This window comes from Nesterenkonia sp. AN1 (assembly GCF_000582475.1).
Classification (GTDB): Bacteria; Actinomycetota; Actinomycetes; order Actinomycetales; family Micrococcaceae; genus Nesterenkonia; species Nesterenkonia aurantiaca.
Genome location: NZ_JEMO01000020.1, coordinates 56,143 through 147,515 on the forward strand (window position 1 = coordinate 56,143; position 91,373 = coordinate 147,515).

The 91,373-nt window shown below is 68.0% G+C and carries 82 protein-coding genes, 1 tRNA gene and 6 pseudogenes (1 of these 89 running past the window's edge); 50 read left to right on the top strand and 39 right to left on the bottom strand.

Annotated features, from left to right (window positions below; translation table 11 throughout):
* A protein-coding gene (locus tag BG28_RS11160; protein WP_036476747.1) for a hypothetical protein crosses the window boundary here: on the top strand, positions 1–1,048 show its 3' portion. The gene continues 167 nt to the left of window position 1, outside the view; the window shows 1,048 of its 1,215 coding nt (coding positions 168–1,215); its start codon lies beyond the left edge, outside the window; it ends in the stop codon at positions 1,046–1,048.
* 72 nt (positions 1,049–1,120) lie between these two features.
* Here the strand turns inward: BG28_RS11160 and BG28_RS11165 are convergent, their stop codons facing one another.
* The 7 genes and pseudogenes from BG28_RS11165 to BG28_RS11195 form a co-directional block, all read right to left on the bottom strand.
* Positions 1,121–2,677 carry a long-chain fatty acid--CoA ligase gene (locus BG28_RS11165; RefSeq protein ID WP_036476750.1) on the bottom strand — a complete coding sequence of 519 codons (1,557 nt, stop codon included), beginning with the start codon at positions 2,675–2,677 and terminating at the stop codon, positions 1,121–1,123.
* The gene (locus BG28_RS11170; protein ID WP_036476754.1) at positions 2,674–3,666 is read right to left on the bottom strand and encodes an ABC transporter substrate-binding protein; all 993 of its coding nucleotides are present in this window, start codon (positions 3,664–3,666) and stop codon (positions 2,674–2,676) included. The genes BG28_RS11165 and BG28_RS11170 overlap by 4 nt, the downstream gene beginning before the upstream one ends.
* A gap of 154 nt (positions 3,667–3,820) precedes the next feature.
* Complete coding sequence (locus tag BG28_RS11175; protein ID WP_036476756.1) at positions 3,821–4,828, bottom strand: ABC transporter substrate-binding protein; 1,008 nt, start codon at positions 4,826–4,828, stop codon at positions 3,821–3,823.
* A gap of 97 nt (positions 4,829–4,925) precedes the next feature.
* The gene (locus tag BG28_RS11180; protein ID WP_036476758.1) at positions 4,926–5,399 is read right to left on the bottom strand and encodes a MaoC family dehydratase; all 474 of its coding nucleotides are present in this window, start codon (positions 5,397–5,399) and stop codon (positions 4,926–4,928) included.
* 137 nt (positions 5,400–5,536) lie between these two features.
* Positions 5,537–6,732 (bottom strand): annotated as a pseudogene (locus tag BG28_RS11185) (acyl-CoA dehydrogenase family protein).
* On the bottom strand, positions 6,725–7,627 hold the full coding sequence (locus tag BG28_RS11190; protein WP_036476759.1) for an amidohydrolase family protein: 903 nt from the start codon (positions 7,625–7,627) through the stop codon (positions 6,725–6,727). Before BG28_RS11190 ends, BG28_RS11185 begins: the two are co-directional and overlap by 8 nt.
* A gap of 71 nt (positions 7,628–7,698) precedes the next feature.
* Positions 7,699–8,622: an SDR family NAD(P)-dependent oxidoreductase gene (locus tag BG28_RS11195; RefSeq protein WP_036476761.1), complete on the bottom strand. Its 924-nt coding sequence runs from the start codon at positions 8,620–8,622 to the stop codon at positions 7,699–7,701.
* A 131-nt stretch (positions 8,623–8,753) separates the two neighbouring features.
* Between BG28_RS11195 and BG28_RS11200 the strand changes: the two genes are divergently transcribed.
* Positions 8,754–9,254 carry a MarR family winged helix-turn-helix transcriptional regulator gene (locus tag BG28_RS11200; protein WP_051501346.1) on the top strand — a complete coding sequence of 167 codons (501 nt, stop codon included), beginning with the start codon at positions 8,754–8,756 and terminating at the stop codon, positions 9,252–9,254.
* A gap of 39 nt (positions 9,255–9,293) precedes the next feature.
* Here BG28_RS11200 and BG28_RS11205 read toward each other — a convergent pair whose 3' ends face one another.
* The 10 genes and pseudogenes from BG28_RS11205 to BG28_RS11245 all read right to left on the bottom strand — a co-directional run bounded on the left by BG28_RS11205 (position 9,294) and on the right by BG28_RS11245 (position 21,733).
* Positions 9,294–10,091: an ABC transporter ATP-binding protein gene (locus BG28_RS11205; protein WP_051501370.1), complete on the bottom strand. Its 798-nt coding sequence runs from the start codon at positions 10,089–10,091 to the stop codon at positions 9,294–9,296.
* Positions 10,092–10,511: 420 nt separating this feature from the next.
* Positions 10,512–11,066, bottom strand: a pseudogene (locus tag BG28_RS15035) (ABC transporter permease); the annotation flags it as partial.
* On the bottom strand, positions 11,063–12,112 hold the full coding sequence (locus BG28_RS11210) for an ABC transporter permease (protein ID WP_084479669.1): 1,050 nt from the start codon (positions 12,110–12,112) through the stop codon (positions 11,063–11,065). The gene BG28_RS11210 and the pseudogene BG28_RS15035, both read right to left, overlap by 4 nt.
* A gap of 226 nt (positions 12,113–12,338) precedes the next feature.
* Positions 12,339–14,072, bottom strand: coding sequence for an ABC transporter permease subunit (locus tag BG28_RS11215; protein ID WP_369797231.1), 1,734 nt, complete (start codon positions 14,070–14,072; stop codon positions 12,339–12,341).
* A gap of 79 nt (positions 14,073–14,151) precedes the next feature.
* Entirely contained in the window at positions 14,152–15,669 is a 1,518-nt protein-coding gene (locus tag BG28_RS11220) for an ABC transporter substrate-binding protein (protein WP_036476916.1), read from the bottom strand.
* A gap of 49 nt (positions 15,670–15,718) precedes the next feature.
* Positions 15,719–17,080 carry an MFS transporter gene (locus BG28_RS16850; protein ID WP_084479670.1) on the bottom strand — a complete coding sequence of 454 codons (1,362 nt, stop codon included), beginning with the start codon at positions 17,078–17,080 and terminating at the stop codon, positions 15,719–15,721.
* Positions 17,077–17,922, bottom strand: a complete 846-nt coding sequence (locus BG28_RS11230; RefSeq protein ID WP_235181082.1) for an ATP-binding cassette domain-containing protein — start codon at positions 17,920–17,922, stop codon at positions 17,077–17,079. Before BG28_RS11230 ends, BG28_RS16850 begins: the two co-directional genes overlap by 4 nt.
* Entirely contained in the window at positions 17,919–18,704 is a 786-nt protein-coding gene (locus tag BG28_RS11235; RefSeq protein WP_051501350.1) for an ATP-binding cassette domain-containing protein, read from the bottom strand. Before BG28_RS11235 ends, BG28_RS11230 begins: the two co-directional genes overlap by 4 nt.
* A 217-nt stretch (positions 18,705–18,921) precedes the next feature.
* Positions 18,922–20,733, bottom strand: coding sequence for an ABC transporter permease (locus BG28_RS15045; RefSeq protein ID WP_235181083.1), 1,812 nt, complete (start codon positions 20,731–20,733; stop codon positions 18,922–18,924).
* Positions 20,723–21,733 (bottom strand): ABC transporter ATP-binding protein, encoded by a 1,011-nt coding sequence (locus tag BG28_RS11245; protein WP_036476925.1) that lies wholly within the window; start codon positions 21,731–21,733, stop codon positions 20,723–20,725. The genes BG28_RS15045 and BG28_RS11245 overlap by 11 nt, the downstream gene beginning before the upstream one ends.
* Before the next feature lie 207 nt (positions 21,734–21,940).
* Here BG28_RS11245 and BG28_RS11250 point away from each other — a divergent pair, with 207 nt between their 5' ends.
* From BG28_RS11250 to BG28_RS11265, 4 genes are read left to right on the top strand one after another with little or no spacing between them, the layout of a single operon-like run.
* Positions 21,941–22,648, top strand: a complete 708-nt coding sequence (locus tag BG28_RS11250; protein WP_036476763.1) for an ABC transporter ATP-binding protein — start codon at positions 21,941–21,943, stop codon at positions 22,646–22,648.
* A complete protein-coding gene (locus BG28_RS11255; protein WP_036476767.1) occupies positions 22,645–23,940 on the top strand; it encodes an ABC transporter permease in 1,296 nt (431 codons plus the stop codon). The genes BG28_RS11250 and BG28_RS11255 overlap by 4 nt, the downstream gene beginning before the upstream one ends.
* Positions 23,941–23,998: 58 nt before the next feature.
* Positions 23,999–24,844, top strand: coding sequence for a hypothetical protein (locus BG28_RS14505; RefSeq protein WP_051501351.1), 846 nt, complete (start codon positions 23,999–24,001; stop codon positions 24,842–24,844).
* Complete coding sequence (locus tag BG28_RS11265) at positions 24,841–26,334, top strand: MFS transporter (RefSeq protein ID WP_036476771.1); 1,494 nt, start codon at positions 24,841–24,843, stop codon at positions 26,332–26,334. The genes BG28_RS14505 and BG28_RS11265 overlap by 4 nt, the downstream gene beginning before the upstream one ends.
* Here BG28_RS11265 and BG28_RS11270 read toward each other — a convergent pair.
* The gene (locus tag BG28_RS11270; RefSeq protein ID WP_036476779.1) at positions 26,318–26,659 is read right to left on the bottom strand and encodes a hypothetical protein; all 342 of its coding nucleotides are present in this window, start codon (positions 26,657–26,659) and stop codon (positions 26,318–26,320) included. The genes BG28_RS11265 and BG28_RS11270 overlap by 17 nt on opposite strands.
* Before the next feature lie 165 nt (positions 26,660–26,824).
* On the opposite strand from BG28_RS11270, the gene BG28_RS11275 reads away from it, so the two are divergent.
* The 4 genes from BG28_RS11275 (at position 26,825) to BG28_RS11290 (ending at position 30,642) form a co-directional block, all read left to right on the top strand.
* A complete protein-coding gene (locus BG28_RS11275; RefSeq protein WP_200869331.1) occupies positions 26,825–27,460 on the top strand; it encodes a hypothetical protein in 636 nt (211 codons plus the stop codon).
* A 116-nt stretch (positions 27,461–27,576) separates the two neighbouring features.
* Entirely contained in the window at positions 27,577–28,419 is an 843-nt protein-coding gene (locus BG28_RS11280) for an exodeoxyribonuclease III (protein ID WP_036476928.1), read from the top strand.
* A 35-nt stretch (positions 28,420–28,454) separates the two neighbouring features.
* Positions 28,455–29,501, top strand: a complete 1,047-nt coding sequence (trpS, locus tag BG28_RS11285) for a tryptophan--tRNA ligase (protein WP_051501352.1) — start codon at positions 28,455–28,457, stop codon at positions 29,499–29,501.
* Positions 29,502–29,532: 31 nt separating this feature from the next.
* Positions 29,533–30,642, top strand: a complete 1,110-nt coding sequence (locus tag BG28_RS11290; RefSeq protein WP_036476785.1) for a YihY/virulence factor BrkB family protein — start codon at positions 29,533–29,535, stop codon at positions 30,640–30,642.
* 28 nt (positions 30,643–30,670) lie between these two features.
* On the opposite strand, the gene BG28_RS11295 is transcribed toward BG28_RS11290, so the two are convergent.
* The 5 genes from BG28_RS11295 to sdhC all read right to left on the bottom strand — a co-directional run bounded on the left by BG28_RS11295 (position 30,671) and on the right by sdhC (position 35,316).
* Entirely contained in the window at positions 30,671–31,672 is a 1,002-nt protein-coding gene (locus tag BG28_RS11295; RefSeq protein ID WP_051501353.1) for a hypothetical protein, read from the bottom strand.
* 96 nt (positions 31,673–31,768) lie between these two features.
* Complete coding sequence (locus tag BG28_RS11300; protein ID WP_036476789.1) at positions 31,769–32,557, bottom strand: succinate dehydrogenase iron-sulfur subunit; 789 nt, start codon at positions 32,555–32,557, stop codon at positions 31,769–31,771.
* Positions 32,557–34,344 (bottom strand): succinate dehydrogenase flavoprotein subunit, encoded by a 1,788-nt coding sequence (gene sdhA, locus BG28_RS11305; protein ID WP_036476791.1) that lies wholly within the window; start codon positions 34,342–34,344, stop codon positions 32,557–32,559. The genes BG28_RS11300 and sdhA overlap by 1 nt, the downstream gene beginning before the upstream one ends.
* Before the next feature lie 76 nt (positions 34,345–34,420).
* A complete protein-coding gene (locus tag BG28_RS11310) occupies positions 34,421–34,927 on the bottom strand; it encodes a succinate dehydrogenase hydrophobic membrane anchor subunit (protein WP_051501354.1) in 507 nt (168 codons plus the stop codon).
* A 2-nt stretch (positions 34,928–34,929) separates the two neighbouring features.
* Complete coding sequence (gene sdhC, locus BG28_RS11315; protein WP_084479674.1) at positions 34,930–35,316, bottom strand: succinate dehydrogenase, cytochrome b556 subunit; 387 nt, start codon at positions 35,314–35,316, stop codon at positions 34,930–34,932.
* 441 nt (positions 35,317–35,757) lie between these two features.
* Here sdhC and BG28_RS11320 point away from each other — a divergent pair, with 441 nt between their 5' ends.
* The 14 genes and pseudogenes from BG28_RS11320 to BG28_RS11390 all read left to right on the top strand — a co-directional run bounded on the left by BG28_RS11320 (position 35,758) and on the right by BG28_RS11390 (position 49,909).
* Positions 35,758–36,888 carry a mannose-1-phosphate guanylyltransferase gene (locus BG28_RS11320; RefSeq protein WP_036476796.1) on the top strand — a complete coding sequence of 377 codons (1,131 nt, stop codon included), beginning with the start codon at positions 35,758–35,760 and terminating at the stop codon, positions 36,886–36,888.
* Between the two features lie 19 nt (positions 36,889–36,907).
* Positions 36,908–38,125, top strand: a complete 1,218-nt coding sequence (locus tag BG28_RS11325) for an amidohydrolase (protein ID WP_051501373.1) — start codon at positions 36,908–36,910, stop codon at positions 38,123–38,125.
* Positions 38,126–38,206: 81 nt separating this feature from the next.
* The gene (locus tag BG28_RS11330; RefSeq protein WP_084479675.1) at positions 38,207–38,671 is read left to right on the top strand and encodes a cytidine deaminase; all 465 of its coding nucleotides are present in this window, start codon (positions 38,207–38,209) and stop codon (positions 38,669–38,671) included.
* A complete protein-coding gene (locus tag BG28_RS11335) occupies positions 38,668–40,017 on the top strand; it encodes a thymidine phosphorylase (protein ID WP_235181084.1) in 1,350 nt (449 codons plus the stop codon). Before BG28_RS11330 ends, BG28_RS11335 begins: the two co-directional genes overlap by 4 nt.
* 10 nt (positions 40,018–40,027) lie before the next feature.
* Entirely contained in the window at positions 40,028–40,873 is an 846-nt protein-coding gene (locus tag BG28_RS11340; protein WP_051501355.1) for a DedA family protein, read from the top strand.
* 59 nt (positions 40,874–40,932) lie between these two features.
* Positions 40,933–42,096 carry an adenosine deaminase gene (locus tag BG28_RS11345; protein WP_036476799.1) on the top strand — a complete coding sequence of 388 codons (1,164 nt, stop codon included), beginning with the start codon at positions 40,933–40,935 and terminating at the stop codon, positions 42,094–42,096.
* A gap of 122 nt (positions 42,097–42,218) precedes the next feature.
* Positions 42,219–42,869: a MazG nucleotide pyrophosphohydrolase domain-containing protein gene (locus BG28_RS15050; protein WP_369797233.1), complete on the top strand. Its 651-nt coding sequence runs from the start codon at positions 42,219–42,221 to the stop codon at positions 42,867–42,869.
* A 116-nt stretch (positions 42,870–42,985) separates the two neighbouring features.
* Positions 42,986–44,265, top strand: a pseudogene (gene eno / locus BG28_RS11360) (phosphopyruvate hydratase).
* A gap of 249 nt (positions 44,266–44,514) precedes the next feature.
* Positions 44,515–45,090, top strand: coding sequence for a septum formation initiator family protein (locus BG28_RS11365; protein WP_051501356.1), 576 nt, complete (start codon positions 44,515–44,517; stop codon positions 45,088–45,090).
* A 57-nt stretch (positions 45,091–45,147) separates the two neighbouring features.
* Positions 45,148–45,798: a DUF501 domain-containing protein gene (locus tag BG28_RS11370; RefSeq protein ID WP_036476807.1), complete on the top strand. Its 651-nt coding sequence runs from the start codon at positions 45,148–45,150 to the stop codon at positions 45,796–45,798.
* A 76-nt stretch (positions 45,799–45,874) separates the two neighbouring features.
* The gene (locus BG28_RS11375; protein ID WP_036476809.1) at positions 45,875–46,858 is read left to right on the top strand and encodes a Ppx/GppA phosphatase family protein; all 984 of its coding nucleotides are present in this window, start codon (positions 45,875–45,877) and stop codon (positions 46,856–46,858) included.
* Positions 46,855–48,312, top strand: coding sequence for a S8 family serine peptidase (locus BG28_RS11380; RefSeq protein WP_051501357.1), 1,458 nt, complete (start codon positions 46,855–46,857; stop codon positions 48,310–48,312). Before BG28_RS11375 ends, BG28_RS11380 begins: the two co-directional genes overlap by 4 nt.
* Before the next feature lie 72 nt (positions 48,313–48,384).
* Positions 48,385–49,776 (top strand): NAD(P)/FAD-dependent oxidoreductase, encoded by a 1,392-nt coding sequence (locus BG28_RS11385; protein ID WP_036476811.1) that lies wholly within the window; start codon positions 48,385–48,387, stop codon positions 49,774–49,776.
* A gap of 59 nt (positions 49,777–49,835) precedes the next feature.
* A tRNA-Leu gene (locus BG28_RS11390) sits at positions 49,836–49,909 on the top strand.
* 133 nt (positions 49,910–50,042) lie between these two features.
* Here BG28_RS11390 and BG28_RS11395 read toward each other — a convergent pair.
* The gene (locus BG28_RS11395; RefSeq protein ID WP_036476814.1) at positions 50,043–51,062 is read right to left on the bottom strand and encodes a LacI family DNA-binding transcriptional regulator; all 1,020 of its coding nucleotides are present in this window, start codon (positions 51,060–51,062) and stop codon (positions 50,043–50,045) included.
* A 191-nt stretch (positions 51,063–51,253) separates the two neighbouring features.
* Here BG28_RS11395 and BG28_RS16320 point away from each other — a divergent pair.
* The 4 genes and pseudogenes from BG28_RS16320 to BG28_RS11410 all read left to right on the top strand — a co-directional run.
* Positions 51,254–51,568 (top strand): annotated as a pseudogene (locus tag BG28_RS16320) (Gfo/Idh/MocA family protein); the annotation flags it as partial.
* A 251-nt stretch (positions 51,569–51,819) separates the two neighbouring features.
* Positions 51,820–52,377: a Gfo/Idh/MocA family oxidoreductase gene (locus tag BG28_RS16325; protein ID WP_235181085.1), complete on the top strand. Its 558-nt coding sequence runs from the start codon at positions 51,820–51,822 to the stop codon at positions 52,375–52,377.
* Between the two features lie 4 nt (positions 52,378–52,381).
* The gene (locus BG28_RS11405) at positions 52,382–53,407 is read left to right on the top strand and encodes a PmoA family protein (RefSeq protein ID WP_084479676.1); all 1,026 of its coding nucleotides are present in this window, start codon (positions 52,382–52,384) and stop codon (positions 53,405–53,407) included.
* A complete protein-coding gene (locus BG28_RS11410) occupies positions 53,407–54,261 on the top strand; it encodes a cupin domain-containing protein (protein ID WP_152539282.1) in 855 nt (284 codons plus the stop codon). The genes BG28_RS11405 and BG28_RS11410 overlap by 1 nt, the downstream gene beginning before the upstream one ends.
* Positions 54,262–54,314: 53 nt before the next feature.
* Here BG28_RS11410 and BG28_RS11415 read toward each other — a convergent pair whose 3' ends face one another.
* Together BG28_RS11415 and BG28_RS11420 are read right to left on the bottom strand one after the other, a co-directional pair.
* Entirely contained in the window at positions 54,315–54,923 is a 609-nt protein-coding gene (locus BG28_RS11415; RefSeq protein ID WP_036476817.1) for an energy-coupling factor transporter transmembrane protein EcfT, read from the bottom strand.
* A 52-nt stretch (positions 54,924–54,975) separates the two neighbouring features.
* Positions 54,976–55,509 (bottom strand): biotin transporter BioY, encoded by a 534-nt coding sequence (locus BG28_RS11420; RefSeq protein ID WP_051501374.1) that lies wholly within the window; start codon positions 55,507–55,509, stop codon positions 54,976–54,978.
* A 305-nt stretch (positions 55,510–55,814) separates the two neighbouring features.
* Here BG28_RS11420 and BG28_RS11425 point away from each other — a divergent pair, with 305 nt between their 5' ends.
* The 3 genes from BG28_RS11425 (at position 55,815) to ilvA (ending at position 59,627) form a co-directional block, all read left to right on the top strand.
* A complete protein-coding gene (locus tag BG28_RS11425) occupies positions 55,815–56,726 on the top strand; it encodes a Bax inhibitor-1/YccA family protein (protein ID WP_051501358.1) in 912 nt (303 codons plus the stop codon).
* A gap of 145 nt (positions 56,727–56,871) precedes the next feature.
* The gene (locus tag BG28_RS11430; protein ID WP_051501359.1) at positions 56,872–58,344 is read left to right on the top strand and encodes an AI-2E family transporter; all 1,473 of its coding nucleotides are present in this window, start codon (positions 56,872–56,874) and stop codon (positions 58,342–58,344) included.
* Positions 58,341–59,627, top strand: a complete 1,287-nt coding sequence (ilvA, locus tag BG28_RS11435; protein ID WP_051501360.1) for a threonine ammonia-lyase — start codon at positions 58,341–58,343, stop codon at positions 59,625–59,627. The genes BG28_RS11430 and ilvA overlap by 4 nt, the downstream gene beginning before the upstream one ends.
* A 112-nt stretch (positions 59,628–59,739) precedes the next feature.
* Here ilvA and greA read toward each other — a convergent pair whose 3' ends face one another.
* The 4 genes from greA to BG28_RS16330 all read right to left on the bottom strand — a co-directional run bounded on the left by greA (position 59,740) and on the right by BG28_RS16330 (position 61,753).
* Positions 59,740–60,240, bottom strand: a complete 501-nt coding sequence (gene greA / locus BG28_RS11440) for a transcription elongation factor GreA (protein ID WP_084479677.1) — start codon at positions 60,238–60,240, stop codon at positions 59,740–59,742.
* Positions 60,241–60,386: 146 nt separating this feature from the next.
* Positions 60,387–61,244 carry a substrate-binding domain-containing protein gene (locus tag BG28_RS11445; protein ID WP_036476819.1) on the bottom strand — a complete coding sequence of 286 codons (858 nt, stop codon included), beginning with the start codon at positions 61,242–61,244 and terminating at the stop codon, positions 60,387–60,389.
* 72 nt (positions 61,245–61,316) lie between these two features.
* On the bottom strand, positions 61,317–61,619 hold the full coding sequence (locus tag BG28_RS15055) for a DUF4307 domain-containing protein (RefSeq protein WP_235181090.1): 303 nt from the start codon (positions 61,617–61,619) through the stop codon (positions 61,317–61,319).
* Positions 61,529–61,753, bottom strand: coding sequence for a hypothetical protein (locus BG28_RS16330; protein ID WP_235181086.1), 225 nt, complete (start codon positions 61,751–61,753; stop codon positions 61,529–61,531). Before BG28_RS16330 ends, BG28_RS15055 begins: the two co-directional genes overlap by 91 nt.
* A gap of 236 nt (positions 61,754–61,989) precedes the next feature.
* Here BG28_RS16330 and mca point away from each other — a divergent pair, with 236 nt between their 5' ends.
* The 5 genes from mca (at position 61,990) to BG28_RS11470 (ending at position 68,031) form a co-directional block, all read left to right on the top strand.
* A complete protein-coding gene (mca, locus tag BG28_RS11455; RefSeq protein ID WP_051501375.1) occupies positions 61,990–62,847 on the top strand; it encodes a mycothiol conjugate amidase Mca in 858 nt (285 codons plus the stop codon).
* Between the two features lie 118 nt (positions 62,848–62,965).
* Positions 62,966–63,334, top strand: coding sequence for a hypothetical protein (locus BG28_RS14510; RefSeq protein ID WP_051501361.1), 369 nt, complete (start codon positions 62,966–62,968; stop codon positions 63,332–63,334).
* A gap of 124 nt (positions 63,335–63,458) precedes the next feature.
* The gene (locus BG28_RS15495; protein WP_152539283.1) at positions 63,459–63,698 is read left to right on the top strand and encodes a hypothetical protein; all 240 of its coding nucleotides are present in this window, start codon (positions 63,459–63,461) and stop codon (positions 63,696–63,698) included.
* A gap of 160 nt (positions 63,699–63,858) precedes the next feature.
* The gene (locus BG28_RS11465; RefSeq protein WP_235181087.1) at positions 63,859–65,667 is read left to right on the top strand and encodes a prolyl oligopeptidase family serine peptidase; all 1,809 of its coding nucleotides are present in this window, start codon (positions 63,859–63,861) and stop codon (positions 65,665–65,667) included.
* Between the two features lie 195 nt (positions 65,668–65,862).
* The gene (locus BG28_RS11470) at positions 65,863–68,031 is read left to right on the top strand and encodes a DUF255 domain-containing protein (protein WP_051501362.1); all 2,169 of its coding nucleotides are present in this window, start codon (positions 65,863–65,865) and stop codon (positions 68,029–68,031) included.
* Positions 68,032–68,056: 25 nt separating this feature from the next.
* Here the strand turns inward: BG28_RS11470 and BG28_RS11475 are convergent, their stop codons facing one another.
* The gene (locus BG28_RS11475) at positions 68,057–68,668 is read right to left on the bottom strand and encodes a hemolysin III family protein (protein WP_235181091.1); all 612 of its coding nucleotides are present in this window, start codon (positions 68,666–68,668) and stop codon (positions 68,057–68,059) included.
* Positions 68,669–68,898: 230 nt separating this feature from the next.
* On the opposite strand from BG28_RS11475, the pseudogene uppS reads away from it, so the two are divergent.
* Both uppS and BG28_RS11485 read left to right on the top strand, forming a co-directional pair.
* Positions 68,899–69,680 (top strand): annotated as a pseudogene (uppS, locus tag BG28_RS11480) (polyprenyl diphosphate synthase).
* A 398-nt stretch (positions 69,681–70,078) separates the two neighbouring features.
* Positions 70,079–71,388, top strand: a pseudogene (locus BG28_RS11485) (PhoH family protein).
* 76 nt (positions 71,389–71,464) lie between these two features.
* On the opposite strand, the gene BG28_RS11490 reads toward BG28_RS11485, so the two are convergent.
* Positions 71,465–72,175: a rhomboid family intramembrane serine protease gene (locus tag BG28_RS11490; RefSeq protein ID WP_051501364.1), complete on the bottom strand. Its 711-nt coding sequence runs from the start codon at positions 72,173–72,175 to the stop codon at positions 71,465–71,467.
* A 146-nt stretch (positions 72,176–72,321) separates the two neighbouring features.
* Here BG28_RS11490 and BG28_RS11495 point away from each other — a divergent pair, with 146 nt between their 5' ends.
* Both BG28_RS11495 and BG28_RS11500 read left to right on the top strand, forming a co-directional pair.
* The gene (locus BG28_RS11495) at positions 72,322–72,834 is read left to right on the top strand and encodes a MarR family winged helix-turn-helix transcriptional regulator (protein ID WP_036476823.1); all 513 of its coding nucleotides are present in this window, start codon (positions 72,322–72,324) and stop codon (positions 72,832–72,834) included.
* Between the two features lie 112 nt (positions 72,835–72,946).
* Positions 72,947–74,368 carry a class II fumarate hydratase gene (locus BG28_RS11500; protein ID WP_036476827.1) on the top strand — a complete coding sequence of 474 codons (1,422 nt, stop codon included), beginning with the start codon at positions 72,947–72,949 and terminating at the stop codon, positions 74,366–74,368.
* A 90-nt stretch (positions 74,369–74,458) separates the two neighbouring features.
* Here BG28_RS11500 and BG28_RS11505 read toward each other — a convergent pair whose 3' ends face one another.
* The 4 genes from BG28_RS11505 to BG28_RS11520 form a co-directional block, all read right to left on the bottom strand.
* The gene (locus BG28_RS11505) at positions 74,459–74,947 is read right to left on the bottom strand and encodes an NUDIX domain-containing protein (protein ID WP_036476832.1); all 489 of its coding nucleotides are present in this window, start codon (positions 74,945–74,947) and stop codon (positions 74,459–74,461) included.
* 4 nt (positions 74,948–74,951) lie between these two features.
* On the bottom strand, positions 74,952–75,485 hold the full coding sequence (locus BG28_RS11510; RefSeq protein WP_051501365.1) for an A24 family peptidase: 534 nt from the start codon (positions 75,483–75,485) through the stop codon (positions 74,952–74,954).
* Positions 75,486–75,564: 79 nt separating this feature from the next.
* Positions 75,565–76,194 (bottom strand): carbonic anhydrase, encoded by a 630-nt coding sequence (locus BG28_RS11515; RefSeq protein ID WP_036476835.1) that lies wholly within the window; start codon positions 76,192–76,194, stop codon positions 75,565–75,567.
* Positions 76,191–76,814 (bottom strand): DUF4245 domain-containing protein, encoded by a 624-nt coding sequence (locus BG28_RS11520; protein WP_036476838.1) that lies wholly within the window; start codon positions 76,812–76,814, stop codon positions 76,191–76,193. The genes BG28_RS11515 and BG28_RS11520 overlap by 4 nt, the downstream gene beginning before the upstream one ends.
* Before the next feature lie 134 nt (positions 76,815–76,948).
* Here BG28_RS11520 and glpX point away from each other — a divergent pair, with 134 nt between their 5' ends.
* The gene (gene glpX / locus BG28_RS11525; protein WP_051501366.1) at positions 76,949–78,013 is read left to right on the top strand and encodes a class II fructose-bisphosphatase; all 1,065 of its coding nucleotides are present in this window, start codon (positions 76,949–76,951) and stop codon (positions 78,011–78,013) included.
* Positions 78,014–78,075: 62 nt separating this feature from the next.
* Positions 78,076–78,375, top strand: a complete 300-nt coding sequence (locus tag BG28_RS11530) for a putative quinol monooxygenase (protein ID WP_036476840.1) — start codon at positions 78,076–78,078, stop codon at positions 78,373–78,375.
* A gap of 41 nt (positions 78,376–78,416) precedes the next feature.
* Here BG28_RS11530 and BG28_RS11535 read toward each other — a convergent pair whose 3' ends face one another.
* Both BG28_RS11535 and BG28_RS11540 read right to left on the bottom strand, forming a co-directional pair.
* Positions 78,417–78,683, bottom strand: a complete 267-nt coding sequence (locus tag BG28_RS11535) for a hypothetical protein (protein ID WP_036476843.1) — start codon at positions 78,681–78,683, stop codon at positions 78,417–78,419.
* Positions 78,684–78,689: 6 nt separating this feature from the next.
* Positions 78,690–79,856 carry a S8 family serine peptidase gene (locus tag BG28_RS11540; protein ID WP_235181088.1) on the bottom strand — a complete coding sequence of 389 codons (1,167 nt, stop codon included), beginning with the start codon at positions 79,854–79,856 and terminating at the stop codon, positions 78,690–78,692.
* 176 nt (positions 79,857–80,032) lie between these two features.
* Between BG28_RS11540 and BG28_RS11545 the strand changes: the two genes are divergently transcribed.
* From BG28_RS11545 to BG28_RS15500, 5 genes are all read left to right on the top strand, one after another.
* On the top strand, positions 80,033–81,319 hold the full coding sequence (locus BG28_RS11545) for a 5-(carboxyamino)imidazole ribonucleotide synthase (RefSeq protein WP_084479681.1): 1,287 nt from the start codon (positions 80,033–80,035) through the stop codon (positions 81,317–81,319).
* Positions 81,320–81,514: 195 nt separating this feature from the next.
* Positions 81,515–82,027, top strand: a complete 513-nt coding sequence (purE, locus tag BG28_RS11550) for a 5-(carboxyamino)imidazole ribonucleotide mutase (protein ID WP_036476978.1) — start codon at positions 81,515–81,517, stop codon at positions 82,025–82,027.
* Complete coding sequence (locus BG28_RS11555) at positions 82,024–83,664, top strand: LCP family protein (protein WP_036476849.1); 1,641 nt, start codon at positions 82,024–82,026, stop codon at positions 83,662–83,664. The genes purE and BG28_RS11555 overlap by 4 nt, the downstream gene beginning before the upstream one ends.
* A 19-nt stretch (positions 83,665–83,683) precedes the next feature.
* Positions 83,684–85,051 (top strand): mannose-6-phosphate isomerase, class I, encoded by a 1,368-nt coding sequence (gene manA, locus BG28_RS11560; protein ID WP_051501367.1) that lies wholly within the window; start codon positions 83,684–83,686, stop codon positions 85,049–85,051.
* Positions 85,048–85,560 carry a GtrA family protein gene (locus BG28_RS15500; protein ID WP_200869332.1) on the top strand — a complete coding sequence of 171 codons (513 nt, stop codon included), beginning with the start codon at positions 85,048–85,050 and terminating at the stop codon, positions 85,558–85,560. The genes manA and BG28_RS15500 overlap by 4 nt, the downstream gene beginning before the upstream one ends.
* A 127-nt stretch (positions 85,561–85,687) precedes the next feature.
* On the opposite strand, the gene BG28_RS15890 is transcribed toward BG28_RS15500, so the two are convergent.
* Positions 85,688–86,512, bottom strand: a complete 825-nt coding sequence (locus BG28_RS15890; RefSeq protein ID WP_051501368.1) for a TIGR03089 family protein — start codon at positions 86,510–86,512, stop codon at positions 85,688–85,690.
* Between the two features lie 178 nt (positions 86,513–86,690).
* Here BG28_RS15890 and BG28_RS15065 point away from each other — a divergent pair, with 178 nt between their 5' ends.
* The 3 genes from BG28_RS15065 to BG28_RS11585 all read left to right on the top strand — a co-directional run.
* Positions 86,691–87,296 (top strand): WhiB family transcriptional regulator, encoded by a 606-nt coding sequence (locus BG28_RS15065; RefSeq protein ID WP_084479682.1) that lies wholly within the window; start codon positions 86,691–86,693, stop codon positions 87,294–87,296.
* 56 nt (positions 87,297–87,352) lie between these two features.
* Positions 87,353–91,009: a glycosyltransferase family 2 protein gene (locus BG28_RS11580; RefSeq protein ID WP_036476853.1), complete on the top strand. Its 3,657-nt coding sequence runs from the start codon at positions 87,353–87,355 to the stop codon at positions 91,007–91,009.
* The coding region (locus BG28_RS11585; protein WP_036476856.1) for a hypothetical protein at positions 91,006–91,373 on the top strand (368 nt) is incomplete at its 3' end. The genes BG28_RS11580 and BG28_RS11585, both read left to right, overlap by 4 nt.

A 91,373-nucleotide genomic window follows, 5' to 3' on the forward strand; every position in this document is an offset into this window, starting at 1 on the left:
CCTAGGCTCATCCTCCACCGGATACGTGGTTCTCATCAACAAGACCGGCGACGTCTCAACCATAGAGACCAGCGGCATGGACATTGCCGCACTCGCATGGTCCGAGCAGGGTCTGTTCTTCTCGGATCTGAACAACGACTATCTGCTCGGCCCCGAGGGGCTGAGCACCTCGACAAGTCCGAAGACCGACTACCAACACGCACTCTTCCCCACAGCGGAAGGTGCGGTGGGACTGTTCAATGAAGGATTCATCGACGATGGATACGTCGAGCAGGTCGTGGAATTCGACGGAGAGACCTCGCAGCGTCACGACGTAGAGGGCCTCTACCTCGTCGCCGGCATGTGCGACGGTGTGATGTACGGGATCGCGGAACCGACCGGTCCATACATCGAGGAGGCCGCGGGGAGGGGCATCGAAAGCGACGGTGAGTACGGCTTCAACGCGTTGATGCTCACCCAGCTCTCCGCCACAAAGGACGGCAAGGAAGAGCTCATCACCATCCAGGAAGTCCCCGATTCAGATCAGTGGCACTTCGACGTGCCCTGCGAGCACGGAGTGCTGCGCCATCTCGCCACTCGTCACGAGGAAGGAACTGGGGAGCGCACAGCAGTCCTGCGCAGATGGGACACGAGCACTGGAGAGTTCAACGAGGTTGAACTCCGCCACCGGGACGGGGCTCCCGTAGAGATGGACGAAGAGTACGGGTTTCAAGCCCACGGCACCGCTCCGATGTCGGCAGGACGCGACGGCTACCAATGGGTCTCGGTAGCAACCAACGAACTCATGACCACTAACACCTCCACGGGCGAGACTGAACCGGTCGTGAAGCTCGAGGGGGACCACGACCTTGCAGCCACCACGTTCCTCACGCAGTTCACCGATTCACACCTGTTCACACTCAGCTTCACCATCGGAGATGACGCCATGGTGCTGCATTCGTGTGACCGGTACACCGGTGACCTCGAAACCACTCTCGAAGTAAGTGAGTTATCCAAGAACCTCAACAAAGAAGACGTCTTACGGGGCTTCGCCGTCCCCCCTCGCTGAAGTTTCTGCAGCGACGTTGCTCCTTAGGTCTGTGGCTGTGGGTGCCTGAGAATATGCGTCCCCGAGCGGCGCCTAGGCGTACTGTCGCCGCAGGTCCGGCTTGCGGATCTTGCCAGACGCGGTGCGCGGCATGGACTCCACGAACACCACCGACTTCGGGAGCTTATAGCGGGCGAGCTTGCCGTCCAGATGATGCAGCACCTGTTCCTCGGTGAGCTCGTGACCCTCGCGCACCACGATCACCGCCCGCGGGACCTCACCCCACCGGGCGTCCTCCACCCCGATGACGGCCACGGCGGCCACCGCCTCCAGTGCGGCGATCTGCTGCTCCACCTGGGCGGGGTAGATGTTCTCGCCACCGGAGATGATCATGTCCTTGAGCCGGTCGGAGATGAACAGGAAGCCGTCCTCGTCGAAGTACCCCATGTCCCCGGTCTTGAGCCAGAGGCCGTCTTCCTCCTGGACGAAGGAAGAGGCGGTGGCCTCGGGACGGTTCCAGTACTCGGCGATCACATTGGGACCATGCACCTGGATCTCACCCACCTCGCCCACCGGGCAGGGCTGATCCATCGGGTCCACCACCCGGACATCGGTGTGGAAGTGCGCCAGCCCACCGGAGCCCTGCTTGGGCCGGGAGTACGCCGGAGGCAGTGTGGTGGCTCCGGGTGAGGTCTCGGTCATCCCGTAGCCCATGGTGAACGCGAGCCCACGGCTCTCGTAGGCGTCGAGCACCCGCAGCGGCACCGCGGAGCCGCCGCAGGTCAGGTTGCGCAGCGAGGAGATGTCGGTGTGCTCCCACTGCGGATGCTCACAGATCAGCTGGAAGGTGGTGGGCACCCCGGAGATGTTGGTGACCTGGTGCGCCTCGATCAGCGCGAGCACCCGGCCCGGTTCGAAGCGCTGCTCCAGGATGATGCTGCCGCCCTTGAGCAGCACGGGCAGCGCCCCCTGACCCAGGGCCGCGACGTGGAACAGCGGCGCGATCATGAGCGCCACGTCTTTGCTCGAGAGATCGAAATCGGTGAGCACATTGATCGCGTTCCAGGTCAGGTTCCCGTGGGTGAGCATCGCTCCCTTGGGATTCCCGGTGGTGCCTGAGGTGTAGAGGATCACCGCGAGGTCCTCGAGCCCGACGGCGACGTCGAGGCGCCGCTCGGCCCCTGAGGTCAGCACTGCCTCGAACTCCTCCGTGGTCACCGGGAACACCGCGGATTCTTCGGGTGGAGCCGCTGTCTCGGCTACGGTGAGCACCAGTTCCACGGCGGTGTCCCGGCAGGCCGGTGCGGCCAGCGGTGCCAGCGGGGTCGAGGTGACCAGCAGCCGGGCGCCTGAGTCCTGCAGCGCGAACTGCACCTCCGGTGGGGCCAGGCGGGTGTTCAGCGGCACGAAGACCGCTCCGAGGCTACCGGTGGCGAAGAGCGTCTCGAGAAACGCCGGGGAGTTCTCGCCCAGATATGCGACCCGGTCCCCAGGGCTGATCCCGCGATCGGTCAGGGCGTTGGCGAGCTTGTCGATGCGCCGCGCCAGCTGATCATAGGTCTGCTCGCCGGCCGCGCTGATCAGCGCGGTCTGTCCGCGAGAACGCACCCTGCGCCGATGGATCCAATCGCCGAGTCCGTGGTTCTTCATCGTGCGCCCTCCCAGACCAGGTCATCGACGTTCGGGACCTCACCGATGAGTCCGTGGCGTTCCGAGATCTCCGCGACCTGCTGGAGGGAATCCATATTGACCTCCTCCGGGAACGCAGGAATCGTGATCTCACTCAGCAGGGACTCATCGATGGTCGTGTACTCGAGCAGCACCTCTCGCACCGCCTCCGGATTCTCCTCGGCATAGGCCTGAGATTCCTGGACCGCGGCGTGGAAGCTCTCCACCAGCTCCGGGTCCTCCTCGACCAGCTGCGCAGAGGCGAAGTAGGTGCCGACGCCCAGCTCGTCGACCACGTCGGCGAAGGGCGCGAAGACCCGGTCGTAGCCTTCATTGTCGGCGATGCTGGCGAAGGGGTCCACCGCGAAGATGGCGTCGACGTTGTCGGCCTCAAGCTGGGCGAGCATGTCTGGGAAGGCGACCTCCACGAAGTCGACGTTCGACGCTTCCCCGCCTGCTTCGAGCACGCCTTCGGAGATCATCGAGTCTGAGATGTTGTTCAGCGTGTTGACCGCCACCCGCTGGCCTTCCAGGTCGGCGACGGATTCGATGCCGGAGTCCGGCTTGACCAGGATCGCGGAGAAGTCGTTCTCGGAGTCTCCCGTGGTCTGTGGCCCGGCCGCCACGGTCTGCAGCGGCAGGCCGTTGTCGGCCGCGACGAGCAGGGAGGTCACGTTGGAGAAGCCGAAGTCGAAATCACCTGTGGATACGGCGGGGATGATGGCCGCGCCGCCCTGGGCCAGGGTCAGGGTCAGGTCCAGCCCGTGTTCTTCGAAGATGCCCTCCTGCTGACCGAGGTAGATCGAGGCGACGTCGACGATCGGGATCAGGCCGACCTCCACCTGGGTGAGCTCGCCGTCCTCGGCTTGAGCGTCACCCTCGGCGGCCTCGCCGGAGGGGGACCCGCTGCCGCAGGCTGAGAGGGCAAGGACGGCGCAGAGGGCAAAGGCCCCGCGAGACAGGTGTTTCATGATGGTTCTCCGATGCGGGCAGAGGTGGAGGGGGTGACGTCAGAGGTGCTGGGGGGGCCGGTGCGTGGAGCCGGCGCGGGGGCGATCGGGAGCTCAGCGCCGGTGGGCGTCAGGGGTGGCCCTGGCGCCCACCAGCGTTGTCAGGCGGTGGGGCTCACTCGCCGTCGAAGTACAGGGTGGAGGCGTCCGGCTCCTCGCCGATGAAGTCGAACTTCACCATGAGTGCCCCGGCCTCCTCGATCTGCTCTCTGCGGATCTCGCCGTCGAGCTCCTCCATGCGCAGATTCTCCGCGGCCTCCTCGGGCAGGTCGATGAACTCCGGAAGCAGTGCGCGCACGCCCTCCTCGTCGGCCTCCGCGGCCTGCAGCGATTCGGTCATCGCATCGCTGAAGGCCTGGGCGACCTCAGGGTTCTCCTCGATGTACTCCCCGGAGCTGAAGCTCACCATGGTGGGCATGCCCGGGATCGAATCCTGGAAGGAGTAGCCGACCAGCTGATGGGCATCGTCGGCCAGCGCGTTGCTCAGGAAGGGCTCGGGCACCCAGATGGCGTCGGTGTTGCCCTGTTCCAACTGGGCCTGCATATCCGGGAACGGCATCTCGGAGAACTCGACGGCCGACGGGTCGCCGCCGGCCTGCTCCACGGATTCCATGATGGTCAGATCACCCTGGGTCTGCAGCGCGTTGACCGAGACGGTGTTGCCCTCGAGATCGTCCCAGTCCTCGATTCCGCTCTCCACGGTGGTGACCACGCCAGCGATGTCATCGCCCTCGGCCAACGAGTTCGAGTAACCCGTGACGATCTTCATATCCAGTCCGCGGCTGTTGGCGTTGAGCACCGAGTTGGGGTTGCCGACGCCGAACTGCAGCTGCTGGTTGCTCACGGCCGGCAGCATCGCGGCACCGGCGTTGGAGTCGGAGAGCTCGACGTCGAGCCCGTGCTCCTCGAAGATGCCGTTCTCGATGCCGTAGTAGATCCCTACAGAGGGCGCGATGGGCAGCACGCCCACGGTGATCTCGGTCATCTCGCCGTTCTCACTCGCGGTCTCGGCGCCATTGCCGTCCTCCTCTTCGTCCCCGGCCGGGGACCCCGAGCCGCAGGCGCTCAATGCCAGGATGCTGACTGCGGCGAGTCCGGTGATGGATGCGATGTTCTTCTTCATGACTGCTCCTTGAGGTGCGGGTCGCAGAACGGCGGCCCTCGATGGGTGTGACGTGTCGTCTAGAGGAGTGGGCGCAACAGGAGTGCTCAGGTGTGGATCAGGGGTAGAAGCGCGCCAGGAAGGTCGCTACGACGGCGGGGCGCTCCTGACCTTCGACCTCGAAGGTCGCGTCCACGACCAGGTGGAGGCCTCCGCCCTTGACCTCTTCGACGGCGCTGATGGTGCCGCGCATCCGCACCTTGGAGCCGACCTTCACCGGCGCGGTGAAGCGGACCTTGTCCAGTCCGTAGTTGAGCTTGGTGCTGACGTCGGTGACGTCGAAGAGCTCGCCCCAGAAGGGGATGATCAGGGACAGGGTGAGGAAGCCGTGGGCGATGGGCGCGCCGAACGGGCCGTCCTTGGCGCGCTCAGGGTCCACGTGGATCCACTGGTGATCATCGGTGGCGTCGGCGAAGGTGTTGACCATCTCCTGGGTGATCTCGCGCCAGGCGGTCTCTCCCAGGTCGGTGCCGGCCATGGCGCGGGCGTCCTCGAACGAGACGACGGTGCGGGCGGAGGGGGTGTCGGTCATGCTGCTCCTTGAGGTGGCGGGTGGTTGGTTGACTGTGAGCAGGGTTGGGACTGTGAGTGCGGTTCTGAGGTGTGGCCTGGGTCACATGCGTTTTTGGATAGGCTTCGGCCCGGGCCAGAAGCCCCGGGTGGTCCCGGCTAGGTGAAGGCGCCCACCCCGGTCACGGCGCGCCCCACGATCAGTGCGTTGATCTCGTGGGTGCCTTCGTAGGAGTAGATCGCCTCGGCGTCGGCGTGGAACCGGGCGACGTCGGTGTCGAGGGTGATCCCGTTGCCGCCGCAGACCTCGCGGGCAAGTGCACGGTCTCGCGCAGCCGCAGCGAGGTGTACATCTTGGCCAGGGCGGAGTTCTCGTCGCGGTAGATCCCGGCCGCCTGCTGCTCGGTGAGCTGGACGACCATGCCCAGCGCGGCGGTCAGGTTGCCCAGCATCATCGCGAGCTTCTCCTGAATCAGCTGAAATCCAGCGATGGGCCGGCCGAACTGCTCCCGGTGCGTGACGTAGGCCAGGGCGGCCTCGTAAGCCCCGGCCATGGCCCCGGTGGCCATCCAGGCGACGTCGGAACGCATCCGGCGCAGACATCCGGCGACGTCGGTGAAGCTGTTGATCTGCTGCAGTCGAGCGCTGTCTGGGACCCGGACCTGCCGGTAGCTGATGTCGGCGTTCTGCATGATCCGCAGCGAGGCCTTGCGCGGGATGACCTCCATCGAGACGCCTGGTGCCGAGGTGGGCACCAGGAAGCACTTCACCTGGCCGTCTGCGGCGTCGCGGGCGAAGGTGGCGACGACGTCGGCGGCGGTCGCTCCGCCGATCCAGCGTTTGGCACCGTCGATGATCCAGTCCCCGGTCTCCGGTTCCTGGGCGGCGCTGGTGGCGAGACCCCCCGCGACATCGGAGCCGTGGTCTGGTTCGGTGAGTCCGAAGACCCCGGTCAGTTCATGGGAGACGATCTTGGCATCGAGCTCCCGGGCCTGCTGCGCGGAGCCGCCCATGGTGCAGACCGTGCGGAACAGACTGGCCTGGGCGTTGTAGTAGGTGGCCACATTGATGTCGCATCGGGTGAGCTCGAAGTTTCGGAAGCCCAGGAAGATGTCGCGGATGGGTTCTCCGGCCTCTCGCAGGGCGGGCGGGTCCATCAGCTCCAGGCTGCGCAGCGGGGCGATGATCTCCTCAGGGAAGCGTGCCTCATCCCAGGCCGCGTTCAGATGTGGATGGACCTGTTCGGTGAGCACCTCTCGCAGATCGGTGATCACGCGGCGCTCCGCAGTGGTCAGCCGTTCGGCGAAGCCATAAAGGTCCGAAGGGATCACCGTGCCGGTGGCTGGCTCACGCATGGCTGGCTCCCGCCGCGTCGAGTCCCAGCAGCGCGACCGCATTGTCTTTCAGGATCTTGGGCCGGACCTCGTCCTTGATCGGCAGATCAGCGAAGGCGCCGAGCCACTTCTCCGGGGTGATCAACGGGTAGTCGGTGCCGAAGAGCAGCTTGTCGGAGAGGATGTTGTTCGCGCTGCGGACCAGAGCGGAAGGGAAGTACTTCGGGGACCAGCCGGAGAGATCGATGGAGACGTTGGACTTATGCGTGGCGATCGAGATCGCCTCGTCCTGCCAGGGCACCGAGGGGTGCGCCATGATGATCGGCAGCCCGGGGAAGTCCGCGGCGACGTCGTCGAGCAGCAGCGGGTTGGAGTACTTCAGCTTCAGCCCCGCCCCGCCGGGAGTGCCGGCGCCCATGCCGTTCTGCCCGGTGTGGAAGATCAGCGGCAGGCCGATCTCCTGCAGCGTCTCCCACAGCGGGTAGAACTCAGGATCCGAGGGGTCGAATCCCTGCACCGTGGGGTGGAACTTGAACCCGCGCACGCCCAGCTCCTCGGCCTGCCGCCGCGCCTCCGCGAGGGCCGCGGGGCCTGTGCGCGGGTCCACCGAGCCGAAGGGCAGCAGCACGTCGTTGTTGCGCAGACACCCTGCCACCAGATCGTCGATGGAGTTCGGCGCGTGCTGCATCTGGGTCCGGGCGTCCACGGTGAAGACCACCGCCGCCATCCGGTGTGCCCGATACACCTCCGCGATGCGATCGATCGAAGGCGTGCGCTCGTCGGTCTTGAAGTACTTCGCCGAGGCCTCGAAGAACAGCTCGGGGAGGGCGCGATGCCCCTCGGCGTCCATCTCCAGGTGGACATGGGTGTCCACCGCCTCGATGGCCTGCACGTCGATGGCAGATCGGTAGCGCATCGGGGGTTCCTCTCCTGTTCGGGCCGCGGCGGGTGTGCGGACTGGTCTTGGCATGTGACCTCGGGTGCGGACTAGCTGGTGGGCTGCAGCTCGGCGGGGAGCTCCGGCATGGACTCGCCCACGGACTGCAGGTGGGCGCCGAGGATCTCGCGGCCCTGGGTCTGCAGCGTCGCGTAGTCCCAGCCGCCGTCGTGGAACTCCTCGACCACGGGCTCCGGGTGGCTCCAGACCTGCAGGCGGTCGCCGCCGGCACCGATGACCTGTCCGGTGATGCCCTCCACGGCGTCGGAGGCCAGGAAGGCGACGACGCCGGCCGCGTCCTGCGCCGTGCCGAAGCCGAGGCCCTTGCGGAAGAAGTCGGGCATGGGCTGGCCCTGCTCATCGGCCTCCACGGCCTTCTGGAAGTACGGCACGGTCTTGGTCATCGCGGTGGCGGCCACCGGAATCACGGCATTGACGCTGACTCCGGCACGCTTGAACTCCAGCGCCCAGGTGCGCACCATGCCGACGATGCCGGCCTTGGCGGCGGCGTAGTTGGTCTGTCCGAAGTTTCCGCGCTGACCGGTTGGGGAGCCGATGCACACGACCCGGCCGGCCACGCCCTCGGTCTTGAAGTGCTTGAATGCCGCCCGGACACAGGTGAAGGTGCCCTTGAGGTGGACGTTGATCACGGCGTCGAAGTCATCGTCGGACATCTTCAGCAACGACTTGTCGCGCAGGATCCCGGCGTTGGTGACCAGGATGTCGAGGCCGCCGAAGCTGGTCACCGCGGCGTCGACCAGCGCTTCGGCGGTCTCGGTGGAGCCCACCGGGGCCGCCACGGCGAGGGCGCGACCGCCGGCGGATTCGATCCCCGCCACGGCGGCGTCAGCAGTGGCCTGATCCACGTCGTTGATCACGACGGCGGCGCCCTGGGCGGCGAGTTCCTGGGCGTATGCGAGTCCCAGTCCGGCTCCGGACCCGGTCACGATGGCTACCTTGCCTGCTAACGACATAGTCTCTCCTTCTGTAAGGCCTCGCGGCCGCTGCTTACTGTGATACATCTCACTTGATAATATTGATAAAGTCAATGATTTGTCTTCTCACCCGTTCAATCCCGCACCGGGAACCGCTGCTAGGAGAAACCATGCCCCCCTCGATCCCTGCCGACGCGGCGCACGCATCGCCTCTGACCCAGCCGACGGCCGGTCCCGGAGGCGAGGAGCGTTTCCAGCGCTCCGACCTGGCCCAGGAGGTCGCCTTCCTCACCGCGCGTGCCCGAGGCCGGGGCAACGCCCTGGCCAATCGTCTGCTGTCCGACCTGGGTCTGAAGGTGCGACCGTTCGCCGTGCTGGCCATGGCGTGTTCTGGGACCAACCCCTCTCAGCGTGAGCTGAGCAGCTTCCTGGACCTCGACCCCAGTCAGGTGGTCGCGCTGGTCGACATGCTCGAGGCGCGCGGCGCGATCCGCCGGGAGACCGACCCGCGCGATCGGCGCTCCAAGATCCTGGTCGCCACCGAGGCCGGCCTTGAGCTCTACGCCCAGGCGGTGCAGCGCACCCGCGAGGCCGAGGAGCAGACCCTGCATGCGCTGAGCCCCGCAGAGCGGGATCAGCTGCGCGAGCTGCTCGCCAAGGTCGTGTTCTGAGCCGCTCGACTCGGGGGCGGCAGCTCCAGGCCGTCCGGCCTACCTCATCGCAGCCGCATCCTCGGGCCGGAAGCCCTTCTTCGCCAGCTGGATCTGTTCGTAGACGTGGTGGCGCAGCTCGGCGAAGCGCTGCGAGGATCTGGTCTCGAGCTGATCGCGCTCGGCTGGAAGGTCCACCAGCACGTCCTCCTGAATGATGGTCGGCGATGAGGACAGGATGATGACCCGTTCGCCCAGATAGACCGACTCGTCGATGTCGTGGGTCACGAAGAGCACCGAGACGCCCAGCTTCTTCCAGATGCCGCGGACCAGGTCCTCGAGGTCCGCGCGGGTCTGCGCATCCACTGCCGCGAAGGGCTCATCCATCAGCAGCACCTCCGGCTGATACGCCACCGCGCGGGCGATCGCCACGCGCTGCTGCATGCCGCCGGAGAGCTGCCAGGGATAGGACTTCGGGACATGGGCCAGCCCCACGGCCTCCAGTGCCTGCTCCACCGCCTCCTTCCGAGCGGACTTCTCCATCCCCTGGTTCTTCAGCGGCAGCTCGACGTTCTCGGCCACCCGCAGCCAGGGGAAGAGGGACCGGCCGTATTCCTGGAACACCACGGCCATCGACTTCGGTGGGCCGGTGACCTTCTGTCCGTGCAGGGTGACCTCACCGGCGCTGGGGGCCATCAGCCCCGAGATGCACTTGAGCAGCGTGGTCTTGCCGGAGCCGGACGGTCCCACCAGACAGGCCAGCTGGCCCTTGGGCAGATCGAAGGTCAGGTTCCGCACCGCCTCGATGTCGCCGCCGTCGGTGTGGTAGACCTTCTTCAGATTCCGCACCGAGAGCATCGGCTGCTCATCCGGCATGGTCCTGCCCACCGGGATCCTGCCGTCTGGGGTGTCCTGGACGCTGGACTGGCTGATCACGGGATTCGTGGGCTGTGAGTGCGCGGAGGTCATCTCGGGGTCCCTTCTCTGGAAGTGAAGTCTCTGGCAGTGAGGCGTGTGCGATGGTGATGCACGGGGGTATGGCGTGGTGGGTGTGGCCGGCTCATGCCGTCTGCTCGATCTCGCGCAGCCCGTGGTACCAGCCCAGGATCCAGCGCTCGGCGAGCTGGAAGATGAACGAGAGCACCACGCCGATGAGTCCCAGCAGGACGATGCCGGACCACATCTCCGGAATGGCGAAGGAGCGCTGGAACTGCACGATGGCGAAGCCAGGCCTTCGGTGGAGGCGAACATCTCGGAGATCACCATCAGGATCAGCGCGATCGAGAGCGACTGCCGGATGCCCGCCATGATCTGCGGCATGGCGGAGGGCAGGATCAGATAGCGGATGCTGTTGATCTTGGTCATCCCATAGGTCCGACTGGTGTCGGCGAGCACCTCGTCCATGGAGCGCACGCCCTCGATGGTGTTGAGCAGGATCGGCCAGACGGCGCCGAGCACGATCACCGAGACCTTCATCTCGTCGCCGATGCCGATCAGCAGCATCAGCACCGGAATCAGCACCGTGGGCGGGATGGCGCGGAAGAACTCCAGGGTGGGCTCCAGCAGGGCGCGCAGCCAGCGGAAGGAGCCGATCAGCAGGCCGCCGACGATCCCGATCAGGATGGAGAGTGCGATGCCTGCGATGAGCCGTCCCAGCGAGGGGAAGACGTCGCCGACGAAGCGGTCCGCGGTCCAGGTGTTGATGAAGGTCTCCACCAGCAGCTGCGGGGTGGGGACGAAGAAGCTCGCTTCGCCGAGGGTGGCGAGGAACCAGATGAAGAGCAGGATCAGCGGCAGGGCCACGATGTTGAGGAAACTCCGGATATACGTCATGCCGCCACCTCCGTGCGGACCGAGGAGTGCCAGGAGAGGACCTTGCGCTCGATCATCCGCATGACCAGATTGATCAGAACCCCGAGCAGGCCGGTTGCCAGCACGAGGGCGTACATGGAGACATAGTTGCCTCCCGACTGGGCTCGGCTGATCTCGGCCCCCAGTCCGGGGGTGCCGATGATCAGCTGCGCGGTGACCGCCAGGATCAGCGCCACGGCGGCGGCCAGGCGCACACCGGTCATGATGTATGGCAGCGCGGTCGGGAAGGTGACGTGGCGCATCCGTGCCACCGGCCCCAGCCCATAGGACCGCGCGGTGTTCATCGCCACCGAGTCCACATCCGCCACCCCGTAGAGCACCTGGATCAGCACCTGCCAGAAGCAGGCGTAGACGATGAGCATCAGCGAAGACTCGATGCCCACCCCGAAGAGCAGCACGGCCAGAGGGATCAGCGCGACCGAGGGCACCGGGCGCAGGAACTCGATCGTGGAGTTCGTGAAGCGGCGCAGGAACGTCGAGGAGCCGATGATGAAGCCCAGTGCCGTGGCCATCGTGACGGCGATGACCATGCCCAGGGCCCAGGCGTGCATGGTGTCGAACACCGCGACCCAGAAATCGGTCAGTCCGAAGTTCGTGATCAGTCCGCCGATCGCCTCGGAGGCCGGGGGCATGAACCGTTCATTGACCAGTCCGACCCGCGGGACGATCTCCCAGGTCAGCAGCAGGCCGAGGACGCCGGCGGCACCGAGCAGCCGGGTGCTCCAGCCGCGTCGTCGCCGTCGTCGGGCTCGGCCTGGCCCGGAGGTCGTGGCGCGACCGGTGGCCCCGCTCTGCGCCACCGAAGTCAGCGGGGCCGCCGGGTCCGGTCGCGTGGCGATGTCCAGGCCTGCCGAGGTGGAGACATCGGTGTGCCGGCGGATGTCACCGCCTCGGCGGTCCGCGGCGGCGGAGGACTCCCAGCGGTGCAGCCGGTGGACCTCCTCCTCGCGGTTGCGTGGGGCGTCGCCGCGAGGATCCAGCCCCGGGCTCGAACTCTCATCAGTCATCTATGACTCCTTGTGCAAGGTTGCTCGGATCATCACAGCGAAGCCGTGCACACTGTGATGCAGAACACATCACCGTCAGGATAGGGCCCTGGGGCCAATAGTTCAAGAAGTCAATGATTGAGATAGTCAAGGGCTGGGGTGTCTGGAGGTTGGATCTTCACCTCAGGGGCAGAGCCGGCGCCGATGTGCTCGGATCCGCCGACCCGTCACGGGTGGTCGAGCTGCGCTATCGCAGGCTCGAGACCAAGGCCCCTTCCCGTGGCAGAACAGCTTCCGGGCGGATCCTCCGGGAGGGTCTCGGCGGCAGCGAGGAGAGTGAGACGGCGAGTACGGAGGCCAGGATCAAGGCCGACGCCGGACCCATGACCGTCCAAGGAGCGCGTTCGACGTAGCCCATTCCCTCCGCGAGCACCAAGCCCCATTCCGGCGCCGGCGGCTGTGCGCCAAGCCCCAGGAAGCTCAGAGCGGCCAGCGCCAGGGCAATCCCGGGGAGGCGCAGCATGGCATGCCGCGTGACCGGACCGATCACGGCCGGAAGCACGTGGCGGAACATGATGCGCGCCCGACCGACGCCGAGCAGCGGCAACATCTTGATGTATGTGCGCGAGCTCATCTCAGTCACCAGTCCTGCGGTATAGACGGCCAGAGGCGCCCAGCTCACGGCGGTGATCGCCACCGCGGCCCCTAGGACGCTGGGACCAAAGACGGAGGCGACGAGAAGTCCGGCGATGATGGGAGGTGCTGCATTGGTCACCTCGGCCGGTCCGGAGGAGAGCCGGGGAAGGCACCCCAGGAACAGGCCGATCAGCAGGCACGCGAAGACGACTGCCAGAGCTGTGCCCAGCGTGGTCCAGGTGCCCTGTCCCACCCGTGCGAGGATGTCTCTGCCGGTTGCATCGGCACCCAATGGAAGCGCCGACGAAGGGGACGTGAGGCGGCCGTTGACCGCGCTGTAGGCGTCGCGCAAGCTACCTGCGACGGTGAGAAGCAGGAGCGCTGCCCCCGCAACCCCGGGCACGACCAGATCACGACGCCGACGGGACCGCTGCGGCATCTGAACCGGCACCGCGTCGTATCTCAGGGCCGGGCCCAGGAGCGCTCGTCGAGCGAGACTCGTCGCACTTCCGATGAGGATCGCGATGATCACCAGTGCCAGCACCCCGGCCTGCAGCGCCGGGATGTCCTGAGAGCTGGCAGCTCCCAGCGTCAATCTGCCCAACCCTGGGATCGCGAAGATCTGTTCCACAGCTACGGCGCCGCCGGTGAGGCCGATCAAGACCAGCCCTACCTGTCCCAGCACCGCCGGCAGAGAGCGGCGCAGGACCGCCGCCGCCAGAACCGTTCGGCTCACCCCGGCCATCTGCCAGGTTGCCGTCCAGCGTTCCGCGAAGGTCCGCGTGATCGCTTCGACCATCAGCCTGCCGATCAGCCCTCCCCCTGGTATGCCCATGGCGAGGGCCGGCAGGACGGCGTATTCCGGGCCCCTCCAGCCGTATGGCGGAAACCATCCCAGCCATACCGCACCGAGCACCAGAAGACAGGCTGCGAGCAGGAACTCCGGCAAGGCCGTCAGAGTCGCTGCCGCAGCACCTGAACCCCGCGCCGATCGCCCGCGCAGGCCTGCGTACAGGGCCGGTACGCTCAGCGCAGCGGCCAGAAGCAGCGCGACGACGATCGCGAAACCCATCAGAGTCAGAGACACGGCGAGTGCGTCCAGGACTCCGGGAAGAACCGGGCGCCCGCTGATCCAGGATTCACCGGCGTCACCGCGCATCATCGCGGTCGCCCATTCCCAGAAGATCACCAACGGGCCCCGGTCCAGTCCGAGTTCGGCACTGACTCGCGCCAGATTCTCCGGAGTGGCCGGGAGGTCCGCATAGCGGGCGCGCAGAATCGTGTACTCGGCGGAGCTCCCGGACAGCCACGGGAGCATACCGACCACGAGGACCACGGCAGTCACGGACAACAGACGCGACGCTGAGCTCACCCACACGCCTGGAGCGGCCCATCCCGGAGACCGCAGGCCTTTGGTCGTCAACTCAATCGCTTTCGCCGAGTGCGGTCTCGCCAGTGATCAGAAGTCGCTCCCGAGGGTCCTGTTCCGCCCCCGAGACAGAGGCTGCTTCTCCTTGGATCACACGTTCGTGCAGCAGCGGGATTGCCGCATCCTCGGCGAGGATCTGGGCTTCTGCCTCCATGATGGCGAGCTCTCGGCCATCAGCCGGGTATTGCTCCGAGGCGAACTGCAGCGCGGTATCGACGGAATCCGCGCAGAACTGAGAGATGTTGAAGGAGCCCTCGCAGGCGAAGTCGCTATACATGTAGGCCACCGGGTCGCCTGAATCCAACACGGTGGCTCGGGAGAGGATGAAGGCGTCGAACACCCCGTCCACCGCGTCTGCTTCGATGTACTGGTATTCACGCACGTCTTGGGTCACGACGAACCCCGCCTGTTCGAGCTGCTGCTCGAGCAGCACTGCGACCTCGGGAAGCTCAGAACGGTCGGTGAACGTGCCCAGCGAGATCTCAACCCCGTCCACGGCCGCGGGCTCGGCACGCTGCCCGATGATCTCTTGGTAGGAGGCTTCGTCACGGAGGTCCGCGGCCCACGGCAGGGCGGGCCCGAGCAGGCCTTCCGCGACGTCGGCACGACTTTCATAGGCCCCTTCTATCAAGGCGGCACGGTCAATGGCCTCACGAGCAGCCGCCCTCACTTCCGGGTCGGAGAACGGTCCCTCCTCGGTGTTCAGGTAGAGCGTATTGGTCCGTGGCATGGCGACTTCGTAGATGAGATCTTCATCGATCTGTCCGGCTTGCCCCACGGGCACGGCTTCAACGACATCGGCGTCTCCTGTGCGAAGCGCCGCGGCGCGTGCGGTGCCATCAGGGACGAACTCCACGTCCATGCCGCTGGCCCGCGCGGGGTCTCCCCAGTAGTCCTCATAGCGGTCAAGGGTGGCCGAGGAGGTGCCGTCCACGGAGATGAGTTCGAAAGGACCGGTGCCGTGACCGATCGGATCCACCACCTGAGCGCCTTCGTAGGCCTCTTCGGCAAGGATTGAGAGTTGCGGGCTGGAGAGTCGTTGAGGCACCAGGGGGTCCTCATCTGCTGTGCGCACCAGAACGTCGTCGTCCTCGACGGAGAGCTCGAGATCGACGCCATCCAGGATGCGGGGCTGAGGGGAGGCGTCGATCGCTGCTTGCAGGGACTCCATCACGGCTGCGGCCGTGAGCTCCGAGCCGTCGTGGAAGGTCACGCCGTCTCGGATCGTGAACCGCCACAACGATGGATCAGCGTCGTCCTGGCGCCACTCGGTAGCCAGACCTGGCTGAGCCTCTCCCTCGGCGTCGAGCGCGATCAGGGTCTCCGCGGTGCTCCATCGCGAGAGCTTGAAGGCATCGTCACTGAGCGGTGACAGTCCACTGCGGGGTGGCTGCAGCATGGCGACGCTGATGCGGGCATCGGTGTCAGCCGACTCTGAGGTGCTCTGTTCCTCTCCGGAGGAGCTGAAGCACCCGGTGAGCGCAAAGACGCCGGCCAGCGGAATCGTCGTCATCAGGCGGGGCATTGTCGGGGTTCGGGATCCCACGAGGGGACGTGTGGCGTTACGAGGTGAAGGTGTCATCGGGTGCTTTCTCGGTGTTTTCTGCGGATGGTTCGGGGGTCTTGGAGGTGGAGGCGAGTTGAGGTGGGGTTGGGAGGGTGCGGCCGATCAAGGTGGCGCTGATCAGGGGGAGCGTTCCAAGCAGCAGCCAGGGCGCCCATGAGAGTGCTTCTGAGAATGCGGCGAAGTGCAGAAGCGAGCCCACGGCTGCATTGCCGAGCAGCACGGCGATGCCGCCGGCGGTCGCGAGCAGTCCGTAGTAGGAGCCCCACTGGGCCGTGCCCGCGAAGCGTGGGACAAGATCCAGGGCCACTGGGGCTGCCATCAGGTGCCCCAGGATCCAAAGAGCGACGGCGGTCGTCGCGGGGGCGAGTTCGAGCCCGACAGGCATCGCCGTGGTGGAGCAGGCGGCCAGGAGAAGGAACCCCGCAGCGGTGGTGAGGTATCCCAGCGGCAGGGCGCGCTGAGGACCGAGGCGCCGAGCCAGACGTGAGATCGGAAGCTGAAGCGTCACGGTGATCAGTGAGACCATCGCGAACAGCCACGCCAGCGTCTCGACGTCGGCGCCCGATCGGTGGATCTCCGCGGGCAGGCTCAGGTAGAGCTGGTTGTAGCTCAGCAGATCCACCGCATGGAGTGCGGTGAAGGCGATGAATCCACGGTGACGCAGACTCGCGCAGCGCCGTCGCGGGGGAATCCCGCCAGATCCCCGGACGAGCTTCCCCCTCCCAGCTGGCTGAGGGACGGCATGTGCCCTGTGCGGAGGCCGGGGGAGAAGCCATCCAAGAAGCAGCCCGACGAGAACGAAGAGAGCCGCCCCCGCGCCCGCCGCCGCACCGAATCCCCACCCCAGCAGAGCAGCTCCGAGGAAGGGTCCTATGGCGGCGCCAGTCTCTCCAACGACCGAGAGAGCTGCAAAGAGGGTGGGTTTCGCGGTGGTGGAGAGATCACGGTCTTCTCGCTGCGCCTGCGTCCGCGCCACCAGAGTGTTCAGTGCCGGAGAGAAGAGGGCGCCTCCGAGACCAGTGATGACGGTGCCGAGGATGAATATCGTCAGGGAGTGCTGCCAGCTCACAGATGCCGCGAGAGTGCCGAAACCTGCGGCGCGAACGGCGCATCCGGTGAGTATCAGCGATCGAGCTCCATAACGGTCCGCCAGGATCCCTCCGAGAAGAAACATGCCCTGTTGGGCTGCGGTCCGGACGCCGAGCACGAGTCCTACCGCAGCCCCGCCCAGGGCGAAATCTTCGGCCAAGACGATGGCGATGAACGGGACGACGGCGTAGAAACCGAGATTGAAGACCCCTTGCGCTCCCAGCAACGTCGAGGCCTCCGGGGGGTTCCTGCGGGATCGGCGTCTCAAGAGTGCCGGCCTCGGTGCTCTCGGTGCGCGTCCCTGAGCTCGGGAGCGATGCGCGGCATGGAATGCACCAGCCGTGCGGTGGCGGCATGCTCCGGGTGGTCCATCAGGCGACTGATCTCTCCCCGCTCCACGAGTGACCCGTGGTCCATCACGACCGCGTCGTGGCAGAGGGCTCGTGCGGCATCGAGATCATGGGTCACCAAAAGCACGCCGAGACCGCGAACTGAGGAGAGCTCACGCAGAAGCGAGAGCACCTGGTCTCGGAGCGGGAGGTCCAGGCCGCTGACCGGTTCATCAGCGAGCAGGGTCTTGGGCCCGATGGCGATGGCCCGCGCGATCGCAACCCTCTGAGCCTGGCCTCCGGAGATCTCGGCGCGCTTCTTTGCCATCAGAGATGCCGGGAGATGCACCTGCTCGAGAGCGTCACGTGCTCTCAGCTGGTGGTCACCGGGGAGCTTCAGCCTGCGTAGGGGATCGGTGACGAGCTGTTCGACGCTCATCCGCGGATCCAGACTGGCCGCGCAGTCCTGGGGGATGAACTGCACCTGTCGTCGGAAGGCGCGCATCTGGGAGGTCCTCCGAGGATGGACGGCGGTCCCCTCGAATCGCACGAAGCCTCGCGTCGGTCGATCTGCGGCGAGGAGCAGAGAGAGCAGGGTTGATTTCCCGGAGCCGGAAGAGCCGATCAACGCTCTGCGCTGCCCCGACTGGATGCTGATGTTCGCATCGCGGACCGCCACCACTGGACTTCCTCCGCGGCCAGCGGGGAAGACCCGTGCAACCCCCACGGCTTCGAGCAGGCCTTCGGGTGCACCCTGGTCGAGGTGTCGTGTTTGGCTCATGAGACCGGCTCCGAGCGACGCATCGCCTCCGTGACCAGAGCGGCCGAGGTGGGATGTACCGGAGACGCGATGAGATCTCGCATCGCCGAATCCTCCACGATCCGGCCCGCCTCCAAGACGACGGCGCGTTGGCACAGACCTGATGCCACTGAGAGGTCATGGGTCACAAAGACGACAGCTGTCGCCGGAGAGAGATTCGAGCTCAGGGCGCGCAGGACTGTGGCCTGTGAGACCACGTCGAGGGCGGTGGTCGGCTCATCCGCGACCAGCACCTGGGGCCCGCACGCCAGCGCAAGTGCGATGCACACTCGTTGACGCTGTCCCCCCGAGAGCTGAGCGGGGAACGAACGAGCGATGCGATGCCCGTCATGGAGCCCGACGGCGTCGAGCAGGTCCAGGACGTGCGCGTCACACGCGCCGCCTGATGCCTTGGGATCAACCCTGGACCGACCACGCTTGAGCGGCAGCATCAGCTGCGCGCCGATGCGCACCAGCGGATTCAGTGCATCCGAGCTGTCTTGGCGCACCGCGGCCACGTCGCGCACGCTCACCGAGTGAGAGTCACGGATGCGGCGGCCGCAGATCTCAATCTCGCCCGTGCGCGCCAGCGTGGGGGAGAGGCCTCCGGCGAGGCAGGAGGAGATCAGGGACTTGCCGGACCCTGAACGCCCCAGCAGAGCAATCCGTTCTCCTTGCTCCACGTGCAGGCTGATGTCGCGGAGCAGAGGTTCCCCGGTCTCGGACCGCACGCTGAGCTCGTGGGTCTGGATGATGGTGCGCACTTGCAGGGACCTCCGGATCTGGGACGGGCCGAGGTGACGGGCCTGTCCGGGCATCCAGAGACTATCGCTAATGAGTTGCATTAACGAAACAGCAGGGTCAATCGAGAGAAGAGTCACTCCAGACCCGTTGAGGGGCGGATTCTACGCACATCTCAAGGGCCAGATGGCCTTAAATGCTCGGAGAATCCGCCCCTCAACGGGTGGGGATGGGGTGGGATCAGCGGAGGAAGAGCTTCTTCATCCGGTAGGTGGTCAGCGCGAGCCCGGCGACGATCATCACCAGGTAGTAGCCGATGTGCACCAGGGTCAGGCCGCTGAAGTCCCAGAACGCGATATCGCGCATGAGCTCCACGGCGTGCCACAGCGGCAGCGCCTGGATGAACGCCTGGACTCCGGCGGGATAGACGCTGATCGGGAACAGCGTGGCCGAGAACAGGAACATCGGCATCAGCACCATCATCATCCAGTCCATCTGCTGGAACCGGGTCATGAACGAGGTCACCGCCATCCCGACCGAGGCGAAGCCCAGGGCGACGAAGAGCGCGGTGAACCACATCAGCACCGCGGCCAGCGTGTCGATCAGGCCGCCGACCAGCAGCACGCCGATGAAGCCCAGCGCGTAGATCCCGCCGCGGAAGAGTGCCAGGCAGATCTCGCCGACCGCCACGTCCACCGGGCCCAGTGAGGTGGACATCATGGTCCGGTAGAGCTTGGTGATCTTGAGCTTGAAGAACACGTTCCAGGTGGAGTCGAAGATCGCGCCGTTCATCGCCGAGACCGCAAGCAGCGCCGGGGCGATGAATGCGGCGTAGCTGATCGTCCCGCCGCCGCCCAGGCCCACCTGTTCGGCGTCGACCCCGGCGATCATCGGGGAGATGCCCAGCCCGAAGGAGGTCAGGAACAGCACCGGCTCGAGCAGACCGGAGAGGAAGATGACCCCGCGGTTGTTCCGGATCGCGGTCAGGCCGCGGCCGAACACCGCACGAATGTTGCCGGAGTAGTAGTTCGCGCCGAACCCACGGCGGAAGGCGATCCGGGGCAGCGCGGTGCTGTCGGGCGCAGCGCCTCCGGGTGCAGTGCTGTCGGCCGCGTCCTTCACCGCGAGCCGCTCTTGGCGCTTGGCGTCGGCCTTGGCGCCCGGTGTCCGGCCCCGCCATTCTTCGAGTCCGAGCCGGCGGGTGAAGATCCGCACCGTGGCCAGCCAGGCCGCGACCGTGATCCCCAGCAGGTAGAGCACGTGGAGCAGGATCAGCCAGGCGGGGCTGGGCTGGCCGAAGGCGAGCACCCGGCCCAGCTCGTTGGCATGCCAGATGGGGGAGAACCAGCCCAGCACCTGCAGGAACCCGGGAAGGTTGGTGAGCGGATAGAACGTGCCGGAGAACAGGAAAAGCGGCATGATGACGAAGCGCTGGATCAACGACATCTGCCCCTTCTCATCGCGCAGCGTGGACACATACGCCATGATCGGCAGCCCGATCGCCAGCCCGCCCAGCATCGCGCTGGCGATCATCAGCACGCCCAGCGGAGAGCTGATGGCGCCGAAGAGGTAGAGCACCACCGTGAAGATGGCCGCATGGATGCCGAAGCGCACGCTGACCGCGAGGATGTGCCCGGAGGCGATCTGGCCCGGACTCAACGGCGAGGCCTGGGCGCCGTAGTAGAGTCGGCGCCACTTGAACCCCTCCATCACCGGGAAGGTGAACTCGATGCCTGCGGCCATGGCCACGGTGGAGGCCAGGATCGCCGGCGCGATGTACATCAGGTAGCTGCTCGCGCCGTACTCGGCGAAGTCGCCGCCCTCGCCCACCAGGACGCCCAGCCCCAGGCCCATGGCCAGGATGTACATGATCGGCTGGCTCACCGAGGAGAACAGGATCACGGTGCCGTAGGCCCGCATGCTGCGCAGCGTGCGCTCGGCCTGGTGCAGCGCGCCGAAGCGTCGGGCCCGGCCGGCCATGGTCTGCTTGTCCGCGGCCGGGCTGACCGGCTGCTGCAGCTCGGGATCCGCGGTGAGTCGATCAGTCGACAAGGGTTCTCCCGGTCAGTCGCAGGAAGACGTCCTCCAGGGAGGACCGGCGCACCAGGGAGGTCATCGGACGAAGTCCGGCGGCGTGGATCTGCTCCAGCGCGGACTCTGCGGAGCCCGCGTAGACCAGCAGCCGGTCGGGCAGCACCTCCACGTGGCTGAAGCCGACGCCGACGCCGACGCCGACCCCGACGTCGGCGGCTGCGGCTGCGGCGCCGTTGGCACTCGCGGCGCCGGAGGAGAGCAGCGCGGTCAGCTGCTGGGCCTGCTCCTGGTTGCGGTCCATCCCGAAGCGCAGCTCCAGCACCTCCCGGGTCGAATGGTCGCGGATGAGTCCGGCAGGGGAGCCCTCCGCCATGATCCGGCCCTCATCGACCACGATCAGGCGCTCGCAGAGCTGCTCGGCCTCGTCCATATGATGGGTGGTGAGCACCAGTGTGGTCCCGGATTCACGCAGCCGGAACAGCCGGTCCCAGAGGATGTGCCGGGCCTGCGGGTCCAGCCCGGTGGTGGGCTCATCGAGCAGCAGGATCTCCGGCTCGTTGACCAGCGCGCGGGCGATGGTCAGCCGACGCTTCATGCCCCCGGAGAGGTCCTCCACCCGGGCCGTCGCCTTGTGGCTGAGCTGGGCGAACTCCAGCAGCTCTTCGGTCTTGGCGTTGAGCCAGCGGCGCGGCAGCCCGAAGTAGCGGCCATACATGATGATGTTCTCCCGGACGCTGAGCTCCTCGTCCAGGTTGTCCTGCTGCGGGATCACCCCCAGCCGGGCTCGGACCTCGGGGCCGTTCTGCTCCGGGTCGAGTCCGGCCACCGACATCGTGCCGGCGCTGCGCGAGGCCACGGCGGCGATCATCCGCATGGTGGTGGACTTGCCCGCACCGTTGGGTCCGAGCAGGCCGAAGGACTCGCCTCGGTTCACCGTGAAGTCGATGCCGTCCACGGCAGTGAAATCTCCATAGCGCTTGGTCAGACCTGTGGCGCGGATCGCATGTTCAACGGGCATGAGTGGCAGTGTACTCGCGGTGATGTCCCCTGGTGAGAGCGGGATCGACGCATTCTCGCAGAGTCGGGGCATCGGGGGAGTTCATCCTTTGGGTCGATGCCCTCGGAGCCGTCATCCGCGAGAATGAGCTGGTAGTTCAACTTCTGGCTGCCAGGCGGCCTCGCAGCAGGTCTCCGCAGCACCTCCGAGCACGATGAAAGGTCATCAATGTCCACTCCTGTTCTCGAGACCGAGAACCTGGTCAAGGTCTATGGCAAGGGCGCCACCCGTTTCGACGCGCTCAAGGGCCTGACCTTCGAGATCCACGAGGGTGAATCCGTCGCCATCGTGGGGAAATCAGGTTCCGGCAAGTCCACCCTCATGCATCTGCTGGCGCTTCTCGATGAGCCGACCTCCGGCGTCGTCGCGCTGGGTGGTGAGCCGGTGACCGCGCTGAAGCCCAAGAAGGTCTCCCAGCTGCGCAATGACACCTTCGGTTTCGTCTTCCAGCAGTTCTTCCTCAACCCCAACCAGACGGTGCTGGAGAACATCACCCTGCCGCTGAAGATCGCGGGGATGGGCAAGTCCGAGCGCAACCGCCGCGGCATGGAGGTCCTGGAGCAGCTGGACATGGCCGACAAGGCCAAGAACAAGGCGACCAACCTCTCCGGCGGTCAGAAGCAGCGCGCCTGCATCGCCCGCGCGCTGGTCAACAAGCCCACGGTGCTCTTCGCCGATGAGCCCACCGGCAACCTCGACACGGTCACCTCAGAGATCGTCGAGGACATCCTCTTCGGGCTGCACCGGGATCATGGCATCACCCTGGTGGTCGTCACCCATGATGAGGACCTGGCCGCGAAATGCCAGCGCCGGCTGATGATGCAGGACGGCGAGATCGTCACCGAAGAGCACGGCGCCACGGGGGTGCACGCATGAGGTCAGTCGACGTCGCGCGCACCGCGCTGGGCAACACATTCCGCTCCAAGCTGCGCACCGCCCTGACGGTGGTCGCCATCGTCATCGGTTCCTTCACGCTGACCCTGACCTCGGGTCTCGGCGCCGGTGTCAACAAGTATGTCGACACCGTCGTCGCCGGCTTCGGCGGCTCCTCGCAGATGTTCGTGATGAGCACCGGAGCCTCTGACGCAGAGCCCACCGATGGTCCGGCCGAATATGACCCGGAGGCCGCAGCGAGCACCGGTGGGATGTTCGGCCCCGGCTCCGGCGGTGGGGTGCTCACCGACTCGGACATCGAGGAGATCGAGCAGATCGAGAACGTCTCCTCCGTGGACCCGATGGTCTTCGTCTCACCGGACTTCATCGAGACCCCCGACGGGGAGCGCTATGACATGGAGCTCGACGTGCCGGCCAATGCGCTGGGACTCGAGCTTGAGGCCGGAGAGGCCCCCGGCGAAGACGGCATGGAGCTCAGCATCCCGGAGGACTGGCTCACCATCTTCGACACCGAAGATGCCGAGCAGGTCATCGGGGAGACTGTCGAGATCGGCATCAGCAACGTGACCGGGGAACAGTCCACGGTGGAGGCCGAGATCGTCGGCGTCTCCGAGGAGGCGCTCTCCGGCATCGGCGCCACCCCCATGCCCTCCCGTGAGCTGAACCAGCAGCTCAACGAGCTCTCCATGGAGGGCTACGAGGGCCAGGCGCAGAACGCCTACACCATGGCGGTGGTCGACGTGGAGGACATCGAGGCCAGCGAGCAGGGCGTCAAGGACGCCCTGATCGATCAGGACCTCCTCGGACTGACCGTGGAGGACCAGATCGGTGCCGTCCAGGGCGTCATCGACGCGGTCTCCTGGGTGCTCTCCGGCTTCGGCCTGATCGCGCTGCTCGCGGCAAGCTTCGGCATCGTGAACACGTTGCTGATGTCGGTGCAGGAACGCACCCGAGAGATCGGCCTGATGAAGGCGCTGGGCATGTCCAGCGGGAAGGTCTTCGGACTCTTCTCCATGGAGGCCGTGGTCATCGGCATCCTGGGCTCGGTCATCGGTGTGGTGCTCGGACTCGGAGCCGGACTCGTCGGCAACGCCTGGCTCACCGGTGAAGGCGGCCCGCTGGGCGCGGTGGCCGGACTGACGCTCTTCGCGGTGGATCCGTTGGCGATCGCCGGGATCACCGCGCTGATCGTGTTCATCGCCTTCCTCGCCGGCACGCTGCCGGCGGCGCGAGCGGCGAAGAAGGACCCGATCGAGGCGCTTCGCTACGAGTGAGACCGGCCAACCGGGCCTAGAGTGATTCGTGAACACAAGCAATGAACAAGGAGTCGACATGAGCAATCCTCCCTACGGAGACCAGCCCGGCGGCCAGCCCGGCGGTTACGGGAACAACCCGTCCGGCGGCTACGGCGGCAACCCCTCCGGCGGTTACGGCGGCCAGCCCGGCCAGCCCGGCGGCTACGGCGAGGCCGCGTCGAAGTACGGCACCGATCCGTACGCGCCGGGAAGCTACGGCGGACCGGTCGCAGAGCCCAAGAAGTACAGCATGCTCAAGACGCTGACTCTGGTCTCGCTGGCGATCTACGTGGTGAGCGCGCTGCCTGGCCTGTTCCTCAGCGATGACGCAACCCGGCAAGAGATGATCACCGGCATGGAGCAGCAGGGGATGACCGCGGCCGAGGCGGCCGAGGCTGCGGACCTGTTCGGAGGGCTGCTGACCGGCTTCATCTGGGTCAGCCTCATCGTGGGCATCGGGCTGTACCTGCTGGTCTTCTTCGGACTCAAGAAGAACAAGAACTGGGCGCGGATCACCGGCATCGTCTTCGCGATCCTGGGCATCGTGTTCACGCTGATCGGCGTCATCGGCGCCGACCCGCTGACCCTGGTGCTCGTGCTGGCCCACGTGGCGTCGCCGCCTATTGGCTGGTGCTGGCGTTCAGCACCGAGGTCAAGAGCTACCTGGCCCAGTTCCGCCGGTAGTCACAGCTCCGCCGTCAGTTACAGTGCGGCCGCGAGTCACAGTTCGGGCGGTAGTCATCGCCTGGTCCTACGGGGGCGCTCCTTCACGGGGCGCCCCCGTTGTGCGACAGGGGGCCGTCATGGCAGCCTCGCGGCGGCGTCATGCGGCCGGTCACAGGACGCGCCGGGGTGGGGCGACGGGGATAAGGTGAGCTGGTGAACCAGACCTCACCCACGGGCAGCTCGCGGCGGATGATGACGGCGATGTTCCTGCCGCTGTTCGCGGCGCTGCTGAGCATCAGCATCGTCAACGTCGCTCTTCCCGCCATCGAGGAGAGCCTCAGCGCCACCTCAGCGGATCTCCAGTGGGTGCTCTCCGGCTACGCGCTGGCCTTCGGCATGGCACTGGTCCCTGCCGGCCGCGCAGGAGACCTCTGGGGCCGACGCGGTCTCTTCATGTTCGGGGTGGCGCTCTTCGGGGTCGCCTCCCTGGGGGCCGCGCTGGCGATGAACCCGCTGGTGCTCAACATCGCGCGGGTCTTCATGGGATTCGCCGCCGGCGTGCTGACCCCGCAGATCATCGGCATGATCCAGCGGCTGTTCGCCGGACCCGCCCGCGGGCGGGCCTACGGGATGATGGGCACCATCATCGGGGTCGCCGTGGCTGCCGGGCCGGCGCTGGGCGGGCTGATCATCGACACCACCGGGTCAGACCTCGGCTGGCGGATGACCTTCCTGATCAACGTCCCAGTCACGACCGTCGCGCTGATCGCCATCGTGCGGTGGCTGCCGAAGAACTTGGACGACGCCGAGCCGGCCGGTCAGGCGGACCTCGAGCGCCTGCCCGAGGTCACCGCATCGGCAGCGCCGGCCCGTGGCCTCGCCCGGCTGGACCCGCTGGGTGTGGTGCTGCTCAGCATCGCGGTGCTGCTGCTGATGCTGCCCTTCATCGCGTTCCGCAGCCCGCTCGGCGGGCTTCTGGCCGTCGCCGGGCTGGGCGTTCTGGTGCTCTGGGCGCTCTGGGAGCGCCGGCTCGGGCGCCGCGATGCAGCTGCCCCGATGGTCAACCTGGAGCTGTTCACGCTGCCCAGCTACACGCTGAATTCGCTGGTGCTGGGCCTCTACTTCGCCGGCATGCCGGCGACCTGGGCGGTGGTGGCGGTCTACGTGCAGCAGGGCCGCGGCGAGGGTGCGCTGATCGCGGGGCTGGTCACGCTGCCCAGCGCCGTGATGGTCATGCTGCTCTCCTCACGGGTGGGCCGCGCGGTGGAGCGCAAGGGCCCCCGGATGCTGGTCAGCGGGACCATCGCCGGCGTCGTCGCGATGCTCTCCCTGGCTGGCGCCGCCGCACTGATGGTGACCGACTACGGGTCGCTGTGGCTGATCGGGGCCGCGCTGGCCGTCGTCGGGCTCTCCCAGGCGTTGATCATTCCCAGCGCACAGACGCTCTCGATGCGTGAGGTCCCCGAGGTGATGGCGGGCGCCGCCGGGGGAGTGGCGCAGACGGCCCAGCGAGTGTTCACCGCGATCGGGATCGCCGTGGTCACCGGGATCTACTTCTCGATCAGCGCCGAGGCGGGCCACCAGGCAGCGATCGTGACCAGCTCGCTGGTGATCGCCGGACTGATGCTGACCTCCGTGGCGGCGGCGCTCTTCGCCGCCCGACGCGCTCGGCAGGCGGTTCAATCTCAGGTCAGCGCAGGCGAGTGACCGCCCGAAGATCCTTGCCGGTCACATACGCGGGGGCGTCAGTGAAGATCTCGGCGCGCTCGGGGGAGTCTTCCCAGGCCCGCTCCGCCTCCGCGAACTCCTCACGGTCGCCGAAACGGCTGACGAACCAGGTCAGCTCGTCCTTGCCGTCGGAGAGCCAGATCGACTCCACCGTGAATCCACGCTCCTCCCGGGCCGGGATGACCCGCTTGGTCAGGAAGCTGACGAACTCATCCGCCAGCGCCGGGTCCAGCGTGTAGCGCCGCATGAAAGTGGTGCGCTCGGGTGCATCCGCGGGGCGGGGAGTCTCGGGTAGTGCGGCCATCAGGTCCTCCTGGATCGTTGGGACAGCTCGGGACACGTTCTCTGCCATCCTAGGAGACCCGGCCTGCACCTGGTGGAGCAGGTTTCGCACGGTCTCGGGCAGCCGACCTGCGCGGCACAGGGCGCGATTCGCCATCGGAGCGTGATCACAGGGATAATCAGGCGCATGAGTTCTCAGCAGTCACTGCCCACAGGTGGCGCATCTGGTGCGCAGGAAACCCTCAGGAACTTCGGCCGGAGGACCTCCGGCATCAGCTTCGCGGTGATGATCACCGTGCTGCTGGTGGCGCTGATCTTCGCCGCCAACCAGAACGACGTGATCGGCTGGATCATCGCCGTCATCGCCGGCGGCTGGCTGCTGCTGGCCACCGTTCTGGTGATCTCGGTGCGCTCCGGGGCCAAGAAGTTCGGCCAGACCCTGGACTCCGCGCGCGCCGACGCCGCCTCCCGGCGTGCCGACACGCTCGGGGGCACCGCGGTGGTCGACGAGGACACCCACGCACGGAACCTGAAGCTCGACCACTCCTTCAAGATCGTCCAGGTGCAGAAACGGGTGATCACCCAGGAGCTCGGCAAAGCCGAAGAGGCGGACCTGGCCATGGTGGAGCGGGCGCTGGACACCATCGAGATGACCGCCGGCAACGGTCGCGACATGCTCGCCGAGCACGTCGGCCGCGGCAGCCGTGATGCCGGGCAGGAGTCCGGCGGCGAGCCGGGCGAGCAGCGTGGCGACCAGACGCGCCGCGCGAAGAAGCGCAACAACAACGACGACGAGCCGATCACCGGCGAGATCGTCAACTGAGAGGACCCGACGTGACCGAGACTTCCACAGGGACAGCCACGACCACCGGCGCAGCGACTTCACACGGCGCAGTGAGCTCCGCGGAGGCACCAGACTTCGGTGAGCACCCGCACCGCATCATCGACCCCAAGCCTGCCGGGAAGACCCGGATCGCCTCGGTCAATGTCAACGGGATCCGCGCCGCGCACCGCAAGGGCATGGGCGAATGGCTGGCCGAGCGCGAGATCGACATCCTCGCGCTCCAAGAGGTCCGCGCCAACGAGGAGATCCTCACCAAGCTGGTCACCGATATGACCGAACCCATGGGTGAGGCCTGGCACGTCCACGAGTACGAGGCCGCCGACAAGGGCCGGGCCGGCGTCGCGATCATTTCGCGCAGCGCCCCCATCGCCACCCGCAACGGGATCGGCGAAGGCCACCCCGAGGACGAGGGCCGCTGGATCGAAGCCGACTACGCCCTAGGAGACGGCTCCACGCTGACCGTGGTCAGCGTCTACGTGCACTCCGGCGAGGTGGGAACGGCCAAGCAGGAGCACAAGATGCGGTTCCTGCAGTACATGAGCGAGTACCTCCCGACTCTGGCCGGGCGCACCGATCATCTGCTGGTCATGGGTGATCTGAACGTGGGTCACCGTGAGCTCGACATCAAGAACTGGAAGGGCAATGTGAAGAACTCCGGCTTCCTGCCCGAAGAGCGCGCCTACTTCGACCAGTACTTCCAGGACCTCGGCTACGTGGACGTCGCGCGTTCCCTGGCCGGCGAGGTCGAGGGGCCCTACACCTGGTGGTCCTACCGCGGGAAGGCCTTCGACAACGACACCGGCTGGCGGATCGACTACCACATGGCGACCGCGGGCCTGGCCGAGCTGGCCGGAAACCTGCGCGTGGACCGGGCGCAGGACTATTCGCTGCGCTGGTCTGATCACGCCCCGCTGGTCGTGGACTACCAGCTGCCTTGACCACGGCTTCACGCCTGGCGCTTGACGCTTGGCGCGTGACCCTGAACTCTGCCCGACGACACGAAGGAACTGCTGTGACTGAGCGCGTACTCTCCGGGATGCAGCCCTCGGCTGACTCCCTGCACCTGGGCAACTACCTGGGAGCGCTGGTCAACTGGGTGAAGATGCAGGAACGCTACGACGCGTTCTTCTTCATCCCGGACATGCACGCGATCACCGTCCCTCAGGACCCGGCCGAGCTGCGCACCCGGGTGCGCCGCACCGCCGCCCAGTACCTCGCGGGGGGCCTCGACGTCGAACGCTCCACGGTGTTCGTGCAGTCCCACGTGCCGGAACACGCGCAGCTGGGCTGGATCATGACCTGCCTGACCGGGATGGGCGAGGCCGCGCGGATGACCCAGTTCAAGGACAAGTCCGCCCGGCAGGGCGCCGACGCGGCCGGCGTCGGACTTTTCACCTACCCGATGCTGCAGGCGGCTGACATCCTGCTGTACCAGCCGCACGGGGTGCCGGTGGGGCACGACCAGAAGCAGCATGTGGAGCTCTCCCGCAACCTGGCTCAGCGCTTCAACCACCGCTATGGGGAGACCTTCCGAGTCCCGGAGCCGCTGATCCCGGAGACCGGGGCCCGGATCTATGACCTGCAGAATCCCACCGCGAAGATGTCCAAGTCCGCCACCTCCCCGGCCGGGCTGCTGAACCTGATGGACACCGATAAGCAGATCGCGAAGAAGATCAAGTCTGCCGTGACCGACGACGGCGCCGAGATCCGTTTCGACCAGGCCGAGAAGCCAGGGGTCTCGAACCTGCTGAGCATCTACTCCGCGCTCACCGACCGCCCGGTGCAACAGATCGTCGAGGAGTATCAGGGCCGGATGTATGGCCACCTGAAGGTGGAGCTGGCCGAGGTGGTGGTGGCGAAGCTCGGCCCGATCCGCGACCGCACCGAGGAGCTGCTCCAGGATCCGGCGCAGCTCGACGCGCTGCTGGCCACCGGTGCCGCGAAGGCGCGGGCCGTGGCGGGGGAGACCCTCGCACAGGTCTATGACAGGATCGGCTTCCTCCCAGCGAGCCCGCAGTGAGCCCGCGCGGGAGCCGCGCGGGGAGCCCCGGGTGAGTGAGAACCCCTCCAGGCTGCGCCCGCGGACCGGCGGGCATGGACTGATCGCCGGTCACGCGCGAGCTGCCGCGAAGGCGATGAACGACCGCGAGGAAGTCTCGGGGATGGTCAACCCGCTTGACCTCGAGGGGCTGCGCCGTCGCGAGGTCAAGGCGCGGCGCGCCTGGGGCCACGCCCGCCGGGAGGGACGCGGACGGGCATCGATGTTCGGTCTGACCCTCTTCTGGGGGCTCACCCGGCTCGACACCACCCGCGGGATGCGGATCCTGAATCTCTTCCTGTTTCACTACGGCACGGTGATGGCCGCCGGCGCGGCCTACATGATGTTCTTCTCGGTCTCCGCGGCGCTGGTGGCGGGATTCTCCGTGGCGGGCCTGGTCATCGGCGGGGACCAGGAGCTGCAGGACACCATCGTGGCGCTGACCAACGACGCGCTGCCCGGGGTGATCGGCGAGGACGGGCTCGCCACGCAGGAACAGCTCTTCGACACCGAAGGCTTCGGGCTCACGCTCGTGGTCTCGCTGCTGGTCGCCGCCGTGGCCTCGCTGAGCTGGATCAACGGCCTGCGCTCCGGTATCAGGAGCATCTTTGACCGTCCGCTCATGGACGAGAACGTGGTGGTGGTCAAGACCCGGGACCTCGGTGTGATGCTGCTGCTGGGCACGATGCTGCTGGCGGCCACGGCGACCAGCCTGATCTCGGAGTCCGTGCTGGACTTCAGCGAAGGCGTGCTGGGCTGGAACCTGAACGTGCTTCAGGGACTGGTCGGCACCGTGATCACGCTCGCCGTCCCGCTGATCCTGGATGTGCTGGTCGCGGTCCTGATCTTCCGGGTGGCCTCACGCGTGGTGATGCCGGTCTCGGTGCTGTGGCGTGCGGCGCTGCTCGCCGCCGTCGGCTCCTCGGTGCTGCGTCACCTCTCCACCTTCCTGCTCAGCGGGGTCGAGGGCGGGAACCTGATCGTGTCCTCCTTCGCCACGGTGTTGGGCTTCTTCATCTACTTCTTCCTGCTCAGCCTGATCTACCTGCTCTGCGCGTCCTGGGCCGCGCTGGCCACCGACGCCCGCAGCCGCCGACTGGGACCCGTGGCAGCCGCCCGCTGATCCGGCACTGGGCAGGTACTGGGGCGTGTCAGCGCCGGACAGTGCGGGGGAAGAGTGAATCGACCACGTGGCGAGCCGCATCCCGGGGCTGGCCCGACCAGGGGAAGTGGTGCATCGAGACCATCGGGCTGGCGTTGATCTCCAGCACCGAGGGGGCGTGGACGTCGCTCTCGCCGCGGGGCAGGAGCACATCGAACCCGACGATCCTCAGACCGAGCAGCGCCCGGGAGGCCCGTTCCACGAGTTCTCGCTCTTCGTCTCGGATCTCCTCGGTGGCATCCACCGCATCGCCTCCGGTGTGCAGGTTCGAGGTGCTCCGCAGGTAGATGCGCTGCTCCGCCTCCGGGACCGAGTCGGGCCGGTAGCCGTGGCGCTGAAGATACTCTCGAGCGACCGCGTCGAGGATCAGATCCTTATGGATCGGGCCGCGGTCGCGGTTCTTCGCCGCGACCAGGTCACTGATGCTGGTCCTCCCGTCGCCCAGCACGCTGGCCGGCCGGCGCCGTGTGGCCGCGACCAGGGTTCCCTCCTCGACCAGGCAACGATGCTCCACCCCGGTGTAGAACTCCTCCACCAGGACCTGGCTGCTCGCTGCGGCGACGCGACGGAAGGCGCGGTGGAACTCGTCCTCGGTCTGGAGGCGGGCATGGACGTTCTCTCCCTGCCTGCCGTTGTGCGGCTTGACCACGCTATGGCTGAAGGGAGAGGCCCAGGCCCAGGCGCGGGCCGATTCGGAGCCGGTGAAGACCGCGTTCTCCGGGGCGCTGATCTTGAGGTCGCGGAAGAGCCTGCTGGCCACGTCCTTATAGGAGGCGATCTTCTTGACCAGGTCGTCGTTGTGGTTCGTGCTCCCGCCCGCCCAGGTGCGCGAGCGGCCCTGGTGCTCGAGCACCATCCGGCGGCTGGTGGCGGCCTTGCGCACGGTGATGCCGCGCTCCAGCGCCTCCGCGGCGACCACGATGTTCGTGAGGTTCCTGCCCCCCACCCCGACGTCGCTCAGATGTCGGGCTGCCCGGTCGTATCTGTCCATGACCTCACCTAACCGCTTCCAGGAGTGGGATGCAAAAAGAGGTGGGGCGGCGGGCGCATCGATCGCGCCCGCCGCCCCACCTCGTGACCCGCGGGACTACATGCTGCGGGTCAGCACCGCACGCTTGACCTCTTGGATGGCCTTGGTGACCTCGATGCCGCGCGGGCAGGCGTCGGTGCAGTTGAAGGTGGTGCGGCAGCGCCACACGCCCTCTTTGTCGTTGAGGACCTCCAGGCGCATATCGCCGGCGTCGTCGCGGGAGTCGAAGATGAACCGGTGCGCATTGACGATCGCTGCGGGACCGAAGTACTGCCCATCGGTCCAGAAGACCGGGCAGGAGGAGGTGCAGGCGGCGCAGAGGATGCACTTGGTGGTGTCGTCGAAGCGCTCACGCTCCTCGGGGGACTGGATCCGCTCACCGGTCGGTGCCGGGGAGTTGTTCACCATGAAGGGCATGATCTCGCGATAGGACTGGAAGAACGGCTCCATGTCCACGATCAGGTCCTTCTCCACAGGCAGACCCTTGATCGGCTCGACCAGGACCGGCTTGGAGGTGTCCAGGTCTTTGAGCAGCACCTTGCAGGCCAGGCGGTTGCGACCGTTGATGCGCATGGCATCCGAGCCGCAGACGCCGTGGGCGCAGGAGCGCCGGAACGTGAGTGAGCCGTCGATCTCCCACTTGACCTTGTGCAGCGCGTCGAGCACACGGTCGGTGCCGTACATGGTGACGGTCCATTCATCCCAGCGCGCCTCGTCGGAGAACTCCGGGTCGTAGCGGCGCACCTGGAGGGTCACGTCGAAGCTGGGGATCTCGCCTCCGCCCCCGCTCTCCTTCATGTCGATCTTGGAGGCGGGCTCTGCGGCTTCTTTGGTGGGAGTGCTCATCAGTACTTACGCTCCATCGGCTCGTAACGGGTGAAGACGACCGGTTTGGTGTCGGCGCGGATGCCGTTGGTGCCGTCGGTCGAGGACTCGGGGTCCAGGTACATCATCGAGTGGAGCATGAAGTTCTCATCGTCACGCTCCGGGAAGTCCTCGCGGTAGTGTCCGCCGCGGGACTCCTTGCGGTGCAGGGCTGCCACGGTCATGACCTCGGCCATGTCGAGCAGGAAGCCGAGCTCCACTGCCTCGAGCAGATCGAGGTTGAAGCGCTTGCCCTTGTCCTGGATCTGCACGTTCTTATAGCGGAGGCGCAGATCAGCGATGACCGCGAGGGCTTCCTTGATGGTCTCCTCGGAGCGGAACACCTGCATGTTCGCGTCCATGGTCTCCTGCAGCTCGGTGCGCAGCGTCGACGTGCGCTCACCACCGGTGGAGGCGCGCATCGCATTGAGCTGGTTCTCGGTGAAGGCCGTCGGGTTCTCGGGGATATCGACGAACTCTGCGGTGGCGGCATATTCGGCGGCTGCCAGGCCGGCGCGCTTGCCGAACACGTTGATGTCCAGCAGCGAGTTGGTGCCCAGGCGGTTGGAGCCGTGCACCGAGACGCAGGCGACCTCTCCGGCGGCGTAGAGACCAGGAACGACGGTGTCGTTGTCCTGCAGGACCTCGGCGTTGACGTTGGTCGGCACCCCGCCCATGGCGTAGTGACAGGTCGGGAACACCGGCACCGGCTCGGTGTAGGGCTCCACGCCGAGGTAGGTGCGGGCGAACTCGGTGATATCGGGAAGCTTCGCATCGATGTGCGCGGGCTCCAGGTGGGTCAGGTCCAGCAGCACATAGTCCTTGTTCGGACCCGCGCCACGGCCCTCACGGACCTCGTTGGCCATCGACCGGGCGACGATGTCACGCGGGGCGAGGTCCTTGATCGTGGGGGCATAGCGCTCCATGAAGCGTTCGCCCTCGGAGTTGCGCAGGATCGCGCCCTCGCCGCGAGCGGCCTCGGAGAGCAGGATTCCCAGACCCGCCAGACCGGTGGGGTGGAACTGCACGAACTCCATGTCCTCCAGCGGGATGCCGGCCCGGTAGGCCAGCGCCATGCCGTCGGCGGTCAGGGTGTGTGCGTTGGAGGTGGTCTTGAAGATCTTGCCCAGACCGCCGGTGGCGAAGACCACGGACTTGGCCTGGAAGACGTGGATCTCGCCGTTGGCCAGGTCATAGGAGACGACGCCGGCGGTCTTCTTCTGCATGTAGGTGGTGCCGTCTTCACGGGTCACCTCTTCGTCCACGGTGAGCAGATCCAGCACGTAGTACTCGTTGTAGAACTCGACGTTGTGCTTCACGCAGTTCTGATACAGCGTCTGCAGGATCATGTGACCGGTGCGGTCAGCGGCGTAGCAGGCGCGGCGCACGGCGGCCTTGCCGTGATCGCGAGTGTGCCCGCCGAAGCGACGCTGGTCGATCTTGCCCTCGGGGGTGCGGTTGAAGGGCAGACCCATCTTCTCCAGGTCCAGCACGGCGTCGATGGCCTCCTTGGCCATGACCTCGGCTGCGTCCTGGTCCACCAGGTAGTCCCCGCCCTTGACCGTGTCAAAGGTGTGCCACTCCCAGTTGTCCTCTTCGACGTTGGCCAGTGCGGCGCACATGCCGCCCTGGGCCGCGCCGGTGTGGGACCGGGTGGGGTAGAGCTTGGTCAGCACCGCGGTGTGCGCGCGCTGGCCGGACTCGATGGCCGCGCGCATTCCCGCACCGCCCGCGCCGACGATGACGACGTCGTACTTGTGAACCTGCATCAGCTTGTGGCTCTCTTTTCTTGTTCGGAAGCATGAGAACGCGCAGATGTGCGCACCGGGTCATCCCCGGGGTGCATCAGACGTTCTGGCAGAAGGAGGGGGAGGACTCGAGCAGCTGGCCGGAGCTGTCGAGCAGGCAGGGCTCGAAGGTGAAGATGACCATGGTGCCGAGCACGATGATCACGATCACCGAGAGGTACAGGATGGACTTCAGCCACATCCGCGTGGAGTCCTTCTCCGCGTAGTCGTTGATGATCGTGCGCATGCCGTTGCCGCCGTGCAGCATCGCCAGCCAGAGCATCGCCAGGTCCCAGAACTGCCAGACCGGGTTCGCCCACTTGCCGGCCACGAAGCCGAAGTCGATCTGGTGGATGCCCTCGCCGACCAGCAGGTTCACCGTGAGGTGAACGAAGATCAGGACCACCAGGGCGGCGCCGGAGACGCGCATGAAGACCCAGGCCGCCATCTCGAAGCTGCCGGACTTCGAGGAGCCGCTGCGCAGGTACTTGGGATCGATCCGCCCGGAGCGGGGGGCCTCGATGCCCTGGGCGGGCAGGAGGGCGTCAGATTTCGTGGTGGTCATTTTCAGAACCCTCCCCAGCCGTCAAGGAACAGCATCAAGTGGCGGACGGTGAAGCCGATCATGGTGATGACCCAGAGGCCCATCACGGTCCACAGCATCTGACGGTGGTAGCGGGTGCCCTGGGACCAGAAGTCCACCAGGATGATCCGCAGTCCGTTGAATGCGTGGAAGACGATCGCACCGACCAGGCCGATCTCACCGACGATCATGATCGGGTTCTTATACGCGCCGATCACCGCGTCATAGGCCTCTGGCGAGACACGCACGAGAGATGTGTCGAGTACGTGGACCAGGAGGAAGAAGAAGATCCCGACACCCGTGATTCGGTGTCCTACCCAGGACCACATACCTTCCCGGCCCTTATAAAGGGTGCCTTTTGTCTGCGTCACCTGTTGTTACCTCCCTGCATCGTTGCATGGCGTTCCGCGCCGCACAGTTACGTACGTTTCTACTTCGCTGCGGCGGTGCGGAATCCGTGACGCCGGCGCGAGTCTGTTGTCAGTTACCAGACTAGAGCACCGCGGGGGCCGATGCGGCTCGTGGTGCCTGCCGGGAGGCATTGTTGCGCCGCTGAGCAGAGACCTGATCCAGGCTCGGAGGCGAAATGACAGTCCGCACCAAATGACTTCTACAGCGTGTAGAAAAGTCGCAATGTGGGGACGCAATTCCGAAATGGCCCGGCCGGTCCCCCGGAGCGGACTCTGCTGCCCTCCGGGAGAGGCCTGCGGAGCCTGCGCCGCTGCCTGAACCCTCCGCCGCTGGGCGGGCCCTGCGCCGCGCGCGCTGCGCGACTGATCGAGCCCGGTGGCGGATGGGTCTACCCTGGTGAAGTGACTTCTCAGGCAGCCTTGGACAAGTTCTATACCGTGATCCCCGCCGGCGGGGTGGGCACGCGGCTCTGGCCGCTCTCCCGAGCCAGCGCCCCCAAATTCCTCCACGACCTCACCGGCTCCGGCACCACCCTGATCCGCGGCACCTACGAGCGGCTCGCCCCGCTGACCGGCCGACGCGTGATGGTGGTCACCGGCGAGTCCCACCGCGAGGCTGTGCGGGTTCAGATCCCCGAGCTCGATGCGAGCGACCTCGTGCTGGAGTCCGAGCCCAAGGATTCAGCGGCCGCCATCGGCCTGGCCGCAGCCATCCTGCACCGACGTGACCCCGAGATCATCATGGGCTCCTTCGCCGCGGACCAGGTCATCGCCCCGGTGGAGATCTTCCAGCAGGCGGTGCGCGAGGCCGTGGCCACGGCCGCGACCGGCAAGATCGTCACCATCGGGATCGCGCCGACCCACCCCTCCATGGGCTTCGGCTACATCCGCCGCGGCGCCCCGCTGCAGGTCGATGGCGCATCGATCGAGGGCGCCCCGAATGCGCGGGAGGTTGCAGAGTTCGTCGAGAAGCCGGGCCAGGAGCTCGCCGAGAAGTACGTCGCCTCCGGGGAGTATCTCTGGAACGCTGGAATGTTCGTGGCCCCGGTCGCGCTGCTTCTGGATCACCTGGCCCGTGCAGAACCGGTGCTGCACGCGGGGCTCACCGAGATCGCGGCCGCCTGGGGAACTCCCGATCAGGCGGAGGTCACCGCGCGGGTCTGGCCCGAGCTTCCCAAGATCGCCATTGACTACGCGGTGGCCGAGCCCGCCGCGGCCGCCGGGGACGTCGCCGTGATTCCCGGGAACTTCACCTGGGACGACGTCGGAGACTTCGCCGCGATCGCCCGGCTGAACCCTGCGCGTGAGCAGGAGTCGATGACCGTGCTGGGGGAGAAGGCCCGGGTGTACTCGGACCAGTCCTCCGGCGTCGTCGTCTCGGACACCCAGCGGGTGGTCGCCCTGATCGGCGTGGAGAACATCGTGGTGGTCGACACCCCGGATGCGCTGCTGGTGACCACCACCGATCACGCGCAGTCGGTGAAGCAGGCCGTCGAGGCGCTGCGGGCGCAGGGAGAATCCGATGTCCTCTGAGCCGGACCGCCACGCCGTGATGCTCAAGGCCGCGCATGCCTCGGCCGATGCGGTGGTCGAGGACCTGGAAGCCACGCTCATCGAGATGCGCCGGGACCTGCACGCCCACCCAGAGCTTTCCTGGAAAGAAGAGCGCACCACCGAGCGGCTCGCCGCGGCCCTGCGTGCGGCCGGGCTGGAGCCGGAGCTCATGCCCGAGACCACCGGGCTCTACGTGGACATCGGTGCCGGGGAGTTCGCCGCCGGGTTCCGCGGGGACATCGACGCGCTGCCGGTCCAGGAGCTCACCGAGCTGCCCTTCGCCTCGACCCACGCCGGCGTCACCCACGCCTGCGGCCACGACATCCACACCGCGATCGCACTCGGAGTCGCGCTGAGCCTGCAGCGGCTGCACCAGCAGCGGATCGAGGACGGCGACTCGGCGGGCCTGGGCGCCAAGGTCCGGGTGATCTTCCAACCGGCCGAGGAGACCATGCCCGGAGGCGCCCTGGAGATGGTACGCCAGAACGTGCTCGCACCGCTGCCCCGGATCTTCGCGCTGCACTGCGACCCCCGCATCGAGGTCGGACTGATCGGGACCCGCATCGGGGCCATCACCTCCGCCGCCGACGTGGTGCGGATCAATGTCACCGGACGCGGCGGACACACCTCCCGGCCACACCTGACCGAGGACATGGTCTCCGCCCTGGCCCACATCGCCTCCACGGTCCCGGCGGTGCTCTCCCGCCGGGTGGACGTGCGCTCCGCGGTCTCGCTGGTCTGGGGTCAGATCGAGGCCGGAAGCGCGCACAACGCCATCCCTGCCCACGGCACACTGGTCGGGACCATGCGAATCCTCGACGCCGAGGCCTGGCGCGACGCCGGGGCGCTCCTGGATGAGACCGTCGAGCAGGTCGCGGCGCCATGGGGCGTGGACGTGGAGCTGGAGCACATCCGCGGCGTGCCCCCGGTGATCAACAACGAGCGCGAGACCGCCCTGCTGGAGCGTGCGGGCCGCGAGGTGCTCGGTGCCGAGGGCCTGGAGCTGGCCCCGCAGTCCATGGGCGGGGAGGACTTCGCCTGGATGACCCAGGAGCTCCCCGGCGCCATGTTCCGGCTGGGGACCAAGACCCCGGGCGGCATCGACTTCGACCTGCACCGCGGGGACTATGTCCCCGATGAGCGGTGCATCGGCTACGGCACCAAGATCATGGTGACCACAGCGCTCAGCGCGATCAACGAGCTCCGCCGGGCCTAGCGCACACCAGCCGGGGCTCGACGCGCCTGCGCCTGAGTGATTGGCACTCGGGCCCCCGCGTGGCCTCGTAGGATGTCCCCTATGACTCAGGACGATGACTTTCTGACCGGACGCATCGCACGGATCCCCGCGCCGGACCACGCCGCCGACTGGGAGCGCCTCACCACTCAGGCCCGGATCGCGATGACCCGGGCCTACGTGCCCTACTCGGACTATCCGGTGGGCGCCGCGGCGCTGCTCGAGGACGGAACGATCATCTCCGGCTGCAACGTGGAGAACGCCTCCTATGGGCTCACCCTCTGCGCCGAGTGCACCATGATCGGTGCCCTGCAGATGGCGGGCGGCGGCAAGATCGTGGCGTTCACCTGCGTCAACCGGCAGGGCGAATACATCACGCCCTGCGGCCGCTGCCGGCAGCTGCTGCTGGAGTTCTCCGCCCCCACCATGCACGTGCGCACGGCGCGGGGCACCACCACCCTGGACGCGCTGCTGCCGGAATCCTTCGGTCCTCGCGATCTTGAGACCAACGACTTGGAGATGCGATGACCGCTGCCGGCATGACCTACGACCGCTCGGCCCACGACGCCGTGGAACTGATCCGGCTCAAGCGGGACCACGGACGGCTCTCCCAGGACCAGATCCAATGGATCATCGCCGCGTACACCGATGGGTTCGTCGGCGATGAGCAGATGTCGGCGCTGGCCATGGCGATCCTGCTCAACGGGATGACCCGTCAGGAGATCGGGCACTGGACCGCCGCGATGATCGCCTCTGGCGAGCGGATGGACTTCTCCTCCCTGCGCACACCCGAGGGGGCGCGTCGGCTCACCGCCGATAAGCACTCCACCGGGGGAGTCGGCGACAAGATCACGCTTCCGCTGGCCCCGCTGGTCGCCAGCTTCGGCGTGCCCGTCCCGCAGCTCTCCGGCCGCGGTCTCGGCCACACCGGTGGAACCCTGGACAAGCTCGAAGCCATCGCCGGCTGGCAGGCGGATCTGAGCAACGAGGCTCTGCTGCGCCAGCTCGACGAGGTCAACGCCGTGATCTGCGCCGCGGGCCCGGGGCTGGCCCCGGCGGACAAGAAGCTCTACGCGCTGCGCGACGTCACCGGCACGGTGGAGGCGATCCCGCTGATCGCCTCCTCGATCATGTCCAAGAAGATCGCCGAGGGCACCGACGCCCTGGTGCTCGATGTGAAGGCCGGCTCGGGTGCGTTCATGAAGTCCCGCGCCGACGCCGAGGAGCTGGCCCGCACCATGGTCGCCCTGGGCACCGATGCCGGCGTGAAGACCTCCGCGCTGCTCACCGACATGGACACCCCGCTGGGGCTCACCGCAGGCAACGCCATCGAGATCGAAGAATCGGTGGAGGTGCTCGCCGGGGGCGGGCCCGGCGACGTCGTCGAGCTCACCGTGGCGCTGGCGCAGGAGATGCTCACCGCCGTGGGCATCACCGGGGTGGACCCGGCGGAGAACCTGCGCAACGGACGCGCGATGGACTCCTGGCGCCGGATGATCTCCGCGCAGAGCGGTGACCCCGACGCGGCCCTGCCGCAGGCGGTGCACAGTCACACGATCCACGCCGGGGTCTCCGGCACCGTGACCCGGATGGATGCGATGGCCGTGGGGCTCGCCGCCTGGCGGCTGGGCGCAGGTCGGGCGCGGAAGCAGGACTCCGTGCAGGCTGGAGCCGGGGTGCGGATGCACGCCAAGCCCGGGGACCGCATCACCGAAGGTCAGCCGCTGTTCACCCTGCTCACCGATGACGAGCACCGGATCGTTCGGGCGCAGCAGTCGCTGGAGCGCGCCGTGGACGTCGACGTCGAGTCCGGCCCGCACGAGACGCCTGATCTGGTCTTCGGCCGCATCAGCGCGGCAGACCTGACCGACTGAGGCCACGCGGATGCGCCCAGGGGAGCTCCTTGACGTCATCAACCAGACCATCCTGGAAGCCGCTTCCGGATGGTGGACGCTGGTGGGCCTGTTCGTGCTCTGCGTGGTCGACGGGTTCTTCCCGGTGGTGCCCTCAGACTCGCTGGTGGTCGGCCTGGGCTCGCTCGCCAATGAGCCCGGCACCCCGTTCCTGCTCTGGGTGATCCTGGTGGCCGCCTCCGGAGCCCTGCTCGGCGACTTCATCGCCTACCGGATCGGGCGCGCGATCGGCCCGATGCGCTTCGGATGGATGCGCCGTCCCACCCCCCAGCGCACGCTGATCTGGGCACGTCACGAGCTGGACAAGCGCGGAGTGCTGTTGATCTTCGTGGGACGGTTCATCCCCGGAGCCCGGGTGGCGATCAACTTCGTCGCCGGCACCACCGGGTTCTCGCTCCGCCGGTTCCTGGTGATCGATGCGATCGCCTCCCTGGTCTGGGCCTCCTACTCGGTGGGGATCGGCGCGATCAGCGCGAACATCTTCGACTCGGTGCTGGTGGCGATGACGGTCTCGATCGCCGGGGCGGTGCTGCTGGGCTGGATCTTCGACCGGATCTTCCGGCTGCTGACCCGCTGGCTGGACCGCAAAGGCGTCCACCTGGACCCCGAGGGGTACTTCGACACGGCGGCGCTGCCCGTGGAACCCCCGCTGCGGCTGCACCGCGACCGGGCGGATCATGACCGGCACCGCGACGGGGGCCCACACGGGGACCGTGACAGAGGCCGTGACACAGGCCGTGACACCGGCCGTGACGGGGGCTACCGCGGAGGTCAGGACGAGGACCGCGACGCCGACCAGGAGCATCCCCGCCGCTGAGCTGCCCGCGCAGAACCACCCGGGCGACTTCCGTCCGTGTCCTCGATAGACTCGGCGTCATGACTTCTACCGCCGCTGACCTCCGCACCGCCGCCGCCAAGCTCGAAGAGCAGCTGCGCAACCTGCCCAAGGTCTCCCTGCACGATCACCTGGACGGCTCGCTGCGCCCAGCGACGTTGATCGAGCTGGCCGCCGAGATCGGTCACGACCTCCCCAGCCAGGACGCCGAGGAGCTCGCCGAGCGCTTTCGGCAGAACGCGAACTCCGGCTCGCTGGAGAAGTACCTGGAGGCCTTCGCGCACACCACCGCCGTGATGCAGACCGCGCCGAACCTGCGCCGGGTCGCGAAGGAGTACGTCGAAGACCTGGCCGCGGACGGCATCATCTACTCCGAGGTCCGCTGGGCTCCCGAGCAGCACCAGACGCAGGGCCTGAGCCTGGATGAGGCCGTCGAGGCGGTCCAGGAGGGGCTGAACCAGGGCATGGAGACCGTCGCCGAGCAGGACGGCGTCATCGTCGTCGGCCAGCTGGTCTCCGCGATGCGCCAGTCCGACCGTGCCGATGAGATCGTCGAGGTCGCGCTGCGCCACCGGGACAAGGGTGTGGTCGGCTTCGACATCGCCGGGCCTGAGGCGGGATTCCCGCCCAGCCGCTTCGCCGATGCGTTCACCCGGCTCGCCACCGAGATGCTTCCCACCACCGTCCACGCCGGCGAGGGCGACGGTATCGAGTCCGTGCGCGACGCGCTGGTCTCGGGCCGCGCGCAGCGCCTGGGCCACGGCGTCCGCGTCGCCGAGGACATCAGCGTCATCGAGACCCAGCCCGACTCCGAGGATGACCTCGAGGCCGGAGAAGAGGTCTTCCAGGTCGAGCTCGGCCCGGTGGCCCGCTGGGTCCGCGACCGCCAGATCCACCTCGAGGTCAGCCCCACCTCCAACCTGCAGACCGGCGCGATCGCCGGCTTCGCCCAGGGCGAGTCGCCGGAGCTCAGCGATCACCCCTTCGACATGCTCTACCAGCTGGGCTTCAACGTCGGGGTCAACACGGACAACCGCCTGGTCTCCGGGGTGACCCTCTCCGGAGAGCTCGCGCTGATCGCCAGCACCTTCGACTACGGCCTGGGTGAGCTCGCCGATTTCCAGATCAACGCGCTGGAGTCCTCCTTCCTCGGTCACGAGGAGCGCGAGGCACTGGCCGGCATGATCCTCGAAGCCTGGCAGTGAGCCCCAGGCCCAGCGACCAGTCCGGGCCCACCCGCAGCGACCAGCTTGAGCCCAGCGACCAGTCCGGGCCCCGGCCCAGCGACCAGTCCGAACCCCGCCCCGCGGGGGAGGACCAGATCGCGATGTTGCGCTGGGTCATCGCCCGGCTGCGCGAGCACTGCCCCTGGACCTCCCAGCTGACCCACGAGGATCTCACCGAATACCTCGTGGAAGAGGCCTACGAGGTGCTCGAGGAGATCGAGGCCGGCAGCCTCGACGAAGGCCTGCGCAAGGAGATGGGGGACCTGCTGTTCCAGATCGCGCTGCATGCTCAGCTGGCCCAGGAGCGCGGCAGCTTCGACCTCGACGGGGTGGCCCAGGCCATCACCGCGAAGCTGGTCCGGCGCAGCCGCATGTCTTCACCGCGGAGGGCCGCCTGGACGTTGACCCCCACGCGAGCATCGAGCAGGTCGAAGCCGCCTGGACCCGGATCAAGGCCGAGGAGAAGGCTCTCGAGGATCCGGCGCCGGCGGGCGCAGCACCAGCGGCACCGGTCGACGACGGCGGCCTCTCCGCCGTCGTCGGCTCGCTGCCGGCGCACCTGCCGGCACTGGCCAGGGCCGCGAAGCTCATCGACCGGCTCGGCCGGGAGCCCGATGAACATCTCCCCAATTCTGAATCGGCCACGCTGGCGGCGGCTGACGAGGCGGAGCTCGGTGAACTACTGTTTGCTGTGGTGCGGACCGCACGCGCGAACGGCCAGGACCCGGAGCGCGCGCTGCGCAGCCACCTGAACCGCATGGCCTGAGCGAGAAGCTCAACAGCTCGATCCCCAAGGCACCGGCGCAAGGGCGCGCTCGGCACATCCGAAAAGTTTCCCACTGAATGAACAACAAGGAGCCGACAGAATATGTCTCTTATCGTCAGCGTGTACGGCCGCGAAATCCTCGACTCACGAGGCAACCCGACCGTGGAGGTCGATGTCCTCCTCGAGGACGGCAGCTTCGGCCAGGCCGCAGTCCCCTCCGGCGCCTCCACCGGTGCCTTCGAAGCCGCTGAACGTCGCGACGGTGACAAGGACCGTTACCTCGGCAAGGGCGTCACCGGCGCTGTGGGCGCCGTGAACGACGTCATCGCCGCCGCCCTGGAAGGACAGGACGCCACCGAGCAGCGGATCATCGACCAGATTCTGCTCGATCTCGACGCACCGAGAACAAGAGCTCGCTCGGCGCCAACGCGATCCTCGGCGTCTCCCTGGCCGTGGCCAAGGCCGCCGCAGACGCCTCCGACCTGCCGCTGTACAAGTACCTCGGCGGCCCCAACGCGCACCTGCTGCCCGTGCCGATGATGAACATCCTCAACGGCGGCTCCCACGCGGACTCCAACGTCGACATCCAGGAGTTCATGATCGCCCCGATCGGCGCGGCCACCTTCTCCGAGGCGCTGCGCGCCGGCGTGGAGGTCTACCACTCGCTGAAGGCGCTGCTGAAGGAGAAGGGCCTGGCCACCGGGCTGGGCGACGAGGGCGGCTTCGCCCCGAACCTCACCTCCAACCGTGCGGCTCTGGACCTGATCACCGAGGCGATCCAGCGCGCCAACTACACCCCGGGCAAGGACATCGCCCTGGCCCTGGACGTGGCGGCCAGCGAGTTCTACGCCGACGGCGTCTACACCTTCGAGGGCGAGTCCCGGACTCCGGAGCAGATGAGCACCTACTACGCCGAGCTGGTCGAGGCCTACCCGCTGGTCTCCATCGAGGACCCGCTGGATGAGGACGACTGGGCCGGCTGGAAGAACCTCACCGATCAGATCGGGGCAAAGGTCCAGCTGGTCGGCGACGACCTCTTCGTCACCAATCCGGACCGCCTGGCCAAGGGCATCGCCGCAGACACGGCGAACTCGCTGCTGGTGAAGGTCAACCAGATCGGTTCGCTCACCGAGACCCTCGACGCGGTCTCGCTGGCTCAGCGCAGCCGCTACACCACGATGATCTCCCACCGCTCCGGGGAGACTGAGGACACCACCATCGCGGACATCGCGGTGGCCACGAACTCGGGTCAGATCAAGACCGGCGCCCCGGCTCGCTCCGAGCGCGTGGCCAAGTACAACCAGCTGCTGCGCATCGAAGAGGAGCTCGGCGACGCCGCACGCTACGCCGGAGCCTCGGTGTTCCCGCGCTTCACCGCATAGCCGCAAGGATCTTCGACGCCGGTGAGTGATACGGGGCGTCATGGGTGCGGGTCCTGGTCTTAGGACACAGGTTCCGCTCCCATGGCGCCCCGTCGGCTTTTCCGGCCTGCTGGCCTTCCCACCCTGTCGGCGGGTGAACTCCGCCATGCTCGGTCTCCTCGCGTGTCAGATTCCAGCCGCGAGGCGCACGGCAGATATCCTCAGAAGCCACGCCTACTTCCCCTCTTCCCCGCAAGGCGGTGACATATCGTGCCGAGCAGACGTGCCTCCTCAGCGGAGGTCAAGGCGCGCGCGGCCCAGGCCCGTCGGCTGGCCGAACGCGAGCAGGTCTCCGGAGAGATCCGGACCCCCGCGGACATCACAGCACGCCGCAAGACGCGCACCTCGGCTTCAGCCTCCGCTGGGTCGGTGAAGACCCCGGTCAGCGCTGCCACGACGGTCCCTGAGCGGACCTTCCCAGGCCGGATGATCCTGTTGAGCATCGTGGTCCTGGTCGTGATCTCCTTCCTGGTCCCCACCGTGAACAGCTTCTTCCAGCAGCGCTCGGAACTCAACGAGCTTGAGTCTCAGATCGCCGCCGAGCAGCAGGAACAGGCCCAGCTGCAATCGGAGCTGGTGCGCTGGGACGATCCGGACTTCGTCCGCCAGCAGGCCCGGGAGCGGATCAACCTGGTCATGCCGGGGGAGCGCCGCTACCAGGTCATGGGTGAGCCCGGAGCGAGCGCCGATGACGTCGAGCAGCTGGACTCCACCGAGGTCCGCCACGACCTCCCCTGGGCCGAGGCCCTCTGGGACTCCCTGGTCCGCTCCGCCGCAGAGGACTGAGTCGACTCGCCGCGGACTGGGCCGACCGACCGCGGCGGTGGAGTAAACTCGGCTCCCGTGAACTCGACTACCCCGCACCCCAGCGATCTGGACACCCTGAGCCTTCAGCTGCGCAGGCCAGTGCGCGACGTCGTCGAGATCCCCGCACGCTGCACCTGCGGAAACCCCCTGGTGGCAGCCACGGCGCCACGGCTGAGCAACGGGATTCCATTCCCGACCACCTTCTACCTGACCCATCCGGCCGCGACCGCCGCCGTCTCCCGGCTCGAGGCCTCAGGACTCATGGCCGAGATGAGCCAGCGGCTGAGCACCGACGCCGACCTCGCCGCGGCCCACCGTGGAGCCCACGAGAACTACCTCGCCGAGCGGGAACGGCTGCGCGGCGTCGCCGAACTGGACCCGGTCTGGGAGATCGAAGGCATCAGCGCCGGCGGGATGCCTGATCGGGTCAAGTGTCTGCATGTGCTCGTCGGGCACTCGCTGGCGGTGGGACCCGGCATCAACCCGCTCGGTGACGAGGCGTTGGAACGCATCGCCGAGGAGTTCACCCCGCAGATCTGCATCTGTGCCACCTCCTGGGATCACGAGGCTGCGGTCCCGCAGCGTGATCTGAGCCGGCATGTGCGCCGCCGGAACCAGGGATTCGCCCGCACGCAGGACGCGGACGCGCAGGACCGGTTCTCGCAGGACCCCGAAGAGACCGCATAGAGTGCTGGCAAGGACCCCCGCGGCTCGGCCAGCGCGTCGACCGCTCACCCATACCGGCGAGGAGAAGGACACCCCCATGAGAGTTGCTGCCATCGACTGCGGAACCAACTCCATCCGGCTGCTGATCGCCGATGTCGAGGCCAGCGGCCGGGTCAGGGATGTGGTGCGGCAGATGACCGTGGTCCGCCTGGGGGAGGGTGTGGACGAGACCGGAGAGTTCTCCGCCGGCGCCCTGGAACGCACCTTCGCGGCGGTAGACAGCTACGGGGCGCTCATCCGCAGGCACCATGTGGAGGCGGTGCGGTTCGTCGCCACCTCGGCCTCCCGCGACGTGACCAACCGGGACGAGTTCGTCGCCGGGGTCAAGCACCGGCTCGGCGTGGAGCCTGAGGTCATCCGCGGCAGCGAGGAGGCCGGTCTGTCCTTCGCCGGCGCCGCCTCGGTGCTGGACTGGGACGCCGAGCGCAAGATCCTGGTCGTCGATCTCGGCGGAGGTTCCACCGAGTTCGTGCTCGGCACCTCGGCCGAAGTCGAGCACGCCATCTCCACCGACATGGGCTGCGTGCGCTTCACCGAGCGGCATATGCGCAGCGACCCGCCCACCGACACCGAGACCTCGATGACCAGCTTCGAGACGCTCTCCTTCTTGGAGAACGTCTCCGAGGTGATGCCGCTGCACGAGACCGAGGTGGTCATCGGGGTGGCCGGCACCGTCACCACCGTGGCTGCCCACGCGCTGAAGCTCGAGGACTACGAGCCGGACCTGATCCACGGCGCCGAGATTGATCTGGACACCCTGCACCAGTCGGTGGAGCAGCTGGTGCACTCCACCCGGGACGTGCGGGCCCAGATGCCGATCATGCACCCCGGACGGGTCGACGTCATTGGCGCCGGCGCGCTGATCTGGGGCACGATCCTGGACTATCTGAACAAGGTCACCCATGGGCGGATCGTCTCTGCGGTCGCCTCCGAGCACGACATCCTCGACGGCATCGCGATGTCCCTGGCGCACGCTCAGGCGCGCGCGCCCTCCGCGGCTTCAGCGGAGCCCCGGGGATGACAGTCGGCTCCCGCGCCCTCGGTGCCGCACTCGCCCTCGGCCTGGGTCTGAGCGGCATGATCCTCGCGGCTCCGGCCTCCCACGCCGATGAGTGGCGCGACCAGCAGTACTGGCTCGAGGACTACGGCATCACCGAGGCCTGGGAGACCACCCGCGGGGAGGGCATGACCATCGCCGTGATCGACACCGGGGTGGACTCCGGGCACCCCACCCTCTCCGGCGCCGTGGTCGGCGGCACCGACGTCTCGGGCGCCGGTGACGGCGGTGCCCCGGTGGGTCAGGTCGCCACCGAGCACGGCACGCTGGTGGCCTCCCTGGCGGCCGGCCGCGGCACCTCCGCGCAGGCCGATGCGGTCGCGGCACTGGTGGATGAGGACGTCGAGGACCTCGACGAGGACGAGTGGGCGGACTGGTGGGAGGACTTCGAGGCCTCGCTGGAGGAGATCTACGGCGAGGACTGGCAGGACGAGGTCGACGCCGAGGCTCGCTCCGAGTTCGAAGAGACCCGCACCGCGCCCCGCGGGCTCACCCAGGGTGCCGATCCACAGGACGGCGTGATCGGTGTCGCTCCGGAAGCATCCCTGCTCTCGGTCTCGCTGCTGCTCCAGGACCCCAATCCCTACGGCGGCGGCACCGAGGAGCAGATCGCCGAGGCCGTGACCTGGGCCGTGGACAACGGCGCCGACATCATCAACATGTCCCTGGGCTCGGGTTTCCAGGAATGGCCCGAGGCCTGGGATGAGGCCTTCCTCCACGCCGAGCAGAACGACGTGCTCGTCGTGGCGGCCTCCGGCAACCGTGCCTCCGGACACCTCTCGGTCGGTGCCCCCGCCACCATCCCGGGGGTGCTCGCCGTGGCCGGGGTCGATGAGTCCCGTGAGATCAGCGCGGACTCCTCCTCCCAGGGCATCGCGATCGGGATCGCGGCCGCCTCCGAACCCCTGGTCGGAGCCATGCCTGGTGATGACTACATGCAGTGGAACGGCACCTCGGGAGCCTCTCCCATCGTCGCCGGAGCCGCCGCCCTGGTCTGGGCCGCCAACCCGGAGCTCAGCGCCCAAGAGGTCAAGCACCGAGTGCTCTCCACCGCAGACTCCGAGGGAGCCGAGGGGGTGGACCCGGAGTATGGACATGGAGTGCTCGACGTGGCCGAGGCGGTCTCCGGCGACGTCCCGGCCTTCGAAGCGGCCCAGTATCCGACCCTGGCCGAATGGGTGCGCGTGCATCGCCGGGGCGAGGTCGAGCCGACCGAGACCGACGAGATCCCCGAGGACGCCGGCGTCGTGGCCGGACCCGAGGGCGAGCCGCGCGCGATGCCGGAGCCGGGGCAGCCGAGCACCGCACAGGACTGGGCCGGGCCCGTGGCGATCGGTGCCGCCGCGATGCTGGTGGCGGCGGTGCTGACCATGGCCGTGATCCACTATCGCCTGGTCCGCCGCCAGGAGCAGAGCTGAGCGTTGCTCCCGGCTCCTGCGGCCTGAGGTGACCTCACCACCCACCATCGAGCTACGTATATGATGAGGCATATGGCTATTCCACAGACGCTTTCTGCGAAACCTCGTGTCCTCATCGTCGGCGGCGGCTACGTCGGTCTCACCACCGCACAGCTGCTTCAGAAGAAGGTGAAGGCCGCCGGCGGGATCGTGACCGTCGTCGACCCGATGCCGTACATGACCTACCAGCCGTTCCTTCCCGAGGTCGTCGGCGGCCACATCGAGGCCCGCCACGCGGTCGTCTCCCACCGCCGCCACCTCAAGGACTCCGAGATCATCACGGGCAAGGTCACCGCCGTGGATCACGACGGCCGGACCGCCACCGTGGAGCTCTCCCAGGGCGAGACCGTCGAACTGCCGTACCAGGACATCGTCATGGCCGCCGGTGCGACCACCAAGACCTTCCCGATCGAGGGTCTCGCCGAGCACGGCATCGGTCTGAAGACCATCGAAGAGGCGCTGACTCTGCGCAACCACATCCTGGAGCGCATCGAGGCCGCCTCGGTGATGACCGATGAGGTGGCCAAGTCCCGCGCCCTGACCTTCACCGTGGTCGGCGGCGGCTTCGCCGGAATCGAGACCGTCGCCGAGATGGAAGACATCATCCGTGCGGCCGTGGCCGTGAACCCGCGCATCGGGCAGACCGATGTGCGCATCGTCATGGTCGAGGCCATGGGCCGGGTCATGCCCGAGGTCACCGAGGATCAGGCCGTCGGCGTCGTGGAGCACCTGCGCGGCCGCGGCATCGAGGTCCTGCTTAACACCTCGCTGGGCTCCGTCGTGGACGGCGAGATGCGCCTGATCAACATGAAGGACAAGTCCGAGGCCGACCGCTTCGAATCCGACACTCTGGTCTGGACCGCCGGCGTCGCGGCCAACGTGGTCGCCAAGAAGTCCGGCTTCCCGGTGGACCCGCGCGGCCGGGTCACCGGCGCCGCCACGCTGCAGATCGCCGACGAAGACGGCAAGGTCCTGCAGAACGCCTGGACCGCCGGTGACATCTCCGCGATCCCCGACCTCAGCGGCGGCGGCCTGCCCGACGGCACCTGCGTGCCCAACGCGCAGCACGCCTCCCGCCAGGCCAAGGTGCTCGCGAAGAACCTGCTGGCCGCGAGCTACGGCCAGGGGCAGCTCAACGAGTACAAGCACGACTCCCTCGGCGCTGTCGCCGGACTGGGCATGTTCCAGGGCGTCGGCAACCCGCTGAAGGTCAAGATCAGTGGGTTCCCGGCCTGGATGGCCCACCGCGGCTACCACGCGCTGGCGATCCCCACCGTGGAGCGCAAGGTCCGCGTGATCGGCGGCTGGGTCAACGAGCTGGTGCTGGGCCGGGACTACACTCCGGTGCGCGATCTCGAGAGCCCCTACCGACAGTTCCAGGAAGCTGCCGGCGGCGTGAAGCCCAAGGAAGCAGCCAAGGGCTGACCCTGAGTCCTCCATGACTCAGCACGAGAAGGCGGGCTGTCACTGACAGCCCGCCTTCGGCCCCTATAGCCCAATCGGCAGAGGCAACCGACTTAAAATCGGTCCAGTGTGGGTTCGAGTCCCACTGGGGGCACCGGGGAGCGCGGCGCTCACCTCGCCCATCCACCTCGGCGGCGGAACTCACCGGCAGCGTTCTCGCCGATTAGTGTGAACGTTCACTCCCAGCCCTGGAGACCGTCACGCGTCTCGGGCCATGGCGTGGGCTCTCAGGTCCCCGGTGCAGGCGCCGGGCCGGTGGATTCGCGCAGGATCAGTCGACTCACCGGGAGGCTCGGATCCGGTGCCGGCTCATTGCGGACCAGGGCGATGAGTCGCTCCATGGCCGAGCGGCCCTGCGACCTCTGATCCACCGCGACGGTGGACAGTGCTGGAACGGCGTAGCGTGCGGTCGGCAGGTCATCCCAGCCGGTGATGCTCAGCTGCCTGGGCACCGGCCACCCCCGGTCGTGGGCCGCGCGGACGGCGCCCAGTGCGAGGTAGTCGTTGGCCGCGATGACCGCGGTGACACCGGAGTCCTCTTCGAGGCCGCTGACCGCTGCGTACCCGGACTCGATGGTCCAGTCACCGCCCCGGATGCCATGGGAGGCAAGCCCCAGGTCCTCGATGCTGCGTAGGTACTCTTCGCGTCGGGCCCGCGCCGAGGACCAGTCCTGGGGTCCCTGAATGTGCAGGAAGCGGCGGTGTCCCATGCCGGCAAGGGTCTCGATGATCTCGCGCAGCGCGGAGGCGTCGGCCAGCGGGCCGATGCCGCGCAGCCGGTCATCGTACTGGTCGAGGATCGCGAGCGCCGTCGTGCCTGGGCTGCGGGGCCGCTCGCTCATGCCGGGCAGTGCGCCCAGGGACAGGACGCCCTCAAGGCGTCCGGAGTCCAGCAGCTCCTGGGTGCGCCGGGCGCGATCCTGTGCGGGGCCCTCGATCACCGAGATCTCCATGAAGTAGCCGCTCTGCCGGGCGAGCTCGGCGGCCGCGGCGAGGGTGGGGGTGGGCATCGCCGTGACCGGGGAGGGCAGGATCGCGGCCAGGATCCCGGTCTCCCGGGTGCGCATGGATCTCGCGATCATGTTCGGGCGGTAGTTCAGCTCCTGGATCGCCGCCTCAACCCGCTCGATGGTGGCCGGCTTGAACGGCCCCTTATTGTGCAGAAACCGCGAGACGGTCTGGTGCGAGACCCCGGCCAGAGCGGCCACCTCGTGCAGGGTGGCCGCGCGCGGGGGTGTGCTGGCCATGTGCTTGCTCCTCGGCGGGGTGCGGGGCCGGATCTCGGCCGCCACGACGATCCTCGCACACCGGTTCAGCACTCCGATCAGGCCAATGTGTTGACAGTCACACCGCGGAGTCAATAACCTCAGGTGGAACACTCAGAGTGATCGTTCACATTCTGGAATGAATCACCTGCCACAGTCACCGAGGAGACCGCATGTCTGAGACCGCACACTCCGGCCGGAGCGCGAAGATCCGAGCCGGGCTCATCGGGGCCGGCGGGATCGCGACCATCGCCCACCTGCCCACATTGAAGGCCCACGCGGATCGCGTGGAGGTCGTGGGCATCGCCGACCTCGATCCTGATCGGGTCGACCAGGTCGCCGACGAGTGGGGGATCGCGGGCCGATATCGCTCCGCGCAGGAGCTGCTCGATGCGGAGTCTCCGGACCTGCTGATCATCTGCACCCCGCCCTCGGCGCATAAGGACGCCGCCATCCAGGGCCTGCAGGCCGGCGCCTGGGTCTGGTGCGAGAAGCCGCCGGTACTGACGCTGGCCGAGTACGATGCGGTCGCCGCCGAGGAGGTGGAGGGCGGGCCCTATGCCTCCTACGTCTACCAGCACCGCTTCGGCTCCGGCGCGAAGACGCTGAAGAAGCAGGTTGCTGAATCCACCCTGGGCCGGCCCCTGGTCGCGCTGTGCAACACCCTCTGGTATCGGCCGCACGCCTACTACGACGTGCCTGGCGGGGGAAGTGGGCCACCGAGGGCGGAGGCCCGGCGATGGGTCACGGGATCCATCAGATCGATCTGCTCCTGGAGGTCCTCGGGGAGTGGACCGAGATCACTGCGGTGGCCGAGAGGCTGGACCGCGAGGTCGAGACCGAAGACTTCTCCTCCGCCATCGTGCGCTTCGCCAACGGCGCCATCGCCACCGTGGTCACCAGTGTGATCTCACCGCGGGAGGTCTCCTACCTGCGCTTCGACTTCCAAGACGCCACCGTGGAGGTGGAACACCTCTACGGCTATGACAACAGCTCCTGGACCTGGACTCCGGCGCCGCATGCTGCCGAGAACCTCGCGGCCGTGGAGGCATGGTCGCCGCAGGAGAACGTGCCCTCCTCACACCGGCAGCAGCTCGCCGAGCTTCTGGACTCCATGGAGGCCAAGGTCCGGCCGCGCGCCTCCGGGGAGGAGGGGCGCCGCACCCTGGAGTTCATCGCCGCGCTGTATCAGTCGGCAGAGACCGGAAAGTCCGTGAAGCGCTCCGAGCTGAGCCAGGACGGCACCTACTACACCGCGATGCATGACGAGTCCTACATCTACGGAAAGCAGAACTGACCCGATGAGCACCGATCAGCAGCACACCGAATCCGCGCCAGCCACGCCCGGCACTCCTGCCGCCTCCGCCGCCCCCGCCAACTCCAGATCAGCCACCTCGGCTCAGACCGGGGCCGCACACTTCGAGGTCACCCCGGGGGAGAAGGAGATCGCGGTGACCGCCGCCGGCACCGAGATCCTGCGCTACGTCACCCACCCGGACTCCCCGCAGGAGGAGGCCCCGAAGCCCTACCTCTACCCGCTGCGGTTCCTCGACGGCGGCGAGGCCTCGGTCCGCCGCCCCTGGGACCACCGCTGGCACACCGGGCTGCAGTTCACCTGGTCCCACGTCGCGGACCAGAACTTCTGGGGCGGGCCGACCTTCGCGGCCGAGGACGGTTACAAGATGCGCGGCAACCTGGGGAGGATGAACCACACCGGGTTCAGCACGCAGCCCTCCGGCGGAGATGAGGTCAGCTTCGACGAGACCCTGGAATGGATCACCTCCCGCGGGGAGCATTGGTTCGATGAGCACCGGGTCCAGCGCGTGCACTCCCTGGACCCCGCCCGCGGAATCTGGGCCATCGACCTGACCACCGAGCTCACCAACGTCTCCACCGGAACCCTGCCGCTGGGCAGTCCGACGACGGCGGGGCGCCCCAACGCCGGATACACCGGCTGGTTCTGGCGCGGCCCCCGGTCCTGGAGCGGCTGCCAGGTGGTGAACTCCAACGGGGCCGAAGGGGAGGAGAACACCATGGGCCAGGTGGCCGACTGGGTCGCCTTCTCCTCGGAGCACGACGACCTCGACGGCGGCGGCACCATCATGGCCTTCGCCGGCACCTCCGAGTGCGCCGGGACCCAGCTGCCGCCGATCAAGTGGTTCACCCGCACCTCGATCTTCGCGGTGGCCAGTCAGTCACCGGCCTTCGATGAGGAGATCCAGCTCCAGGCAGGCGCCACCCTGCGACTGCACCACCGCTTCGTCTTCATCGCCCGGGTCCTGACATCTCAGGAGCGGAACCAGATCGGACAGGAGTTCGCGCTCTGATGAACCACCAGACACCGGCGCACACACCGGGGCAGGCCCCGGCACAGACACCGGGGCAGGCCCCGGCACAGACACCGGGGCAGGCCCCGGCACAGACACCGGGGCAGGCCCCGCCGTCCCGCTCGCTGCCACGGTTCCCCGGTGGGACCTCGCTGAGCCAGCTGTGTGTCTATGACTGGGAGACCTCCGATGGGCTGCATGGCGGATCGCCGCATCTGCACACGCTCTCCACCGAGGCCTATGTGGTGACCTCCGGTCGCGGAGAGGTCCACACCATCAGCGCTGCCGGTCCGGCCGTCGATGAGCTCGCCGCCGGTTCGCTGCTCTGGTTCACCCCGGGCACGGTGCATCGACTGGTCAACCACGACCAGCTCCAGATGCAGGTCATCATGTCCAACGCCGGACTGCCCGAGGCCGGGGATGCGGTGCTGACCTTCCCCGAGGAGATCCTTGCCGATCCGCAGCGCTACCGCGACGCCGTCGCGCTGCCCGCCGAGGCCGATCAGGACGGTCGGGCCGAGGCGGCGCGGGCCCGGCGGGACCTGGCCATCGAAGGCTATCGGCAGCTGCTGAGCAGGATAGAGGTCCAGGGGCCACAGGCCATGCAGCATTTCCACGAGCTCGCCGTGGGCCTGGTCCGTCCGCGGGTGAGGGACTGGCAGCAGATCTGGGAGCGCAGCGTCGAGGCCGAGACCGAACGCACCAGGGCGCAGCTGCTCGCGCTGGGTGCCGGGAACGGCGCGCATCTTCAGGAGGCAGCGGTCATCCGAGGCGAACCCCGTCCGGAGCCGCGGCTGTGGGGAATGTGTGGGCGGCTGCAGACCTGGGCCCGGGAGGACCCCGAGCAGCACTGACCCAGACTCAACCGGACTCAACCCGTTTCAGCCGGACCCGAGCACGCCCGGCGTCAGCGGACTCCGCGCGCAGCCAGCGCTTCGGCGGTCTCCTCGGCATGGCGCAGGCTCATCACCAGCAGCGGCAGCACTGTGGCGCGCGGGGTGGGACGCATTCCGCGGGCCCGCTGCGCCTCGCGGATGTCGGCGTAGAAGGACAGGATCAGCGGCACCGAGCGGATGGTCAGGGACAGGGCCAGGGAGATCCGTTCCGCACTGAGTCCCAGGCGCAGCAGCAGCGGATCCACCGGTCGCAGGAGACGCTCAAAGCTGGAGAGGATGTCCGAGGTGGCGGTGGTCAGCGTGAACAGGGCGGCCATCAGCACCACGGCAAGCACCCGCGCCACGTTGAATCCCGTCTCTGCGGGGGTCAGGAAGATCAGCTGGGGGATGGTCAGCACCAGAGCCAACCATTTGAGCCGCCAGAGCTGGGCCAGCAGGCCCCGGAGTCCGATCTCGGAGAGCAGGAAGCCGGTGAGGGTGAGCGCCCATATTCCCAGCAGCGCCGCGAGGTTTTCACGAAAGATCGAGGCGATGAGGGCCGCCAGGAAGATTCCGAGGAATTTCGCCCCCACCGGCAGCCGGTGCAGGTACGAGGTGCCCGGCTGGTAGAGCGGGATCACCGGGGCGCCCCCACGGTGGGCGTGACCCTCAACGGCGGTGTCCTCGGCCGCGTCACCGCCGACGCCTGCGCGCGTGGGTGAACGGTGCCGGGTAGGCGCGGGCCAGGGAATGGGTCAGCGTCACCGCGATCGCGGCCTTGATGGCATCACCGGGGAGGAACGCGAGGTTGATCAGCGCGGCCTGTTCCAGGCTGAGTCCCATCTGGAATGCCATCACCGGAAGCCCGCAGGCGTAGACGACCACGATCCCGCCGAGCACCGTGCCCAAGATGGTGCGCCAGACGCGCAGCGGCCAGGAAGCCTGGGTGATCAGTCCCACCAGGAAGGCTCCGGGGATCCAGCCCAGCGCGAAGCCGGCGCTGGGACCGGCGAAGGCCCCTAGGCCGCCGGAGCCGTGAGCCAGCAGCGGCAGTCCCGCTGCGACCAGCACGTGGAGCAGCACGATGGCCCCGGCTCCGCGCCACGGTCCCAGCACGGCACCGGCCAGCATCACTCCGAGCGTCTGCAGCGTGATCGGGACCCCGCCGGCCAGAGGGATGGCGGGGAGCTGGCCCAGCACCGCGACCAGGGCCGCGAACATCGCCATCTGGGCGATGCTGCGCACCCCGGTGCTGGGCGCGGCGGGCGCAGCACCACCGGAGGATCCTGGGGCGGGGGATGGGGCAGTTGATGCGGAAGTCGCAGAGGATCTGTTGAACACCGTTCAAATATAGCGCCTCAGATCGCCTGTCGTCCGCTGGCGGCAGATTCCCGGGTAATCTCCAGCTGAGCCGGGGCCATGGCGCTAGAATATTGAGGGACTCGTCTCTCATGGGACCGGCCGGACAGCCGTGACCTGCGGGGACAGACGATGAGACATCCACCCGAGCACCGATAGGAGTGCGGTCACACATGTCCAACCCCATATTCAACACCGGTGCCTTCCCTGATCAGTTCAGCGAGAAGAAGCGCGAGCGGCGCCGGTTCTACATGAACGATCAGGGCGTGACGGAGCAGTCGCGCCAGAGCCCCTCCCAGGGCCAGCCCTTCGCGGCCCAGTACGGCATGCCCGGCCAGCAGGCCGGCGGTGCGGGCGCGGATCAGCTGAACCGCCAGTACAACCTGCCTGACGCCGCGGGCTCGCAGGGTGCGGCGATGACCTATGACGACGTCATCCGCAAGACCGTCACCAGCTTCGCCGTCGTGCTGCTCGGCGCGGCCGGAGCCGTGGCGCTCGGTCTGGTGATGCCCGGCGCGATCATGGGGCTGGCGCTGGTCGCCGCCCTGGCTGGCTTCGGTCTCGGCCTGGCCAACGCGTTCAAGAAGGAGCCGAACCCGGCCCTGATCCTGGCCTACTCGGCCACCCAGGGCTTCTTCCTCGGTGCCTTCACCATGGTCATGGAGGCCATGTTCCCCGGGATCGCCGTTCAGGCGGTCATGGCCACACTGGCAGTCTTCGGCACCGTGCTGGCGCTGTTCAAGTCCGGCAAGGTCCGCGCCACCCCGAAGCTGAACAAGATGTTCTTCGTCGCGATCATCGGCTACGCGGTGTTCTCGCTGATGAACTTCGGTCTTGTGATGTTCACCGACATCGGCATGTTCGGTCTGCGCGCGGGCTGGATGGGTGTCGCCATCGGCGCCTTCGCCATCCTGCTGGCCACCTATTCCCTGGTCATGGACTTCACCAACATCCAGGAAGGTGTGGAGGCCGGTGTCTCGCAGAAGTACGGCTGGGCCGCCGCCTTCGGACTCACCGTCTCCCTGGTGTGGCTCTACATCGAGATCCTTCGCGTGATCGCGATCCTGCGCTCGATGACTGAATAGGAACACCCGAGAACCGAGTCCTTCCCACGCCGCCGAGCGCCGAGGAACTGACTTCCCGCAAGAGACGACGGGCCCGCCCGATGCCGCTAGCATCCGGCGGGCCCGTCGTCGTTTCACCCCCTGGTTGCCATGGCAGGATGTAGCAATGAACACTGTTGAAAAGCTCGAGCTGATGGAAGAGGACGTCCCTCCCCGGATGGCCGAGGAACAGCGAATCCAGGACGACGTGCCCTGGGGCATCCGGATCGCTGCCGCCTGGTCCTGGCGCGTCATCATCATCCTGCTCTTCGCGGGCGTGCTGATCTGGCTGCTCAGCCACATCTCGCTGCTGCTGATCCCGCTGCTGGTGGCCGCCCTGCTGGCCACGCTGCTGCGCCCGCTGCACAACGTCTTCGTGAAGTGGAAGTTCCCGCGCGTACTCGCCGCGATCACCACGCTGCTGGTGCTCATCGGCTTCGTCGCCGGGCTCCTCACCCTCGTCGGCCAGCAGCTGGTCACCGGCTTCGCCGAGATGGCGACCCAGGTCGAGGAGGGCCTCTTCGAGCTGGTCGCCCTCGCGGAGGAGACCGCCGCAGGCTTCAACATCGAGATCTCGACCGAGCAGATCAACCAGGGCCTGGAAGAAGGCCTGACCTACCTGCAGGACAACTCCGACGCGATCCTGGGTGGAGCCATGGCGCTGGGCTCCACCGCCGGCAACATCGTGGTCGGCGGCATCCTGGCCCTGTTCACGCTGATCTTCTTCCTGGCCGATGGCCGCAAGATCTGGGACTTCCTGGTCTTCTTCGCCCCCGGCAAGCACCGCCCCGCCATCCACGGGGCCGGGCGCCGCGGCTGGACCGCGCTGGGCTCCTATATGCGCGTGCAGGTCTTTGTGGCCGGGGTCGACGCGGTGGGCATCGGCGTCGGTGCGGCTCTGCTGGGCGTGCCACTGGCGCTGCCGGTGGCCGTGCTGGTCTTCCTGGGCTCCTTCATCCCGATCGTCGGCGCCGTGGTCACCGGCGCCGTCGCCGTGATCCTCGCCCTGGTGGCCAACGGACTGGGCAATGCGCTGCTGATGGTCGGCGTGGTGCTGCTGGTCCAGCAGATCGAGTCCAACATCCTGCAGCCCATCGTGATGGGCAAGGCAGTGCGGCTGCACCCGCTGGCAGTGATCCTCGCGGTGACCGCCGGCACCACCTTGCTGGGCATCGTCGGCGCGCTCTTCGCCGTGCCGGTCCTGGCCTTCGTCACCCGAGCCACCCGATACCTCGTGAAGGAGGAATGGCGCGGCGACCCTGAGGCCAAGGCGATGGAGAAGCTGGAGAAGGAGGAGGCGGTCAGACGCGCCGCCCAGAAGGAGGTCCAGGAGGCCGAGGAACAGGCCTCGCTGGCGAACATCACCCGACGGTTCAAGGAGACCATCCCCGGGCTGGATCCGGAGCGGCGTGGATTCGGGCGCCGTGGGGACTCCTCCGAGGCTCAGGTGACCCGCACCGAGACGCACACCGCTGCCGGCACCCGCCCGCATCCCGATGCCGAGGAGACTGACCACGGCAGAGGAGCGCAGTCGGGAACAGAGACTCGAACACAGACCCGAGACGACACCCGGTCTGAGGATGGGGGCACAAGAGAATGACACAGATCCAGCACCACTCCGAGGCGGAGGACCGCCCGGGCGCCCAGCTGAGCGTGCAGCTCGAGGACATCGAAGCCGCTCAGAAGCTGCTCTCTGACATCATCGTGTGCACCCCGATGGAGCACTCCCGTGCGCTGGGCCGCCTGGTGGGGGCCACCGTGCACCTGAAGGCCGAGAACCTTCAGCGCGCCGGCTCCTTCAAGGTGCGCGGGGCCTATGTGCGCATGGCGCGGCTCTCCGAGGAGGAGAAGTCTCGCGGCGTCGTCGCAGCCTCCGCGGGCAATCACGCCCAGGGCGTGGCCCTGGCGGCGAAGAAGCTGGGCATCACCGCGAAGATCTACATGCCGCACGGTGTGGCGCTGCCGAAGCTGGCCGCCACCCGGGACCACGGCGCAGAGGTCATCCTGCACGGCTCCAACGTGGACGAGGCCCTGGCCGAGGCGCAGCGACACTCGGATGAGACCGGCTCGGTCTTCATCCACCCGTTCAACAACACCGACGTCGTCGCCGGACAGGGGACCATCGGTCTCGAGATCCTGGAGCAGGAGCCCGAGGTTGACACCGTGATCATGGGCATCGGCGGTGGCGGCCTGCTGGCCGGCTCCGCCGTGGCGATCAAGCAGCAGGCCGCGAGGCTGGGCCGAGAGGTCAGGATCATCGGCGTCCAGGCCGAGAACGCCGCCGCCTACCCGCCCTCGCTCGCAGCCGACGCGCTGGTCCCGATCAAGGGGGTGCGCACCATCGCCGACGGGATCGCCGTGGGCCGTCCCGGCGAGATCCCGTTCGAGATCATCAAGGACCTGGTCGATGAGGTCGTGACGGTCAGCGAGGACGCGATCGCCCGGGCGCTGATCTTCCTGCTGGAGCGCTCCAAGATGGTCGTGGAGCCCGCTGGTGCCGTGCCGGTGGCCGCGCTGATGGAGGGCAAGCTCACCGAGCTGGGCATCGAGTCCAAGAACGTGGTGGCCGTGCTCTCCGGCGGAAACATCGACCCGATGCTGATGCTGCGCGTGATCCAGCACGGCCTCTCCGCCGCCGACCGGTTCCTCACCGTGAAGCTGATGTTGAAAGATCTTCCCGGCGAACTGGCCACGATCTCCCAGATCATCGCCGATGCCGACGCGAACGTCACCGGGGTCGACCACAGCCGGATCGGAGGTGCGCTCTCCATGGGGGAGGTCTCGATCGTGATCAACATGGAGACCAAGGGTGCCGAGCACTCCGAGCGTGTGCTCAACCGGCTGCGCGCCCAGGGCTACGAACCCATGGTCCCGCAGCACTGACGCCAGCGGCCCGCTGGGCCGGCCCGGAAGCTCACCGCACAAGGACGGCGGCGGCCCCCACCCTGAGGAGTCTCAAGGTGGGGCGCGCCCGTCGTGTTGCTGGGTGTGGCTCTCAGCCGCCGAAGGGCTCGGCGGAGAGGATCTCCACCGGGATGTCCTTGCCGTTGGGCGCGGAGTAGCTGAGCTTGTCTCCGGGCTTGGCGCCGTTGATCGCCTCGCCGATGGGGGAGCGCTCGGAGTAGACCTCGAGGTCGGTGTCTCCGGCGATCTCGCGGTTGCCGAAGAGGAACTTCATGGTGTTGCCCGCGATCTTGGCCTCCACGAGCATTCCGGGCACCACGGTGTCACCGGTGGGAGCCTCGCCGACATAGGCGTTCTCCAGCAGGTCCTTGAGGTAGCGGATGCGCGCCTCAGCCTTGCCCTGCTCCTCCTTCGCGGCGTGGTAGCCGCCGTTCTCCTTGAGGTCTCCCTCTTCGCGGGCAGACTCGATGCGGTCAACGATCTCCTGGCGACCGGGTCCGCTGAGGTGCTTGAGCTCGCCTTCCAGCCGATCGTAGGCCTCCTGGGTCAGCCACTGAGCGTTCTCGTCGATCTCGGGGGTGTGCGTTGACACGGTTCATCTCTCCTTATTCATGCAAAGACCCCGCCGGAGGTCGGCATGGTGCTTCGGCCCTTCAGCCCGGAACATGCCTCGGCGGGGTGTTGATGCGTTCCCCACATGCTAGTGGGGGTGCTCCGGATTCTCAATCAGGACCGTGGCTATTCTTCGGAACTGGCCCCAGCTTCCGCGACAGGCGCGGGAAGGAAGCCTGCTCCGCTGAAGGCTGAACGCGCCTGTTCCCCGGCGAGTATCCCGAAGAACTCATTGGCAGCTCCAGGGCTCTGCGGATCGGCGAGCACTCCCGCCCAGACCTGCGTGGTGCTGTGCTGGAACTGCGGGATCTCGAAGGTCTGCAGCGGTGCGTCCTGGGCCAGCACGTCGGTGACATAGGCCAGAGCAACATCGCTCTCGCCCTGGATGAGGTTCTGCAGGGCGCTCTCCGGCTCAGCGGAGAAGCCGGCACGAGCGACACGGGAGTCTTCGTGCTTCAGGTCCAGATCGAAGTCGCCGGAGAGTTCGGTGATCTGCTCGGTGCAGGGAGCGTCCCCGGTGCAGGTGCTCACCCTCAGCTCGGAGGAGCGGGCGGAGAAGTCCTCGAAATCCAAGATGTCCGAGGGGTTCTCCGCCGTGGCGACCAGCACCAGGCGGTTGCTCGCCATCGGGAGCGGATCACCCTCGATGCTGCCCTGACGCCTGAGCGCCTGCATCTGCTCCCGTGAGGCGGTGAGCACGAGGTCTGCCTCGTGCCCGGAATCGATCCTGCGCTGCAGCGCCTCGGCGTCGAGGTACTCCACCTGGGTGGAGACGCCGCTCTGCCGTTCTTGAAGGTCTGCATCGAGCGCCTGAAGCGCGGGTGCCGTGGAAGGTGCCGCGAGTACGTTCACGCTGCGGCCCTCATCTGTGTTGATCCCTGCCGCAGAGCCGCAGGCGCTGAGCACGAAGGCTGCGACGAAGCAGAGCAGCAGCACGAGCGCGATCACGCCGCGGAGTCGGAAGAAGAGAGAGTCGGGTTTCATGGACAGGCCCCTATGAGGGTGTGGAGCCCGTCTGCTAGAGCTCTATGGGTGATGCAAGTCGTGCGCGGGGGGTCATTCGAGCTGCCAGCAGGAGTCCACCACTCCGGTGACTCCGCGGGACTCGGTCCGCAGATCGGTGCGGTAATACTCGCTGCGATCTCCTGGGCTTGACCCCTCGTGGGGACCGATGGTGACCACCCGTGCTCCGACGACCGCGTAACTATTGTCCAGCACGTGGATCATGCATTGAACCGTAGCATCCTGGTCCTTGGAGACTTCGAAGTCTACCGAGGCCTCGGTGTCGGAGGTGATCGTGTAGCCGACGTCGTTGTGGGTGAGCTGACCGACCGCGTTGCCAAGGGTGAAGTAGACGATCGCGCCGAAGGCAGAACCAGCGCGCCGAGGATCATCCAGCGTTGAGACTTCGCCGACACGCTGCGCCGCGGGGCGCCGTAGCGGGACTCCAGCTCGGTGGAGGCAGCGGCGTCGGTGGTGCTGGACTCAGTCATCAGGACTATTCTAGGTGCTTATGCAGAGCTCACACCGCACCTTCTCCCAGAAGTCCTTACCGGACCGCACCACCCGCTCCTCGGGTCCGTTGAATTCCCGCGCCGGGCACGCCGGCGGCGCCCATCATGGCGACGGCGGCAGCCCCGAGGTCGGTGCCGGGATCAGTGCCGAGGTGGTCGCGGCGGCGGTAGACGGCGCCAAGGCGCAGAGCCTTCCGAGATCCTCCGGTCTGCGCATGCTGGCCGTGCATGCCCACCCCGATGACGAGTCCTCCAAGGGTGCCGCCATGATGGCGGCCTATGCGGCCGCCGGGGCTGAGGTCATGGTGGCCACCGCCACCGGCGGCGAGCAGGGCGACCTGCTGAACCCCGAGGCCGGCGAGATCCTGCAGACCCACCGTGACCTCCCCGGCGTGCGCCGGATGGAGATGGCCGAGGCGGCCAAGGCGCTGGACGTCTCCCATGTCTGGCTGGGCTTCGCTGACTCCGGGCTGCCTGAGGGGGACCCGACACCGCCGCTGCCCTTCGGCAGCTTCGCGACGCTGCCCCTCGAGCAGGCCGCCGCTCCACTGGTGCGCCTGATCCGCCGCTTCCGGCCGCATGTGATCCTCTCCTACGACGAGGTCGGCGGGTACCCTCACCCGGATCACATCATGAGCCACAAGATCACCGTGGAGGCCTACCGGACCGCAGGAGACCCCACGCGATACCAGGGCCTCGGCGAGGCCTGGGAGCCACAGAAGCTCTACTACGACCGCGCCTTCAACCCAGGACGGTTCGAGGCGATCCACAAGGCCCTGGTCGAGGCCGGGCACAAGTCCCCCTATGGGGATCGGCTGCTGCGCTTCCGGGATGGGTCGATTCCATGGATGACCGAGCATGAGGTCACCACCCAGATCCCGGTGGGCACCTTCCTGGAGCATCGCGACCGCGCGCTGCGCGCCCACCGCACCCAGGTCGAGCCCGACGGGTTCTTCTTCGCCACCCCGAACGACTTCCTGCGCGAGGTCTGGCCCTACGACGACTACGTCCTGGTCGATTCCCGGGTGGAGACGCAGCTGCCGGAGCAGGACCTGTTCAGCGGTCTGCGCTGAGGTCTCGGTTCCTCGCTGGATTTCTACAACGCGTAGACTTGACTCACCGGTCGCCCTCGGCGGCTGCCGGATAAGCCCGGTCCATCAGGACTGACGACGTTCAAAGGCAGAGACACCTGTGGTTCTAATTCCCTCGGTCAACAACCCGTGGCCAGGTGGGGGCGGCGGTGACGCCCCCGAGCTCCGTCCTGGGCTGGAAGAGGCTGACATCACCCCGGGGATCGAAGGCTTCCTCTTCACCGCCCTGGTCGTGGTGCTGCTCATCGTGGTGGTCCGTGACCTGGTCAAGCGCATGCGCCGGATGAAGTACCGGGCGCAGGTGGAGGCCGAGTACGGCGAGGACGAAGCGGAGTTCCCCGGCGAGATCACCGAGGCCGAGATCTCAGCCTCGCAGCAGCGCTCCCGCGACGCCGCGGCCGAGGCCCGCTTCGGCCCGGCGCCCACGACCCCGCCCACCGAGAACGAGTCCCAGCCCCCCGCCCGCTGAGTCGGGCCCCTCTTCCCCCTCTCGTTGAGGGGCTGATTCTGCGAGCAGTTGAGTGGGTTTCGGGGACTGAATACCCGGAGATTCCGCCCCTCAACGTGTGGGTGGGGTGTCCTACACTGTCGCCATGGTGACAACCCTTCCTCATGGATCCTGGCCGTCGACGATCTCTGCCGAACAGCTGGCGGTGGGCGGCAACCGGCTGGGCTCCCCACAGTGGGTCGGTGCCCAGCTCTGGTGGAGCGAGTCCCTCGCCGCCGAGGCGGCCGACAGACCATCGTGCGGACCGATGCAGACCCGCTGGCGGCCGCGGAGCATGACGACGACGCGGCTCGCCGGACCCCTGCCGCGCGCGCCCGCACCGTGAGTGTGCTGCCGGCCCCGTTCACGCCCGGTCCCGGGTCCACGAATACGGCGGCTCCTCGTGGATCGCGCTGCCCGCCGGCCCGCCGGCCTCGACAGCCCCGCCCCTCGGCGCCGTCCCGGAGCAGGCCGGCTCCCAGCAGTCTGGTTCCCGGGATCCGCTGGTGTTGTTCGTGAACTTCACCGACCAGCGGGTCTACGCCTTCGTCGAGGGCGCGACCCCGCAGCCGATCAGTCCGGTGGGTGCCGAGATCCCCGCCGCCGGCGGACCCTCGCTGCGCTGGGCGCAGCCCACCGCGGTCTCTCTCGCCGACGGCACCATGGAGGTGTGGTGGATCTGCGAGGAACACCTCGGGGGTGAGGACTCAGCGGGCGCGGCGCGCATCGAACGCTATATCGCGGCGCTTCCGCTGGACGGTTCGGCCGCCGAGGACCAGCTTGCGGTGCGCAAGGTGACCCCGTCCTCGCGGTTCGTCGCACACCCGCAGCTCTCACCGGATGGGACCCAGCTGGCCTGGATCTCCTGGGAACACCCGCAGATGCCCTGGGACGGCACCGCGCTGCACGTGGGCCAAGTCGCCGGCGGGATCGTGGTCGAGGATCAGGTCCTCGACGGCGGCCCCGAGGTCTCGGTGCTGCAGCCCCAGTGGCGTCGCGACGGGGAACTGCTCTACCTCAGCGACCGTTCCGGGTGGTGGAACCCCTGGATGGTGCAGACCGGGACTCAGCTCAGCACTCCAAGCGGCGCCGCGTCCCACGGCGCCGCTTCGGCTGGCGCCGCCCCGGCAGAGACGCCGCGCCAGCTGCTGGTCGATGAGCAGGAGTACGCCGGGCCGCTCTGGCAGCTGGGCCAGCGCTGGGTCACCCCGATCGACGCCGATCACGCCCTGTGCGTCCATGGAACCGCCACCGACTCGCTGGGCGTGCTGAACCTGCGTGACGGCACGGTCTCGCCGGTCGCGCTGCCGCATACCGCCATCTCCGGGGTGAGCCTGCGCGAGGACGGCGCACTCGCGCTGCATGGCTCCTCGAGGACCGAGTTCCCTGCGATCAGTGCGGGTCAGCTCGTGGTGAACGAGGGGCAGTGGACGGTGGAGAGCCTCGACGTCGTCCGCTCCTCCCGACAGGACGCTCCCGAGCCCGGGCTGCTGCCGGTGCCCGAGCCGATCACGGTGCACGACGCCTCAGGGCAGGAGATCCATGCGGTGCTCTACCGGCCGCGCCAGGAGGGATTCGCTGCTCCGGCGGGTGAGCTGCCACCCTTCATCGCCCAGGTGCACGGCGGGCCCACCGGCCAGGCCGCCGTCGGACTCTCACTGGGAATCGCCTACTACACCTCGCGCGGACTCGGCGTGGTGGACATCAACTATGGCGGATCCACCGGTTTCGGCCGGGCCTACCGCGAACGGCTCAAGGGCCAATGGGGCGTGGTGGACGTGGAGGACACCGTCGCGGTCATGGAACACCTGGTGAGGGAAGGGATCGCTGATCCGCGTCGGCTGGGGATCGAGGGCGGCAGCGCAGGGGGATGGACCACCCTGGCCTGCCTGACCCGCACCGAGACCTTCGCCGCAGGGGTCTCCAGCTTCGGGGTGGCTGATCTGGTCGCGCTGGCCGAGGACACCCACGACTTCGAGTCCCGCTACCTGGATGGGCTCGTCGGCCCTTACCCGGAGGCCGCAGCGCTCTACCGCGAGCGGGCGCCGCTGAACCATGTGGACACCCTGAGCTGCCCGGTGCTGCTGCTTCAGGGCGACGAGGACCCGATCGTCCCGCCGAACCAGGCCGAGATGTTCCGCGATGCGCTCGCGGCGAAGTCCATCCCGCATGGGTACCTGCTCTTCGCCGGGGAGCAGCACGGGTTCCGCAAGGCCGAGAACATCATCACCAGCTTCGAGGCTGCGCTGAGCTTCTACGGCCAGATCTTCGGCTTCGAACCTGAGGGGATCCCACACCTGCAGCTGAGCCGCTGACCCCTCCCTGACGTTGAGGGGCGGATTCTACGAGCAGTTGAGTGGGATCAAGGCCTCAGATGCACGGAGATTCCGCCCCTCAACGCGGGTGGGGGGACGCTCGACGCCGGGTCGCGGGTGCGCGAGACTGGACGGATGGGACATCGCCTTGCTGAAAGCTCTTCGCTGTACCTCCGATCCCACGCGGGGAACCCCGTGGACTGGCACCCCTGGGGGGCCGCGGCCTTCGCCGAGGCGCGACGACGCGACGTCCCGGTCTTCGTCTCGATCGGCTATGCGGCCTGCCACTGGTGCCACGTGATGGCGCGCGAGTCCTTCGCGGACCCGGTGCTCGCGGCGACGCTGAACCAACGATTCGTCGCGATCAAGGTGGACCGCGAGGAGCACCCCGATGTGGATGACACCTATATGGCCGCCACCCAGGCGATGACCGGGCAGGGCGGCTGGCCGATGAGCGTCTTCACCCTGCCCGACGCCCGGGTCTTCCACGCCGGCACCTACTTCCCTCCCCGCCGGGTGGGCCAGGTCCCCTCCTTCGCCGAGGTCCTCGACGCCGTCCACCAGGCCTGGACCGAGCGCCGCAGCGAGGTCGAGACCTCCGCGGGCAAGATCGCCGAGTCCCTCGGGGCTCAGCGCCGGCAGCAGGCGGGACTGGCCACGACGGTCCATGCCCTGGACGACGGCGCACCCATCGACGGCGCGGATACCGATCCCGCGCGCATCGACCCCTCACGCATCGAGTCCGCGGAGCTCGACGGACTCGTGGACGACGCCCTGCGGGTGCTGGGTGACCAGGAGGACCCGGTCCACGGCGGCTTCGGCTCCGCGCCGAAGTTCCCTCCCTCCCCGCTGCTGGGCTTCCTGCTCGAGGAGTCCGTCTGGGACCCCGGCTCCGCGGCGGCGGGTTTGGCGCTGCGCACGCTGGAGACCCTGGGCCGTTCTGCGCTCTTCGATCAGGTCGAAGGCGGCTTCGCGCGCTACGCCACCGACCTCGCCTGGGCGCTGCCGCACTTCGAGAAGATGCTCTACGACAATGCCCAGCTCATCGGGCACTACGCCCGGCTCAGCAGGCACCCGGCCGTGGACGAGGTCTCTCGTGGACGCGCCGAACGTCAGGCTCGGCTCAGCATGGACTGGCTCACCGAGCGGATGCTGCTGCCGGACTCGGGGCTGCTGGCCTCCTCGCTCGACGCCGACACGGTCGACACCTCCGGTCAGCACAGTGAGGGCGCCACCTACCTGTTCTCCGACGACGAGCTGAACGAGGCCGCCGGGGCTGCCGGCCTGGGGGAGGAGCAGGCCCAGCAGCTGGTGGCGCTGAACCGCGGCGTCCCCGCCGACGAGCAGTCGATCACGCAGGGCGCCCCGCTGCACATCAGCGCGCAGACTCCGCGCACCCTGCACTTCGATGCCCCGCTGACCGGTGCCCAGACTCAGCTTATGGAGCAGGTGGCGCCGGAGCTGCGCCGTCGTCGGCGGCTGCGGGATCAGCCGGCCCGGGATGAGAAGGTCGTGGCGTCTTGGAACGCCCAGGCGATCACCTCGATGGCGACGGCCGCGGCGCTCTGGGACGATTCTGCGCTGCTGGCCCAGGCCGAGGCGCTCGCCGAACGGCTCTGGCAGATCCACGTGACGAGTGAACCCGGGGAGGATCCGGCGGCCGAGTCCGATGCCCTCCACCAGGCTGGTCGGGTGCGCGTGCAGCGGATCTCCTACGCCGGCGTGCCCGCCGCCGAGCTCGGCGGCCTCGCCGATCACGCGCATCTGGCGGTGGCTTGCTTCCAGCTCAGCTCGGCCGGCGCCGACGCCGGATGGGTGCGCCGCGGCGCCGCTGTGCTGGGTCAGATCCTGCGAAGCTTCGTGATCCGCGAGGGCGGGGAGATCCAGCTGTTGGAGAGCTCGGATGCCGAAGGGCTGCTCACCGCCGCGCAGCAGGGCCCGCTGCTGGCCACCCCGCTGGACGGACCCGAGCCCAGCAGCGTCGCCGCCCTGGCCCAGGCGCTGCAGATGGCTGAGGCGCTGGAGCTGCTCGGTGCCGAGGACCTCAGGCCGGGGATGATCCTGCAGCACGTGAAGCTCGCCGCCGCCAAGGCGCCCACGGTGATCGGGGCCTCCATGCTGGTGGCGCGCCGCGCGGGACGGCAGTCCCCGGCGTTCCGGTTCCTCGCCGGCACCGCGGCGGACCTGGCTCAGGTGCGCCGGGCCGGGGCGCTTCATGGGGTGCCGGTGGAGCCGGTTGCCGCCGAGACCGTGCAGCCGGAGGCCGGGCTGAAGCTCAGCGTATGCCTCAACGCCGTGGGCGCGATGGTCTGCCTGCCTCCGGTGGGTTCACTGGACCAGGCGCTGGCCGCGCTGCGCGGGTGAAGTCCGCGGCTGCGCAGCGAAGGCCTCAGTCCAGCAGGGCGAACATGATCGCGATGTAATGGCAGATGAACCCGATCAGCGTGCACGCGTGGAAGAGCTCATGGAACCCGAACCAGTGCAGCGAGATGTTCGGCCGCTTCAGCGCATAGAAGACCGCACCTACGATGTAGAACAGCCCGCCCACGCAGATCAGCGTGGCCGCGGCGACGTCGGCGGCGAAGAAGTCACCCAGGAACACCAGCGCCGCCAGGCCCAGGAGGACGTAGACCGGGGTGTAGAGCCAGCGCGGCGCATCGGTCCAGAACACCCGGAAGGCGACCCCGCCTATGGCCCCGGTCCAGACCGCCACCAGCAGGATCAGGTCGCGCGGTTCCGGGAGCAGCGCCAAGGTCAGCGGGGTGTAGGTCCCGGCGATGATCAGCATGATGTTGGTGTGGTCCAGGCGCTTGAGCACCCGTGCGGTGCGTGGTGACCAGGTGCCCAGGTGATAGGTCGCAGAGACCGCGAACAGCAGCAGCCCGGTGATCACATAGACCACCGAGGCCACGCGCAGGGTGCCGGGGGGAGCCAGAACGATCAGCACGATGCCCGCGCTCAGAGCTAGCGGCACCATCGCGGCGTGCAGCCAGCCGCGCATCCGCGGCTTCGGCGGCACCTCGGAATCGAAGAGCCGCTCCGCCGGGGCAGTGCTGCGGTGAGGAAGCTCGGTCTTATGCTCATGCGGGGCCACGGCACCAGTGTAGAGCCACAGGTGACCTGTCAGTAACATACTGTGTCACACGCCGCATCTGGACGCGCGCCGCCCCCGGGCGCAGATCCCAGGGCCGTCCCTTAGGGTGGGAATGCGCCAACACTGCAGGAGGTCCCATGGGGCTGCGTTCTCTCGCCTATGCCGTCTATGAGCGGCAGATCAGCCGCGCGCTGCCGCAGAACCGGATCCCGCAGCACATCGGTGTGGTGGTGGACGGCAACCGTCGCTGGGCGAAGCTGGCCGGCACTCCGACTGCGGACGGTCACCTGGCGGGCGCGAACAAGATCGTGGAGTTCATCGACTGGTGCGCCGAGCTCGGCGTGCCCACGGTGACCCTCTACATGCTCTCCACGGACAACATGAGCAGGTCCGCCGAGGAGCTGGACCAGCTCATGGAGATCATCGCCGACACCCTCGAGCGGCTGTGTGAATCCCGGCCCGGCGGCGCCCGGTGCGGGTCCACCCCGTCGGGCAGCCCGAGCTGCTGCCCGCCCCGCTGGCCGAGCGGCTGCGCTGCGTGGATGCCGAGCTTGCCCGGGCCGAGGAGGAGCCGGCCGTGCATGTCAACGTGGCGGTGGGCTACGGCGGGCGTCAGGAGATCGTGGACGCGGTCAAGGACCTGCTGCGTGACGCCGAGTCTCAGGGCCGCAGCATCAGCGAAGTGGCCGAGGAGCTGACCCCAGGCTCGATCGCCGACTGGCTCTACACCCGCGGCCAGCCCGACCCGGAGCTGATCATCCGGACCTCGGGGGAGCAGCGGCTCTCCGGCTTCCTGATGTGGCAGTCGGCCTATTCGGAGTTCTACTTCTGCGAGGCGCTGTGGCCCGACTTCCGCCGGGTGGACTTCATCCGTGCGCTGCGGGACTACGCACAGCGGCAACGGCGCTTCGGAAACTGACGCCGTTCCCCGCCGCAGCCGGTCGGCGTCATGAGCGTCCGGTCTCGAACTGTTTACCGTTTCGTCATGCCGATCTCATCGAAAACTACTGCCATGTAGTTCGATGCGGAGTACGCTTTGAAGTGTCAGAACACTGACCGGAGAGGCCCGATCGCGTATGCCGCAGGCATCACGGAGAAGGGGTCGGACCGGCCCCTCAGGGCCGAACCGACCACCCCTGAGAATCACAACGGGGACAGTTCAAGGTTCCGCCGCGAGTCGGAGACGCCACCAGGCGTCCGCCGTCGAGACTCGCGGACGGGACCTTCTGTGTTTCCGGATATGGAGAAACCGTGGCCTCCTCGCATGTGACCCCTGCAACCCCTGACTCCGTCGACAAGCACGAGCTCGAGAAGGAGATCGCCGGCGCACTGGCCCAGAAGTCCTACGTGATCGGCACCTCGGTGCTGCTCTCGGATCCGAAGGCCTTCCTGAGGTTCGCCGAGCATGAGGTGATCCTCCCCGTCGTCGTCATCTCCGAGCTGGAGAAGAAGCGCCACGATGCCGAGCTGGGCTATTTCGCCCGCTCGGCGCTGCGACTCCTCGATGAGCTGCGCGTGAAGCACGGGGCGCTGAACCGACCGATCCCGCTCAACGACCAGGGCGGACGGCTGCTGGTCGAGCTCAACCACATCTCCTTGGAGGTGCTGCCGCAGGGCTTCCGCGGTTCCGACAACGACGCTCGGATCCTCGCGGTGGCGAAGAGCTTCGCCGACGAGGGCCGTGATGTCACCGTGGTCACCAAGGATCTGCCGATGCGGGTGAAGGCCTCCGCGATGGGGCTCGCGGCCGATGAGTACCGCAACGAATGGGTCACTGATTCCGGCTGGACCGGCCTGGCCGAGGTCAGCGCCAGCTCGGAACAGATCTCCCAGCTCTACGAGGGCGAGAAGATCGACCTCGAGGACGCCGAGCAGCTGCCGGTGAACACCGGCTGGTGATCTCCTCGGACCGCGGCTCCGCACTGGGTCGAGTCAAGCAGAACGGAGCCTCACATAAATACGTCCAGGTGGTCCGGGGAGATCGAGAGGTCTTCGGGCTGCACGGACGCTCCGCCGAGCAGCGCCTGGCCATCGACATGCTGATGGACCCGGAGCTGGGCATCGTCTCGATGGGAGGTCGAGCCGGAACGGGGAAGTCCGCGCTGGCCCTCTGCGCCGGGCTCGAGGCCGTGCTGGAACGCGGAGAGCACAAGAAGATCATCGTGTTCCGCCCGCTCTACGCGGTGGGCGGCCAGGAGCTGGGATACCTGCCCGGCTCCGAGGCCGAGAAGATGAACCCCTGGGGACAGGCGGTCTTCGACACCCTCGGGGCGCTGGTCTCGGAGAACGCGCTGGAGGAGGTGATGCACCGCGGGCTGCTCGAGGTGCTGCCGCTGACCCACATCCGCGGGCGCTCGCTGCATGACGCCTGGGTGATCGTCGATGAGGCGCAGTCGCTGGAGAAGAACGTGCTGCTCACCGTGATGTCGCGGATGGGGCAGAACTCGAAGATCGTGCTCACCCACGACGTCGCTCAGCGCGACAACCTTCGGGTGGGCCGGCACGACGGGATCGCTGCGGTGGTGGAGATCCTCAAGGGCAACCCGCTCTTCGGGCATGTCACGCTGACCCGCTCGGAGCGTTCCCGGATCGCCGCGCTGGTCACGGAGCTGCTCGAGGACGTCTAGATCCTTCGCGGCTGAGCGTGCCGCGTCCGGCTCAGGTGCCCGGGGCGCGCTCGGCCCGCCGGCCGATCGGATCTGCTCAGCCTCGCGCGATCCTCCTGCTGGCACGCTCGGCGCGCGCAGACCTGGTGAAGATGAAGGCGACGACGACGCCGGCCGCCGCCCCGGCCAGATGCCCGGACCAGGACACCCCGCCGGGGCTGATCGGGGTCATCCCGACGAGCATGCTCAGGCCATAGAGGAAGAGCACGGCCAGCGAGAACACCACCGCGAGGATCCGCCGCGTGATGAAGCCGAAGGCGACCAGGAAGGTCGCGAAGCCATAGATCACGGCGGACGCGCCGATGTGCAGTCGACCGCAGCCGAAACCCTCCGGGGCGTGGCAGATCCAGGGTGTGCCGCCGAGCCAGAGCAGCACCCCGGAGAGCAGCCAGATCACGGCGGTGATGCTGACGAACCGCCGGGTCAGCAGCGAGACCATGCCCCCCAGAACCAGCCAGGACATCGAGTTGCTCAGGATGTGCCCGAGGCTGCCGTGCAGCAGCGGCATGAACAGGATCCCGAGCAGCCCGTCCACGTCGCGAGCCTGCAGGCCGAACGCCCGGTTGAGCCAGTTCCCGGTGAAGACCATCACCAGATAGACCGCCCACATCCCGATCATGGGCACCACGACCGGCAGGAAGGTTCGGCCGAAGGTGGATCTCAGGTCCGAGCTCAGGGATCCCCAGGAATCCTCGGACTTGCTGCCGATCTGATCGCCCGCGCCGGATCGTTGGAACGCTCTGCTCATCACTCCATGCTACGCAGATGCCGGGGCTCGGTGTGCACCCTCGGTGGCCTGGCTTTCTGCGGTGTCCTACCATTGCCTTCAGGAGCTAACACCTAGCCCAAGCAACTATCGAGAGGCAGTGGCGTGACGGCCACTTCGAGGCGGGGATGTTGAAGGACCAAGATGGACATCAGGCAGATTCCCCCGGTCTCCGAACTGGCGGCTACTGGTACCAGGACACTCCGCATGCGCCGAGCTCCGTGGAGGTGCTGAACCTGCTGCGCAGGTACCGCGAGTCTGAGCGGAAGATGCGCTCGCGCACCCGGGATTCGATGCGCATGGGGGAGACGGATCTCCTCGCGCTGCGCCACGTGCTGCGGGCCCAGGCGGCGGGAGAGCTGCTGCGTCAACGGGACCTGGCCCGCGAACTGGACATCAGCGCCGCCTCGGTCAGCGTCCTGGTGGACCGACTGATCCGCGATGAATATGTCCGCCGCGTGCCGTTCCCCAGCGACCGCCGCTCGGTGGCGATCGAACCCACCATCGCAGGGGACCACGAGGTGCGCGAGACGCTCAGCGAGATGCACCGCCGGATGCTTGCGGCCGTGGAGGCGCTCACCGAGGCCGAACGCGCGGCCGCCGCGAAGTTCCTCAACGGACTCATCGCCAGCGTCGACTGAGCCCGGCCGGTGAGCCCGGCCGGTGGGCTCCGTCGGTGAGCCGAGCCGTGTGCTCCGCTCGGGCTGCGCGTCACTGTCTCGGTCCCCGGGGATCGGTTATTAGACTGAGGCTATGACCGAGAACACTACTGAGACCGAATACCGTATCGAGCGCGACACCATGGGCGAGGTGAAGGTGCCCGCCCAGGCCCTGTACCGCGCGCAGACCCAGCGCGCCGTGGAGAACTTCCCGATCTCGGGACGCACCCTGGAGCGCGCCCACATTGAGGCGCTGGCGCGGGTGAAGAAGGCCGCAGCCCGGGCGAACAAGGACCTCGGGGTGCTCGACGCCGAGCTCGCCGAGGCCATCGTCCACGCCGCCGAGCTGGTGGAGACCGGAGACCTCGACGAGCACTTCCCGATCGACGTGTTCCAGACCGGCTCCGGGACCTCCTCGAACATGAACACCAACGAGGTGCTGGCCACCCTGGCCAACCGCTACCTGGCGGAGAAGGGCTCGGACAAGGAGGTCCACCCCAACGACCACGTCAACGCCTCGCAGTCCTCCAACGACGTCTTCCCCACCTCCGTCCACGTGGCCGCCACCTCCGCGCTGGTCAACGATCTGCAGCCGGCCCTGGCGTACCTCGCCGAGGCCCTGGAGGCGAAGTCCGAAGAGTTCGCCTCCGTGGTGAAGTCCGGCCGCACCCACCTGATGGACGCCACCCCGGTCACCCTGGGCCAGGAGTTCGGCGGCTATGCCGCACAGGTGCGCTACGGCGTCGAACGCATCGACTCCGCCCTGCCGCGTGTGGCCGAGGTTCCCTTGGGCGGAACCGCCGTGGGCACCGGGATCAACACCCCGCTGGGCTTCGCCGAGAAGGCGATCGCCAGCCTCGCCCAGGACACCGGGCTGCCGCTGACCGAGGCCCGGGACCACTTCGAGGCCCAGGCCAACCGGGACGGGCTGGTGGAGGCCTCCGGGCAGCTGCGCAACATCGCCTACTCGCTGATGAAGATCAACAACGACCTGCGCTGGATGGGCTCGGGTCCGAACACCGGTCTCGGTGAGATCGCGATCCCGGACCTGCAGCCGGGCTCCTCGATCATGCCCGGCAAGGTCAACCCGGTGATCTGCGAATCCGCGATCCAGGTCTGCGCCCAGGTGATCGGCAACGACACCACCGTGGCGCTGTCCTCCACCAACGGCGCCTTCGAGCTCAACGTGGGCATCCCGGTGATGGCCGCGAACCTCCTGGAGTCCATCCGGCTGCTGAAGAACACCAGCTACGTGATGGCCGACAAGATGATCAAGGGCCTGACCGCCAATGAGGAGCGCGCCGCGTTCCTCGCCGCCGCGTCCCCCTCGGTGGTGACGCCGCTGAACAAGCACATCGGCTACGAGGCCGCCGCCGAGATCGCCAAGCACGCGGTGAAGAACAAGCTCACCGTGCGCGACGCCGTGATCGAGCTGGGCTACGTCGAGCGCGGCGACCTCACCGAGGCGCAGCTCGATGAGTCCCTGGACCTGATGAGCATGACCCGCCCCGGCTGATCCCCGTTCCGTTACGTCCCGTCCCGGGCAGTTGAGTTCTCCGGTCGATACGTACCGACCGGAGAACTCAACCAGCGGGGTGGGGTGGACTCAGCTGCGGAATCGGGCGGGGGCCTCGGCGTCCAGCGCCCAGTCGATGACCATCCGCTGATCGTCGCTGATCGGCTCCGGGAGCCGCGAGACGGGGAACCAGCCGACCTCGACGGACTCGTCGTCGTTGACCCGGGCCTGTCCCGAGACGGGCTCCATCTCCAGCACCGTGTCCAGGTACCGGCAGGCGTCCCCATTGGGGTAGCGCACCAGCCCGGTCGCGAAGACCCCGGCCACCCGCACCGGACGGGCGATGACCCCGGTCTCCTCTTCGACCTCGCGGACGGCGCCGAGGGCCGGGTCCTCGCCTGGATCCAGGATCCCCGAGGTCACCGTCCAGGCTCCGTTGTCGGCTCGACGCACCAGCAGCACCTCGGTCTCGTGGTTCCCGGTGGCCCGGCGCAGCACCACACCCCGGGTCGCCGGGATCCAGAGCTCCCTGGTGCCGATGTCTTGACGCAGTGCCTTGATGAAGTCAGGGGTGGGCATGGGTTCAGCCTAGCGAGTCGCCGCCGCTGAGCATCAGCGCAACAGCGGTGCCCACCAGGAGAAACGGCCCGAAGGGAACCGCTGTCCTGGCCGTGCCTCGCCCGGAGACCAGCAGCCCCGCCGAGACCAGTCCGCCGAGCAGGAAGGACACCACGACGGCGGCCAGTACGGTGTCCCAGCCGAGGAGGCCGGTGTAGAGCCCCAGCACGACGGCGAGCTTCACGTCTCCCATGCCCAGTGCCGGCGGAGCGATCAGCCGCACGAGCAGGAAGAGCCCGCCCCAGATGAGTGCGGCAGCCAGGGCCCGCAGCGCGGCGAACGGGTCCCCCAGCAGCAGTGCCGTGGGCATCAGCAGGCCCAGCGCGATTGCGGCCCAGGGGTAGATGATGCGGTTCGGAAGCCGGTGTTCCCGCAGATCGATGAAGCTCAGCGAGATGGCGCAGACCACGAAGACGACCCCGCCGACCAGCAGCAACAGCCCCGCAAGGGCCTGGCCCAGCGATCCGGAACTCAGGAGCTCGGTGATGAACGCGATCACGGACCCACCCTAGGCGTCAGCCCCTCCGGAGGGAATGGGGCTGACCATCCTGGGGAGATTCAGCCGGCTGAGCCGAAGGTCAGACCTCGCCGATGCTGGTGACGACGTCGGCACGGCCCTCCGAGAGCCGGTAGGTCACCCCCATGACCGCGGTGCGACCCTGGGCCACGGCATCGTGGAGCACCCGGGAGTGATCCACGATCCGGTGCGCGGTCTGCTTCACATGTTCTTCGACGGTCTCATTGACACTGGTGATCCCCGCACGCTGCGCGGCCAGCACCGAGGGGGTGATGCGCTCCACCAGGCTGCGCACGAAGCCGGTGGGGGTGACCCCGGACTCGGTGGCCTGCAGCGCTGCCGAGACCGCGCCGCAGGAGTCGTGGCCCAGCACCACGATCAGCGGGACCTTGAGCTCGGCGACACTGAACTCCAGGGAGCCGAGCACGGCGTCGTCGGTGACCTGACCGGCCGTGCGCACGACGAAGACGTCGCCGAGGCCGACGTCGAAGATGATCTCGGCGGCCAGACGGGAGTCCGAGCAGCCAAAGATCGTGGCCACCGGGTGCTGGGACTCGGTGAGCGAGGAGCGGCGTGCGGCGTTCTGGTTCGGGTGCTTGGAGTCGCCGGCGACGAAGCGGGCATTTCCGGCCTTGAGCAGCTCCCAGACCTCCGCGGGAAGCGGCTGGACGGGCGTGGTCGATGCGGTCATCCTGTGGAACCTCCGTTGTCGTCCTCTGTTTCTACCTCAACATCGATCGATGTCGCGACAGCTGCGAGGAAGGTCTCAAACTGCTCGGCCGTGGCATCGCCGCCGAGCACGATCGCGGTGCCGTCGATCGGGTTCTCCTCGGCCTCCAGGACGTAGTACTTCCACTGGTCATCCTCGCGCACCTCGAAGGTCAGCCCCTCGATGGTCTCCTCCCCGGTGGGCCCGAGCTGCCGGGTCGCATCGTTGACCCACGCCGGGTTGGGCTCATCGGTCTGCGCGAAGCTCAGGAAGCTCTCCTCGTCCACGGAGTACCCGACCTCCCAGGCGGTGACGCCGAGCTCGACGCGGTTCTCCCAGCGGGCGTAGTTCGCGGTCCACCCCTCGGGCACCTCTGGGGAGATGGCGGTGAAGTCCGCGACGTCGCTGGTCCACCCCGCCGCCTCCGCGACATCGACGTCCGGAGTGAAGGCAACGTCGCGCTCGGGTCGCAGTCCCGTCACGGCGAAGACCGCGAGCAGGGTGATGGCCACCGTGATCACGACGCCGATCAGGGGCTGGCGCAGACGCTTCGCCTGGGACTGCGTCAGCTGCGGAGTGGGGGCTTCTTCTGGCTCGGTCACCTCTCTATTGTGTCACCGTGGACTGACATGCCCGGGTCCGTGACTCGATGCCGCGTCCGTGCTCGCGGCTATGATGGCGGCAGGGCCGGCGACGAGGCCGGCCAGAAGCCGAGACGACAAGGTGGCCCAAGCCCATGAACGATTCTTCGCAGCACCGCGGGACACGCTCCGACGACGGCTCGTCCCAGGACTTCTCCCATCTTTCGGCACGACTGGCCGTGGGGGACTCCGAGCCTGACCGCCACCTGGCCATGGAGCTGGTCCGGGTCACCGAGGCCGCAGCCATCGCCGGTGGCGCCTGGGTCGGCATGGGGGACAAGCTCACCGCCGACGGTGCCGCCGTGGACGCGATGCGCTCCCTGCTCGACACCGTGAACCTCAACGGTGTCGTGGTCATCGGCGAGGGCGAGAAGGATGAGGCTCCGATGCTCTATAACGGTGAGCGGGTCGGCAACGGTGCCGGGCCCGAGGCCGACGTGGCGGTCGATCCGATCGATGGCACCAGGCTCACCGCTTTGGGCTACAACAACGCACTCGCAGTGCTCGCCGTGGCCGAGCGCGGCACCATGTTCGACCCCTCCGCGGTCTTCTACATGGACAAGCTGATCACCGGGCCCGAAGCCGCCGACATGGTGGACCTTCGCCTGCCGGTGAAGCAGAATCTGCACCTGATCGCCAAGGCCAAGAACAAGCGGATCAGCCAGCTCAACGTCTGCGTGCTGGACCGCCCGCGCCACTCCAAGCTGGTCACCGAGATCCGCGAGGCCGGCGCCCGGGTCCGGTTCATCATGGACGGTGACGTGGCCGGCGGCATCGCCGCGGCTCGCGAAGGCTCCGGGATCGATGTGCTCATGGGCGTCGGCGGCACCCCCGAGGGCATCATCACCGCCTGCGCGATCAAGGCCGTGGGCGGCGTCATCCAGGGTCGCCTCGCCCCGGTGGACGACGAGGAGGCGCAGAAGGCGCTCGACGCCGGTCACGACGTCAGCCGGGTGCTGACCACCGATGAGCTGGTCACCGGGGACAACTGCTACTTCGCCGCCACCGGGATCACCGACGGCGACCTGCTGCGCGGCGTGCGGTACCAGGGGGACAAGGTCTCCACCCAGTCCATCGTGATGCGTTCGAAGTCCGGCACCGTCCGGATCATCGACGCCGAGCACCAGGCCCGCAAGTGGGAGTCCTACACCCGGCAGTGAAGCCCTGAGCGGCTCCGCCGGGAGGGGCTGACAGGTCCGCGCGGCGCCTCTACTGTGATCCCATGACCTTCGCCAATGTGGGGACGCTGGGAGTAGCGCCGGGCGCCCGGGACCAGGTCGTGTCCCTGTTGACCCGGCATAACCCAGACCTGCAGCGGGCGGGTTGTCTGCTCTACGAGGTGGGCGTCAGCGAAGAGCACCCCGAGACGGTCTTCGTCACCGAGCTCTGGACCTCCGCCGAGGCCCACCGAGAGTCACTCCAGCTGGCAAGTGTCCAGGCGCTCATCGCAGAGGCCATGCCCCTGCTCTCCGGTGCCATGGACGGCCACCGGTTCGAGGTGATCGGGTCCCCGCTGCACTGAAGTCGGCGCAGCAGGGACCACCCGACGCAATGACGCGGCCGCTACTGGACCTCAGCGTCGGGTGGGGCTATATGGTGCTGTTGGGCGCCGTCGGCGGAGGCTACTCCGGCCACGGCAGAGAAGCTCGGCGGCTCGTCCGCCGCCTGGGCCTGCACTCCCGGGGAGGTGACGGTGTGCCCGGTGATCTGCCCGAGGCTGCGCAGCACCCGGTCCACCATCAGCCCTGCCGCCTCCAGGTCCGCGACCACCTGGTCGATCCCGTCGAGGTGCTCCTCGTCGACGGTGATGATCCACTGCTGATCCGTCACGCCCGATCACCCGCCCTGCGCCGGAATCACGGCCAGTCCGGCCCCGACGTCTTCCATGTCAGCACCTGAGAGCTGGCGAGCGGTCCGAATCAGCTCGTCCCACAGCGGTTGGCCGCGCAGCCCGGTGGAGGCCGAGAGCAGCGCGGCGACGCCGGAGACATGCGGGGCCGCCATGGAGGTGCCGCTGATGCTGCGGTGATGCGCGGGACCGGGCCAGGAGGAATAGATGTCCACCCCGGGGCCGGCGATGTCGACTTCCCCGCCGTCATGAGGCAGCGAGCGGGCCGAGAAGTCCGCGACCTGCAGTCCCGCGTCCAGCGCCGCCACCGCCATGACGTAGGGGCTGTTCGCCGGTGCCCCCACGAACCCGGGATCACCCGCGCTGCGCCCGGCGTTGTTGCCCGCCGCCGCGATCAGCAACGAACCCCGCTCGAGTGCCCGCCGACCCGCGGTCACATACGGAGGATGGACCTCGCGCACATCGGCGCCGAGTGACATCGAGACGATCTGACAGTCGTTCTGCAGGGCCCAATCGATGCCTGCAAGGATCGAGGCGTCCGAGCCGGAGCCGTCTGCACCGAGGACCTTGCCCGAGAAGATCTCGACTCTGGAGGCCACTCCGAAGCCTCGCCCGGACGGGGGAGCCCAGGGTCCGCAGGCGGAGCCCACGCAGTGGGTGCCGTGTCCGTGCACGTCTGCGGGTCCTTCGCCTGGGATGAAGGACTCTGCGGTCACGGCGCGCCCGAGGAAGTCCGGATGCTCGAGGTCGAAGCCGGTGTCCAGCACCGCGATGCGCACCCCGGCGCCGGTGAGTCCGGCCTCCTGGGCACGCCCGACCTCCACCGCCTGAAGCCCCCAGGTGAGCTCGGCCGTGTCGGTGAACGGCGCCTCGACGGACCCGACGGCGGAGGGCAGTTCGACGGCCGGCAGATCAGCCGCCCGGCCGCCGATCGCGTAATACGTCAGCTCGGGGCTGTAGCTCATCGGGGCTCGACGGTCCCGGCAACGTCCGCTGAAGGCCTCCAGGTCACCGGCCTCACCGTCCACCACGCCCACGCCGAGGCGCGGGAAATAGCTGTCCGTGGAGAAGCCCTGGGCGCTGAGCAGCCCGGGGGCATCGTGCTCGAGCATCTGAGAATCTGCGGTGTCGAAGGTGACTACGTAACGTCCCATTGCGGTCCCATCCCTGCGTCGTGCCGACATGTGAAGCCCAGGCTAGGGTCGCAACCTGCACATCCGCCGAGTGACCTGGGATTGGTGGGGCCGGTCAGCTGTCCAGCGTTCCCGGCTCCGGCCGGGGGTGTTTCCCTGTGCGGGCCAGCGGAGGTCATGGCGCATAATTGGGGACTGTGACGCGACAGGACAGCAACCCAGACCAGCCCAGCAGCCCCGCCGGCACCCCGAAGATCGGGGTCATCGGCGACGGCCAGCTGGCCCGCATGATGGCCCCGGCCGCCGTGGAGCTGGGCATCGAGCTGCACCTGCTCGCGGGCTCGGCCGACTCCTCGGCCGCCCAGGTCATCCCGCACACCACCCTTGGGGACTACACCGACCCCGACGAGGTGGCCGCCTTCGCCGCCGGCCTGGACGTGGTCACCTTCGACCATGAGCATGTGCCCGCCGAGGTGCTCGAGGCGCTCACCACCGCCGGCACCGAGATGCACCCCGGTCCCGAGGCGCTGATCTACGCCCAGGACAAGCTCGCGATGCGCAGCGCCGTGGAGCAGCTTGGCCTGCCGAACCCGCGCTGGGCCGAGGTCCGCAGCGTCGAGGACCTGCTGGGATTCGGCGCCGACGTCGGCTGGCCGGTGGTGCTGAAGACCCCGCGCGGAGGCTATGACGGCAAGGGGGTGCGGATGATCGACTCAGCCGAACAGGCCGCCGAGGCCCAGGACTGGTTCGGCCGCGCCGCCGAAACCGGTTCAGGTCTGCTCGCGGAGCAGAAGGTGCGCTACACCCGTGAGCTCTCCGCGCAGGTGGCGCGCTCCGCTGCGGGGGAGACCGTGACCTACCCGGTGGTGGAATCCACCCAGACCAACGGGGTCTGCGATGAGGTCATCGCCCCGGCGCCGCAGACCAGCGCGGACCACCTGGAGGTGTGCGAGCGCATCGCACGCACGGTGGCTGAGAAGCTGCAGGTCACCGGCATGCTCGCGGTGGAGCTCTTCGAGATCAGTGAAGACGATGCCGACCCCGAGACCGGGACCACCGCCGGGATCTTCATCAACGAACTCGCCATGCGACCGCATAACTCCGGGCACTGGACCATGGACGGATCCGTCACCAGCCAGTTCGAGCAGCACCTTCGCGCCGTGCTCGGGCTTCCGCTGGGCGCCACCGAGGTCAAGGGCGGCGCCGGCGGCTACACGGTGATGAAGAATCTGCTCGGCAGCGACGCCGAGGAGCAACGGTCCCCACACGATTCCTTCGCCGCGGCGATGCGCCGCTCGCCGGGATCCAAGATCCACCTCTACGGCAAACAAGCCCGCCCAGGTCGCAAGATCGGGCATGTGAACATCCTCACCCAGACGCTTTCCACGCAGGAGACCTGGGAAGCGCGCCGCGCGAGGCTCCAGCGCGTGCGCCGAGCCGCCGCGGATGTGGCCGAGATCATCGTGGAAGGACCTGCCCAGTGAGCCAGAACCCAGTGAGCCAGAACCCAGCGCACCAGCACCCAGCGCACCAGAGCCCCGTGAGTGAGAACCCAACCCTTGAGTGAGAAGCCAGTGAGCCAGAACCCCGTGAGTCACCCTGTTGAGCACCAGGCCGCCGCAGCGTCCTCGAGCGACGCCGAGGCACAGACCCGCAGCGCCTCTGCGGCCCAGGTCGGTCTGGTCATGGGATCGAACTCCGACTGGCCGATCATGAAGGCCGCCGCGCAGGCGCTGGACGAGTTCGGCATCACCTTCGAGGCCGACGTCGTCTCGGCCCACCGGATGGCCGAAGAGATGATCAGCTACGGCAAGACCGCCCACGAGCGCGGGATCCGGGTGATCATCGCCGGTGCCGGGGGAGCGGCCCACCTGCCGGGCATGTTGGCCTCGGTCACGCCGCTGCCGGTGATCGGCGTACCGGTGCCGCTGAAGCACCTCGACGGCATGGATTCGCTGCTGAGCATCGTGCAGATGCCAGCTGGGGTGCCCGTGGCCACCGTCTCGGTGGGCGGCGCCCGCAATGCCGGGCTGCTCGCCGTGCGCACCCTGGCCGCCGGAGACTCCGCCCAGGCCGCGCAGCTGCGCGAGAGCCTGCTGGACTTCCAGAAGTCGCTGGCCGCCGAGGCCCACGCAAAGGGCGCCGCACTGCGCGAAGAGGCCGCCGAGCTGGGCACGTACCGGACGCGATGAGCGACTCCACGATCAGCTATCACCGGTTCACCACCGAACCCGAGGTGATCCGAAGCCCGCAGCGCGGTTCCGAGACTGACCGCACCCGACGCGCCCTGATGCTCCTGGCGCTGACCCTGTTCATCCCCGGCGCCGCCCAGATCGCTGCGGGTTCCAAGAAGCTCGGCCGCGCCGCCCTGGCCGTCACCATCGGCTGCTGGTTCTCCGCGCTCCTGCTGGGACTGATGTTCCTCACCATGCGCGGAGTCGTGCTCTCGCTGCTGACCCAGCCGTTCATGCTCTGGCTCAGCGCGGTGGTGCTGGGCGCGCTGGCGCTCGGCTGGCTGATCCTCTGGCTTGACACCTTCCGGCTGCTTCACTTCACCTCCCTGGCGCAGGGGCTCAAGCCGATCGTCGCCGTCGTGCTGGTGGTGCTGATCACCGTGACCTCGGGGGCACTGGGCTACGGCGCCAAACTGGTCAACGAGGGTCGTGCCGCGCTGGACGGGATCTTCGCCTCCGGTCCCGGCATCGACGCCGTGGACGGGCGGTATAACTTCCTGCTCATGGGCGCCGACGCCGGCGAGGGGCGCGAGGGCCTGCGCCCAGACTCCATCCACGTGGTCAGCGTCAACGAGGACTCCGCAGAGACCATCATCTTCTCGATCCCGCGCAATTTCCAGAACGCCCAGTTCAACGAGGACTCCCCGCTCAACGCGGTCTATCCGACAGGCTATGACTGTGGCGACGAGTGCATCATCAACTTCCTCTACACGGATGTGATGAACAACCATCAGGACCTCTACCCCGAAGCTGAGGATCCCGGTGCCGAAGCCATGATGGACGCGGTCTCCGGAAGCCTGAACCTGGAGGTCTCCGGCTACGTGATGGTGGACATGGACGGATTCGAGCAGCTCATCGACGCCATGGGTGGGGTGAGCGTGGACTCCGGCGGCTGGGTGCCCTATCGCGGCCCGATGCCCGACGGCAGCTGGGGGGACAACTGGTGGGCCCCCGGTGTGTACGAGTTCTCGGGCCAGGAGGCTCTGGCCTACGCACGCTCGCGCACCTTCAGCTCCGACTACAACCGGATCCAGCGTCAGCAGTGCATCCAGCAGGCGATGATGTCCCAGTTCAATCCGCAGACGCTGCTCTCGCGATTCAGCGAGATCATGCAGGCCGGGGGGAACGTGGTGGAGACCAACCTGCCGCAGTCCCAGCTGGGCTCGTTCCTGGACCTGGCCGTCGACGCGCAGGGCCAGACCCCGCAGCGCCTGGTGCTAGGCGCCCCCGACTTCGGGGCCTCCGGCGACCTGTTCTCCACCTACCCCGATTTCGAGCAGATCCAGCAGCGGGTGGATGAGCTGATCGCCAACGAGGAGCACCAGAACGGCGGTGGGCTCTTCGGCTCCGCCGGGTTCCTGCCCGCGCAATCCGGGACGCTCGGTGTGATGCTGGCGACACCGGCCCAGGCCACCGGACAGGCCGCTGGCGCGGTCGAGGACGACGAGCCCTCGATCGACCCGACGTCGCCGCCTACCCAGCCAGACGGCTCGGAACTGACCCGGGAGTATCTGATCGACGCTCAGCGCAATGGTCAGACCGGGGTCCTCGAGGAGGCCGCCTCCTCGAACTACCGCTGCGACCCGGTGAATTAGGGCTGATAAGGTTCTCCCGATGTTCAAGATGATCAACCCTGTTCGCGACTACGCGTGGGGTTCCACCACCGCGTTCAGAGAGCTCTTCGGCTGGGCCGCATCCGCGACCCCGCAGGCCGAGCTCTGGATGGGGGCCCATCCTTCAGGCCCGTCCCTTCTGGAACTGCCATCTGCTGGCGCGCAGGGTCCCGGTGAGATCACCTCCCTCCCGGAGTACCTCCACGACTCAGCCCAGGCCTCGGAGAGCTTCCCCTTTCTGCTCAAGGTGCTCGCCGCCGAGCAGCCGCTCTCGATCCAGTCGCACCCCACCGCAGAGCGCGCCCGCCTCGGCTTCGCGGCAGAGGAAACCGCCGGGGTCGCCCGGGACGCTGCGCACCGCAGCTATAAAGACCCCCACGCCAAACCCGAACTGGTCGTCGCGCTGACGGAATTCTCCGCGCTGTGCGGCTTCCGGCCCTATGCGGAGGCTGTGACGGTTCTGGAGTCGCTTCGCACCTCGCTTGCCGGTCTCGGCCACGGCGGAGCTGAGCAGCAGGATCACCCGCAGCTGCGCACGGTGCTGGACCGGCTGCACAGCCGCGTGGTCGCCCAGGACTACGCCGCAGCGCTGGAGCAGCTGCTGGGCAGCCACCGGGACGAGTCCGCGATCGCCGCCGGCCAGCTGCACGGCATGCTGGACCCGGCGTCAGGACCGCGGCGGGAAGACGACGTCGGAATCAGCGCGTCCCTGGATCCAGGCACGCGAGGGATGCTGGACCAGGTCAGCGCGGCGTTCCCCCGGGACCCGGGCATCTTCGTCACGCTGCTGCTCAACCGCGTGCAGCTGGCGCCCGGAGAGTCGATCTACCTTCCCGCCGGGAATCTCCACGCCTACCTGCATGGGGTCGGCGTGGAGCTCATGGGCAACTCCGACAACGTGCTGCGCGGCGGACTGACCGGCAAGCACCTGGATGTCGAGGAGCTGCTCAGCGTCACCGACTTCGGGGTGCTCCCGGTACCGCACTGCCCCGTGCAGCGCAGCGATGCTTCCCCGCACCGGACCCGATACCAGGCCCCGTTCGAGGAGTTCGCGCTGGAATCCTTTGAGCTTCCCGGAGAGGTGATGTTGGAACGGCCCGGCCCCGGTATCGTGCTGTGCACGGCCGGCGAGCTGACGCTGCACGCTCCGCCCGAAACGCGGGATGAGTCAGCGGCACCGAGTGACCCCGGCGTCGGCGTGGGACCCACCCCAGGCTCAGGAACACCTCATATGCTCACTCTTACACCCGGCGAATCCGCCTTCTTGCCGGACACCGCCGGCCACCGGCTGAGCGCCGCCGCTCACGCCCAGGCCTTCCTGGCCAGCTCCACCTTCGCCAGCACAGACCGGCAGGAATATCGCCCATGATCACCAAGCTGTATCGGCGCATCGAGACCCTGTTCCTCACGCTCTGGCGCGAGGTCGCGAAGTTCGGCGCCGTCGGCGGTGTCGCCTTCATCATCGACTCCGCGATCTTCCTCTGGCTGATCAGCGGGCCCATGGACGACTCGCAGCTCAAGGCCAAGGTCGTCGCCGGCGTCGTCGCCACCATGTTCTCCTGGATGGCCAACCGCTACTGGACCTTCCGGCACCGGCGCTCCACCGGCAAGGCGCGCGAGCTGGTGCTGTTCCTGATCATGAACGCGATCGGCCTGGGCATCCAGACCGGCTGCGTGGGCATCGCGAAGTACGTCCTGGGCATGGACTCGGTGAGCGAGGTCTTCATCGCCGGCAACGTGATCGGCCTGGTGCTGGCCACCATCTTCCGCTTCTTCGCCTACAAATACTGGGTCTTCACCACCGACCGCACGAGCTTCTCGGATCTTCCCGCCGAGCAGGACCCCGCCGCCGACGCAGCCGAGGTCACTTCCCGCTGAGCCCGGGCCCGCCGCCCCTGTCGCGGGGGCGCGAACGGTCGGAAAGATCACGAATCCGGGCAGGATTCCACCCATCTGCGCCCCAGGGAGGGGCTCCCTGCCCCTGCCCGTGCCCGCGTCGCCGCCCTCAGCGGACGCCCTCATTGCGCAGCATCTGCTCCCACGCCTCGGGCTGCGCGGCGGGATCGCCCTGGAACAGCACGACCGGGCGGCTCTGCGCCCAGGTCTGAAGCATCTGCGCGAACAGCTCCTCGCCGGCCCAGCGGGCAAGTCGCCAGTCCTTCAGGCTCGTCTCGATCGCAGCGCCGACGACGACGAGCCCACCTCCTGCCGCAGCGCCGGACTCGGCCCCGGTGGTCGCTCCGGGAAGCGCGAGCGGCGGCAGCGGGGCCGGCAGCTGGTCCGGGTGCTGCCGGACCTCTGCGGAGATGTCCAGCGCCCAGGCGGGAAGCCGCTCTCCGGTGGACTCCTCGAAGGAAGCATCGAGCAGCCCGGGCGAGAGCGCCGCGAGCTCGGCCTCGCCGAGCCCAGACGCCATCGGCCCTGCACCGGTCCACGCGTCGGGCCGGTCGGTGATGATCAACCCGGGTTCCAGCCCGGAAGCGAGCGACACGAGAGCCTCGGCGTCGTCCTGCGCCGCTGCGGGGGCGCTCAGCGTCGTTCTCCAGCCCAGCGCCCCGGCGGCCAGCAGGACGGCGGCGGCCTTCCAATGCGGGGCGGCGTCGACCAGCACCGGGGCATCCTCGTCGATCTCGGTCTCCTGGCTGAAGAGACCGATCAGCTTGACCGCCCAGTTCTGCAGCACCCGCCCGGAGAGCTCCACCCGTTCCTGGTTCTCACCAGCTCCGTACCAGATCAGCGCGGGCTGCGGTCGGGACTCGAGCAGGTCCAGCAGGGCCGGGAAGTTCTGGGGTGCTTGGGCGGCAGAGCCGCCGAGTGTGATCGGTGTCATAGTTTCTCTCCTGGGTCCGCCGCGCCTCGCGGCAAGCTGATTTTTCACGGCGTGTCGGGCGTGATCATGGGGTTGGCGGTCTGCTAGTGGCTACTTAAGTCGCTCACTTGACGGATCATTACTTACGCCAGTGTAATTAGGGGCAGTACACGCATGATCAACCTCGGGAGGCCCTTTGATGGGGAACGCAGAGCGGCTGGGCGCAGAACAGCCCGGCACCACGGCCACAGCGCGCAGGACAGGTCTCGAGGTTCCTGCTGATTGGTTCGTGGACCCTGCTGATCCTCAGGCCGCGGAGCGGCTGGAGCACGGCAAGACCCTGGAGGATCAGGCCACGGCCTTCCTCGCCGCCCACGAGGAGGCTGAACGCCGCTCCGAGGAGGACGCGGCCGTCACCCGATCTTCGGTCACGGCTCTCAGTGAGGCGCCTTCCCGCCGCACTGAAGCCCCGGCCCACGAGCTGCCCGCCCGGGCGACTCCGGCTCCGGAGACCCAGTCCTCGGATTCGGGCCGGACCACCTGGCTGGGTCTGCCCGCGCTGGTCCCGACCGAGGAGATCGAGGGTGAGCTCGCCTGGCAGGTCGATGCGCTCTGCGCCCAGACCGATCCGGAAGCCTTCTTCCCTGAGAAGGGCGGCTCCACCCGGGACGCCAAGAAGGTCTGCGGCGCGTGCAACGTGAAACAGGAATGCCTGGAATACGCGCTGGGCAACGATGAGCGCTTCGGCATCTGGGGTGGACTCTCCGAGCGGGAGCGGCGCAAGCTGCGAAAGAGAGCGCTCTGATCAACGCTCATTCTGGCCCTCATATCGCCGCTGTCGTCCTGCACGACGGCGGCGATTTGTCGTCCGCTCCAGGCGGGTCCTTCACCGACGCCGACAGCTCAGGCGCCGGAGCCCCCGCTCCCGGAACCCTCGACACTGCTCTTGGCGAGTTCGGCACCGCGGTGCAGCGGACCCGGGAGGCGCTGGCCGCGCAGACCCGGGCCCCTGATCACATCATCGAACTCTCCGCCGCGGGCTACCGTGGGGTTCAGGACCTCTCCCGGTCGCTGCGCTCCGGCCTGCTCGAAGACCGCCGGCAGGCCCGGGGGACGGCGAGCCAGGGCCCGGGCGGGATCAAGGTCACCCAGCTCTGGCGCAGCTTGGAGCGACAGCTGCCGGAAGGATTCAACCCGCGCCACCAATGGCTCTGGATCCTGCCCGCCGGCACCGTGCCCACGACCGATGCGCTGGAGCGGCTCGAAGAGCGCCTCTTCACCGTCAAGGACGAGGAGCGCCACGGCCAGATCCAGCTGATCGGCGCCAAACAGCTCTCCGCCGAGATCCCAGAGCGGCTGGTCAACGTGGGTCTCTACAGCGCCCGCTCCGCCGAGGTGCTCACGGCCACCGAGCCCAAGGAGCTGGACCAGGGGCAGTACGACGGCCGCGACGCGGTACCCGCCGTCTCCGGAGAGGCCATGCTGGTCCACGCCCCGCTGTTCGGAGATCTCGGCGGCTTCGACCCGGGACTCAGCGGAGACTACGCCGCCGCGCAGTTCTGCCGCCGTGCCCGCGAGGTCGGTGCCCATATCGTCATCGAACCCAGCGCACGGGTGCTGCGCGAGGACCCGCCGCGCCGAGACGCCGTGCACCGGCTCGGTGGAGCGCTCTACCTTCCCGGTGCCCAGCGGGTCAGCCAGATCCGCCGTCGACTCGCCGACGCCAATCCGCTCGCGGTGCCGTTCCTCTGGGTCGGCATGTGGCTCGCCGCCCTGCTGCGTCTGATCGGGCTGACCGTGGTCAAGGCCCCCGACGCCGGGGCCGGCCAGTTCTTCGCCTCGCTGCGCGCACTGTTGAACTGGGCGGCAATCGTGCACACGCGTCGATTCGCCACCCAGGGTCGCCGTGCTGCACTGGCGAGGCTCAGCCGCGACGAACAGATCAGCTCCTCCGCCGAGCTCCTGCGCAGCGGACGCCAGACCGAGGCGCGCATGACGTGCAGCCCCGCCGAGGTCCGGGCCCAGCGCCGCTCGGCGATGACCGCGGAGACCGTCTCGGTCCCGCGCACCCGGTTCACCCCCGGGTTCTACGGCGAGCCCGAGGACACCGGGGAGCGTGAGAACAACGAGGACGCCCTGCTCGAGATCGGCGCCTCCGACGGCGAGTTCGACGAGATGCCCTCGCGCCGCTCCGGAGACCGGCTCGGGCTGTTCCTGATGCTGCTGGCCCTGGCCGGAGCCTCTCTGCTGGCCTTCCGCGACCTGCTCTCCGCCGAGGCGATCACCGGCGGCGCCGCCCTGCCGGTGGCCGCCTCGCTGCCGGAGGTCTTCGCCCATTCGGTGAGCTTCCTGGCTGCAGACAGCCTCGGAACGCTCTCCGCCGCGGACCCGTTCAACCTGCTGCTGCTCGCCCTCTCGGCACTGAGCTTCGGCCATGGGTCCGCAGTGCTGGTCTGGCTGTTGATCCTTGCGCTGCCGCTGAGCGCGCTCAGCGCCTGGTACGCCGCCGGCCTCTGGTCCACGAAGGCCTCCCGGCGGGTGGTCTCGGCGCTGCTCTGGACCGCCATGCCCACCCTGCACATCGCGGTAGGGGAAGGTCGCATCGGAGCGGTTCTGGTCCACGTGCTGCTGCCGGTCGCGGTGGTGGCCACGGTCCGCGCGGTCGGTCGCGCCGCCGTCGGCCTGGGCGTCGCGGGAAGCTGGGAATACGCCACCGGTGCCGCGCTGCTGCTGATGGTGCTCACCGCCGCCTCCCCGGCGCTGCTTCCGCTGGTGGTGATCGTCGGCATCGTGCTCGCCTCGATCCTTGGTCGCCGAGGACGCCCGCTGTGGCTGATTCCGCTGACCTCGCTGGCCGTGGCCGCACCGATGATCGCTTCCGCCGTGCTGCAGGGCAAGAACCTCGCAGCGGTATTGGTCCACGAGCCAGGCCGCGCGCTGGCGGCCGACGCCGCCCCGCTGTGGCAGCAGCTGCTCGGCTTCTCGCGTGCCTTCGACCCTGCCGCCGGGCTGGCCTCCGCCGGAGCCGCCGGCTCCTGGCTGCCGGGCTACCTCGCCGGGGATTTCTGGAGCCTACGCATCGCGCTGCTGATCGGGCTGCCGCTGCTGGTCATCGCGCTGCTGGGGATCTTCACCGGCAGCCGCACCCGACCACTGCCGATCGTGGCCGGTACGCTGCTGCTCGCGGCCCTGGGTCTCTCCGCGCTGGTGGGGCTCCTGGCCGCCGGATCGGATGGCACCGCGGTGATCAGCGGCAACCCGGGACCCGTGGTGTCGGTGATGCTGTTCTGCCTGCTGGCGGCCGGGATGGCCTCCCTGGACCGATTCCCGCTGGCCTTCCCCCGGGTGGGCGGCACCATCACCCCGGTGATCTCCACGCTGCTGGTGCTCGCCATCGGCGCATCCCTGGTGCTGTTCTACAGCCCCCGCGTGATGCCCGGAGCACCGCTGACCGGTCAGCCGCTGACCGCGGTCAACGCCGCCCCGACGCTCATCGAAGCCGGCTCGCTGCGTCAGCTCCCGGCCACCGCCGCGGATCAGGGCACCGGCCCCGCACAACTGCGCACGCTGGTGCTCTCTGCGGCCGATCCCGGGGTGATCGGCGAGCTGGTCTCCGGAGAGGGGCGCACGCTGGACAAGTCCCGGGCGGTGGCAGCCGCTGGAGACCTGCCGCTGTGGGCGCAGCCCGAGCGCGTCCCGAACCTTCTCGGCGGCGCCCGAGATGACGCCGGTCTCGCAGCCGATCCGATGGCCGCGGCCACGACGAGCACCGAGTTCACCGTCGCCGAGCAGCGCCTGGCCTCGCTGATCGCCTCGCTGATCACTCCCGGGGCACTGGAGACCGAGGAGCTGATGGCAGAACTGGGGGTGGGCTACGTGCTCATCGATCCCTCAGAGCCCGAGGTGCTCAGCGACGCCGTGGACACCGCCGCGGGACTCGTGCCCGTGGGCGTGACCGACCGCGGCGAGCTGTGGCGCGCCGAGATCGACGAGGAGGCGCTGCTGCCCGCCGGGCCGGGCATCTCCGGGGTCCCCGCAAGCTGGGCCCGGATCGTGGACCCCCAGGGTGAGGTCCAGGCGCTGCTGCCGAGCCGGTCACACGCGCTCGACGTCGATCTGGAACAGGTCACCGCCGAGGACGGAGCCGGCCTGGATCTGGATCCCCAGACCGAGTACCTGCTGGAACTCTCCACCGAGCAGGCGCGCCGCTGGCGGGCCAGCTGGGACGGCCAGGCGCTGGAACCGGCAGCGGTGCAGACCGAGGCTTCCGGGCAGACGTCCGATGGATCCGCTTCCTGGATGCAGCGCTTCGAGCTGCCCGCAGAGGCGCTCACCGATACAGGTGCCGGGTGGGAAGGCCAGCTCAGCGCCGAGCACCGCAGCAGCTATCAGCTTCCGGTGCTGATCACCTTGAGCGTGTTCCTGCTGCTGGTGGCGCTGATCGCCGTTCCGCTGCCCCGCGGAAGCCGGATGCTGCCCGTGGCAGACACCGATGAGCTGGAAGGACGCCGAGGATGAGCGCCAAGAAGGTCAGGGTCAAGAAGCTCATCAAGGAGCAGCGCCAGGCGCGTCGACGCGCCATCCGGGACCAGGAGCGCGCCGCCACACGGAAGGCCAAGCGAGACGCCGCTGCGGCCCGAACCGAGTTGAAGGCCGAGGAGCAGCGGCTGCGCGTGGAGCGGCAGACCGAGCGCCAGCAGCAGAAGACCGAGCAGCGCCAGCGTCAGGAACAGGAACGCCAGCAGCAGGATCAGGAGCGCCAGCGGCAGGACCAGGAACGCCAGCAGCGCGCGGAGCAGCAGGCGAGGACTCCCGCAGCGTCTCCGGAGAACGCCGCGACGCCGACCGACGCCGCGACTCAGGCTGCCGTGCCCGCGTCCGC

Bases quoted from the DNA above. Each gene is read 5' to 3' on its own strand.
- BG28_RS11555 (WP_036476849.1), top strand. From the start codon at position 82,024: ATGAGCGACTCCACGATCAGCTATCACCGGTTCACCACCGAACCCGAG.
- BG28_RS11340 (WP_051501355.1), top strand. From the start codon at position 40,028: ATGCGCCCAGGGGAGCTCCTTGACGTCATCAACCAGACCATCCTGGAA.
- BG28_RS11490 (WP_051501364.1), bottom strand. From the start codon at position 72,175: ATGAGCAGAGCGTTCCAACGATCCGGCGCGGGCGATCAGATCGGCAGC.
- BG28_RS11180 (WP_036476758.1), bottom strand. From the start codon at position 5,399: ATGACCGACACCCCCTCCGCCCGCACCGTCGTCTCGTTCGAGGACGCC.
- BG28_RS11495 (WP_036476823.1), top strand. From the start codon at position 72,322: ATGTTGAAGGACCAAGATGGACATCAGGCAGATTCCCCCGGTCTCCGA.
- BG28_RS11250 (WP_036476763.1), top strand. From the start codon at position 21,941: ATGTCCACTCCTGTTCTCGAGACCGAGAACCTGGTCAAGGTCTATGGC.
- BG28_RS11270 (WP_036476779.1), bottom strand. From the start codon at position 26,659: ATGGCCGCACTACCCGAGACTCCCCGCCCCGCGGATGCACCCGAGCGC.
- BG28_RS15050 (WP_369797233.1), top strand. From the start codon at position 42,219: ATGTTGCGCTGGGTCATCGCCCGGCTGCGCGAGCACTGCCCCTGGACC.
- BG28_RS15890 (WP_051501368.1), bottom strand. From the start codon at position 86,512: ATGACACCGATCACACTCGGCGGCTCTGCCGCCCAAGCACCCCAGAAC.
- BG28_RS11295 (WP_051501353.1), bottom strand. From the start codon at position 31,672: ATGGACAGATACGACCGGGCAGCCCGACATCTGAGCGACGTCGGGGTG.
- BG28_RS11505 (WP_036476832.1), bottom strand. From the start codon at position 74,947: ATGCCCACCCCTGACTTCATCAAGGCACTGCGTCAAGACATCGGCACC.
- BG28_RS11335 (WP_235181084.1), top strand. From the start codon at position 38,668: ATGACCGCTGCCGGCATGACCTACGACCGCTCGGCCCACGACGCCGTG.
- BG28_RS11530 (WP_036476840.1), top strand. From the start codon at position 78,076: ATGACCTTCGCCAATGTGGGGACGCTGGGAGTAGCGCCGGGCGCCCGG.
- BG28_RS15065 (WP_084479682.1), top strand. From the start codon at position 86,691: ATGGGGAACGCAGAGCGGCTGGGCGCAGAACAGCCCGGCACCACGGCC.
- BG28_RS11420 (WP_051501374.1), bottom strand. From the start codon at position 55,509: ATGGCGATGTTCGCGGCCCTGGTCGCGGTGCTGGGCCAGCTCCCCGCC.
- BG28_RS11210 (WP_084479669.1), bottom strand. From the start codon at position 12,112: ATGACTGATGAGAGTTCGAGCCCGGGGCTGGATCCTCGCGGCGACGCC.
- BG28_RS11245 (WP_036476925.1), bottom strand. From the start codon at position 21,733: ATGCCCGTTGAACATGCGATCCGCGCCACAGGTCTGACCAAGCGCTAT.
- BG28_RS16325 (WP_235181085.1), top strand. From the start codon at position 51,820: ATGGGTCACGGGATCCATCAGATCGATCTGCTCCTGGAGGTCCTCGGG.
- BG28_RS11165 (WP_036476750.1), bottom strand. From the start codon at position 2,677: ATGAAGAACCACGGACTCGGCGATTGGATCCATCGGCGCAGGGTGCGT.
- BG28_RS11500 (WP_036476827.1), top strand. From the start codon at position 72,947: ATGACCGAGAACACTACTGAGACCGAATACCGTATCGAGCGCGACACC.
- BG28_RS11375 (WP_036476809.1), top strand. From the start codon at position 45,875: ATGAGAGTTGCTGCCATCGACTGCGGAACCAACTCCATCCGGCTGCTG.
- BG28_RS11425 (WP_051501358.1), top strand. From the start codon at position 55,815: ATGTCCAACCCCATATTCAACACCGGTGCCTTCCCTGATCAGTTCAGC.
- BG28_RS11300 (WP_036476789.1), bottom strand. From the start codon at position 32,557: ATGAGCACTCCCACCAAAGAAGCCGCAGAGCCCGCCTCCAAGATCGAC.
- BG28_RS11515 (WP_036476835.1), bottom strand. From the start codon at position 76,194: ATGACCGCATCGACCACGCCCGTCCAGCCGCTTCCCGCGGAGGTCTGG.
- glpX (WP_051501366.1), top strand. From the start codon at position 76,949: ATGAACGATTCTTCGCAGCACCGCGGGACACGCTCCGACGACGGCTCG.
- BG28_RS11345 (WP_036476799.1), top strand. From the start codon at position 40,933: ATGACTTCTACCGCCGCTGACCTCCGCACCGCCGCCGCCAAGCTCGAA.
- BG28_RS14505 (WP_051501351.1), top strand. From the start codon at position 23,999: ATGAGCAATCCTCCCTACGGAGACCAGCCCGGCGGCCAGCCCGGCGGT.
- BG28_RS11385 (WP_036476811.1), top strand. From the start codon at position 48,385: ATGGCTATTCCACAGACGCTTTCTGCGAAACCTCGTGTCCTCATCGTC.
- BG28_RS11175 (WP_036476756.1), bottom strand. From the start codon at position 4,828: ATGAAGAAGAACATCGCATCCATCACCGGACTCGCCGCAGTCAGCATC.
- BG28_RS11310 (WP_051501354.1), bottom strand. From the start codon at position 34,927: ATGACCACCACGAAATCTGACGCCCTCCTGCCCGCCCAGGGCATCGAG.
- BG28_RS11275 (WP_200869331.1), top strand. From the start codon at position 26,825: ATGAGTTCTCAGCAGTCACTGCCCACAGGTGGCGCATCTGGTGCGCAG.
- BG28_RS16330 (WP_235181086.1), bottom strand. From the start codon at position 61,753: ATGACTGAGTCCAGCACCACCGACGCCGCTGCCTCCACCGAGCTGGAG.
- BG28_RS11220 (WP_036476916.1), bottom strand. From the start codon at position 15,669: ATGACGACGATTCCGCTGGCCGGCGTCTTTGCGCTCACCGGGTGCTTC.
- BG28_RS11395 (WP_036476814.1), bottom strand. From the start codon at position 51,062: ATGGCCAGCACACCCCCGCGCGCGGCCACCCTGCACGAGGTGGCCGCT.
- BG28_RS11330 (WP_084479675.1), top strand. From the start codon at position 38,207: ATGACTCAGGACGATGACTTTCTGACCGGACGCATCGCACGGATCCCC.
- BG28_RS11230 (WP_235181082.1), bottom strand. From the start codon at position 17,922: ATGAGCCAAACACGACACCTCGACCAGGGTGCACCCGAAGGCCTGCTC.
- BG28_RS11190 (WP_036476759.1), bottom strand. From the start codon at position 7,627: ATGCGCTACCGATCTGCCATCGACGTGCAGGCCATCGAGGCGGTGGAC.
- BG28_RS11325 (WP_051501373.1), top strand. From the start codon at position 36,908: ATGCTCAAGGCCGCGCATGCCTCGGCCGATGCGGTGGTCGAGGACCTG.
- sdhA (WP_036476791.1), bottom strand. From the start codon at position 34,344: ATGCAGGTTCACAAGTACGACGTCGTCATCGTCGGCGCGGGCGGTGCG.
- BG28_RS11380 (WP_051501357.1), top strand. From the start codon at position 46,855: ATGACAGTCGGCTCCCGCGCCCTCGGTGCCGCACTCGCCCTCGGCCTG.
- BG28_RS11475 (WP_235181091.1), bottom strand. From the start codon at position 68,668: ATGCGCGGCTGGCTGCACGCCGCGATGGTGCCGCTAGCTCTGAGCGCG.
- ilvA (WP_051501360.1), top strand. From the start codon at position 58,341: ATGACACAGATCCAGCACCACTCCGAGGCGGAGGACCGCCCGGGCGCC.
- BG28_RS11195 (WP_036476761.1), bottom strand. From the start codon at position 8,622: ATGTCGTTAGCAGGCAAGGTAGCCATCGTGACCGGGTCCGGAGCCGGA.
- BG28_RS11170 (WP_036476754.1), bottom strand. From the start codon at position 3,666: ATGAAACACCTGTCTCGCGGGGCCTTTGCCCTCTGCGCCGTCCTTGCC.
- BG28_RS11445 (WP_036476819.1), bottom strand. From the start codon at position 61,244: ATGAAACCCGACTCTCTCTTCTTCCGACTCCGCGGCGTGATCGCGCTC.
- BG28_RS11405 (WP_084479676.1), top strand. From the start codon at position 52,382: ATGAGCACCGATCAGCAGCACACCGAATCCGCGCCAGCCACGCCCGGC.
- BG28_RS11205 (WP_051501370.1), bottom strand. From the start codon at position 10,091: ATGCTCTCGGTGCGGAATCTGAAGAAGGTCTACCACACCGACGGCGGC.
- BG28_RS15495 (WP_152539283.1), top strand. From the start codon at position 63,459: ATGGTGACAACCCTTCCTCATGGATCCTGGCCGTCGACGATCTCTGCC.
- manA (WP_051501367.1), top strand. From the start codon at position 83,684: ATGTTCAAGATGATCAACCCTGTTCGCGACTACGCGTGGGGTTCCACC.
- BG28_RS11410 (WP_152539282.1), top strand. From the start codon at position 53,407: ATGAACCACCAGACACCGGCGCACACACCGGGGCAGGCCCCGGCACAG.
- BG28_RS11200 (WP_051501346.1), top strand. From the start codon at position 8,754: ATGCCCCCCTCGATCCCTGCCGACGCGGCGCACGCATCGCCTCTGACC.
- mca (WP_051501375.1), top strand. From the start codon at position 61,990: ATGCTGGCCGTGCATGCCCACCCCGATGACGAGTCCTCCAAGGGTGCC.
- BG28_RS11255 (WP_036476767.1), top strand. From the start codon at position 22,645: ATGAGGTCAGTCGACGTCGCGCGCACCGCGCTGGGCAACACATTCCGC.
- BG28_RS15500 (WP_200869332.1), top strand. From the start codon at position 85,048: ATGATCACCAAGCTGTATCGGCGCATCGAGACCCTGTTCCTCACGCTC.
- BG28_RS11540 (WP_235181088.1), bottom strand. From the start codon at position 79,856: ATGGGACGTTACGTAGTCACCTTCGACACCGCAGATTCTCAGATGCTC.
- BG28_RS11430 (WP_051501359.1), top strand. From the start codon at position 56,872: ATGAACACTGTTGAAAAGCTCGAGCTGATGGAAGAGGACGTCCCTCCC.